Here is a 115,343-nt window from a genome sequence, read left to right as displayed (position 1 = left end):
GAAGAAAAAGCGCTTTAATATTCTGGAAGACGTTAAGACCGTCAACATTGGAAATGACATGGCAGTGACCATCAGTATCGGTATCGGTATCAATGCGCCCAGTTATGCCCAGAATTATGAATATTCCAGGATCGCGATCGACCTTGCTCTTGGCCGCGGTGGTGACCAGGTGGTGATCAAGGACAAAGAGAGCATGACATATTTTGGCGGGAAGTCCCAGCAGATGGGCAAGAATACCCGCGTAAAGGCACGTGTAAAGGCACATGCACTGAAAGAATTTATGGTTGCCAAGGATAAAGTGGTGGTCATGGGACACAAGATTTCAGATGTGGATTCCATCGGTGCCGGAATCGGTATCTACAGGGCAGCAAAATCCTTGAATAAAAAGGCGCATATTGTTGTAAATAATCCCACTATGTCTGTACGTCCGATCATTGAGAATTTTATCAACAATCCGGATTATGATGAACACATGTTTGTGGACAGCGCAGAGGCAAAGGATATTGTGGACAACAATACCGTTGTGGTTGTAGTGGATACCAACAAGCCCAGCTATACAGAATGTGAGGAGCTTCTTTCAAAGACAAAGACGATCGTGGTGCTGGATCATCACCGTCAGGGCGCGGAGGTGATCTCCAATGCGGTTCTTTCTTATATAGAACCCTTTGCGTCTTCAGCCTGTGAGATGGTTGCGGAGATACTGCAGTATTTCTCTGATGATATCAGGATATATAACATAGAGGCGGATGCTCTTTATTCCGGCATCATTATTGATACCAATAATTTCACGGCCAAGACAGGCGTGAGAACATTTGAAGCTGCTGCGTTTCTGCGCCGGTGCGGTGCGGATGTGACGCGCGTGCGCAAAATGTTCAGGGATGATGTGGGTTCCTACAGGGCGAAGGCTGAGGCAATCCGCCATGTGGAGACTTACCGGAACTATTTTGCCATTGCGGTCTGCCCGAGCCAGGGCGTGGACAGCCCTACCATCGTGGCGTCTCAGGCAGCCAATGAGCTTTTGAATATCAGCAGTGTGCGGGCATCTTTTGTGCTCACAGACTATAATCACACGATCTATATCAGCGCCCGGGCCATTGATGAGGTGAATGTACAGCTTATCATGGAACGCATGGGCGGCGGCGGCCACATCAATATGGCCGGAGCACAGCTTAAAGATGAAGAGATGGAAATCGCTGTCATCAAACTGAAAGAGACCATTGACCAGATGGTTAAGGAAGGAGACATAGAGATATGAAAGTAATTTTAGTAGAAGATGTAAAATCCCTGGGAAAAAAGGGTGACATTGTAAATGTAAGTGATGGATATGCCAGAAATATGCTGTTTCCCAAAAAGTTGGGACTGGAGGCCACTTCCAAAAATATCAACGATCTGAAGCTCCAGAGAGCACATGAGGATAAGGTGGCAAAGGAGCAGTTTGACGCGGCACAGGCTTTCAAGGCGGAGCTGGAGACAAAAGAAGTGACAGTATCTATCAAAGTCGGTGAAAACGGCCGTACCTTCGGTTCCATTTCTTCAAAAGAGCTGGCAGAGGCAGCGAAGGAACAGCTGGGATATGACATTGACAAGAAGAAAATGCAGCTTTCCTCCCCTATCAAAGAACTGGGAACCACAAAAGTGCCCATTCGACTGCATCCGAAAGTGACAGCAGAGCTGAAAGTTATTGTGAAGGAGGCATAAGCCTTCTGAGGGAAAGGAGCCATAGCTGTCATGGAAGAAGCACTCATAAAGAGAATCCTGCCCCACAGCATTGAGGCGGAGCAGTCGGTTATCGGTTCCATGATAATGAACAGAGATGCCATAGTAACCGCATCGGAGATCATTACAGGAGATGATTTTTACCAACAGCAGTACGGCATTGTCTTTGAGGCCATGGTGGAACTCTACAACGAGAACAAACCTGTGGATCTGGTGACACTGCAGAATAGGCTGAAAGAACTGGATGTACCGCCTGAGATTTCCAGTATGGAATTTGTGGGAGAATTGGTGGCAGCAGTGCCGACCTCTGTGAATGTAAAGTATTATGCGGAGATCGTGTCTGAAAAGGCAATGCTGCGAAAGCTGATCAAGACCACAGAGGAGATTGCCAACACTTGTTATCTGGGCAATGAGCGGACACAGGAAATTCTTGAGATCACAGAAAAAAAGATTTTTGATCTGGTTCAGAGAAAGAGCAGTGATGAATTTGTTCCTATAAAGGATGTGGTCCTCAATGCGATCGAGAAGATTGAGAAGGCATCCAGGACTAAGGGGAGTGTTACGGGTATCCCCACAGGATTTATTGATCTGGATTACAAGATGTCCGGTTTCCAGCCGTCGGATCTGATCCTGGTAGCTGCCAGGCCGTCTATGGGAAAAACGGCATTTGTACTGAATATTGCTCAGTATATGGCGTTTAAGAGCGGTGTTACCACCGCTATATTCAGTTTGGAGATGTCAAAGGAACAGTTGGTAAACCGTCTGTTGTCTCTTGAGTCAAAAGTGGATTCTCAGAGTATCCGTACAGGTAATCTGGAAGATGAGGACTGGGCAAAGTTGATCGAGGGTGCCAATATTATTGGATCCTCCAATATGATCATTGACGATACACCGGGTATTTCCATTTCGGAACTGAGGTCAAAGTGCAGGAAGTATAAACTGGAGCAGAATCTGGGAGTTATCTTTATCGACTACCTGCAGTTGATGTCAGGAAGCGGCAGAAGTGAATCACGTCAGCAGGAGATTTCCGATATATCCAGGTCGCTGAAAGCCCTAGCAAGGGAGTTGAGCGTGCCGGTGGTGGCACTGTCTCAGTTGAGCCGTGCTGTGGAACAGAGACCGGATCACAGGCCCATGCTTTCTGACCTTCGAGAGTCAGGGGCTATTGAGCAGGATGCCGACGTTGTTATGTTTATCTATAGAGATGATTATTATAATAAGGACTCTGAGAATAAGAATATTGCGGAGATCATTATTGCGAAACAGAGGAATGGTCCGATTGGGACGGTGAATCTGGTTTGGCTGCCTAATTATACGAAGTTTGTGAATATGAAGAAATAGAAATAAAGAAATAAAGGTTCTGTGGCTGGTGGCTGCGGGGCCTTTTTTGGTGGGGAGGGGACGGGAAATGACAAGAGGGCCGGGAGGTGCGGACACGGAGTCAGGGGGTGCGAAGCGTTCCGCTGCCCCGGAGCTAACCTGCTCCCAATCACTAAATTCATCGGCATGGGCCTCTTCATTAAGTGTTTGGGGCAGGTGGATCTCCGTGACGCTCCACTGAGACATCGCACCCCCTGACTCCGTGTCCGCACCTCCCGGCCCTCTTATCATTTCCCTGGGGTTGGTTTGACCGCAGGGATGTGGAGAACGGGAATGAACGAGAGATAGAATGATTGTGATGATGGAGATAGAATGGTAGTGATAATAGAGAAGGAACGGAAACGATGATAGAGATAGAATAGGAATGACGATAGGAGATAGAACGGTAGTGAGAAGAGATATAGAATGGAAGCGATGCTATAGATAGAGCGGAAGCGATGATGGAGAAAATGATAATTGGTGTGTAGAAAAAGGGGAAAATTATTTGAAGTGATTGACAGATGGGAGAGAAAGTGATATATTTGTCTTATTAAGAGATAAATATATCACTTTTAGGAGGATGGGGTATGAAGAAAAATTGGAAAGGGATTTTATTGATTGGGGTTGTTTTGGCAGAGGTTTTGGCTGTGGGGTTTGATATGGTTTTTAATGAGGGCAGGATCGTACAGCCGGTGGATTTGGATACGTATGTGTTTAGGGGGACGGATCTGCCTTTGATCGCGGCAACAGCAGCACTTGTCTGTTATGTTTTGTTTCTGATGATCCGAAGCCTGGTGATAAATTTCAGGAATGGAGGGACAGCGGAAAAAGGGGTGACCAGGAAATTAAGCCCTAAATTCGGATGGTTGGGGTTTTTTGGATTTTTTGGGTTTCTTGGTATTCCGTCTTATATTATACAGGGGCAGGTTTGGCCGTTTTTCTTCTTTGTGTTTTTTGGATTTTTTGGGTTTTTCTACGAGGCAAAGATGAGCTGTACTTTGATGGACGAAAGATTTAAGGAGGAACAGTCCAGGGCACAATTGGTTTCTTATAAAACAGGATTTGGACTTCTTTGGGCAGTCGCATGGTTTGTGGGATTAACAGGGGGACGTATGGGTATTGATCATGTGGCTCTTATTTTCTCTGTTGCATCCTCTCTGATCATTGGCTTGGTCCTCTTTCTGAACAGCTATCTTTTGTATAAATATGATACGGAGGAAGCAGAGTGAGATGGGGATAGAAGGTTTTACATGTAATCTGAAACAATACCGTCAGCAAAAAGATATGACTCAGGAACAACTGGCCAATGCTGTAGGCGTCCGCCGCGAAACCATTATGCGTCTGGAAAAAGCCCAGTATAACCCTTCTCTAAAACTGGCGATTGATATCTCAAGAGCCGTGGGGGCTCCTATAGAGGAAATTTTTATTTTTGATGAATAGGCAAAATGCAGTCATTACTTTCCGAATGGCTGCATTTTTATTATACTTTCTGCCCTATACCGAACCTACCTCTCTGCGAGGAGGATCGAAAACGCATCCATCCTGTCCTGGTACCGGATAGATGGCCGGGAGACGGACCGGAAGAATCTCTGCTATTTCTTACGCTTTCTTGAACACTCTAAAAAGACTGTCTTACAATGGATTCTTTTCTAAATGGTTTTCACTTATATAAGCTAAGAAGATCATTTACAAATATTTCATCATTTGTAAGTTGAATTTTATTACTGATTAAAAATCCATCCAAGGATTGGATCGTTTTGTCAATCATAGAAATTTTCCATCTTTTGCTTAAATCTTTTTTTAAACTAATGTAAATTTCATTTTTTAATGGCTCATATACTATGGAACTTAGAGTGTTTTCCTGACTGGTTTTGCTTAAAATTTCAAAGGCTTCATTTATTCCAAAGCTGTCAATATGATCAGAAATATATTCATAAGCACAAATATACCTGTCAGCACCTATACCATGTACTTTATTATAATTTACATCCTCAAAATTTCCATTTGGAAAATTAGTCATGATTATAAAGTCATTATGGATAGGACTTATTATATTTCTGTCATTTCCTTCTTCCAGAATAAATGCATCGCCGCTTTTATCGGCAATCATAGTATGCAGCCCCAAATCCGGAAATAATGGATTTCTAGGATACGAGATCACTTTTTTATCAGGAAGTTCAAAAAATTCAGAGGATTTTCCTGTTTTCCTTAAAGCCTCATCAAAAAGTTCAAAAGCAAACCAATCATTTTCGTCACAACTTGATTTAAAACCTGGACCATATTCCACTGCCTGAGTACAGACAAAAAGTCCCTCGCTATTAAAACCAGCGATATCCCTGTATCTGTTATCTAATAAAGCTGAAAAATAAAATAAATTCTTATCATTATAGCTTGTGACTTTCAATCTTAAGTCAACATCATCAGTATCGAAATTCATACCATAAATAGCATTTTCCTGATGATATACTGCAAAACTTGTACACATTTTGAAGCCTCCTTTTAATATATAATATGTTTAGAGTATTTAAAGAATCTTTAGGTATTTTATCATTGGCCTCACCACTTTTGTACACTTCTGTTCATATGATAACACAAGCATCCCGATGGTTCAATCTACAACATTTTTCGGAATCAAAAATGCGTCATATAAGTTTATACTTTACACAGCATTTTCTTATTCATTTTGTCTCAATAACCAGATGACAGCTTAGCTATTTCCCATGGTTCTGCTCTGGGAAAAATTCCTGTCGGATACCGGCTCATTATTGGCACTTTCCTCACGGAACCAAACATTTTTATTTCTGAATCTCTCCATGAATATTTCCTGTGTTATTATAATTGTTACTTTTCTTCGGTACTATGGGACAACTTAATTATAAATCAACCCTGTATTTCCATTGAGGAACGCGTAGGTTACGAGTCCTTGTCACCTATATTTTTTGAGTTTAAAGTAAAGAACTCTTTACATTTTTGTGGAATAGGTTATAATAGAAATGTAAAGAACTTTTGACATTTTAAAGGAGGTATACGTCATGAAAAAAATGGATGAGATGGACAGGAACATCAGGCTTCGTTCTGAAGAATTAGGGTTTAAAGCAGCGGTTCTAATTCTGGCAGTCTGGGTATTGATTGAAAGCTGGCGCAATTTTTCAGGTGATGGTATATCGAATCAGATTCCCATGCTGGTGCTGGCAGCAGTTTTATGCGTTCAGGGATTTTCTGAGATGCTGATGAAAAGAAAAATGATTTCTGGCGATGAAGAGTACAGAGAACCAAACAAATTTTTATGGAGCATAATCTTTGTCATTGCCATAATAGCCATTATAATAACCATTGGTTTCTATCTATTGTAATTCAGCATAAAAGCAGGAGTCCAAATGAAAAACAACATCAAACAACTCAGAAAACAAGCCGGTTTCCGCCAGGAAGACATGGCCAATCAACTGGGCGTCACCCGCCAGACCATCATAGCCATAGAAAACGACAAATACAACCCCACCCTGGAACTGGCCATGAAAATAGCCCGCCTTCTAAACAAAAATGTAGAGGATATCTTCTTTCTGGACTAAAGATATCCCCTACAAAAACAATCCATTCAGCCACTGACTCAAGCCTCGGCAAAAAATAATTTTTTGTGAAAACCAAGTTCAATGAATATTATTTTCAACAAGCTGTAATTTCGGCAACCAGTGATTTTAGGGAAAGGCAAGTTCAGTGAACATCACATCCAACAAACCGTAATTTCGGCAACCGGTGATTTCAGCGAAAGGTAAGTTCAGTGAACATCACATCCAACAAACCGTAATTTCGGCAACCGGTGATTTCAGCGAAAAGTAAATTCAGTAAACATCATTTCCAAGAAATTGTAAGTTTGGCAACCAGTGATTTCAGCGAAAACCAGGGGAAGAGGGGCGTGTGGGAAACGTGGGAGCGATGTCTTAGTGGAGCGTTCGGGAGATCCACCTGCCCCAGACACTTAATGAAGAGGCCAATGCCGATGAATTTAGTGACTGGGAGCAGGTTAGCTCCCGGACAGCGGAACGCTTCGCTCCCACGTTTCCCACACGCCCCTTTTCCCCGTCCGCCTTCACATCCTCGTCCACCTTCCCCAAAACATCATATCCTCTTCCCCAACATCTCCGGATTAGAAGCATGCCCCAACGCCTCATGCCTGGTAATCCGTCCCTCCTTTACCAACCGCTGCAGACTCGCATCCATGGAAACCATATCTCCCCCGGCTGAAGAATATATAAGCCCGTCGATCTGATGTACCTTATTCTCACGGATCATATTTTTGATCGCCGGTGTTGTCTTCATGATCTCAAATGCAGGGATCAGCGACTCATTCACATCAGGCACCAGTTGCTGTGACACCACGGCCCGCAGCACGGAGGAGAGCTGTACTGCAATCTGCCGCTGCTGATTCGGGGGGAAGACATCAATGATACGGTCTATGGTGTTGGCTGCTCCCAAGGTATGCAGGGTTGACAGTACCAGGTGGCCTGTCTCGGCGGCTGTCATAGCCACTGCCATAGTTTCATAGTCCCTCATTTCCCCTAAAAGGATCACATCAGGACTCTGCCTCAGAGATGCTCTCAGAGCCATAATATAACTTTCCGTATCTGTGTTGATCTCACGCTGGCTCACAATACTTTTCTTATGGCTGTGCAGAAATTCCAGAGGATCTTCCAGTGTGATAATATGCTTTTCCTGTGTCTTGTTTATGGCATCAATGATACATGCCAGCGTGGTGGATTTCCCGCTTCCCGCGGGACCTGTCACAAGTACAAGCCCTTTGTTAAAATTCCCAAGGTCAATAATAGAATCCGAAATCCCCAAATCTGCAGGATTGGGAAGCTGGAAGGTGATGACGCGGATAACTGCAGCCATGGAACCACGCTGTTTATAGGTGCTCACCCGGTAACGGGAAAGTCCCCTTACGGCAAAGGAAAAGTCGTCATCTCCTGTCGCCAGAAAATGGGAGATGTCCCTGCTGCCCGCCAACTGGTAGATTTCACGTATCATGGATTCTGACTGTGCGGGCATGATCTTATCTTCTCCCATAGTGACAAGGGAGCCGTTTTTTTTGTACGAGAGGGGCAGACCTGCAACGATAAATAGGTCTGACGCACCAATGTTGGTAGTTTCTGTTAAAAATTTAAGTGCATCCATTGCTGTTTCCTTTCCTGAGTTATGTGTCGCTTCCGTACACAGGCAGGGTTTCTTCCTGCTGCCATGTCTCTGTATTTATGATTTTCCAACTCTTTATCTGATAATAGCTGTCCCCCTCCTTTGGTTCTTTGGGGAGAAGAAGAGCTGCATACAATTCTTGTTTTGTCCCTGCGGGAACATGAAATTCCAGTTCCTGTTCTGAAGTAAATGTGACGGCCTCTGTATCTTCCAGGGCAGATTTTACATGCTGCAGGTATTCCTCTGTGTTCCCATAGAGTATATACTGCTCCTCCAGACACTGGTCAATGGTGAGGAGGATCTCGTTTGCTTTATTTTCCGCCTGATAATAATCCTGAATGTGCTCTGCGTTTTTTTGACTCAGGCGGTAATCTGAGCGGGCGCTGACAAGAGAGAGTACAGCAAAGGTGATCATGCACAGCAGGACAAAGATCAGCAGGATAGAGGATGTGCCCACACCAAGGATTGGTTTTCTGCTTTTTTCCATTACGCAGGCTCCTTTCATTGAGATGCCCCTGCTTTGCGGGCTATGGGGATTTTTGTGGTGAGACTATAGAGAACATCACCGTCAAGACCGGTAAATTCTATTTGGGCTGTTCTGTTGTATTGGGAGGCGGTCTGCTCTATACATAGATAGTAGGCGGCATCCTTTTCGCTGCAGACTTCCCCGTTTTTATCATAGCAAAGGCGGATGATACCATCCTTTTCCACTGCCTCGGGGAGAAGTGCTTTCACTGCTTCATAGGAGCCGTCTGTATGGGCCAGTACCTCGGCGGCGCTGGAGGCATAGTTGGAGCCTAGAGTCAGTTCTCTTGCGGACTGGCTCATGAAATGCGCCTTTACAAAAACCTGGATACATACAGCACTGGCCAGGGAAAAGAATAAGATTGCAAGTATCAGTTCGATCAAAAACAGACTGGACCGTGTATTTTGCCGTTCTCTCACTGGGATCTCCTTTCTGACAGATCATTCACTTTGTACATGGATCAGCAGGGACAGGGAATGTTTTTGTCTGTCCGTGGCTGTGAATCGGAAGAAGCCCCGGGATACTTCCTGGATCGTAAAATCTGTCACTTCCAATATGGATTCACCCTGGGATTTTTTCGGCTCCTTATCTTTTTGGATGAAAAGTTCTTTTAAATATCCCTCATCTTCATAAATATAAGTGGCATATTCCTTATCCTCTATAGTTTCCAACAGGATCAGCGCATCCCTGTCCTGGATCTTTCCAAGGGAAATACTGCCCGACTCATTGTGCTGGCGCACTTTTTCCGCCACATAGGAGAGGGAGGTACGGGTGGTATAATTGGCGTCCATATCGGCCGCTGTGGATTGGTATACATGGGCACCTATGAGCACCACGGCCAAGGCTGAAGCGGCAAATACACAGAGAAGTCCTAGGGTAAAAAGCACATCTATAAAATGATTCTGACGCTGTCTGGGATTCATGGCACCACCTCCCCGTCATTCAGCGGTATGACATCAATGTCAGGCATCAGATTGGAACCAATCACTTCATATGTAACCAGGTATTTATCGTGGTCATAGGTGATGCCGTAATGGTCTTCCAGGTATGTGAGGCTTTCCGGATAACTTCCCTCAACGGCGTAGCAGTGCACAGCACTCCTGATCACAGCCTGTTTTAGGCTTCGCTCCTCTTCCTTCTGTGTGGTGGAGGAGACGGAGGACATGCCATAGAAGAGAAAGCACATCAGGCATAGGAATACAAGGGCGGGCAGAAGCAGTCTGTGAAAAGAATGATTCTTTTCCGTTTGAAATCGGTTCATATGACAGCCCCCTTTATCCGATGCTGGACATGATTCCCATAAGAGGAAGCATGACGGACAAAAGGATCATGCCCACGACTACAGACAGGACAGCGACCAGTGTTGGCTCCAGCTTGGATACGAGTCCGGTTATCTGCTCGTTGACCTCCTCATCATACTGGGCAGCGATCTGCCGCATCACATCGTCCATGGCACCTGTGTGAAATCCGATATGGACCATTCGCGCATACAGCCCGGAGAAAATCCCGGCTTTTGAAAGTGCGTCTGAAAATCCTGCGCCCTCAGAGATCAGGTTTCTGGCGGTTTGGATCTTTTCCTGCATGGCAGGATGGTCCGTCAGGCGGGAAACCATTTCAAGACTCTGGTCTGTATCCAGGCCGCTGCTCAGGGCCAGGGACATACCGCTGGCAAAACGCGCGGCCGCCAGCTTTTCTGAGAGGCCTTTTGTCAGGAAAAAGCGTCCGGAAAAGTTCCTGAGGGATTCCCTTCCCCTGTTGGTACAGGAAAAGTAGAAAAACAGGGCGATAACTACAGCAGCGATCACAATAAACACCAGAGCGTACCGGTTCAGGACCTGTCCAAACCCCATGATGCTTTTGGAGATACCAGTGAGACCGGTTCCAAGCTGTTCAAATACCTGTTCAAAAATGGGCATGACCTTTGTGATCAGCACCAGCACAACTGCCAGCATCATGACAATCATGACAAGAGGATAGGTGACAGCGCTTTTGATATTTTTAGAAATAGCATCCTCCCTCTCATAATGCTCTGCCAGGGATGCCATGACATCATCCAGCCGTCCGGCCTGTTCTCCGATCTCCACCATATTGCACAGGTATTTTGGAAAAACCTGTGCCTTTTCCAGGGAGGACCAAAGACAGCCGGTCTGTTCTATGTGCTCCAGGACTGTTCTGAGTATCTGCTGCCCTTCCTCCTGGGGAGCATCCTCCAGCATAATGGAAAGCCCCTCCGTGGAGGAGATACCGGAGCGGAGAATGAGTGCCATCTGGCGGCAGAAGGTTGAGAGTTCATTGTTGGATAAAGCTTTCATGCGGCTCCTTTCTAACGGGTATACCGTACGGTATAATTGTTTCCGTCACCAATATATTTTAATATCTTTTTGCTGTTCTTATTGCTGGAGGCAAAGGTGGGATCCATACGCTTCCAGCTCTTGCCGTCAAATTCAATGATATTGTCGATCCATCCCACATCTTTGATATACACGCTGATCCATGCGTGGTATACTTTTCCGGAATATCCAATTTCCAGTTTTGTGGGGATATCCTGGGAGCGAAGCATGGCGGTCATCAGGGAGGCATAGTCAAAGCAGATGCCTTCACAGGAGGAAAGGGTCTCATCCAGATCCGGCAGATAACCGGTGGGAACTGTTTTGGCTTTCTCCTCATCATAGGAGATGGTCTCTGTGACATAGTAATAGATATCAGCCACAGCGTCCAGATCCGAGGTGGCTGTCTTTACCTGTTCCTGGGCTGTTTTTACAGCTTTACTCTCAGGGGTGAAATCTACGTATTGATTTGGATACAGATAGGGAATAAAGTCGCTCTCCAGCTTAACGTCAATGGTTTCACTGTAGAGAGCGGCATATTTGTCACCTGTTATATTTTCATATGTGCTTATGGTGTATGAGCCGTCCCCGGAAGTGAGGGGCATGGTCACATAGGGACCGGAGGTGATGAAATATTTGTAATTAATGCCGTCAGGGCCGTCAATCTGAATATTGGCCTTGGCCGCATCTCCTGTATACTGTGCCATAATATAGCCCTGGTCTGTGTGGGAGACGTCGATGACCAGGGGCTCTGCCCCCAGTACGGCGGTTCCTGAGGCCTCGGGCATATGGACCTTTGGCGTGTTGGGGCGTACCGTTTCTTTTTTTTCTGCTTGGGAAGTGCTGGATTTTTTTGTGGAGCCGGACGATGCGCTGGCGGAAGAACAGGAGGCCAGAATCAGTGCGGGACACAGAACAGCTAAAATGCCGCATAGCAGATGGAACATACGGTTGTGAGTCATACTGGACCCTCCTCGTGTCTGCTGCTTCTTACGTTCTGAATTATTGTTTTTATCATATCATTATTTTCTTCATAAAGCAATAAGGGGAAAACTTATGGAATTTGATATTGTAATATGTCAACAAATTCGATAAAATAGAAATAGTTATGCATACCGGGAACCTTTTAGCCTATTGCTGAGAGGAGATATGCTGTAATGAATAAAAAATTGTGTTTTGGACTGCTTCTGCTGTCCGCTCTGACTGTGGTGTCCTGCCAAAAACAGGAGGAAACCTTCCTGCTGTCCGGGGAAAAGACAGAAAAGCAGGAACATACAGAGGATACCGCCAGGTTTGAAGAAAAAGAGGATTCCAAAAAGGAAGATTCTGAAAAGGAACCGGACATTTCTGTGGAGAAGGCGGATGCGCAGCAAATCTGTGTATTTCTGTGCGGTGCTGTAAACCGGCCGGGTGTATATTATTTGAAGGAAGGCGCGCGGCTTTATGAAGGGATTGCGGCTGCGGGAGGCTTTTCCCAGGATGCAGATGAGAACTGGTGGAACCAGGCGGCTGTTATGGCTGACGGAAGCCGGATCCAGATTTACACCAGGGAAGAGACAGAGGCGTTTCGGGAATCCGGGCAGGGACCGGGAAGCGATGCAGGAGCTGCAGCTTCCATAGGAGAAAGCGGCGCGGTGCCGGAAGCGGCTCAATCCGCAGAGAGCCAGGGCCTGGTAAATATCAATACAGCAGGCCAGGAGGAACTGCAGACAGTTCCCGGTATCGGAGAGGTAAAAGCAAAAGCGATCCTCGCCTATCGGGAGGAACACGGGGAGTTTTCATCTGTGGAAGAGATTCAGCAGGTGCCCGGCATCAAAGGTAAGACATACGAGAAAATAAAAAACTATATTTCTGATTGAGATATAGTCCTGTATAACGGGTAAACTTAAGGATGAGGAGATAATTAAATGAGTAAAAGAGTTTTGGTTGTTGATGATGAGAAGTTGATCGTAAAGGGAATCCGTTTCAGTCTGGAGCAGGATAATATGGAAGTGGACTGTGCATATGACGGGGAGGAAGCGCTGGAGAAGGCCAGGGAGAACAGCTATGACATGATCCTGCTGGATATTATGCTTCCCAAGATGACAGGTCTTGAAGTGTGCCAGCAGATCCGTGAATTTTCCCAGGTTCCCATCATTATGCTGACTGCCAAGGGTGAAGACATGGATAAGATCCTGGGGCTGGAATACGGTGCAGATGACTATATCACCAAGCCTTTCAATATACTGGAGGTGAAGGCCCGCATCAAGGCCATCATGCGCCGGACCAAGAAAGATGAGAAACAGGCAGAGCGCTCCGGTTCCATCACAGTGGGAGATCTGCGTCTGGACTGCGAGAGCCGCCGGGTATTTATAAGTGACAGAGAAGTGAATCTGACTGCAAAAGAGTTTGACGTGCTGGAACTTCTGGTGAAGAACCCGAACAAGGTCTACAGCAGGGAGAATCTGCTGAATTTGGTATGGGGATATGAGTATCCGGGAGATGTGCGTACCGTTGATGTGCACATCCGTCGTCTGAGAGAGAAAATAGAAGAGACTCCAAGTGAACCAAAGTATGTACATACCAAATGGGGTGTGGGATATTATTTTCAGGTATAAGGAAAAAGGGAGTCTGTGAAGTTGTTTGGAAAAAAAATAAAACATACATTTTTTAAGAGTCTGCGTTTTCGGATCCTGCTGATCCTCATTGTCATCGGCATTGTTCCCAGCATTATCGTGGAAAATGTCATTGTGAACAGTTATGAGAACCGGGCTGTGGATATCAGGACTGTCAATGTGAAAAACCAGTGTGACATTCTTGGCAACCAGCTTATGAAAGAGGATTATCTGAACCATCCGGAATCTGAGGTCATCAATAACGAGCTTTCCATGCTTTCTGCAATTTATAATGGAAGGATCCTGATCATCAATGAGGATTTCAGGGTCATCAAGGATACGTTTGATATTGATGTGGGAAGATATGTGCTCTCCGAGGAGGTTATCCGCTGTTTTGAAGGGGAGAAGAACACGCCCCACTACGATAAGAAGAACTCTTATATAGAGCTGACAAGCCCTCTGACCGTTCCGGGAAAGAAAAAGGTCAAGGGTGTTATGCTCATCAGTATTTCCACCAGTGAGATCGCGGACAGTATTGATATGTTGGAACAGAGAGGAAATCTTCTTCTCATAGCGATCTGTCTGCTTGTGGTGGTATTCGGCTATTTTCTGGCCGGTATTTTAGTGAAACCGTTTTCCAGGGTCACCAAGTCCATTGAGGATCTGACTGACGGGTATCTGGATGAGGAGATATCAGTTCCCGATTACACAGAGACGGAGCTTATCACCAATGCCTTTAATAAAATGCTGAGCCGTATGAAAGTCCTGGATGAATCCAGGCAGGAGTTTGTATCCAACGTGTCCCATGAGCTGAAGACGCCCATGACATCCATGAAGGTTCTGGCAGATTCCCTGGTGGGCCAGGAGAACGTGCCTGTTGAATTGTATCAGGAGTTTATGCAGGATATCGCTGTGGAGATAGACCGGGAGAACAAGATCATTACGGATCTCCTCTCCCTGGTGAAGATGGATAAAAAGGCATCGGATCTGAATATTACAGAGGTCAACATCAATCATCTTTTGGAGAATATCCTGAAGCGGTTAAAGCCCATCGCAGAGGCAAAGCAGGTGGAACTTATCCTGGAGAGCTACCGGCCCGTAGTGGCGGAGGTGGACGAGGTAAAACTGAGCCTGGCACTGTCCAACTTGGTGGAAAACGGAATCAAATACAACACAGAGGACGGATGGGTGCGTGTGACTCTGAATGCGGACCACAAATATTTTTATGTCTCTGTTGCTGACTCAGGGATCGGAATTCCGGAGGAGAGTATTGACAGGATCTTCGAGAGATTTTATCGGGTGGACAAATCCCATTCCAGAGAGATCGGCGGTACCGGTCTGGGTCTTGCCATCACCAGGAATGCCATTGTCATGCACAGGGGCGCCATAAAAGTAAAAAGTGAAGAACATAAAGGAACCACCTTCTCTGTGAGAATTCCTTTGACTTATATCGCTTAAAAGGAGGTGGCAGTGTTGAAGAAAATAGGACTTATGGGAATTCTCCTGCTGGTAGTGTGCGCTCTTGCAGGCTGTGGGAAGCAGGAGGAACAGGACAATACAGAGAAAGCAGAATACAGAATGTATTATCTCTCTCCCACAGAGGAAGCTCTGGTGGAAGATGATTACGTACCCGAAGAACGTGTAACTGCCAGTATGGTAAGCGAGATGGCAAAAAAACTGACAGAGCCTGTGGACAGTGACGATTATGTGAAACTGCTTCCCGATGATGTGAAGATCCTGGAATATGAGTTTGACGGACGTGGTGTTGTGCTGAACTTTAACGACGCCTACGCTAAAATGAAAAATACAAGAGAGATCCTTGTCCGGGCAGGGATCGTAAAATCTTTTACCCAGATCCCGGGAGTTATCAATGTTACCTTCCTGATGGGCGGAGAGCCGCTTACGGATTCAAACGGCAATCCATACGGTACGATGGACAAAGAGACTTTTGTGGAAAATGAGGGTGAGAACCCCAATTCCTATGTCTATGCGGATGTGAACCTGTATTTTGCCAACGAGGCAGGGGATAAACTGGTAAAGGTGACCAACGGCGGGGGATACTACAGTATCAATGTACCTCTTGAGAAAAAGATCGTGGAGCTGCTGATAAAAGGTCCGCCCGGTGATTCTGATGCCAAGCCGACCATAGCAAAGGACACCAAGATCTTAGGCGTGTCCATTGTGGAAGGTGTATGCTATGTGAATCTGGACAAGACATTTATGAACCAGAGTATGAATGTGCAGCAGGAACTGCCTGTTTATTCCATTGTCAATTCCCTGATGGATGCATGTAAGATCCATGGCGTGCAGATATCTGTGGAGGGTGAGACGAAAGTGACCTTCCGGGAGAGCATGAGTCTGGATAAGCTTTATAAGGCGGATTACAGCTTAGTGGAGGATGCGTCAGATGAGTAAACGGCCCTTATGTGCCTTTGCCCTGTTGTTTATGGCGGTTATCTGGTGTCTGAACCTGGCGGGAGTTTCCTTTTTGGGAAATGCTCCCCCGGTTCTGCCGGAGGGCTGCAGCCCTGACGGAGCCGTTCTTGAAGGCAGGGTTTATGAGACAAAAAGTAATTCTTTTTATACAAATCTATATATCAGACAAGTAAAAATTCTTAGTTATCCTAAAAAATATTCCATAGAGCAGGTAAAAGTAAATATTAAAAATGATCTGGCAGAGGCCGCAGTCAGTCCGGGCATGAAAGTGCGTCTTACAGGCAGTCTGCAGCAGATACCACTGCCGTCTGATCCGGGTCAGTTCAATGAGCGCAGTTATTATTACGCCAGGAAGATCAAATGGTATCTGGAGGGCAGAAGCCTTGAAGTGATCCAGGCAGCTCCCCGGTCTTATGACGCCATGCGCTGTAAAGCAAAGAGCTTTCTGAAAGAAAAAATACTGCGTCTGGCTCCCGGGCGTACCGGGGGGATTTTCTGCGCCATGCTGTTGGGAGAAAAGCAGGAGATCGGCCAAAAGAACCAGATGCTTTTGAAACTGGATGGTGTCCTCCATATTGCCGCTATCAGTGGAACTCATCTTTCTTTCCTGGGCTGGGGACTGTACCGTCTGCTGCGCAAACTGCGTTTGCCCGTTGCCTGGGCCGGGGGAATCTCTGTTTTTCTAATGATACAGTACGGGATATTTACAGGCAGCAGTGCCTCCGCCATGCGCGCTGTGATCATGTTCTCCCTGGCAGTGGGGGCAATAGCGGTGGGAAGAACATACGATCTGCTTTCTGCTCTGTCCCTATCGGCGGTACTTCTGCTTCTGGAAAGTCCGGGATATCTGTATGACAGCGGTTTTTTGCTGTCGTTTGGGGCTGTCTTGGGCCTGGCCGTGGTATATCCGGCTTTTGCGGAAAAGAAGGAAAAAAGAAAGCTGCTCCTGGGACTTAAAACAGGATTTGCCCTGCAGCTTGCCACAATACCCATACAGATGTATTTCTTTTATGAACTACCTGTTTTCGGGATTTTGATAAACCTGTTGGTACTTCCCACTGTGGGGATCGTACTCGCGTCGGGAGTATTTGGATGTGCTTTCGGTCTGGCTCTGCCGTTTTTGGGAAAGCTTTTTATGCTGCCCGGGGCATTCCTGCTGGAGCTGTATCTTAGCATCGGACAGGTGTTGAAGCAGATTCCCTTTGCATCTGTGATCACCGGAAGGCCGGATATATGGAAAATTGCGGCGTATTATATTTTATTGGCAGTGTGGGTCGGATACCGGAGGCAGGAAGGGAGGAATGGGCATATTCTGCGTCGGTATTTTCCCCTGGTTCTGGGGATTTTGCTGCTGTTTGTAAGGATTCCTGATAAAAAACTCAGGATCACTTTTTTAGATGTGGGGCAGGGAGATTGTTCTGTCATCATGTGGAATAGAGAGACGTATATTATTGACGGAGGCAGCAGCAGTGTGTCCGGGGTAGGAACTTACAGGATACTGCCGTTTTTAAAATGTATGGGCATACGAAAGGTAGATGGCATTTTCCTCTCTCATATGGATGATGACCATGTCAATGGTATTGCGGAACTGTTGGAGGCTGTCGGCAGCAGGGAGACATCTCTTGGGATAAAAAGGATTTTTCTGTCAGAGTGCGGAGATAAACAGGAAAAACAGGAAGAACTGAAAAAGGCGGGAGAAAAAGCCGGCTGTGAAATATTATATCTGTACGGCGGGGATAGGATCAGGAGTGGAGAGGCGGAACTGCACTGCCTTTATCCCTATGAGGAGACGGAAGGGGACAGTAACGAAGCCTCTCAGGTTTTAAGACTCACCTGCCGGGATTTCAGCGTGATATTTACCGGTGATCTGGAAGGGAGAGGAGAAACGGCTGTCACCGAGATACTGGAGCGAGAGCAGATGGGAACACAGGTTTTAAAGGTGGCACATCACGGCTCAAAAAATTCCACATCCATCCGTTTTCTGGAGGCGGTTAATTCTGAGGTGGGAATCATTTCCTGCGGGGAAGGCAACCGCTACGGCCATCCCCACAAAGAGCTGTTGGAAAGAATGGCAAAGGAAAAGGTGGAGGTGTTTCAGACAAAGGATTCAGGAGCGGTGTTCCTTGTGACGGACGGAAAAAGAACAGAAGTGTCTTTTCAGCAGAAAAAATACATGGTAAACTAAGTGTAACTGTTCAGATCCCATCGGTCTTTGCTTAGACCGGCGGCTGTGAAGAACAAGAAAAAGGAGCAGCTGAAATGAAAAGTTTACAGGAAGACATAAAAAACCGGGATTTCAAGAAGGTCTATCTTCTCTTCGGGGAGGAGGCCTATCTGAAACAGCAGTATAAACATAGAATAAAGGCAGCGCTTCTGCCGGAAGATGACAGCATGAACTTCTCTATGTTCGAGGGAAAGAAGACCGAGCCGAAAAGTGTGATCGATCTGGCAGAGACCATGCCCTTTTTCGCAGAGAAGAGAGTCATCATGCTGGAAGATACAGGATTTTTCAAAAACCAGTGTACTGATTTGCCGGAGTATATGGCGGAACTTCCGGACTATCTCTGTATGGTCTTTGTGGAAAATGAAGTGGACAAGCGCAGCCGGATGTTCAAGGCTGTGAAGAAATACGGAAGAGTTGTGGAATTTGCAAAACAGGACTCCCAGACCCTGATCCGCTGGGTGCTGAGCATGATGAAGCGGGAAGGAAAGAAGATCACCCAGGGGGACATGGAACTGTTTCTGACCAAGACAGGGACGGATATGGGCAACATAGAAAAGGAACTGGAAAAGCTTCTCTGTTATACCATGGGCAGAGATGTGATCACTTCTGAAGATATTGAGGCCGTATGTACAACTCAGATCACCAACCATATTTTTGACATGATAAAAGCAGTGACAGAGAAAAAGCAGAAGCGGGCATTAGATCTGTATTATGATCTGCTCTCTTTAAAGGAGCCGCCCATGAGGATCCTTTTCCTGCTTGCCCGCCAGTTTAATCTGATCATGCAAGTAAAGGAGCTTTCCGGGGAAGGATATGACCAGTCTGCCATTGCCAAGAGAACAGGCCTTCAGCCTTTTGTGGTCAGAAATTATGCCGGATATGCCCACAGGTACAGTACAGAGGAACTGCGCTCAGCGGTTGAGGAATGTGTGCAGACAGAGGCAAAGGTAAAGACAGGATATATGAACGACGTGATGAGCGTGGAACTTCTGCTGGTGAAATTCAGCAGTTAATTTAAAACCCTCCGGCAGACTGTCCGGAGGGATTCCTTATGTAATAAAAAAATCCCGGCTGATGACGGGCAGCCGGGATCTTATCAATTCTGTCTATATGATTAAAGTGCGTTTACAGCTTTGGATAATCTGGAAACTTTTCTTGCTGCGTTGTTTTTGTGGTAAACACCTTTGGATGCAGCTTTGTCGATGGTGGAGATAGCATTCTGCAGTGCTGCTGCTGCTGCCTCTTTATCTTTTGCTGTAACTGCTGCTTCTACCTTTTTGATAGAAGTTTTTACTGCTGATTTGATAGATTTATTTCTGTCAGCCTTTGTTTTGTTTACTAAAATTCTTTTTTTTGCGGATTTAATATTTGCCAAACCGTACACCTCCAAAATTGTTTTCAATAATTTTTTATTTGTCTAACTGTTCAGTGCCCTCACAAATATGAAAAAGTTTTACCCGGCTTCTGAATAGTTACATATTAGTTACAATAGAAAGCCTGCGAACACTGCTTCCTACCGTTTGTTATGGTTTTGTACCGGTTAGACACGGACACGCCGGTACCACATGCTTTTTTATTCTAGTTGATTTAAAAGTAAATGTCAATACATAAAATCCCCCAAAATGCAAAAAATAGCCATAAATGTTACTGTTCACAGTTCTGTCTGAGCAAAACTGCAGACAGCAACGGATAAATACCCCGGAAAGGAAAGATGAATATGGCTTTAGGAAGAATACGCACAGACCTGGCATTGGAGACAAAAGAAAAGTTTGAGGAGGATAATGTAGAAATCCGAGGTGTGATCATCGAGGAGGACTACAATGAAGAAAAAGACATCCGCACCACAACTGTGAAGATCGAGACAGAAAACGGAGCAAAGGCCATGGGACGTCCTCAGGGTGTTTATATTACGCTGGAGGCGCCCAATATGTCTGTGCCGGACGAGGATTATCACAGAGAGATATCAAAAGAGCTGGCAAAGCATATCAGGAAGCTGGTGCCCGTGGAAAAAGAGCTGACTGCGCTGGTGGTAGGCCTTGGAAACCGTGATGTGACCCCGGATGCCCTGGGACCTGACGTGGTGTCAAATCTGCGCATCACCCGGCATGTGATACAGGAGTATGGGGTGCAGAGTATGGGAAAGGAATACGCCAACAGTATCAGCGGCCTGGTGCCCGGTGTTATGGCCCAGACCGGCATGGAGACCCTGGAGATCATCCGCGGAGTGGTGGATGAGACAAAGCCGGATGTGGTGTTTGCCGTAGATGCCTTGGCTGCGCGCAGTACAAAACGTCTGAACCGGACGATACAAATCACAGACACAGGCATCAATCCCGGCTCCGGTGTGGGAAACCACAGAAACGGGCTGAGTGAGGAAACCCTGGGAGTGAAGGTGATCGGCATTGGTGTGCCCACAGTGGTGGATGCCGCCACGATCGTGCAGGATTCCATGGCACACCTGCTGGATACCCTGGAAGAATCAGAGAAAAAAGAATTTCTGGAAGAAATGATCTCGCCTTCCCTGCACAGTATGTTTGTGACTCCAAAGGATGTGGATGAGACCGTAAAACGACTGTCGTATACTATTTCCGAGGGATTGAACATGGCATTTGAGCAGGCGTGAGTCTCTGCTTTTTTCACCCCATACGCATAATTTATGTAAGTTGTCTCATATATAGATATGAGGTGATAGGGTGAAGAAGATGGATGATGGAAAGCTTCTGCGGATTGTGTTGTGGCTGCTCTTATGTGCTGTTGGAGCATATATTCTCATAAAAGGAATGTCGTTAGATAAAAAAACATTGGTGAACATGTGCAGGGATGCCCAGGAGAAAGCCATAGAGGCATACCTTCCGGGAATCCTGGAGACGGAGGGGATGCAGACTCAGACACCTGTGGAGTGGCTTCGCAGCAAGGTGGAGGAGCAGCTTCCGTTTCTGGGTACCATCCAGGCAAAAGAGCTGGAAGAGACAGAGAAGGACCAGGAGACGGATAAGAAGATCATGGAGGAGAATTCCGATTTTCTTGAGGCAAAGCTTTTGGAGGAGAACCAGGAGGCAGGCCCTGTGGGTTCCGGTGAAGAAAATACAGGGGGCGTGGATGCCCAGAGTGAGAACCAGGAAAGTGCAGGGAATACTGAGAGCGGGAGCCAGCAGGAGGCCGGGACAGGCGGGGAGAATACACAGACGGCAGACGCGGGAGAGGGAGGGCAGCAGGAAGCCTCTGCCGCTAATGCCATAGTGAATCCCATTTCACTTGATATGTTTCAGGATTTTGACTATGTTATAAGCAACTTTTATACGATCGACAAGACGACCAGTATCAACAGCGACCAGCTCAATGCACCGGCGCTTGTGTCGGAGGACCTGAAGATGACAACAGGCAGTGACCAGCCGCAGATCCTGGTATATCACAGCCATTCCCAGGAGGAATTCATTGATTCTGATCCGGGTAACCCCAGCACCAGCATTGTGGGGGTAGGGGAATATCTGGTGACGCTTTTAAGAGATACATACGGCTACAATGTGCTCCATGTGACGGATACTTTTGATATTGTGGACGGAAAACTGGACAGAAACAAAGCCTACAATTATGCTCAGGACAAAATCAGTCAGGTGCTGGAGGAGAATCCCAGTGTAGAGGTGGTCATTGATCTGCATAGAGACGGAGTGCCGGATGACAAACACCTGGTCACGGATGTGAACGGAAAGCCGACAGCCAAAATCATGTTTTTTAACGGTTTAAGCCGCACCAACCAGAACGGGGATATAGAATACCTGCCGAACCCTTATATACAGGATAACCTGGCGTTCTCCCTGCAGCTTGCTCTTCAGGCAAAACAGTATTATCCTGACTGGCTGCGCACCATTTATCTGAGAGGATACCGTTATAACCTGCATCTTCGGCCAAAAGCTCTTCTGGTGGAATGCGGTGCCCAGACCAACACAGTGGAGGAGGAGATGAATGCCATGGAACCCTTGGCGGATGTGTTAAATAAAGTATTGAAAGAATAAATGTCCTGGTGTCCAAACAGCCAAGAAATGCTTGATTCCTCCCGAACCTTCGTGCTATACTAACATGGGCTTGCTGTAAAATGCAGGAAGCCCATTTAAAGTGTAAGAAAGTAACAGAATCTGTGATGATTTGACAGATCTGCGCAATTACCGGACAGTTACTATTATTTTGAGAAGAGATAGAGAAGACAATAGGAGGAATCAAGCAGTGGCAGGAGTTGACCAGAGTAAAATCCGTAATTTTTGTATCATCGCACATATAGACCATGGGAAATCCACCCTGGCAGACCGGATCATTGAAAAAACAGGACTTTTGACTGAGAGGGAAATGCAGTCCCAGGTTCTGGACAATATGGATCTAGAGAGGGAGAGAGGTATAACTATTAAGTCCCAGGCAGTCCGCATTGTCTATCAGGCAAAGGATGGGGAGGAATATATTTTCAATCTCATTGACACACCAGGCCATGTGGACTTCAATTATGAGGTGTCCAGAAGTCTGGCAGCCTGTGACGGTGCCATTTTAGTGGTGGATGCCGCTCAGGGGATCGAGGCACAGACCCTGGCCAATGTCTATCTGGCATTGGATCATGACCTGGATGTATTTCCGGTCATTAATAAAATTGACCTTCCCAGTGCGGAACCGGAAAGAGTAAAAAATGAAATTGAGGACGTTATCGGCATAGAAGCCCAGGATGCGCCTCTGATCTCAGCCAAGATGGGATTGAATATCGAGGAGGTTCTGGAAAAGATCGTGGAGAAGATCCCGGCTCCACAGGGAGACGCCCGGGCATCTCTTCAGGCTCTTATCTTTGATTCTGTCTATGATTCCTATAAAGGTGTCATTGTGTTCTGCCGGATCAAAGAGGGAACCGTGAGAAAGGGAACCAAGATCCGCATGATGGCAACCGGTGCTGTGGAGGAAGTGGTGGAAGTAGGGTATTTCGGAGCGGGACAGTTTATTCCCTGCGACGAGCTGTCTGCCGGTATGGTAGGCTATATCACCGCGAGTATCAAGAATGTAAAAGACACCAGGGTGGGTGATACCATAACGGACGATGACGATCCGTGTGTAGAACCTCTTCCGGGCTACAAGAAGGTCAATCCCATGGTGTACTGTGGTGTTTACCCTGCGGATGGTTCAAAATACCAGGATCTGAGGGACGCTTTGGACAAGCTTCAGTTAAATGACGCGTCCCTGCAGTTTGAGCCGGAGACATCTGTTGCGCTGGGCTTTGGCTTCCGCTGCGGTTTTCTGGGACTTCTTCATCTGGAGATCATTCAGGAGCGATTGGAGAGAGAGTACAACCTGGATCTGGTCACAACTGCTCCGGGCGTTGTGTACAAGGTGCACAAGACCAACGGTGAGATGATGGATCTGACCAATCCTTCCAATCTGCCGGATCCATCCGAGATTGAATATATGGAAGAGCCTATGGTGAAGGCGGAGATCATGGTGACCACAGACTTTATTGGTCCGATCATGGATCTCTGTCAGGAGCGCCGCGGGCAGTATCAGGGAATGGAATATATGGAAACCACACGTGCCCTTTTAAAATATCATCTGCCGCTGAATGAGATCATATATGATTTTTTTGATGCCCTGAAATCACGTTCCAGAGGATACGCATCCTTTGACTACGAGATGCTGGGCTATGAGCGCAGTGACCTTGTGAAGCTGGATATTCTGGTGAACAAAGAGGAGGTAGATGCTCTGTCCTTTATTGTGTTTGCCGGCTCTGCCTATGAGCGCGGCAGGAAGATGTGCGAGAAGCTGAAGGAAGAGATTCCCCGGCAGCTTTTTGAAATCCCCATTCAGGCGGCTGTGGGCAGTAAGATCATTGCCCGTGAGACCGTGAAGGCCATGAGAAAAGATGTGCTGGCAAAATGTTACGGCGGCGATATTTCCCGAAAGAGAAAACTTCTGGAAAAACAGAAGGAAGGAAAGAAGCGTATGCGCCAGGTGGGAAATGTAGAGATTCCTCAGAAGGCATTTATGAGTGTTCTGAAGCTGGACGATAAATAGGATTTTTAGAATTACAGGAGAAGAAAAATGAAAAAAGATTTGGGGCTGTATCTTCACATTCCTTTCTGCATACAGAAATGCGGATACTGTGACTTTCTATCCGCGCCGGCAGGCAGGGAAGAGAGGGAGGCATATGTGCAGGCTTTGGAAAAAGAAATCCGAAGCTACGGGGATTTTGCCGGGGGCTATAGGGTATCCACCGTTTTTGTGGGAGGAGGCACGCCCTCCTGTCTGGAGGCATCTCAGACTGAGAGAATCTTTGAAGCAGTAAAGGATACCTTTGAAATAGAGAGGATGCCGGAGATCACCATGGAGATGAATCCCGGCACTGTGACGAAAGAGAAGCTGCAGGCGTACAAAAACTGCGGCATCAACCGTCTGAGCATTGGTCTGCAGTCTGTCAGGGACAGCAATTTAAGACTCCTCGGAAGGATCCACACCTATGAGGAGTTTCTGGAAAGCTTTCGTCTGGCGAGAGAGGCCGGGTTTCAAAACATCAATGTGGATTTGATCTCCTCTCTGCCGGGACAGACAGAGGAGTTTTGGAGAGAAGAGCTTAAAACGATAGCGGAGCTTTCCCCGGAACATATATCCGTCTATCAGCTTATTCTGGAAGAAGGCACTACGTTTTATGAGAAGTATGCCGCACATCCGGAGCTTCTACCTGACGAGGAGACCAGCAGGGCTATTTACCAGGCAACAGAGGAAGTGCTTGGACAATACGGATTCCACCAGTATGAGATTTCCAATTACGCAAAAGAGGGCAGAGAATGCCGGCATAATTTGAAATACTGGGAAAGGGACGACTATCTGGGACTTGGCCTGGGCGCGGCTTCCATGGTGAGAAACATCCGTATGAATAATACGGGTGATATGAAAACTTATCTGGAAAAATGCGGGGAACCGAAAACTATGCGCACAGATGTGCAGTTTTTGGAGGAACCCCGGCAAATAGAAGAATTTATGTTCCTAGGGCTTCGCAAGACAAGGGGAATATCCAAAAAAGAATTCCGCCGTGTCTTTGGCAGGGATATTGAACTGGTATATGAAAAGGCACTGAAAAAACTATTTTCAAGCGGAATGCTTCTGGAGAAAAAGGACAGGCTGTATCTGTCAAAAGAAGGCGTGCTTCTCAGCAATGCGGTCCTTTCTGAGTTCCTTTTTGACAGTTCGGATGAACCTGAAAATTTGTGAACACAGGTTATAGAAATTTAATAAAGTTTTACAGTTTATCTCTGGAAAATTAACATAGAATGTGTCAGAATAAAGGAAGGTAATATATGTTAAAACGGCAGGGGTTTCCAGCCGTTTTGTATGACAGTCTGGGAGGGTATAATGAATATTTTATTTTTTCTCACTCCGAAGAGTGATGTGGCCTATATCTATGACAGCTATAGTTTAAGGCAGGTCTTGGAAAAGATGGAATATCACCGGTATTCATGCATTCCGATTATCGGGGAGAACGGAAAATATGTGGGGACAATTACTGAAGGAGACTTACTTTGGGGACTGAAAAACCGCGGCGACCTGAATTTAAAAGCTGCGGAGGAGATTCCGATCACATCATTCAAGCGCCGGGCCAACTATACGCCGGTCCGTGTGGATTCCGACATGGAAGATTTGTTGGACAAGGCTATGCGGCAGAATTTTGTACCGGTTATTGACGACCAGAAGAATTTTATAGGTATTGTCACAAGAAGGGACATAATGCAGTATATTTGTTCCGAGCGTCAGAATAAAAATAAAAAAGAATGCAAAACATATGTACAGCATGCGACTGTATGATGAAAAAAGGAAAAAGGCTTGCCGCGGGTTGCGGGGGCCTTTTTTGCACTGGAATTGGGGTGGGGGATGGTAACGGACGGAAGTGAATGGGAGAGGGCCGGAGGACGGAGATCCCTGTGAGAGAAGCGTTCCGCTGCCACGGAGCCAGAGTGTATATGAAAATTCATTCCGGCAAGCTGCACGTCCCATTTTGCGGGAGATTTGTCCCCAATTCGGTCAGCGTAGCCCGCTACGATTCCCTCATCGGGGACAAATCTCTCACAAAGTGTGACGCACAGCTTGCCGAAAGCAATTTTCATATACACTCTACCTGCTCCCAGTTACTAAATTCATCGGCAATGGCCTCTTCATTAAGTAACTGGGGCAGGTGGATCTCCGCGGCACTCCACGAAACATCGCTCACAGGAATCTCCGTCCTCCGGCCCTCTCCCATTCCCTTCCTGGATTTCACTATTCCGCAGGGTGTTTTTATTTGTAGTGTGCAGGTATACTGGCCATAATAAGCATTGAACAGTAGGCACAAGAAAAAACCTATTGCTTAAGCCAATGTAATATAGCGTTTCTACGAAAATCACTAAGATTACCAAGAAGCAGCGTCTTTGCATTTTTTGACTGCCGGCAGAGAAAACCAGGGATGTTGGGGGAGAGTGCGGGCCTCCTCTGGCAGACATTGCGGTAGAGAGCCTGAAAATCCAGCACTTATGGAGACTTGGCGCGAAGCCTTTGCTGAGCGGCTTAGTCGAAGTTAGTGCTTAGTTGAAGGGGAACGAAGCTGGCTGCCAGAGGAGGCGCGCACTCTCCCCCAACATCCCGTCCTTATTGTCATAGCCTCCCGCATGCAGCACCCATTTTCCAACATTTCCTGAAAATCTCTCTGAACATACGTTTGCAAATACACATAGCCTGTGATATAATGGCAGGTAGCATAAAAACAAACATACATTCCCCGAAACCCGTATATTCGGTTTGTCGCAGGGCAGAAGTTATGCTGTGTTTCGGAATGAGAATCTTATAAAAACTGTTGTACGGATCACGAATAAGGAGATAAAAATGGCAGTAAGAAATCACGACAACCAATTTATTAAAATACGCGGTGCGAATGAGAATAATCTGAAGAACCTGGATGTGGATATCCCCCGCAATGAGCTTGTAGTCCTCACAGGCCTGAGCGGTTCCGGAAAGAGTTCTCTGGCGTTTGATACCATATATGCGGAAGGGCAGAGGAGATATATGGAATCCCTGTCATCCTACGCAAGGCAGTTCCTGGGACAGATGGAGAAACCGGATGTGGAGAGTATTGAAGGTCTTTCTCCGGCTATCTCCATAGACCAGAAATCAACCAACAGGAACCCCCGTTCCACAGTCGGCACTGTGACGGAGATTTATGATTATTTTAGGCTTCTCTATGCCAGGATTGGTATCCCTCACTGTCCAAAATGCGGAAAAGAGATAAAAAAGCAGACCGTTGACCAGATGGTGGACCACATTATGAGCCTGCCGGAACGGACAAAGCTCCAGCTCCTGGCTCCTGTGGTAAGAGGACGGAAGGGGACGCACGCAAAGCTTCTGGAACAGGCAAAGCGCAGCGGTTACGTGAGAGTGCAGATTGATGGCAGTCTCTATGAGCTGAGTGAAGAGATAAAACTAGATAAGAATATCAAGCACAATATAGAAATTGTTGTTGACCGTCTTGTGGTAAAAGAGGGGATTGAAAAACGTCTGACAGATTCCATTGAGAATGTTCTGAATCTGGCTGACGGTCTTCTTATTGTGGATACAATGGACGGCAGTCAGTTAAATTTCAGCCAGAGCTTTTCCTGTCCTGACTGCGGTGTGAGCATTGATGAGATCGAACCTCGAAGCTTTTCCTTCAACAATCCTTTCGGTGCCTGTCCTGCCTGCTTCGGCCTGGGATATAAAATGGAGTTTGATGTGGACCTGATGATACCGGACCGGAGTCTGAGCATTGCCCAGGGGGCCATTGTGGTGCTGGGCTGGCAGTCCTGTACAGATAAAGGAAGTTTTACGAGAGCGATTCTGGATGCTCTTGCAGAGGAATACCATTTCAGTCTGGAAACACCGTTTGAAGAATATTCGGACAAGATCAAAGATGTGATCATCAATGGAACCCATGGCAAAGAGATCAAGGTCCATTATAAAGGCCAGCGCGGAGAAGGTATATACGATGTGGCATTTGAGGGACTAGTAAAAAATGTGGAGCGCCGCTACAGAGAGACAGGTTCAGAGTCCAGCAAACAGGAATATGAATCTTTTATGCGCATTACGCCCTGCCCCACCTGTAAAGGCCAGCGTCTGAAAAAAGAAGCCCTGGCAGTCACTGTAGGGGACAAAAATATACATGAGGTCACATCCATGTCCATCCGCAAGCTGCAGGTGTTTCTCAATGATTTAGTGCTTACACCTACCCAGCAGATGATCGGTGAGCAGGTTCTGAAAGAAATCCGTGCAAGGGTGGGATTTCTTATGAATGTGGGGCTGGAGTATTTGACGCTGTCACGTGCAACAGGAACCCTTTCAGGCGGTGAAGCGCAGAGAATCCGTCTGGCAACTCAGATCGGTTCAGGCCTTGTGGGTGTGGCTTATATATTGGATGAACCCAGTATTGGCCTGCATCAGCGGGACAACGATAAGCTGCTTGCCACACTGAAACACCTCAGAGATCTGGGCAACACCCTGATCGTAGTGGAGCACGATGAGGATACCATGCGGGAAGCGGACTGTATTGTAGATATCGGCCCGGGAGCAGGGGAGCACGGAGGACAGTTAGTAGCTATCGGTACCGCAGAAGATCTGATGAAGAATAAAAATTCCATCACAGGCCAGTATTTAAGTGGTGCCCTGAAGATTCCGGTACCAGAGGAGAGAAGAAAGCCCACCGGTTTTCTGACCATCCGGGGAGCCGCGGAAAACAACCTGAAAAATATAGATGTGAAGATTCCTTTAGGCATCATGACCTGTGTGACCGGTGTTTCCGGTTCCGGCAAGAGTTCTCTGATCAATGAGATCCTGTACAAAAGTCTGGCAAGGAAACTAAACCGGGCCAGAGTCATACCGGGAAAGCATAAAGGCATCGAAGGAGTGGAGCAGCTTGACAAAGTCATCGACATTGACCAGTCGCCGATCGGCAGAACACCCCGCTCCAATCCGGCAACATACACAGGCGTCTTTGACCAGATCAGGGACCTTTTTGCAACCACCGCGGATGCCAAGGCCAGAGGCTATAAAAAAGGCAGATTCAGCTTCAATGTAAAAGGCGGAAGATGTGAGGCCTGCAGCGGTGACGGTATTCTTAAGATCGAGATGCACTTCCTCCCTGATGTGTACGTTCCCTGTGAAGTCTGCCAGGGAAAGCGCTACAATAGAGAGACCCTGGAAGTGAAATATAAAGGAAAGAGCATATACGATGTGCTGAACATGACGGTGGAGGAGGCACTGACCTTCTTTGAACACCTTCCGTCCATCAAGCGGAAGATCCAGACATTGTATGATGTGGGACTTTCCTATATCCGTCTGGGACAGCCCTCCACAGAGCTGTCAGGCGGTGAGGCACAGCGAATCAAGCTGGCAACTGAGCTTAGTAAGAGGAGTACGGGAAAGACCATCTACATTCTGGATGAGCCTACTACCGGTCTGCATTTTGCAGATGTGCACAAGCTCATTGAGATCCTCCGCCGTTTGGCAGAAGGCGGGAACACGGTGGTGGTTATTGAACACAACCTGGATGTGATAAAAACTGCGGATCATATCATTGATATCGGCCCGGAAGGCGGCGATAAAGGGGGAACCGTGATAGCTTCCGGTACCCCGGAGGACGTGGCGGCGAATCCTGTCTCCTATACAGGTCGTTATGTGTCAAAATATTTGAATTGATTGCCCCTTTTCATTTGGGGACAAGTTGGGTATAATGAAGAATATCAGTGGCCCGGGACGATCATCCCGGGCAGCAAACTGATATCCAAATATAGAAAGGGGTATTCTATGGCAGCGACAGATATTGGAATCGACTTGGGAACGGCCAGTATACTGGTTTACGCAAAAGGAAAAGGCATTGTACTGAAGGAACCATCCGTAGTTGCATACGATAAAGATAATAATAAAATAAGGGCAGTAGGAGAAGAGGCAAGGCAGATGATAGGCAGAACGCCGGGTAATATTGTGGCAGTCCGCCCTCTGCGCCAGGGAGTCATCTCAGATTATGAGGTGACAGAGAAGATGCTGAAGTATTTCATCTCAAAAGCCATGGGAAAGAAAGCTTTCCGTAAACCCCGCATCAGCATCTGCGTACCCAGCGGTGTGACAGAGGTGGAGAAGAAAGCAGTTGAGGAAGCCACGTACCAGGCAGGTGCCAGGGAAGTTAATATCATCGAGGAACCGATTGCGGCGGCCATCGGGGCTGGGATTGATATCACAAGACCCTTTGGAAATATGATCGTGGACATTGGAGGCGGTACCACCGATGTGGCAGTGATCTCACTTGGAGGAACGGTTGTCTCTACTTCTATTAAAGTGGCAGGTGATAATTTCGACGAGGCGATCATGCGCTATGTGAGAAAAAAACATAACCTCATGATCGGTGAGCGCTCCGCAGAGGACGCAAAAATACAGATAGGAACCGTCTATCCTCATCCACAGCCGAAAACCATGGATGTGAAAGGCCGTGACACCATCACCGGACTTCCCAAAAGTATTACTTTGACTTCAGAGGAGATCAGGGAAGCATTAAAAGACGCAACCGTGCAGATCATGGAGACTATACATGGAATACTGGAGAAGACCCCTCCGGAGCTGGCGGCTGATGTGGCTGACAGGGGCATTGTCCTCACAGGCGGCGGCGCACTGTTGGGCGGTCTGGAGACACTGATCGAGGAAGAGACAGGCATCAATACTGTAGTAGCGGAAGAGCCTGCTATGGCTGTAGCTATCGGCACAGGCCAGTACATGGAGCTTATGAGCAAGATAAACGGGAAATAAAACAAAAGAGGTAAGTTATGGAAGAAACCATAGAAGGATATGTGGACCATATTATCTTCCGGAATGAGGACAATGGGTACACGGTTATGGTTGTGATCGCTGAGGAGGAAGAGCTGACCTGTGTAGGCAGCTTTCAATATTTAAGTGAAGGGGAAACCATCAAGGCCTATGGACATTACACAGAGCACCCGTCCTATGGCAGACAGTTCTCCGTCACTTCCTATGAGACCGTAGTGCCCCAGGATTCCGTGGCTATGGAACGCTATCTGGGTTCCGGTGCCATCAAAGGGATCGGAGCGGCTCTGGCTGCCAGGATCGTCAGACGTTTCAAGGATGATACTCTTCGGATCGTGGAAGAGGAACCGGAACGGCTGGCGGAGATAAAGGGAATCAGTGAAAAAAAGGCCAGGGAGATCGCCGCTCAGGTTTCTGAGAAGGCAGATATGCGAAAAGCTATGATGTTTCTCCAGCAATACGGGATATCCCTGTCACTGGGAGCAAAGATATTCAATCAATACGGGCATGAGATGTATGGCATACTGAGGGAGAATCCCTATAGGATGGCTGAGGATATTGACGGAGTGGGCTTTAAGATGGCAGATGAGATCGCGGCCAGGATCGGGATCCATACAGACTCTGACTACCGTATCCGAAGCGGTCTTTTATACATATTACTGCAGGCAACTGCAGAAGGGCATGTGTTCCTTCCACAGCGTATTCTGCTGGAACGGGCATCTGCCCTTTTGGGCGTTGCCGCCCCTTATATGGAAAAACATATTATGGATCTGGCTATAGACAGGAAGATCGTGGTAAAAGAGGTTGATCTTAGAAAAGGAGCACAACCTGAGCCGGTCATCTATGCCAGCCAGTATTACCAGCTTGAGCTGCATGTGGCTCAAATGCTGAAAGAGCTGGCACTGGAGGATACAGTGGATGAAAATAAAATGGAGCTGCAGCTTGCCCGGCTTGAAAAAAGCGGAAATGTCCAGTTGGACGAAAAGCAGCGCCAGGCAGTTACAGAAGCGGTAAAGAACGGTCTTCTGGTGATCACCGGAGGTCCCGGTACAGGAAAGACAACCACTATCAATGCGATTATCCGCTACTATGAGCTGGAAGGGCTGGACATCTGTCTTGCTGCCCCTACAGGAAGAGCAGCAAAGCGCATGACAGAGACTACAGGCTATGAGGCCAGGACCATCCACAGACTTCTGGAGCTGAGCGGAATGCCGGATGACTCTTCAGCCAGTATCCATTTTGAACGAAATGCCCAGAATCCGCTGGAAGCGGATGTTGTTATTATTGACGAGATGTCCATGGTGGACATTTTTCTTATGCACGCACTGCTCTCTGCCATTACGCCGGGAACCCGTCTGATCCTGGTGGGTGATGTGAACCAGCTTCCCAGTGTAGGGCCGGGAAGTGTACTCAAGGATATCATCCGATCTGAAAAATTTCCGGTGGTAGAGCTGGTTAAGATTTTTCGACAGGCTTCCCAGAGTGACATTGTGGTGAATGCCCACAAGATCAATAGGGGAGTACCCGTTGTCCTGGACAATAAAAGCATGGATTTTTTCTTTTTGAAACGATATGATGCCAATGTGATCATCAGCGTTGTCATCACTCTGATCCAAAAGAAGCTGCCAAAGTTCGTTGATGCAGCTCCTTATGATATCCAGGTCCTGACGCCTATGCGGAAAGGTCTTCTTGGTGTGGAGCGGTTGAACGGCATTCTTCAGCAGTATCTGAATCCCCCTTCCCCTGAAAAAAAGGAGAAGGAGCACGGCAGCGGCCTGTTCCGGGAGGGCGATAAAGTCATGCAGATCAAGAACAATTACCAGACTGAGTGGGAAGTCAGAGGAAAATACGGTATTCCTGTGGAAAAAGGTGTGGGTGTCTTTAACGGAGATACGGGAATCCTTCGGGAGATCAATACCTTTGCGGAGACTCTCACTGTAGAGTTTGACGAAGGCCGTTTTGTGGAGTATGCTTTTAAACAGTTGGATGAGCTGGAACTGGCCTATGCCATCACCATTCATAAATCACAGGGGAGTGAATATCCTGCAGTAGTGATACCGCTGCTGGGAGGCCCCAGGATGCTCATGAACAGGAATCTTCTCTACACGGCCGTGACCAGGGCGAGAAAGTGTGTGACACTGGTAGGAGATGAAAATACTTTTTGGGAAATGGAAAAAAACCAAATGGAACAAAGCCGTTATACCACTCTCGATCTTCGGATAAAGGAAAGCTTTTAATTTCCTTTGCCCTTGATATGGTCTATCCCAGGCGCTGTCCTGTCTGTCACGACATTGCAGCCCCCAGGGGCAGGACCATATGCCGGGAGTGTCTGGATCAATTAGTGCCCATTCATGGGCCGCGCTGTTTTAAGTGCTCCAAACCGCTGATGGGCAGTGAGGCGGAATACTGCCATGACTGCGCATCCAAAAAACATTCTTACGACCGTGGAATCAGTATTTTCTCCTACGGCTCAGTTCTTTCAAAATCCCTGTATCAGTTAAAATATCATCAAAGGCAGGAGTATGGCCATTTTTACGGCAGATACGCTGCAGCCTGTGCAGGGGAACAAATCCGCCTGTGGGGAGTTGAAGTGCTGATTCCGGTCCCTCTTCATCCAAAAAGAATGGAAAAAAGAGGATATAACCAGGCGGAAATCATTGCCCGGGAGATAGGCAGGATACTGCGGATACCGGTTGATACAAAAACAGTGATCAGAAAAATAAACACAAAGCCCCAGAAGGAACTGAACGATAAGGAACGAAGAATAAACCTGCGCAGCGCATTTGCTGTGACATTACCAAAGCTCCCCTGGAAAAAAATATTGATCATTGATGACATCTATACCACGGGAAGTACCGTGGACGGTGTAAGTCTTGCCCTGAAAGCTGCCGGTGCTGAACAGGTATATTTTTTAACCATAGCCATAGGGACAGGTTTCTGCTGATAAGGCTTGATTCGCCTGCTTTATCTATGCTATAATGCAAGTTGTATACATTGGATGGCATGTTCGGCGTGTCTTTGCACCATGCTGTTTTAGGTGTCATAAGACGGTACGTTTGTATAGCCCGGGATTTTGTGAAATGTATCTGATGGACTGTGCAGCATTATAGAATGCCGTATTTGAGGGATGCCATTTAGGAAATGCAGTAAGTGGCAGATTTGTTATGCCATAAATTGCAGACGACCTTTTGGGGCATAACTATATGAAACTGTGAGTAACTGTGAGTACATATTTTAAAGCAGTGTTTTCACAGGAAGTAGAGGAAGCTTATGTTAAACGAACAGAAAATCAAGAAAATGAGAAAATTAGCTGCTTACGAATCCGGTAAGGGCAGAGAAGATCTGTCGATCAGCAATTACTACAGAAGTGACTATATAGGCCTTGCACTGATCAAAAATTTTTTTATCACGACGATCGCCTATGCACTGCTGCTGGCTGTCTACTTTGGGTATAAGAGCGAATATATGATGGATAATCTGCATAAGATAGACCTGTTTTCTCTGGGACTTAAAATCATCGTCATATATATTGTGCTGCTGATAGCCTACAGCATTCTTACTTATATCTATTGTTCCGTAAAATACAGAAGTGCCCAGAAAGGCGTGGAGGAGTATTACAGAGAACTGGGACAGCTCAAAAAGATATATGACAGAGAAGAAAAGAGAGCCGGGAGACTGACCGGAAGGAGGAAAGGCGCATGACAGCGTTACTGATACTGAAACAGAAAATCAAAGAATTTTACGGGGAGCATGACACCTGGATTCTTCCGATCCTGAAGTTTATATTAGCATTTGGCCTTTTTAAGGGGATCAACACCTCATTGGGATTTATGGGCAAGCTTGACAATATTTTTGTAGTCCTGATCCTGGCCCTTATATGTTCGGTTATGCCTATCAATGCCATGACAATTCTGGGCTGCGTGCTGATTATCGGACATTGTTACGCAGTTGGTATCGAAGTTGCTGGTTTTGCCCTGCTTCTTATGATACTGCTGATGATATTATTTCTGCGGTTTACGTCAAAAGATAATGTGGCCCTTGTGATGACACCAGTGTCTTTTGTTTTTCATATACCGGCAGCCGTGCCCATTGGCTGCGGTCTTCTTCGAGGACCTGCAAGTGCGGTGCCTGCAGGCTGTGGTGTTATTTTGTATTATTTTATGCGTCTTGTTAAAGACAAGGCCGGCGTACTTCAGGGAAAAGAGACAGAAGCTATCCAGAAGCTTCAGATTTTACTGGACGGACTGGTGAAAAATCAGGAAATGTGGTTGGCCATTATCGCTTTTGCGGCAGTCACCCTGCTGGTATACCTTATCCGCCGTTCCTCCTTTGACTATTCCTGGAGGATCGCAGTGGTCACCGGCGCAGTGGTATATATTGTTTTGATGCTGTTCGGAAGTATGTTTATGAGCATCACCATGGAGATGGGCAGCGTTATCATTGCCGGTGTGGTTTCCGCAGTGATTGGCCTTGTCATTGAATTTTTCGTACTGGGTGTGGATTACTCCAGGAGCGAAGTGACCCAGTTTGAGGATGACGAATATGTATATTATGTGAAGGCAGTTCCGAAATCTCTGGTGTCACAGACTAGGAAAAGCGTGAAGAAATTCTCATCTAATAAGAAGTCGGATGACAGCGATATAGATGAATATGAGGACATAGAGGAAAAGCTGGAGCAGGATGCAGCGCCTGTGCAGCATGTTTCAGAGGAGGATTTTGACTTTGAAAAACAGTTGGAAGAATCGCTGAAAGACTTATAAAGACAATCCCATAAGGGAATTATACATAATAATTAAGGGGGTGGAGATATGGGGAATTTTACGACAATTTTAAAAGAGTATCTGGGTAAGATGACACTTCCTCATATAGCTTGGATTGATATAATAGAGATTCTGCTGATAGCTGTTTTTGTTTATCAGTTCATGCTTTGGGTAAGAAATACCCGGGCGTATTCTCTGCTGAAAGGAATTCTGATCGTCCTGGCGTTTATCTTCATCGCCTTCCTTTTAAAGATGAACACGATCCTTTGGTTAGTCTATAACGCGGGCGGTTATGCAATAACGGCCATACTTGTTATTTTTCAGCCGGAGCTTCGTAAAGCCCTGGAGGAGTTGGGACATAAAAAGATCGTGAGCAATATTCTTCCTTTTGATAACGGGAAAAAAGAAGACAGCGGAAGATTCAGTGACCGTACTTTAAATGAAATCGTACGTGCCAGCTTTGAAATGGGAGAGGTCAAGACAGGGGCCTTGATAGTGATCGAGAAAGAGACCGGATTAAATGAGTATGCAAGAACAGGCATTTATCTGGACTCTCTGGTGACAAGCCAGCTCCTGATCAATATTTTTGAGCACAACACGCCTCTGCATGACGGAGCTGTTATAATCAGAGGAGATCGTGTAGTTGCTGCTACTTGTTATCTGCCGCTTTCAGATAACATGGAACTGAATAAGAACCTGGGAACCAGACATCGCGCCGGTGTGGGGATCAGTGAGGTCAGTGATTCTCTGACTATCATCGTCTCAGAGGAAACCGGACGGGTATCTGTAGCCCAGCATGGCAGACTCATTGTAGGGGTGAACAGGGAGGAACTCAAAGCAATCTTGTTAAAGGAGCAGAATGCCAACGCAGAGAAACAGAAACGCAAAATATGGAAGGGATGGGTGAAGAATGAAGAAAAGTCTGATGAATAAATTTACCTTGAAAATCCTTTCTCTGCTGATAGCCATATTGATCTGGCTGCTGGTCATGAATATAGAGAATCCATCTATCACCCAGACATATACGGATATACCGGTTACTTTTGTCAATGAATCATATATAGAGAGCATGAATAATATCGCTCTTATGGTGGATGGAAAGGACTCTGTAAATGTCCGCATCCGGGCTGTAAGTGACACCATTAAAAAACTGAACAAAGAAAACATTACAGCCGTGGCTGATCTGACACAGATCATTGATATGGATTCTGATCCGATTATGGTGCCGGTTACGGTTACATGTGCGGGAGTCGATGATGAGAATATAGAGGTAACTCCTAAAAATATTCCGATCAAAATAGATGAACGAAAAAGTATTGACCGTATTATCAGTACGGAACTCATTGGAGAGTCAAAGCCCGACAATAATTACGAGGTTGGAAAGATAACTGCCAATCCGGAGAAGATCAATATTGTAGGACCAAAATCTATTATAGAAAAAATAGACAGTGTTACCGCACAGGTAAATGTGGACGGAATGGCAGCAAGCGGTGAGCGGGAGGCTACATTAAAAATTTATGATAGAAATCATGATGAACTGAGTGATAAGCAGATGTCCTATCTTAAATTTGATGTACCCAGCACTGTGATCCAGGTTCATGTAGAGTTGTGGAGGATGCTGAAGGATGTTACGATCGATGCATCTAATTCGTATGTGGGAAGTCCGCAAAACGGATACCAGGTCGATTCTGTGTTGGCCACACCAAGCGATATCAGTATAGTGGGATCAGAAGAGGCGCTGCAGAAATTTACTGTAAATGGGAACAAACTTACGATCCCTCAATCAGATGAGAGAGATATTACAGGTAAATCATCCGATTGTGAATTTTCAGTTGATCTGACAGAGCTTTTGCCAAAAGATATAAAACTTGCAACAGGAGTAAATGATACCGCTCTTTTAACGGTAAAAATACTTCCTCTGAACAGCAAAGAATATAATATTTCTACAAATGAAATGAAGATTGAAAATAGTCCGGCCAATATGAATGTGGTTATGGACAAAGTGGAAGTGATGGTTCGGGTTGAGGGAAAAGAGGAAGATCTGGATAAACTGGATAAGAGCCAAATACATCTCAGTATTGATCTGAAATCTTATACAGCGGCAGGAGAATACGAGGTACCAGTAAAAATTGAAGTACCAGATGGATATCAGGTGGTTGATGAAATCAAAGTGAAGGTTACTTTGGCAGATGCCAATTCAAATGTAGTATATCAGAGACCGGAATCATAAAATAGAAGCAGGGGAGTGATGAATCATGGTAAGTCAGAAAGTAAAAGTAAATAATTTAATAGGACTGCACCTGAGACCGGCAGGCCGCCTCTGCAGTGAGGCAATGCAGTTCAAATCACTGATCACTTTCAGTTATAACAATGTTACAGCAAATGCAAAGAGTGTTCTCAGTGTTCTTGGTGCCTGTGTCAAAGGCGGTGATGTGATCGAGCTGGTATGTGAAGGGGAAGACGAGGAAGAGGCATTAAAGCATTTGGTATATATTTTGGAAGAAGGTTTACAGGAATAAGTATTTCCTATGATCGATCCTGAGCAGAAAAATTCGGGGATGGAACAGTCAAGGCTGTTTCATCCCTCGATTTTTGCTCCTAGAGTGTGTTTGAAATTACTACCCTAATTTTTCGATCGCACAGGTACAAAAGCCTCAGCGCAGCCCCCTGCGCCTACGTTTTCCGCCTGTACTCTCGAAAAATTCTTCTCAGTGATAGTGCAGTTATTTCATTTACGATGTAGTAGCTGAGAAGATATTGAACCGTTGCTGTTTATTTGCAGCAGTTCAGTCTTATGTTATTTTACTTTAAGGAGAAAGCAATCATGCATAACAATATCAGAGAAGGTCTGAAAGACGGTATTCCCATAGCACTGGGATATTTTTCTGTCAGCTTTACATTTGGAATGCTGGCAGTGAACAGCGGTATGGCACCTCTCCACGCGGTGCTGATCTCCCTTTTTAATCTCACATCTGCCGGGCAGTTTGCCGGTTTGAATGTGATCCTGTCGGGTGCATCACTGTTGGAAATGGCATTGACCCAGCTTGTCATCAATATGAGGTATGCGCTTATGTCCCTTTCCTTATCCCAGAAGTTTGACAGCTGCGTGAAGACACGTCACAGGCTTTTGATCGCATATGGAAATACAGATGAAATATTTGCTGTTGCAAGTTCAAAAAGGGGAAGTGTAGGACAGTTCTACATGTATGGGTTAATTCTCCTTCCGGTTCTGGGATGGGTTGGAGGAACACTTACAGGGGCCATAGCTAGCACTGTAATGCCTGCCTATGTGCGCAGCGCCTTGGGTGTGGCCCTCTATGGCATGTTTATAGCAATCGTGGTTCCGCCGGCAAAAAAAGAGTCCACAGTGCGTACGGTTGTCTTTATTGCACTGGCATTGAGCAGCATGTTTTACTACCTTCCGGTGCTCAAACAGGTTTCCGGCGGATTTATGATCATTATCTGCACACTGCTTGCAGCCGGCATCGGAGCTGTGTTATTTCCCATTAAGGAGGATGAGGAGGCATGATCTATGCATATATTTTTGTCATGGCAGGAGTGACTTATCTGATCCGTATGCTGCCTTTGACACTGATCCAAAAAAAGATATCCAATGTATACATACGTTCCTTTTTATACTACGTGCCTTATGCATGCCTTACTGCTATGACCTTTCCCGCTATTTTATACGCAACGGCATCGCCTGTATCCGCTTTTGCAGGTTTGGCAGTGGCAATATTTTTTTCTATGAAAGAAAAAAGCCTTGTAACGGTGGCATGCTTTTCCTGTATTGGAGTATTTATTACAGAGAGGATTTTAGAATTATTGTAAGCAAAGTTCATGAGACTGTAAAAGAAATTTAATATTACATTTCTCCTGTCAGGTTGTAATAAACTGTAAAAAATGGTAAAATGGTAATATCTCTAGAGGGAGAGTATACCTGATTGATACAAACGTATCCAGGAGATAAATAAGAGCGTAAAGCTGGAAAGTAGAGGGAATTATATGAAGAAGCGTAGGATGAAGCTGTTGGCATTAATGCTTACGGCAGCGGTCACGATCACTTCTGTTCTTCCGGTAGGAGCAGCAGCTGCGGATGGCAGTGAAGCACCGAAGCAGGTTACAGAGCTTACGGATCCGCTGAATGAAGGGGGCGGAACAACGGATAATGATCTGGGGGATACAAGTATACCTACAAATGGGCAAAATGGTGAGGACCAGACCGGTGATACGTCAGGTGAAGTAAACCATGATGCAGAGGTTGCCCAGGATGACCATTGGACGTTAGAGCGGACAGAAGAAAAGATGATATTCAGATATTATGAATCCCTAGATGGATTTAAGGGATATCAGAAGAAATGGGAAGTGGATAAGCAGAGTGGTGTCTGGACGTATTATGAAGTCCAGGGAGACAACACGGAAGAAGTTAAGACACCAAATCCTTTTGCACAACTTGATTTAGGCGATAAGACAGTTGGTCTTTATGAGACCGTTGTTTATAATGATGATGAGTATGGGCCGACAACCCTGATTTATGCACTAGAAGCCGGTGAGAATGGGCTTACAGGTGTCGGCGGTTTTTGGTATTTGAATGAAGATGGTTCGTTCCAGTATTATACGTCAGAGGAAGATGCAGACGGTGATGCGGACGCGAAGCTGGCAGCAGGTCTCCAGACTCCTAAAAGTGTCATGGAGGGGCTGAATGTTATCAAAGGTGATGATGGTGTTGACTATACATACTGGCTGGATGCAGAGGGTATGCCGTTAAAGAACACCTGGAAGATTGATACAGCAGATGATGGAAGCAGAACATTCTATTATTTTGGTGAAGACGGAAGTAGACTGACAGAAGGTATGCCAACAGGACTTCAAAATATTGAAGGCGTCAATTACTGGATCGGCGAAGATGGCAATCCCGAGACTGCTGTGTGGAAAGAGCAGGACGGCAAATATTATTATTTTGATGACAATGGTGTGCAGACACAGGGCAAAACAGGTCTTCAGAAAATAAACGGCAGTAATTACTGGATGAATGAAGACGGAAGCTATGCCAAATCCAAATGGATAGCAGACGGTAAGAAGTTTTACTATTTTGGTGCGGATGGAAAACAGACAGCCAAAACCGGACTGCAGACCATCAATGGTAAGAAGTATTACGTGAATAAAGATGGCACGGTTAAGAAAAATACATCTGTTGTTGTAAAAGGGGTAAGGTATTTCTTTGACAAAGATGGTAAATGTACCAAATCTTATAAAGTTTATCCGGAAGGATGGAAGCAGAATACGACCGGATGGTGGTACCAGAAAGAAGACGGAAGCTGGCCGGCAAACTGCTGGTATACAGTAAAAGGACAGAAATATTACTTTGACGGCAACGGATATATGAAAACTGGCTGGCTTGCACTGGGAAATAACTGGTACTATTTGAATGACAACGGGGTTATGGCTCAGGGTTGGGCAAAGATAAACGGAACCTGGTATTATCTGACACCGGGAAGCGGTGTGATGAAGACCGGTTGGTATAAAGTTGGCAGTACCTGGTATTACAGTAACGGCAGTGGGGCTATGCAGACAGGCTGGTTATTGCTGGGCAATACATGGTATTATCTGACTGGAAGCGGAGCTATGGCACAAGGCTGGGCATTGGTAAACGGAACCTGGTACTATTTAGCACCGGGAAGCGGAGCAATGCAGGTTGGCTGGTTGAATCAGAAAGGAACCTGGTATTATCTGAACGGAAGCGGAGCAATGCAGACAGGTTGGCTCATGACTGGCGGAACCTGGTATTATCTGAACGGAAATGGAGCTATGGCACAGGGATGGTTGTCTCTGGGCGGAACCTGGTATTATCTGACACCAGGTAACGGAGGCATGAAGACCGGTTGGTACTTGGTAGGTGGAGAGTGGTATTATTCTTATGGGAACGGAGCTATGGCCCGAAATGCTTGGATCGATACTTACTATTATGTGGGCAGTAGCGGAGCCATGCTGAAAGATACTACAATTGGCGGCTATTATGTTGATAAAAATGGACGTTGGATACCAGGTTATGGTACAGTAAATGTAAATACCATTGGAAATTGGGAAAAGAGCGGATCCACATACTATTTTAAGAAGAGCAACGGTACTTATGCTAAGAATGAATATGTAGCTTGGAATGGAAATTGGTATTATCTCGATGGAAATGGTGTCATGTTAACTGGATGGCATTACATCAGGGGTTATAAAATGTACTTTACAGGAAGCGGAGCTTTACAGCAGGATGTAAGTGGAATGGTAGGCGGACCTTACAGACTTCGTGTGAATCGTACAAAATGTCAGATAACTGTTCTGGCAAAGGATGGTAGTAATGGATGGACTATACCAGTTAAGTCAATTACCTGTTCTGTAGGTAATCCAATTACGCTGACTCCTGCGGGGACCTTCTATATTGGTGATCAGGATAGATGGCATATCTTAATGGGACCTTCCTGGGGACAGTGGACATCACATGTAGTGAATGGTATATTCATTCACTCTGTAGCTGGTTCTTCCCAGAGCCAGTACAATCTTGCCGCTGCAGATTATAATATGCTGGGGCAGCCTGCATCTCATGGTTGTATTCGTGTATGTGTGCGAGATGCTAAATGGATTTATGACAACACTGGCAGAGGCACCATGGTTACGATCGGCGATGGATATTATGAACCATTCGATAAACCAGCTACCATTAAACTGCCATATGGAGTAAACTTGAAAGATCCAACAGATATTTGGTAAAATATTTAAAATAAAACTGTCCGGCTGTACTCGAAATTGGTACAGCCGGACAGTTTTTTTATGAATTTTTAAATTACTAAAGTGGATATTCCGGCATATGGTTTTGATATAAGACTTCTTCGCCTTCAGGAGTAGTAATAGATATATGCTCAAAAATATAATTTGTCATGTAATCTGCTTCCGTCCGTGATTTAGCAGTAATATAATATCGGACTGCATAGGGATTTACACCATGGGGAATGATCCGTTCTCCCTTTTTATAGAATAACCAGGAATCCATAATACCTTTCATGGATGAAAGCTTTACAGCGGCATCTTGATTATCCACCATTAAGCCATTTTTTCCGTGAAAATATAGTACAGCACTTGTTTTATCGAAAAAAGGTGAATGGAGTTTTAAGGTTCTCCGCAGAGCTGATTCATTGTAAAGATAATCTAGGAGCAGGTTTTCTACTTTCAGGCCACAGCAATAATCTACCAGTTCATGTTCATAACCAAAGAATCTTCCGGCAACCTCGCAGACGGATATGGGGGCTCCGGGAGACCAGAAAAACTGCATAGAAAGAACTCCGCTTGTCTGTCCTGTAAAGTTGGCAACCCGCTGTAGAATATCCTTTGCCTCTGCATAGACATTGTGGATAAGTTTGGAAGGATATACGTTTCGAGTGCTGATGGGAATGTCATTGGTACATACAGGGGTTTTTTCCCTATCTGCAATACTGATGACATATACCTTTCCGTCCAGGACCCAGCTCATCATATTAAATTCGTAACCATCGTTATATTCCTCCACAAGGATTTCTTTTACCTCGGAAGTAGCGCAGACAAAATCAAAGTGTTTTTTTATTTCTTCTACAGAATACAGAACAAGAACGCCGCGGGAACCATACTTGTCCAACGGCTTAACAACAACCGGGAATTCCATATCATCCAATTCCGAATCTGAAAAACCAATACCCAGCCGTTTATATTTTGCAGTTGGGATTTTGAGCTTTTCAAACATTTGTTTCATAACATCCTTATTTCTGTAATAATCCAGTTTTTCAGGAGAAAAATAGCATTTCAGGCCAGCTTTGTTTGCTATTTTTACCATACATTCAAAAAGATAGTCAGAAAAGGAAGTAATGATGCCGTCTACTCTCTCGAGCTGACATATAGATACTATACGATCAGTATCCCCAACGTCAATATCGTAGGATTTGTCAGCAAATGTTTTTCCGATACTGTTCGGATATCCATCACAGACAATGGTGTAAATGCCTCTGGATTTTGCAGTTTGTATTAATTGTACAAACTCTCTTAATGAGCCCAATATTAACAATCTTTGCTTTATCATATGTTATTCTGGCCTTTCATTATTAGTTTCAGAACCTGTAGAATGTGTTCCATATGTTTCTTGTTGTATCTCTGATCACAGGGAAGGGGAAGAATATTGGCTGCATAGTCATACTCAAGGGTATTTCCGGGCATTTGATTAATGACATTACTCCAGTATGTTGGTACAAAAATTTTCTCTGCTGCCAGTTTTTTTCGGATATTTATGCCGTTTGGACAATAAAAAGGATAAACGAAAGGACCATCTGGATGCAATAAAGAAAGCGAATTGTATTGATTTAAGGCAGAGGCAAGTACTGCATAATTCTCAGTGCGTTTTTTACGCACGGCAGAGTAATCAATCCCTTTCAGTAGATTTTCTGTCAGGTGTGACATTCTTTTTATTGGCTCCTCATAATAATGACGAGCATTTTCCAGCATATCGTTATAATAATCTGAAGCTGAATGCTCGTAACGCCCGAGAATATGTCCCATTCTGGAGGAGGAAAAATCTATCGGATATTCAGACAGTAGATCCTTTGGTACATTGCCAAGAAAGAGGTATGCACCATCCGGCAGTCCGAAAAATTTTCTGCAGGAATAAAGTACCGGGATATCTGGCAGAGGCTTTTGGAAAAAAGCGTGTGTATTATCCAGGAGGATGTTCCTGTATCGTCTTTTATAGCTCAAAAGCTGCTGTTCGGAGATTTGTCCGTAATAGTTTACAACATAGATATATTCTCCATCGTTTAATTCGCTAATGGGAAGAATCGGTTCAAATTCTGTATTAATGTGGTACCATTCCAATGTTATAGGTATATCTGAACATATGGAAATTACAGAATCACAAAGAAAATAGGGCAGCCACAGTTTTTTGACTTTAAGATAATCCAGTGCAAATAAGAGTGCCGTTCTTCCAAGATTTAATTTTAACAGTTCAGGATAATATTCTTCTCCTGTAAAATTCTCCAATTCCAAATAACCGCCGATTTCATTCATATATAAATATCCTTTGTTTTATATTATAACTCCTTTTTTCTGATGACATAATTGGGCATTTTTTTTGCTTCATTCAGTATATTCATTAAATATTGCCCGATGATACCAATAGCTAATAATATTATTCCATTATATGCCAAGATAAGAAGGACTAGAGTTGTCCATCCCTCTACCGATACCCCATAGATAAAATAGCGTATGAGATAGAAAAGGCCGAGTATAATACTGACTAGAAAACTAAATATACCTAAATCCCTGACCAGAAGCAATGGTATGGCCGAGTTGGAAGTGATATCGTAAATTAAATCCTTTGCAAGTCTGCGGAAGGTGTAATTGCTTTTTCCTACTTTACGTGGATCATGATGTACAGGAACATTTATAATGCGGTTACTGCTCTGAACCAATAAATTTCCAATTTGCGGAAGGTGAGTGTTGGTATTTAGAATTGCTTCCACAATAAATCTTCGCATAAGCCGAAAGCTGGTGATTTCCAGATTGGGGTCTTTATTCAACATTTTAGATGTTGCGTAGACAGAAATTCGGGTTCCCAGTCTTCTTATAAAGTTATGCTTACGGTTCTCATATTTGGCAATGATCACATCCACATCATCATGTTCTTTGATTGCAGCAGCCATTTTTGGTATTTCTTCCGGACGGTGCTGCAGATCATCATCCATAGTGATAATAAAATCACCTTTGGCAAAAGAAAAACCACACAAAAGCGCTGGATGCTGACCGAAATTTTTGGCCATTTGGATGATCTTAACCCGGTTATCCTTCCTGTGAAGTTTTTCCATTACGACATAGGAATTATCCCGGGAACTATCATCAACCAATATTAATTCAAATTCTTCCTGCATGGTATTTTCAAAAACATCCTTTAATCTGGCATAAAGTTCTTCCAAAGTGTTTTCTGAATTATAAACAGGAACAACGACAGAATATAAACTCATTTTTTTACCTCCGGGGTTGTTTTTCAACCGCCGCGACTATTATAACATTTTACAACAAGGGTTTCAATAGACTTGTTTCCCGGGACGAAGGATGTTATACTATAAAAAGCTGTACAAAAGCAGAAAATGTACAGTTGGATAAATTACAGAAAGAAGGGAAGTAGATGGCTGTTTCGAAAAAGAGAAGGGTACAGGATTATATTCTTTTACATATCAGTATTATGATTTTTTCTTTCACCCCTGTTTTTACTAAAATGGCGTCCATGGAATTCAATAAGAACGGGATTTGGGGAATCAGATTATATTTTTTCTTTTTCCTAATGCTTTTTGACTGTTTTATCTATGCGTTGGCTTGGCAGAAAATCATTCAAAGATTTGAGCTCAGTGTTGCTTATGCCAATAAGAGTGTGTATCTGATATGGTCACAAATCTGGGCGGTCATTATTTTTCACGAAGTTCTGACCATAAAAAATATAATTGGACTTTTTATTGTATTATTAGGAGTATTGGTGGTGCAAAAATATGAATAAATATATGATTATCCTGTTTATTGGAACTTTTTTTACGGCATTTTCACAACTTCTTTTGAAGCAGAGTGCAAATAAGGAATACAGCCATCCCATATTTGAATATTTGAATTGGCATGTGATCACGGCATATGGTATATTTGGAGGGGTACTGCTGTTAAATACTTATGCGTTTACTCATGTGGACATGAAGTATGGGTCCGTGATTGATACGTTTAGTTATGTTTTTGTTATGCTGCTGTCATATTTTATTTTAAAGGAAAAATTTACTAGGGGAAAAATAATAGGGAATCTGATCATTATCACAGGTATTTTCGTTTATACCCTGGGATAGAGCATGGATATGAGGAAGGGAATTACAGAGTCTTATGATTCTGCAATTCCCTTTTTAGATCAAGGAATGTCAGGTGAAATATTTAAAAATAGTCTCCACGATATATTCCTTATCTTTTAAATTCAAATGATAGTACATGGGAAGTCTCACCAAACGTTCGCTTTCCTTAGTAGTATACTTATCCTCTCTAAAAAAACGACCGTATTTTAAGCCGGCAGGAGCAGAGTGGAGAGGGATATAATGAAATACACTTAAAATACCATGTTCTTTCAAAAAAGAAATAAACTTCGTTCGTTCTTCCAAATTCCGTAATTTTATGTAATACATATGCGCATTATGCTGACACTCCTCCGGTACATAAGGCTGTTCCAGATAACCTTTATCTGCCAAAGGCTTAAGGGCATTATTATAGAATTCATAACTTGCCATACGGTCATCCTGTATCTGTGATGCCATTTCGAGCTGTGCCCATAGATACGCGGCATTCATATCACTGGGAAGATAGGACGAACCATAATCCTGCCAGGTGTACTTATCAATCTGTCCCCGGAAAAATTTACTTCTGTCTGTTCCTTTTTCCCTGAGAATCTCAGCTTTTTCCTGATAAGCTGTATCTTGAAAAAGAAGTGCACCGCCTTCACCCATACTAAGATTCTTAGTCTCATGAAAACTTAAGCATCCAAAATGACCAATTGTACCAAGGCTTTTTCCTCTATAATAAGAAGCAAAGCCCTGTGCGGCGTCTTCAACTACTTTTAAATCATGACGTTTTGCAATATCCATGATAGTGTCCATTTCACACGAAACACCGGCATAATGAACCGGTACAATTACTCTGGTACGTGATGTGATGGCATCTTCAATAAGTGTTTCATCTATATTCATGGTATCAGGTCTGATATCTACAAATACAAGAGAAGCCCCTCTTTGAACAAAGGCGTCTGCTGTTGAAACAAAAGTATAGGATGGGAGAATCACCTCATCTCCAGGCTTGATGTCTGTCAAAACAGCAGCCATTTCCAGGGCATGTGTACAGGATGTGGTTAGAAAAACCTGGTTTACATCAAAATGTTCTTTCATCCAGTTGCTGCATTTGTGGGTGAAGGTACCATCACCACATATCTTGCGATTAGTTACAGCTTCTTTTATATAGTCCATTTCTTTGCCTACGTAAGGCGGAATATTAAAATCAATCATAAGGAACTCCTTTATAAAAACATACTCCGGGTTGAATTAATGAAAAACATTATTATTGTAGCATAATATAAAAAAAAAAGGAAATAATAAACTGGGAATCCATTGATTTCTTAAGAGTATTCATGTATAATATTTAATACTTAGTTAATAAATGTAATAACTTTGCAAGAAATACTAAAAGAAGAGGAGTAGACAATGAAGAAATTAGGGAAAAGACTTCTAACCTATGTACTTGTACTGGCTATGCTTATGAGTTTGTATACGCCAGCTTACGGTGCTCAGGTGAGTGGGGAGGACACAGCGGCATATGATGCTCAGACAAGTGGAGAGACCGATTCAACGGTGTCTGATCCTCAGATGAGCCAGGAGAATGATACGCCGGCATCTGATACTCAGACAACGAAGGAAACAGATACATCTGCGGACAACATTCAAACGAGTGGGGAAACAGATACAGAGGCTGCAGAAGATGCGGCACCAAGTTCCGATGGGGAGGCGTCGGAGCAGGAAGAAAATCAAATAGGTGCCTTGCCGCTGAATTACATTCTGACTCAGGAGGATGATGAACATCAGTCAGTAATTGTAGAACTGGGAGATACAGAGACAACACTTTTAGAAAATGCAGTTCTTACTTATCAGGATGGTGAAGGGGAAATACATACAGCCCAGGCTGAAGAGGTAGTAGAAAATGTGGCAGCATTTCTTCTCGAACTGCCTGCTGCTGGACAGGAAAGAACGTTTGATTCTGTGAAGGTATCTGTTGCTGGCCAGGAATATGAGACTTTACTGAGTCAGCAGGAGGAGATGGAGCAGGTTGCCATGAGCAGTGAGGAAGCTGCCCAGGCTGTTGCTGAAATTAAAAACGAAGAGGCCGGTCTTGATTCACAGACTGCAGAACAGGTTAAAAGCGCAGTGCTGTCTGCAGATGAGAATGGTATATCAGCAGAAGCGATAAAGGAGTCACTCACAGAGAATAATCAACTGGCAGAAAACACTGCGAATGGTATTCAGGCATTTGCTCTGGGAGAAGAAGCAGACGCACCCACGACATTTGCTGTGGAGCCAAAGAAGAAAGATGATTATATTGTTGTACTGGATCCAGGGCATGGAACCATAGATACAAATGGGTATGACAGTGGAGCTGACCATACCTTTAGCGATGGCACAAAATTCGTGGAAGCAGACATAACCATGAAGATCGCTAATTATTTAAAACAAGAGCTTGCAAAATATCCTCAGATTACAGTTTATATGACTCACGATACTGTAGGTGCAAATAAAGCGATTAAAATGACATTAAACGAGAGGGTTGCTTTTGCTGCCAATAAGCATGCGGATTTACTTGTGAGTCTTCATTTGAATTCTTTTGATAAAGAAACAGCCCACGGTGCAGAAGTACTGGTACCAAAAACAGGAAGATATAACACAGAGGTAGCAGAGAATGCACAGAAGGCTGCAAATAATATTTTAAAAAGACTGACTTCTCTGGGACTTTATGACAGGGGGCTTGTAGAAAAAGATTCCAGCGATTATCATTATCCGGATGGAAGTACGGCAGATTATTATGCAATTGTAAGAGAAGGGTTGAAAGCTTCTATACCTTCGATTATTGTAGAACATGCTTTTTTGAGTGGGAAAGACGATAAAAAGTATTTGAATAGCGAAGCGGCTATAAAAAATCTGGCAAAAGCGGACGCATATGGTATCGCGCAGTATTTTGGTATCGAGACTGGGGGAGAGACTTATGAACCGGTTCCTGAGCCAAAAGGAGAATGGAAAAAATCAGGAAATTCCTGGTATTATTATATCGGTACAGTTAAACAGACCGGCTGGCAGAAAATAGATAATTCCTGGTACTATTTTAATGCCAAGGGCGTTATGCTGACAGGCTGGCAGTTGATTGGGAACTGCTGGTATTACATGAATTCTTCCGGTGTTATGCAGACCGGCTGGCAGAAAATAGGGGGAAGCTGGTATTATCTCAATACATCAGGAAGTATGCAGACCGGCTGGCAGAAAATTGGAGGTAAATTGTACTATCTTCAGGGAAATGGAGCCATGTTGGAAGGCGGCTGGCATATGTTGGGCAGCTATTGGTATTATATGTCCGGCAACGGAGCCGCATTGACCGGATGGCAGAACTTAGGCGGGCGATGGTATTATATGGATAAAAACGCCCGAATGAAGACCGGATGGTATAAAGTTGATAAAAAGTGGTATTACAGCGATGGAAGCGGGGCTATGCAGACCGGCTGGCTGTATTGTTATAACACATGGTATTATCTGAATGGAAACGGAGCCATGGCAGAAGGTTGGATTTCCATAGGAGGTACCTGGTACTATATGCAGCCCGGGAATGGAGCCATGAAGACCGGTTGGCAGAAGATAGACGGTAAGTGGTATTTCCTCAATCCAAATGGGGCAATGCGTACCGGCGGATGGTTTAATCAGGGGTATGTATGGTATTATCTGAATGGAAACGGCTCCATGGCAGAAGGGTGGATTCGTCTTGGAAATACTTGGTATTATATGCAGCCGAACAGTGGGCACATGCGTACCGGCTGGTACCAGGTAGATAAAAAATGGTATTACAGTGATGGAAGTGGAGCTATGCAGACCGGTTGGCTGAAACCGGGAAATACTTGGTATTATTTGACCGGAAACGGAGCCATGGCAGAGGGCTGGACTTTTATCAATGGTAGTTGGTATTATCTGACGCCCGGGAATGGAGCGATGAAGACCGGTTGGTTTCAAGTAAATAAAGTTTGGTATTATTGTAATGGAAGCGGAGCCATGCAGACCGGCTGGCTACAGCTGGGAAATATCTGGTATTATTTGAACAGCAGTGGAGCTATGCTGACGGGATGGCACACACTCGGAGGAAAAGAGTATTACTTCAACAATTCTGGCGCATGGGTTCCAGATAAAAAAAAAGATAATACTCAGAACTTATATGCCATAGAAGGAAAGAGTTCTGTTACAGTTGACCAAATGGTTAGATATTATAAGAAATCAGGCTGTACATATCCGTCTGCTGCGTTGAAAAAGGGCGGCGCAGCAGATATTAAAGCTTTTTCTAAAATCGTTTTAGAGGAAGCAAATGCAGAAGGAATAAAGGCAGAAGTAGTATTTACCCAAGCTATGAAAGAGACCGGCTGGCTGCAGTACGGAGGAGATGTAAAGATTGAGCAGTTCAATTTTGCAGGTTTGGGGGCTATCGGTAACGGAGCAGCCGGAAATTCTTTTAAGGATGTCCGCACTGGTATACGAGCACAAGTTCAGCATTTAAAAGCGTATGCTTCTGATAAAGCATTAAAGAATGCATGTGTGGATGAAAGGTTTCAGTATGTAACAAGAAAATCGGCATTATATGTGGAATGGCTGGGAATCCCTGATAATCCTACAGGGGCAGGATGGGCAGCGGCAGAAAACTATGGCAAAAATTTGGTTGAGATGATTACGAAGTTAAAAAGTTTGTAATTAAAAGGTATTCAGAAAGCAAAGCCTATATCAAAAAGTGTGTAATGTTTTAAAGGGTGTGTATCACGGTTCAAGAAGAATCCGTGATACACACCCTTTTTTGTTTTGACAATGTATTTAGCGGCGTTGACCTGTCCAGGCACCACTGCTATCTACATAATATCCATCAGGTGTCCAGGTGTTTGCATACATAACTCCATTGGAAGGATTTAAATAGTACCATAAATTATTAACCTTCTGCCAGCCTGTAGTCATAGCACCCATACCATTTAAATAAAACCACTTATTACCATCTGCCAGCCATCCCGTGGCCATAGATCCATTACTGTACAAGTAATATTTGGTACTGCCCTGTTTCAGCCATCCGGTCTGCATAATACCTGAGGAATCAGAATAATACCAGGTATTGTTTACTTTGAACCATCCTCTGGCAACAGCACCGCTGTCTGTGAAATAATACCATTTATTCCCCAGCGCAGCCCATCCAGTAGCCATAGCACCACTGCCATACATATAATACTTAGTATTACCCTGTTTCAGCCATCCGGTCTGCATAATACCTGAGGAATCAGAATAATACCAGGTATTGTTTACTTTGAACCATCCTCTGGCAACGGCACCGCTGTCTGTGAAATAATACCATTTATTTCCGAGTGCAGCCCATCCGGTAGCCATGGCACCATTACCATATAGATAATATTTAGTATTGCCCTGTTTCAGCCATCCGGTCTGCATGACACCTGCAGAATTAGAATAATACCAGATATTATTTATTTTATACCATCCAACCGCTGCGTCACCATTGCTGTTAAAGTAATACCATTTATTACCGGTGTATACCCATCCGGTAGCCATAGCACCGTTTCCGGCCAGATAGTATTTGCTTTGCCCTATAGTGTGAAGGCCCGTCAGCATTTCACCTGAAGAATTAGAGTAATACCAAACTCCTTTAACTTTGTACCATCCTGTAAGCATAGCTCCTGAATCATCCAGATAATACCATTTATTGCCGACGAAGATCCATCCGGTCATCATAGCACCGCTGCCGGAGGTGTAATAATATCTGCCGTTTGATTTAATCCATCCGGTCTGCATTTTACCGGCTGAATTAGAATAGTACCAGATATTTCCTACCGTATACCACCCAGTGTTTGCGCCGTATTCGGTGAAATAGTACCAACTACCACTGAGTTTTACCCATCCGGTAGCCATAGCACCGCTGCCAGTAAAATAATATTTTTTGCCATTGATTGTCTGCAGGCCTGTCAGCATTTTTCCTGAAGCATCAGAGTAATACCAAATCCCGTTTACTTTATACCAGCCAATACACATGACACCGTCACCGTTAAAATAATACCATGTATTGCCCTGCTTCAACCAGCCAGTTGTTCTGTACCCAGAAGCGTTGAAATAGTACCATTCTCCGTGAATCTGCAGCCAACAGCTCGTGGGATATGTGCCATTACCAAATTGATACCACCATCCGGTTGAATTGTGCTGCCAGTTTCCATCTTTAAAATTTGGAATCCATTTTCCGGAGGAGTCATAATAATAGCCGTTTACATATTGATCCTCAGCCATGGCTCCTGTCGATGCATCAAAATAGTAAAAATATTTTCCCAATTGCTTTCGTCCGGTCTGCATCACTCCGTTGGAATCCATGTAATACCATTTTCCATTTACTTTCTGCCAGCCTGTTGTCATAAAACCATTGGTATCTGTGTAATACCATTTACCATTAACGAGAGTCCAGCCTACAGCCATAGTACCATCATCTTTTAAGTAAGACCATTGACCGGATGCATTTTGTACCCATTTATTAGAGGAAGCATTGTATGAGTTTTCAAAATAATACCAGTCACCTTTGGAGTCTTTTTTCCATCCCTTTATATTCTTGGGAAAGCCATCATAGTAGTATATGTGCCTATAAGGTGATGAACCCTCGGCAGAAGCAACAAATTCTTTACCTTTTGGAACATTATTGCTAAGACTTTTGTCCAGGTTGATAACAATCGCTTTAATGTATGGTGCATACCATGCAGTTGGATAAAGGGCAGTTCCTGATTTTCCTAGTTTGAGAAGCGAATCCAGAGTACCTATGCCATTGTCAACACTGGAGTTAGATACATAATTATATTTGCCTGTCATAACTGCAATGTCTGGACTCAGCGTCTTCAGATAATTATAGGTATTGGAACCATAAAAGCCATGGTGACCCAGTTTTAATACATTTACATGACCAAGGCGCTTGGCAAGCGCAGTTTCTGCTCCGATATAGTTGTTAATATCCCCGGCCAGAAAAGCAGTTTTTTTAGTGGTCATGGAAGTGACTTTTACACCAAGGCTGAAATAGTTGGCATCCGGCTGAGGCCGCTTGACTCCATAATTCATGATTTCAAGTTTCATACCATTTTTGCCGCCTAACATAAAAACAGGTGTAGAGACAGAACCTACGGTTTGACCATCAAAAATACCGCTTTGTGCAGGGGCTGCATAAATATCACTATAAGCGTTGTTAGGATCATCCGGATGGTTAGGGTCCACTTGATCACTGGAAGGAACATCTTCAACGGTCATATTATCAGAAGTACCTTCATCTGATGGAGTGATAGGCTCATCTGTAGTGCCGCTTTCTTCCTGATAGAGGCTGAACAGCTGTAAAGTATCTTCAGGAAGTGTGGGCATTTCTTCGGGAGAGGGCAAATCCTCTGCACTGCAAATGAAATCAAAAGGATTTTCTTCCCCTGCAGGGGAAAAAGTATACCCGTCAGCCTTTGGAGTTATCTCGTATGTAAAAGGTGTTTTTGTATCATCATACTTTCTAATACCTGTAAAGGAATATGTCCATACCCCTTCTTTGCCGGGAACCGCTTGGGCTTCCACTGTGACTTCATCGGGAAGTTGTGTTTCTGCATCAGCAGTTACATAAGATAAGGTCACCGCTATATGAGCAGGTAAGATGGTTTCACTGTCTGTGCCACTGTTCTGTTCCGGTGGATTGGTTCCTTGCAGTGCAGAGTCTGTGTCCTCTGTTGCTGAATTTATTTCCGGAGTTTCTGTGTTGGCAGTCTGTGATGCAGCTTCCATGTCTTTGGGGTCAGCATCTGTGTTTTCCGTTTCTGGGTTTATGTCTTGAGAACCGGTACCTGCATCCTGCGTTCCTTTGTCAATTTTTTGATCTGCAGCGTCCGTGTCCTGCGGTTCCGTGACGGTGTCTTGTGGTGCAGTGGTTGTATCCTGTGACGATGTGGCTTCATCCTGGGCTGGGGGCAGAGTTTCATCTGTGGCTGCAGGAGGAGCAGTATCACTGTCGTCTGTGTCTGTACTGTCACCAGATTCCGGAGGGACATCTGTATCTTTGTTAAATATAATACTTCCGCTTACAGTTACGGTCTCAGGATAAAGAGGCGCATTTGGGCTAAAAGACTGAATTAAAGTAGCGCCAGTGTCCTGTGCAGCTTTCACCATGCGGTCGTAAACATACAGATTATCCCATAAACGTGTGCTATCCGTTACATCATTGTCAGAATAAGCCTCAATGTAAACACGTTTTGGATGAAATGCGTAAATGATTTCGTCTGCTGATCCGATATGATCACTATGAGGATGTGTGCCTATGTAGAATTCAAAATTATCCTTAGTGACACCTACTGTCTGCAGATAGGCAATCACATCCTGTTCGAATCCATTTCCTTTTGTAATCCCCGGACGGCTTGGATAATGTGGATTACTTCCGTTAGGATAATCATTATCTTCTCCGGAATCCACCATACCGAATTTGCCATTACATTCCAACAGAATGGCATCCGTGTTGTCAGATAAAGTCAGAAAATGAATTTTGCAGGAATTATTGGCCGCCCATACAGTTCTTGAATGAACCGTCGGAACCAGATCGGCAGTTATCAGCACAAAAAAAACCAGTAAAAAACATGTAACTTTTTTAAATCTCCCCTTCATAAATATTACCCCTTCCGTTTATTTACCTCTCTGAAATGCGAATGAGAGGTTCTTTTCTATTATATCAAGCAGTCAGTGTAACGACTAGCCCAAAATAAAAATTTTCTTTAATTGCCTTTTCGTAATTTTTTAGCCCGATATTTCATAAAGCAGGGTATTAACATATTTATAATGTAATAACGGACCTTTGGAACAGGTTTCATGATCAAATTGAATAGTCTCCAACATACAAAATATACCCTCCATCCCTCTTCATAAGGAGTATCTTTCCAATCTGTCATTCCGAGATATTTTTCATAATATTTTTTGTATTTATGTGTATTTCCCGCTCTCCATGGGCGTTCTTCTCCCAAATAATGTATTATAACAGGGTTATGGACACAGTTCTCAAATTCCTCTTTAGAAAAATACTTTAGGGGACTTACCAGATTGGAGAGAAACTTATATGGATATTGATAAAAAATATTACAGAAGTTGTATTTAGGCATTACTGATAATATTTCATTTTTTAAAGCGCCATTAATAGCATCCTGGTCATTGGCAAATAAGTTTCCGTTATGTTCTCTGTAATACTGTATTATTTTTTTATCAGACTCATTTTTTCGCCACTTATCCAAATCTACCAGTAAAACTCCGGCATTATGATAAAAATAGTCTTTTAATCCAAGCGCCTCTTTGCGTTTATGGTCTACTGTGGGTTCTATACTCATTCCCAGAGTTTTGCCTTTTAAATCCATATGCCACAATTCTTCCAGGCTGGAGATAACTATTGTATCTCCGTCTAAATATAAAATCCTTTTGACATTTTCAGGTAATATACGTCCCATGATCAAACGGGCTAAAACAATTGGATTCCAGCCGGATGTATCGATTTCAAAATCGAAATATTTTTTTATATCTGATATTTCAATAAAAGTAATGCTGCGGTTATACTTTTTTGTCAAGCGTGTTAATTTGTTTTTGTTTTCTGAAGAAATGCCAAAAGACATAATATAAAAGAAAATTTGTCCCTCTTTTGAATTGTTTTCACAGATGGATGCAATTCCTGCTCCTAACTGAGGTACAAAATTATTGTTAATGGTATATAAAAAATTCACTACTGACTCCTTTCATCCAAGTACGCATACAGCGGTATTTTGTATTGTAAAACAATTATAGCATATTTGTAAGAGGCATGGGACAGTAAAATTTTCTTTATAAATTAAGAATTGATTCTTATGAATAAACAAGGTATAATTATTTTATTTGAAATTGAATGGTATTGGAGATAAATATGAAAAAATATGATTATGTTATTGTAGGCAGCGGTCTTTTCGCCGGTGTATTTGCAAAAAGCGCAGTTGAACACAATAAAAAGTGCCTTGTTATTGAAAAAAGATATACTATTGGGGGAAATCTGTATTGTGAAGAGGTAGAAGGCGTTCAGGTCCATAAGTATGGAGCTCATATTTTTCATACAAGCAACCGTAGGGTGTGGGATTTTGTGAACAATCTTGTAGAGTTTAATCGGTTTACGAATTCGCCTATTGCCAATTATCATGGGGAAATTTATAATTTACCCTTTAATATGAATACGTTTAATAAAATGTGGGGCGTGATTACGCCAGCAGAGGCACGGAAAATCATTGAATCCCAGAGGACAGCAGTAACAGAGACACCAAGGAATCTGGAGGAGCAGGCTATAAGTCTGGTGGGGTATGATATATATGAAAAGTTAATTAAAGGGTATACGGAAAAGCAGTGGGGAAAGAAGTGCTGTGAACTGCCTTCTTTCATTATTAATAGGATTCCTGTAAGATATACTTACGATAATAATTATTTTAATGATTTATACCAGGGGATTCCCGTGGGGGGCTACAATACGCTGATTCAAAAATTGTTTTCAGGGTGTGACATAGAAACAGGTATTGACTTTAACAAAAACAGAGAAAAATATCGTGAAATGGGAGAAAAGTTGCTATATACAGGTACTATTGATTCTTATTATGATTATATATACGGAGACCTGGAATATAGAAGTCTGCGGTTTGAGACAGAGATTTTGGAACAGGATGATTATCAGGGGGTAGCTGTTGTTAATTATACGGATAGCGAGACACCCTTTACAAGGATTATAGAACATAAGCATTTTGAAAACAGCAGGTCAGACAAGACAGTGATTACTAGAGAATATCCTGCAGTTTGGGAGAAAGACAAGGAACCTTATTATCCTGTTAATAACAGCAGAAATCAAAAATTGTATAAAATGTACACAGAAATTGCAGCAAAGGAAAGTAATACAATTTTTGGAGGTAGATTAGCAGAGTATAAATATTACGATATGGACAAAGTAATAGAGGCAGCATTTCGTCTTGCTGACAAAGAATTTGCGTGTCAGTAAAAGAGTAGATTATTTATGGAGAAAGGATGGCATGGTGGAGCACACCATATTTCACTACATTTATGGAAAATAAGACATATGATGAGAAAAATCTTCGGAGACTGCAGTTGGTGGAATTAGAGATCCTGAAAGATTTTATAGCTCTTTGTGAAAAGCATAAGTTACCTTATTTCGCAACAGGTGGGACAGCTATAGGCGCTCTCCGCCATCAGGGATTCATTCCATGGGATGATGATATTGATGTATGCATGCTTAGAAAAGATTATGATAAATTTATGAAAATAGCGCCTGAGGAAATGGGAGATAAATATATTTTCATGTCAACAGATACGGAAAAAAGATATCCTCTCATGTTTGGCAAAATGGTAAAAAAAGGGACAAGATTTATTGAAGATGCTTATCAGCAGGGAAATTATCCTCTGGGAATCTATATTGATATTTTTCCTTATGACAGAACATCTGAGGATGAAAAGTTAAGAAAAAAGCACCAGAAAAAGACATGGTTTTGGGCAAGGCTTCAGGTACTGACTTTGATTCCAAACCCTAATCTTCCACCGGATGTTACTGGATGGAAGAAGAAAGCAGCAGAATGGGGATGCAAGATCCTGCATGTTTTGTTTAAGCTTTTTCATATAACAACACAGATGTGCACTAATAAATATTTGAAATGGGCTACACACTGCGAGGATGATTCTGATCTATATATTGATTATTCCTACATAACCGGCGAAAACTTGATGATCCGTACAAGGGATTCTTTTCCTACAGTGAATTATCAGTTTGAGGACACTGAGGTGGCATTAGTTAAGGACTTTGATGCATTTCTCAGACCAGAATACGGAGACTACATGCAAATGCCGCCGGAAGATGAGAGGCATAACCACTACGCCTCATTTATAGATTTTGGAGATGGAGAAACCGGCAATTGAAAAAAAACATGAGAAATGATTATAATGGCGGAAAAAAATTATCTATGAAACAGAGTATACTCTGGAATTCCTGGGGAAGTATGTTCTACTTAGGATGTCAGTGGCTTTTGACTATTCTGGTGGTGAGAATTTCGGGAGTAGATAATGCGGGACTTCTCTCCTTGGCCATGTCAGTGAGCAATATATGGTATAGCTTAGCTGTATATGGTATGAGAAATTTTCAGGTTTCCGATACAAATGAAAAATATTCAAACGGTTTATATATTTCAAGCAGAATTTTTACAGGAAGTGCTGCTTTGTTTGGATGCATAATTTATACATTGGTTTTATCTTATAGTCCTGAACAGAAGTTATGTATTATTATTTATTTTGTATATAAACTATCAGAAGCTCTCTTTGATGTGTTTGCCGGAATATATCAAAAAATGTGGCGCCTTGACTATGTGGGCAAATCTTTTACTATCAGAGGTGTCCTGACTTTAGGCACTTTTTCAGCAGCTTTATTCTTGTCCGGAAATCTTGTTATAACGCTTTTAATAATGACGGTCTGTTGTCTGTTGTCTGTATGCCTGTATGATATTCATTTTGCAGGAAAGATAACCAATATACGTATTTGCTGGGATAAAAAGAAAATAAAAGAATTATTGATTGAATGCTTTCCATTAGTAGTGTATACTATGTTGTCAACAGCCATCGGTACAATTCCAAGATTATTCATAGAGAGATATTTGGGTAACTATAAACTGGGGATATATGGTTCAGTGGCAACGCCGACTTTAATTATACAAATGGGTGCCACCTATATTTTTAATCCTTTTGTTACACTTTTTGCAGAGAGATATCATCAGAAGAATAAAAAAGGATTTTTAAACGCCTTATTTCTATGCTCCGCTTCTGTGGCAGGATTGGCTGTGGCAGGTGTCATAGGCGGAAAATTATTGGGGAAATGGGGACTGGGACTGCTGTTGGGTGAGGAAGTGGCTGCCCATTCAGACTTGTTGATCCCGTTGATCCTATGTACAGTGCTTACAGCCTTTGCTTGGCTTCTCTGCGGTGTTCTGACAGCGATCAGAGATTTTAAAGGGCTTGTCGCCGGGAATGCTGCTGCAGTAGCGGTCAGCTATTTTTCTTCAGTGATCATGGTAAAGAGGTATGACATGCAGGGCGGGAGTGTGGCTCTGGCTCTTGCAACGATTGTTGAAATTATCTTTTTGGCACTATGTCTGGCAAGATGTGTCCATGAAAATTTTGCTGTTAAAGGACAGGTGGAAGATTGAAATAGAAATAAAAAACGGAGCGGTTGAAAAATGGAAGGAAATAAAAAGAGAGAGCACATTTTTGCCATTTGTGCTTATAAAGAAAGCCCATATCTGGAAGAATGTATACTGTCATTAGAAAAACAGACCAGGAAAAGCAGTATTATCATGGTTACATCAACACCAAATAAATACATAGAGGAATTGAGCCGGAAATATGAGATACCTCTTTTTATAAACCATGGAGAACACGGAATCACACAGGACTGGAATTTTGCCTATCAATGTGCGAATGCCAGATATGTTACCATTGCTCATCAGGACGATGTCTATCTTCCGGATTATTGGCAGAAGAGTTACGAATATCTCAGACGGGCGAAAAGGCCGCTGATTGTTTTTGGAGATTATGGAGAATTGCGGAAGGATCAGCCTATACTGAACAACCGGCTGCTAAAAATGAAACGCCTTATGTTAATGCCATTGAAGATCAAAGTGTTTTGGAGTTCAAAATTCGTAAGGCGAAGGATTTTGTCTTTTGGCTGCCCTATTTGCTGTCCCAGTGTTACCTTTGCGAAGGAGCATTTGCAGGAACCTATTTTTAAGGCAGGTTTTCGCAGTGCAGAGGACTGGGAAGCATGGGAAAAGCTTTCAAAAGAAAAGGGTAGTTTTGTATATGTAAATAAAATTTTAATGTATCATAGAATTCACGAGGGTTCTGAAACCAGTATTATTCTTGGAGATGATGCAAGAAAAAGAGAAGATTTCATTATGTTTAGAAAATTTTGGCCAAAACCAATTGCCAGAATTCTTGTAAAGCTGTACAGCTCAAGTGAGAAATCTAATAAATTATGATGAATCAGATAATATAAAAGGAAAACTTATGAAGAAATTAATCATTATACCTGCTTACAATGAAGAGTCATGCATAGAGAAGACCGTAGAGAATATTCAAAAATTTGCACCATCATTTGATTATATAGTTATAAATGACTGTTCCAGAGATAAGACGAAAGAGATATGTGAAAAAAAACAATTTCATTTTATCAATCTTTCTGTGAATCTGGGAATAGGAGGTGCGGTCCAGACTGGTTATATGTATGCTCTTGAGAATCATTATGATGTGGCTGTGCAGGTAGACGGCGACGGACAGCATGATGCTGCTTTTTTGAATGAGATGGCAGTGTTTATGGAAAAGCATCAGGCCAACATGGTGATTGGCTCCAGATTTATTGAGAAAAAAGGTTTTCAGTCATCCGGACTCAGAAGGATGGGAATCAAGTTTTTTACCGGGCTTATAAAAGTTCTGACCGGAAAGACTATTACAGATCCCACATCGGGACTTCGTATGGTAGACAGAGAAATCATTAAGATGTTTGCCGAAAATTATCCAAAGGATTATCCGGAGCCGGAAACAGTGGTGTCTGTTATCCGAAAAAATATGAAAGTTAAGGAAATTCCTGTTGTTATGAAGGAGAGACAGGGAGGGGTATCCTCTATTTCTCCTAAAAAATCAGTGTACTATATGATTAAGGTAAGCCTTGCAATTATTATAGAATGTCTTCGATAGAGGTGAAGTATGAATATAAGAACACAAATTATAGTTGCGGTTGTTGTGCTGGCTGCGTTTTTTTATCTGATTGGAAAGATAAGAAAGAATAAGCTGGAATTAAAATATGCATTGTCCTGGATCATTATGGGAGTCCTGATTTTGCTGTTGGACATTTTTCCGGGGATTATTGCAAAATTGGCTGAAATCTGTGGGATTGGAATTCCTATTAATATGATTTTTTTTCTTGGGTTCTGTTTTTTACTGGCATTGACATTTACTTTGAGTGTACTGGTATCCGGTTTATCTCAAAAGACTAAGGTATTAACGCAGAGAATTGGTATATTGGAAGAAATCCTGCGCAGAGAAGGGAACAGTCAAACCGCCGCAGAAGAGAAAGAATTGCATAAAGAAAAGGATGTATTGGAAAATGATAAAGAGTGTTAGGGTGAAATTGAATTGGTGGAAAAGACTGCTAATTATTATGATCAGTGCAGTATTGGCTGGTTTTATTATAGAGGGGATACTTCAGTTCTATGAGACAACAAAAAGTGATATACCCCAAAGAATCAGCCTTCAGGATATACAGGTAAAGAATGGAGATAAAGAAGAAAATCTCTATATCATGAAGAAAGGCGGAGAAATTAAAATTGATGTTTCCGGAATGTATATAAATAAATTCCAGTATTACTATGCGGCGGAAAATAATTTTGAAGCTGATATTATCATAGAAACTAAAAATTTATATGGCAATTGGGAAACACAGAGAATTAAGGATCCCTGCCGCAGTAATTTGAACAATTCGTTTGTCAATATTAAAAATAATGTGAAATCCATCACTATAAAACTTCCGCCAGATGTAGTTGTGGGGGATTTTACAGCCAATAACGCCAAGGATTCTAATGGCTACAGGATTTTATATATCTGTGCTTTTGTTGGGCTTTTGCTGTTTCTTCTTCTGTTCAAAAAAGAGATAGGGAAGCGCGTAGAGCTTGGCTTTCTTATGATATCTATGACAATAGGGATGCTTTTTATAGCAATTCAGCCACCCCAGTTTACAAGCTGGGATGAGCATATTCATTTTTATCATGTATTTGATTTCTTTGATGGAGATCACGTGGAATGGAACCAAGCGGAGTATTATGCTTATATTAACCCGGAATCCAAGGAAAAAGTGCCTTTTACCACTAAGGAAGAAAAGGCTCTTCAGATTCAGTATTTCAATGAACATACACAGGACAGTGGTTATTCTTATGAAAAGAGCAGCTTCACCGTCAGCAGATTGGGGTATCTGCACATGGCTATTGTAGTTGCAGCCGGGAACTTTATTGGCCTTCCTTTTTATGTGGTGTATTTGTTGGGGAAAATCGCTAATCTTGTGTTATACTGTATTCTCTTGTTTTTTGCCATAAAAACTATACCAATAGCAAAGAATTTATTGGCGGTTCTGGCTTTGATGCCTACACCTATGGTCCTAGCAACGGCATATTCTTATGATGTTGCTTTGATAGGGTTCTTGTCATTGGGAATTGCACTGCTTGTCAGAGAATTTTATTATCCGGAGAAAAAATTACACAAGGCTATGTTTGTCTGTATACCTCTGTGCTTTTTATATGGTAGCTGCCCTAAAGCTATTTATGTTCCTTTGATGCTTATTGCATTGTTTTTGCCGCTTAAAAAATTTAAGAGTAAAAAACAGTGTTGGATATGGAAATCAATAATTATTATAACCTGCATCCTGCTGATGCTGACTTTCCTGATACCTACAGCAGGCAATACAATGGCTTCAGATTTAAGAGGAGGGGATACAGATGTAGGACGTCAGCTTCAGATGGTGCTTGGGCACCCCTGGGCATATATACAGATTTTGTTTGAAAATATCAGCAGAACCTTTAATGATTATATGATGGGTATTCAAAGTCTTTCAACAATGGCTTATGAAGGCGTTTTTGATTTCTATATGCTGGTTACAGTTCTTGTGTTTGGAGTGGCGTTAACAGAGCCAAGAAAAACCATGAACGGGATAACTAAAAGGTCTATGAATATATTCAAAGTATGTACACTGCCCCTTTCTGCCGGTGTGTTGGTTCTTATATGGACTGCGTTGTATCTGGCGTTTACGGAAGTGGGGGAGGTAGTGATCAAAGGCGTACAGGGAAGATATTATATTCCGCTGCTGCTTCCGCTGTTTTTGGTTTTTTATACAGATAAGATTTATACAAAATGGAAAGAGGAGAACTACAACCTGGTTATGTATTTGATAGTTCTTCTTATACTGCATCTGGCTCTGTATTCCAGATTTCTGATTCCTTACTGCAGCTAGTATTCTCTGCTTTCGGATTAAAGATTGAAAAGCGGATTTCTTCTAAATTATTGAAATTCCGTTTATAAGATGGTATAGTATACAAGGTCAGGAGGAAGTTTTTGTGAGAAATATAAGCTGTTTACCAATAATTTTACCGGGCATGTATGCAGAAAAATAAAATCATACAGCAGTATCCAAAGGATACTGCTGGTTTGCGTATAAGGAGATTTTTCTAAAAATGATAAAATTAAAAAAAAGTTGTCCCTTTTTGTTTGGTCTGGTATCGTTAGTATTGTGTATGAGTATGATGACAGTAACTGCTGCCGGAGCAGTCAATAACGGAATGGTTTATGCTATTGAATCTAATAATATACAGGGATGGCCTCCAGGTCCGGAAGTGGCATGTGAGACGGCAGTATTGCTGGAGGCAGACAATGGTAACGTTCTTTACAGCAAGGGCGGAGATGAACTCCGGTATCCTGCCAGCATTACGAAAATAATGACCGCATTACTGGCTATTGAAAATTTGCAGCTTGAAACGCAGCTGACTTTTTCGGAAAACAGTGTGGCCTCCGAACAGGTGGCTGGCAGCAGTACCATTCATATGCAGGTTGGAGAAGTGATCACTGTAGAGGATTGTCTGTACGGACTGATGATCCAGTCCGCCAATGAGGTTGCGATTCAGTTAGCAGAACAGGTATCGGGAACAGAAGCAGCATTTGCGGAGCTTATGAATCAAAGAGCCGCGGCTATAGGATGTAAGAACACACATTTTGTCAATGCCAGCGGGCTGCCGGATGAAAATCATTACACAACAGCTTACGATATGGCACTGATCTGTAGAGAGGCTTTAAAAAATGAAACTTTTCGCAAAGTCATCCAAACGGAAAATTATGTGATCCCACCTACAAATATGTCTGCAGCTGCCAGGGAACTTCATACGCACCATCCTTTACTGGCTTCCGAATCCGCAGAACATTATGAAGGATGCTTGGGAGGAAAATCAGGCAGTACAGAGGCGGCGGGGAAGACATTGGTAACAGCGGCAGAGAGGAATGGAGTTACCCTTGTTGCGGTTGTGATGAAAGGGGCGGATATGGGACCTAATTGTCTGGATACCACTAACCTTTTGAACTATGGATTTGATAATTTTAAAAAAATTGAATTAAATAAAGGCTTTGTTTTAGTCCCTTCCAATGTGACAATGGAACAATTGCAGTGTGAAGAAAGTGTACAGCAAGATGGAAGTGTTCTGTTAAATTACAGCTATTCTGGTCAGCCTGTGGGAAATGCATATAAGGAAGAAGAAAAACCACAGGAAAAAATCAATGAAAAGACACCTGTAGAAAAAGATACAGAAGGAATAATGGGAGAAAATGATAAAGAGCAGAAAAAGGACGATAAGAACATGTCGTTTTCTCTTATGGATGCCCTTGTGATCTTGATGGCAGTTCTGGTCATAGTTCTTATTATTCTTATGGCACTGCTGGTTAAAAAAGACCGCAGAAAGAAGAAAAGAAGAAAAAAATAAAAAGTTTATAATTAAAATAAAAATAAAAGCGAGGATAAAATTATGGGAAAAATTACAGTAGAAACATGTGAAATTGAAGGCTTAAAAGTGATTACTCCAGCAGTTTTTGGTGATGAGCGCGGATATTTTATGGAGACATATAATTATAATGATTATAAAGCTGCAGGGATTGATATGGAATTTGTTCAGGATAATCAGTCCAGCTCTAAAAAGGGAGTATTGAGAGGCCTTCATTTTCAGATCCATTATCCACAGGATAAGTTAGTGCGTGTAGTGAGTGGAGAAGTATTTGATGTAGCTGTTGATATGCGTCCGGGTTCTAAAACATTTGGAAAATGGTTTGGTGTGGTTTTGTCAGCAGAAAATAAAAAACAGTTTTTTATACCAAAAAACTTTGCTCATGGTTTTGTAGTTCTTTCCGAACATGCGGAATTTGCTTATAAATGTACAGATTTCTATCATCCTAATGATGAAGGCGGATTAAAATGGAATGACCCGGATATAGGGATCGAATGGCCTCTGCCTCAGGGGATGACAGAAGAAGAATTGACCATTTCTGATAAAGACCACAAATGGAGTGGAATAAAAGAGTATATAGAAAGCAAATAAACAGGAGCAGAATATGAAAGAAAAAATATTAGGATTACCGCTGGAGCTGTATCATAATAAAGGCCTGATTTTATCTTTGTCTAAAAATGATTTTAAGACAAAGTATGCCGGTTCTTATCTCGGAATTGTATGGGCGTTTATTCAGCCGGTTGTTACAATTATGGTATACTGGTTTGTATTTACCGTAGGTTTGAAAGCCGGAGATATGGCAGAATATCCGTTTGTACTTTATCTGATTTCGGGTATTGTTCCTTGGTTTTTTTTCCAGGATGCGTTGAATGGCGGAACGAATGCATTGATGGAGTACAATTATCTGGTTAAGAAAGTGGTTTTTAAAATCAGCATACTTCCCATAGTCAAAGTCTTTTCTGCATTGTTTGTGCATGTGTTTTTTGTGGCATTTGCCCTTGTCATATGTTCCTTGAACGGGTATACACCCACACTTTATACTCTGCAGATTGTTTATTATACAGGCTGTACTTTTGTATTTGCGTTAGCGCTTGTGTATGCAACCAGTGCTATCGTGGTTTTTTTCAGAGATTTAACACAAATTATCAATATTATTCTTCAGGTGGGTGTGTGGATGACACCTATCATGTGGGACTTAAATATGCTGAGTGGGCATCCTATGTTGATGAAAGCGTTTAAGCTGAATCCTATGTATTATATTGTATCCGGCTACAGAGACTCTATATTAGGGCATACATGGCTTACAGCCCATTGGAAATGGGGCATCTATTTTTGGGTTTTAACAATTATCATATTTGTTTTTGGTTCTGTAATATTTAAACGTCTGAAACCACATTTTGCAGATGTATTGTAAGGAGAAATTGCATGTCAGATAATATCATAGCAGTGGAACATCTTAGTAAGATGTATAAATTATATGACAAACCTATGGATAGACTTAAAGAATCTTTGGGATTGTCAAGGAAAAAGAAATATAAAGAACATTATGCTTTGCATGATGTTTCCTTCCAGGTAAGTAAAGGGGAAACGGTTGGAATCATTGGTACAAACGGATCCGGGAAATCCACAATTCTAAAAATCATTACAGGCGTATTGAATCCTACACAGGGCTCTGTAACAGTAAATGGCAGAATCTCTGCCCTCTTGGAGTTAGGCGCCGGGTTCAATATGGAATATTCCGGGCTTGAAAATGTTTATTTGAACGGCACGATGATTGGGTTTTCCAGGGAAGAGATTGATGCCAAGTTGGAGGATATTCTGAATTTTGCGGATATTGGTGATTTTATTCATCAGCCGGTGAAGACGTATTCCAGTGGTATGTTTGTAAGGCTTGCTTTTGCGGTTGCCATTAATATTGAACCTGAGATTCTTATAGTGGATGAGGCACTATCTGTAGGAGATGTGTTCTTTCAGGCAAAATGCTATAGAAAATTTGAAGAATTTAAAAAAATGGGCCGAACAATACTTTTCGTGAGTCATGATTTGGGAAGCATCAGCAAATATTGTGACAGAGTAGTTCTTTTAAACAAAGGGAAAAAAGTAGCGGAAGGTAAACCGAAAGAAATGGTGGACCTGTATAAAAAGATTCTGGTGGGACAGGATGTAACCGTTATAGAAGAAATAAAGGAGGAAACCCATAAGTTACTGCAGGAAGAGGAGAGAAGCTATGAACATGACGGCGAAATATGGAAAAAATATATGCTTATTAATCCGGATCTGCAGAGTTATGGAGATGGAAGGGCAGAGATTATAGACTTTGGTATATTTGATGAGGAAGGCAAGATTACTAATACAGTATATAAAATGCAGGATTTTACGCTTCGCATGAAGATAAAATTCAATAAAAAGATTTTAAATCCTATTTTTGCTTTCAGCCTCAAGGATCTCAAAGGAACTGAACTGACAGGTACCAATACAGTCATTGAGAAGACAGAAACCGGAACTCTTTCGCAGGGAGAAGTGGTTGAGATTTCATTTACCCAGAAGATGAGGCTGCAGGGAGGACAATATTTGCTGCAGCTGGGATGTACAGGTTTTGAGGGAAATGATGATTTCGTTGTATACCATCGTTTATATGATATTTGTTGTATTCAGGTCATTGCTGATAAGACGACAGTAGGCTATTTTGATATGGATACCCGGGTAAACTATGCAAAAGGAGCAGTTCATGAATAGTAGTGAAGAAAACATTAAATTTTCAGTTTTAATTCCTGTTTACAATGTGGAAATACACTGGCTTCAGAGGGCAATCGAATCTGTGGTAAATCAGTTGTATGGAAACTGGGAATTATGTCTTGTGGACGATTGTTCTACGGATCACAGGGTGAGAGAGTATTTAACTGGTATCCGTGACAAGAGAATAAAGGTAAAGCTTCTTGATGAGAATGGCGGAATTTCAGTGGCCACTAATGCGGCAGCGTCTCTTGCAGATGGGGATTATCTGATTTTGATGGATAATGATGATGAAATTGCAGAAGATGCACTTCTGGAGTTTTCTGCTGCTATCAAAAAAACAGGAGCCGATATTCTATATAGTGATCAGGATATTATTGACGCAGAAGGAAATCACAGAGATCCTTTCTGCAAACCGGATTGGTCACCGGAATTACTGCTCAGTCAGATGTATATAGGCCATCTGCTTGGCTTCAGACGGAGTCTTTTTGAAAAGACAGGAGGATTTCGTTCAGAATTCAATGGGAGCCAGGATTATGATTTGATGCTCCGTATGTCGGAAATTACAGATAATATTGTGCATATACCAAAAATTTTATATTCTTGGAGAGCTATTCCGTCCTCAACGGCAAATAACCCGGAGTCTAAGCCATATGCACAGGTTGTGGGATTGAATGCTATACAGGAGCATTTGGATCGTGTCTATGGGAAAGAAGCAGCCAAAGCGTATGAGACAGAGAATTATTTTGTCTATGATGTGAGGTACTGTTTGAAGGACCATCCTCTGGTATCTGTAATTATTCCTACAAAGGATAATGCTCCTTTGCTGGAAAAAGCGGTACAGAGTATTCTGCGGTTTACCAAGTATGACAAATATGAGATTATCATATTGGATAATAACTCAGAAGAAGCAGAGACCTTTGCATACTTTAAAGATATTACTGAAAAAAATTCAAATGTTCGTGTGCTAACAGCTGCATTTGAATTCAATTGGTCAAAACTGAATAATTTTGGAATGAAGCATGCAGATGGAGACATCTACATATTCCTGAATAATGATGTGGAAATCAGCAGCAGTGAATGGATGTACCGGTTAGTGGAGAAAGTCGTCCAGCCGAACATAGGTGTGGCCGGTGCTCTTTTACTGTATGAAGATAATACCATTCAGCATGCAGGCGTAATAGCAGGAATGGGAGGCTGGGGAGATCATGTCTATAAGGGAATGCCTCCTGTTCATTATGGCTCTCCTTTTGTGTCTCCTATGGTTACCAGAAATGTTACTGCAGTTACAGGTGCATGTATGGCAGTGTCTAAGAAAACCATTGAAAAGATTGGCCCTTTTGATGAGCAGTTTTTAATATGCGGAAGTGATGTTGAGCTGTGTATAAGAGCAGAGCAAAAAGGCTATCGGAATGTGTATGATCCCTATGTAAGGCTATATCATTTTGAGTCTAAAACCAGAGATTCCTATATTCCTGAGGTGGATTTTGAAATGTCTCGGAAGATGTATGCTCCTTATTTAGCAGAAGGTGATCCCTATTATAACAAACAGCTTGATTTGTATAGCTGTGTTCCTAAAATGAAAGCAGAGACAGAAGAAATAAGTGTGGAAAAGAAGATAGTGGATGAATATCTCCATGGGGATTACGAGGCAGGTGTTTTTAACAGCCAGGAAATAGATACACATATAGCGGAGATAAATCCTTATATATTCAGACCGTCTGCGAACAAGAACAAAAGAATTAACATTCTTCTGCCCTCTATTAATCCGGAACATGTTTTTGGCGGTATCTCCACTGCACTTAAATTTTTTGAGAGGCTGGCGGAGAGTACAGGATTTGAAAAAAGAATAGTTTTGGTAGATGCAGTACCTTCATCAGAGGCTATACAGGCATATGAAAAAAAATATACATTTGTCAAATGGGAGGAAGACAGCCAGGCAAAAGCCCAGATTGTTCCGTATAGTGAACGGAACGGGTGGACACTTCCTGTATCTGAAAATGATTATTTTATGTTCACTGGCTGGTGGACTGCACACTGCGCACAGGAAGCCTATGAAGAATATGAAATGAAATATGGAATTAAGCCCAGGCCATTTATTAATTTTATTCAGGATTATGAGCCGGGATTTTATGCCTGGTCCACTAGATATCTTCTGGCAGATGCAACTTATAAACACCCATATCCTCAGATTGCAGTCTTTAATACAAAATTACTGCAGGATTATTTTCACTGGCAGGGATATAAATTTTATAAGGAGTTTTCTTTTGATCCGGTGTTAAATACAGTGTTGAAAGAGAAACTGTATGCGGCGAACACCAGTATGAAAAAGAAGAAACAGATTCTGGTATACGGACGTCCCGGAACCGAAAGGAATGCTTTTAAGCTAATAGTTGCTGCGCTGCGCAAGTGGATCGGAATCCAGGAAAATGCAGAAGAGTGGAATGTTATATCTGCAGGAGAAATGCATCCAAAGGTATATCTGGGAAAAGGAAAATATTTAAATTCTGCCGGGAAATTAACCTTGGATGAATATGCGCAGGTTCTGCAGGAATCTTATGCAGGCATATCTCTTATGGCATCACCGCATCCAAGTTATCCGCCATTGGAGATGTCAGTTTTTGGCATTAAAGTCATTACGAATACATTTGCAAATAAAGATTTAAAAGATTTTAATCAATTTATAGTATCTTTAAATAATATCAGTCCCAACCATATTGCAAAAAAACTGAACGAAATCTGCAACGATTACCGCATTATTGTTGAGAATAGAATTGTGAATAAAGATTACTGCGAAAATGACAGTGTATTTAGTTTTATTGAAGAGATAAAAGAAATGCTGTAATTATGCCGGAGGAGGGAGTTTCAATGGTAGAGGAGATTGGAAAAGTAAAATTGAATTATGAATTTTACAGGGGAACAGATGCATACAGCGATGGTGAAATTGAGAATGATCTGCTGAACCTTGTGAAAGAAGAGGAAGATGTGGACCGTATACTACAAAAGGATAACAGGTGGCCTGTATTATATCATCTGTCTCCGGTGAGGCAGAATATATTAGAGTGGTATCCTTTTACAAAAAAAGACAGTGTACTGGAAGTAGGAGCTGGATGTGGTGCGATCAGCGGAGTATTGTCACGTCTTACAGGTAAAGTGACCTGTATTGAATTGTCAAAAAGAAGATCTATGATTAATGCTTACAGAAACAGAAATTGTGAAAATCTGGAGATAATGGTAGGAAATTTTAATGATATCAAATTAGAAGAGAAATTTGATTATATTACCTTGATCGGCGTTTTGGAATATGCAGGATATTATACAGATGCGGAGGAGCCGTTTACCGCATTTCTGCAGAATCTGAAGCAGATGCTGAAACCGGGCGGCCGTATTTTAATTGCCATTGAGAATAAGTTTGGCCTGAAATACTGGGCAGGGGCCAGAGAGGATCATACAGGGCAGCTTTTTGACGGTATAGAGGGGTATCATAAGACGGAGAGCTGTGTCAGAACATTTTCTAAAAAAGAGATAACGTCCATTATACACCAGGCTGGATTTAAAAAAACCGATTTTTATTATCCGTTCCCGGATTACAAATTTCCTGTTCAAATTTTTTCAGATGATTATCTTCCAAAAGCGGAGGAACTTGCTTGTGGTAAGGACAGCTTTGATAATACAAGATGGATACTGTTTGATGAAACAGCTGTCAGCCAGCAATTGGCAAAGGACGGCAGTTTTGAATTTTTTGCCAATTCATTTATGATTGAAGCGGAATAGAAGGAGTGCCAAAGTGAAAAAGATATATTCCAAATTTACAAAAGAGCGTGATAAAAAATTCCAGATAGAGACAGCAATTTATTTAACAGAGGACGGCAAAAAAACAATAAGTAAAAAAGCTCTCCTTCCGGAAGGGCAAGAACATATAGAGAAAATGCTTCAAAACTATCAATATTTTAAGAATCAGGGGATATGTCTTCTGACGCCCTGCAGGATGGAGAACAAGGCCGTATTTTTTGAGTTTATTACGGGTGACAGTTATTATACACAAATTTTGCAGGCATTGGAGAATAAGGAACAGGGTTGCCTGCAGCAAATTTTGGATAAATATAAAAACATTTTTGAAACCTTGTATCCCGTGCAGGTTCCGTTTGAAAAAACAGAAAAATTTGTTTCGGTCTTTGGTGAAAGAGAGATACCATCCGGGATGGCTGCAGTTGAAAAGTTAGATATTGATTTGACATTTGATAATTTAGTGGAAAATGGAGAAAATACATTTATATTGGATTATGAATGGATTTTTGATTTTCCGGTGCCGGTGAAGTTTGCAATATACAGAGCTCTTTTTGCCTTTGCGCTAAAGCATAAGACAGCTCTTAATAAATTAATGACAGAGGATGAGCTGTTTGAATATTTTAGTATAAGTAAAGAAGAGCGTAAGTTTTTTGCGGAAATGAATGATGGGTTTATGAATTATGTAGAGGGAAAAGATTACTCATACTCCAGAACCTTAAATCAGTATAAACAGGAAGTATATTATTTTGATGAGGAGATGAAAACAGAGCCTTCTTATGCTCAGGTATATCTCGATAGGGGAATGGGATATTCAGAAGAGAACAGCAGAATGTTTCCTGTTTTAAAAGGGCAAAGGGAAGTCGAGCTGGAAATGACTTTGGATCCGTGTCATATGCCCAGAGAAATCCGTATCGACCCGCTTAACACGTCTGTAATGATTCGTATGATTTCTATGGAAGCGGATACCACTGATGGTATAAGAAAAATTACGATAGAACAGACAGAAAACAATGCAAATACATGTGCAGGGAATGATTTGGTATTTAAAAGCAGTGATCCTCAAATCCTCCTGAATATATCGGAGGGAGATCAATGGACATGCATCCGGATAAAATACGAAATCTTATTCTCAGAACTGAAAAATGCAGAGCCTTATCTTCAGCTTTGTAAAAAGAGAGAAGAAGAATTAAAGGAAAAAATAGAGGAACAGGGACAATTACTTCACGAGAGCGCAAAACGCTTTGTAGAATTGGAAGAACTTCTTCAGCTTTATAAAGATAAATTAAATTATATTGAAAATACCCGGGCATATCGTTCCCTGCTGAAGCAGAAAGTAGAACAGATTCATCTCTGGGATAAGCTAAAGGAACAGGATAACTAAAGGAGTATTTATGCAGCGAGAGATATATGAAGTCAAAAAAGAACGATTTAATATAGCAGACCGCCAAAAATATATTCTGCAGGGTGTCTGGCCAAAGGATTACAAAGCTGAAGTGAAATTGGACAATACTGTGTTGGAAGCAAAACTCAGCAGACAGGAGAGGGTCAGTGCCCTGGAAAGGTTTCAGGATTTGGATTTTGAAAATGGTGAGCGGATTGAGATGGTGGTTCTGCTTCCAGAACAAATAAATAATTCAGGAAAGCTGACGATCCATGCAGTAAAGGGAGATATGAAGATTTTATGGTTTTCTGTTGAAGCCCAGAAACTGGCGGATAAGCAGGGAAAGCCACAGTTCTATATCGAGGAAGTTACAGCGGATAAAGAACTTCATAAATGTAAGATCAGAGGCTGGGCAGCAGGAAAGCAAATGGTTGATATCAGGCTGGAAGATAAAACAGGGAGAGAGATTCCATGCCGTTTGGAACGGCTGAACAGAGTAGATGTTCAGAATCAGTTTTCGGAAACGGATATTGGCGAGAAGGCGGGATTTTATCTGGAGGCAGATTTTGACGGGCAGAGTTCCTATCGGATTATCTTTCAAAGCGGAATGGAAAAAGAAGTATTTCCTGTGCCTCTACAGTTTTCAGAGATTATGCAGGAGAAATTTAAGCTTTATTTGAAAAAATCGCTCCATTATCTGAGAATGCATGGTATTTCGGGATTTTCAGCAAAAGTGTTTTCAAAGGCAAAAAGCCATAAAAATCGTCCGGTCGAATATTCAAAATGGCTTCCAAAGCATCTGCCTTCCCAGTCGGAACTTGCACAGCAGAGGGAAGAGAAATTTTCATGGGAACCTAAGTTTAGTATTGTCGTTCCTTTATTCAAAACTCCTGAAAAATATCTGGGAAGTCTTATCCGATCCATACAGGCACAGACTTATGGCAATTGGGAACTGTGTTTATCAGATGGAAGTGGAATAGATTCAAAATTAGAACAATTTGTAAATAAGTTTGCAGAGAATGATAATAGAATTGTCTATATCCCACATGAATCCTGTCTGCAAATCTCTGAAAATACCAATGCAGCTATAGAGGCTGCTTCCGGAGAGTTTATTGTATTTGCAGATCATGATGATGAACTGACACCCGACGCACTCTATGAATGTGTACAAAGATTAAATGAGAAAAGGGACACATTGGTTATTTATTCGGATGAAGATAAAATGACGATGGATGGAAATAAGTTTTTTCAGCCCCATTTTAAACCGGATTTTAATATAGATCTGTTGTGCACAGTGAATTATATTTGCCACCTGTTTGTTGTTAAAAGGGATATTATTGATATGGTGGGAATGTTGAGAAGTGAGTTTGACGGTGCCCAGGATTATGATTTTATTTTTCGATGTACAGAACAGGCGGGAAGAGAACATATCTGCCATATCCCCCGCATCTTATATCACTGGCGGTGTCATGAGGATTCTACAGCGGAAAATCCGGAGAGTAAATTATATGCTTTTGAAGCCGGAAAAAAGGCAGTGCAGGCTCATTATGAACGTATTGGTGTAAAAGCACGAATTCAGCAGGGAGAATTTTTGGGACTTTACAGAACACAGTTTATCAGAGATTATGACCCGTTGATATCCATAATCATTCCCAATAAAGATCATATAGATGACTTAAAACGCTGCATAGATTCTATTGAACAGAAAAGTACTTATAAAAATCTTGAATACATTATAGTAGAAAATAACAGCACAGAGGATCAGACCTTTACTTACTACAAAAAATTGGAAAAATCTAATCCAAGGGCAAGGGTAGTTTATTGGGATGGAGTTTTCAATTACTCTGCAATTAATAATTTTGGTATCAGGGAAGCAAATGGCGAATATCTTCTTCTCCTTAACAATGATACAGAAATTATAAACGAAGACTGTTTGGAAGAACTGCTGGGATATTGCATGCGTGAAGATGTAGGAGCCGTAGGAGCCAGGCTTTATTATGAAGATGATACTATACAGCATGCAGGTGTTGTTATAGGATTCGGAGGCATTGCAGGTCATTGCTTTGTTCAGCAGAAACGCGGGGTTACCGGTTACTGTCATAGAATTATCTGTGCACAGGATTACAGTGCAGTTACCGCTGCATGTATGATGGTAAAACGAAAAGCATATGAGGATGCCGGTGGATTAAGTGAAAAGCTTCAGGTTGCGTTCAATGATATTGATTTTTGTCTGAAGCTGCAGAGAGCCGGGTACCTGGTGGTTTATAATCCGTATGCGGAATTATATCATTATGAGTCAAAATCCAGGGGGTTGGAGGATACACCTGAGAAGGTTGCACGGTTTAACAGGGAGATTAAAACCTTTGAAGAGCGTTGGCCTGAAATCCTCAGAGATGGGGACCCCTATTATAATCCCAATTTAACCTTAGACAGCCAGGATTTTTCTCTTAGAAGAATTTAGTGTAAGGAAAACTGCTTATCAATGTGAGGTTAAGGAACAAGAGAGAACAATGAATAATAAAAAAGAAAAGATAGTAGAAATTTTGTTTCTGACCGGCGTGTTTGTATTTCTACTTTTATGGGCTGTGGTACAGCCTTTTAATGCTTCACCGGATGAAGCTATGAAATATCAGATCGTGGAATATATCATGAAGCATGGAACATTGCCCCATGGTGGAAATCCTGAGATTCGTCATGAATTGTGGGGGATTTCGTATGCATTTAATCCTATTCTGCCATATATAATAGGTGCCGTTTTCGGAAAAATAACACTTTTATTCACCAGTGCAGAGATGGCGCCTGTCATTGCAGCAAGAATAGTTAGTGTTTTGTTTGGTACTGCAACGGCAGCTATAACAATCAAAATAGGAAAGGCTCTGTTTCAGAAAGAATATGCCAGGCTGTTTGTAGTATTAGTATGTTTTCTTCCGGGAGCCATGTTTATAAATTCTTATATAAATACGGATTCCATTGCCTTATTTTCAACAGCCTGGGTAGTATGGTGCTGGGTTAAAGCGGTGAAAAACAGCTGGAGTAAAGGCTTATGTATAGAGCTGGCATTGGCATTGTCTGTGTGCGCCCTTTCCTATTATAATGCATATGGATTTATACTTTGCAGCGTTTTTTTCTTTGCTGGAAGTATACTGTTCTGTGAAGAAAAAAGGTGGAATTATAAAAAAATGTTTTCACTGGGGTTCCTTATCATCGCTGTAGCGGCTGTCTGTGCGGGGTGGTGGTTTGTGCGCAATGGAATTTTGTATCACGGAGATATATTAGGCATGCATACTTCGTCGGAATATGCACAGATGTATGCCCGGGAAGATTTAAAACCATCTAACAGAATTACTCCTCAGAGTATGGGAATGAGTATTTGGGATATGCTATTTTGGATTCCCGGAGAGTGGAAATTTAACTGGCTGGTAACTGTGGCTGTCAGTTTTGTAGGAACCTTTGGCTTTTTGGATATTTTTATGCCCAAAATGTGGACTTTGGTATATTTTAGTGTTTTTGCAGTGGGAATAGTAGGTGTGCTTTTTCATATCAGGAAACAGTTTTTTGTTATAGGACAGCAGAAAAGTGTTAGATGTGATAGAGATCATACGGGCAGGACCATGTTTATTACAATCAGAAAAAATAAAAAATGGGATATGAAAAATTATTTCCATTTATGTCTTTTGGCTGCTATGACAGTACCTTTTATTCTGCTGGTAAAATACGCATATTCCAGTGATTTTCAGGCGCAGGGAAGATATCTGATGCCCATGCTGATTCCTTTTATGTACTTTATTACATTAGGGTACCAAAATATAATGGAAAAAATAGTTAAAAGCAAAAAAATCAGGAATACAATTTTAAACTTTTTATGTGCCGGTTATATTGTATCGGCTGTTGGGGTGTACCTGATTGTTTTTCTGCCGAATTATATGTAGACTACAAAAACTGCGGTTCTCATAAATGGGAGCCGCAGTTTTTAAGTTGCATAGAAAGATCCGGTAGGATTCATGACTCGTTTTCCGTTTTTTGATCTTGTCTACAGATTTGTCGTACGACAAACTGAGGGGATTTATTCTGACTGATAAAAATCCTACCAATATATTCGCCCAGAAGTCCCAGCATCAGCATATTCAATCCGCTTACAATTAAAAGAGCACACATGAGAGACGTCCACCCGATAATAGGCTCCGGACAGATAAACTGTCGTATAACCATAATAATAGTAAGAAGGAACCCAAGAAAAGCGAAGAAACCTCCAAAAAAACTGGCAATTCTAAGTGGCTTTACAGAAAATGAGGTGAAACCATTCAACCAGAGCAGAACCAGTTTGTTAATGGTAAATGTGGTAGTGCCAACCTCACGTTTCTTGTGGTCAATAAATACATTGGTCAGATGATCCGTAGTTCGCAGTATCAGACCCCATATATAGGGAAAAGCACTCTCATATCGCAGCATTTCATCCTTCACAAAAGAGTTCATAATAAAATAGCTGCACAGAGTGAGGTCTTTCGGCTTTTTTAACAACAGAGTCGCCATTTTATCATTTAGGCGGCTTCCCCAGTTTTTAAACGCACTGTGTTGTTTTATATGATATTTCCCAAAGACTGCATCATAGCCCTCCTCTATTTTTGCAATCAGTTTGTGCGCCTCAGCGGGTGGATTTTGGCAGTCATCATCAAGAGAAATGATATAATCACCGGTGGCGTAAGTATATCCAGCCATAAGTGCTGCATCTTGTCCAAAGTTCTTAGCAAGGTTAATGGATATAACCTGTGGATGTTTTTTTGCCAGTTCTTTTATTACCGTGAAGGTATTATCCTTTGATCCATCGTTCACCAGTATGATTTCATAATTATATTCAGTCTGTGGAAATGCCTGAAAGATGTCTTCTACTACCAGTGAAATTGTTTTTTCAGAATAATAGCATGGGATAACAAAAGAAAGCTTTTTATCAAGTTTCAAAATATAACCTCCTCATATCTATACTCAATCTTCTTTAGTATAGCACATTCAAGGTTCCCTTTAAACAGAAAATGTGGTAGAATGTACGAGTATATAAAGAGAATGATGGGTAAACCTGCCCAAAGATTGTGATACGCAGAGGTAAGAGACATGGCAAAAGGAAAGCTGGAATGGGGAAGAATACTTAGGAAACTTTCCCCGTATACCATACAGAAAGGGTACCGCTATTTAAAGCATTACGGGCTGAAGGAGTTTTGGATTCGTCTGCACGAGAGATTTGAGCCGGAGGAAGTGCCATATGGTCCATGGTATGAAGCATATCGCCCCACAGAAGAGACTCTGGAAAAACAGCGGAATCGGATATGGAACTATTATCCTAAGATTAGCGTTGTCGTTCCGGCTTATAAAACACCTGAGAAGTTTTTGAGGGAAATGATGGATTCTTTAAGAAAGCAGACATATGCCAACTGGGAGCTATGCATAGCTAATGCCAGTCCGGAGGATGCGTCTATGGAATTTACACTTAAAGAATACGCTTCTTTGGACAGTCGGATCACATGGAAGAAACTGGAAGAAAATCTGGGGATTGCTGAAAATACAAATGCGGCTTTTGCTATGGCCACAGGGGATTATGTCGGGCTTCTGGATCATGATGATCTGCTTGCGCCAAACGCCCTGTATGAAATTGCATCGGCACTGGAAAAAGAACGGGATATCGATGTGATCTATACAGATGAAGATAAGGTGAGAGCAGACCTGTCAGAGCATTTTCAACCGCATTTGAAGCCGGATTTTAACCTTGATCTGCTTCGGGCTAATAATTATATCTGCCATTTGTTTGTGGTGAAGCGAGATATTATGAAGCAGACCGGAGGATTTCGCAGAGAATTCGACGGCGCTCAGGATTATGATTTTATATTCCGATGTGTTGAATGTGCTGAGAAAATACATCACATACCGGAAATTTTATATCACTGGCGGACACATCAGGCTTCCACTGCAGACAATCCGGCCAGTAAAATGTATGCTTATGAAGCAGGAAAACGTGCCATTGAGGGCAATCTGAAACGAAGCGGGTTAAGCGGAAAAGTGAGTCATACAAAGGATTATGGTTTTTACCGGGTAAAGTATCAGGTGCAGGGCGCTCCTTTGATTTCTATCATTATCCCGAATAAAGATGAAAAAGAAGCTTTGAAAAAGTGTTTGGATTCTATATTTGACAAATCCACATATAAAAATTTTGAAATTCTTATAGTGGAAAATAACAGCGAGACAGAGGAGATTTTTTCTTATTATCGCGAATTGAGCAGAGAAGAGAAGATACGCCTTTTAAAATGGGACAAACCATTCAATTACTCTGCCATTAATAATTTTGCGGCCAAAAAAGCGAAAGGCGATTATCTTCTGTTTTTAAATAATGACATGGAAGTGATCACTCCGGATTGGATGGAGGAGATGCTCGGACACTGTCAGAGACCGGATACTGGGATTACAGGTGCCAAACTATATTATCCTGACAAAACGATCCAGCATGCAGGCACAATAATCGGGATAGGTGGAATTGCGGGACATATGTTTGTAAATATGCCGGGAGAGCGTTCCGGTTATCTACACAAGGCGTCCATTCAGCAGGATTTAAGTGCGGTTACTGCTGCCTGTATGATGGTGAAACGTGAGGTGTTTTTTGAAGTCAGAGGATTTGAGGAAAAACTGACCGTTGCATTTAATGATGTGGATTTTTGTCTCCGGGTACGTCAGAAGGGATATCTGGTTGTCTATGACCCTTATGTTGAGCTGTATCATTATGAATCAAAGAGCCGTGGAACAGAGGACGACAAAGAGAAAGTGCGCAGATTCCAAAGTGAAATAGAGTTTATGCGCTGCCGTTGGGAAAAACTTTTAAAAGAGGGGGATCCCTATTATAATAAAAACCTTTCTCTCACGAAGTGGAACTATTCTCTGCGGCCAAACGAATAAAAATCTCAGGACACAGCTTTTTTATAAAGCTGTGTCGGAAAGGTTTCTGAAAAACATGTATGAAGTATCGGTAATAATTCCTAATTTTAATGGAAAGAAATATCTCAAGGACTGCCTGGATGCGCTGTTAATACAGGATTTCTCTTCTTATGAAATCGTGGTGGTTGATAATGGATCAAAAGATGGCAGTGTTCAATATCTAAGACAGAACTATCCTCAGGTCAGGCTTGTGGCTTTGGCAGAGAATACTGGTTTTTGTGGGGCAGTCAATGTGGGAATCCGCACCTCACAGGCAAAGTATATATTGCTTTTGAATAATGATACCATTGTTGAGAAAGGGTTTATTCAGGCATTAGTTCAGGACATTAAAAAAAGTCCTGATATTTTTTCGTGCCAGGCAAAAATGCTGCAGATGCATGATAAAAGCAGGATAGATGACGCTGGAAATTATTACTGTGCTTTGGGATGGGCGTTTGCTGACGGTAAAGGAAAGCCAGAAGAAAAATATAATAAAAGAAAGAAAATATTTGCTTCCTGTGCAGGAGCAGCTATCTATCGGAAAAGTATTTTAGACGAAATTGGATATTTTGATGAGGAACATTTTGCTTATCTGGAAGATTTGGACATTGGATACCGAGCCAGACTCTATGGATATGAAAACTGGTTTTGTCCCACAGCCCGTGTGTACCATGTGGGAAGTGGTACCAGCGGTTCCAGATATAATCTTTTCAAAATCAGATATTCTTCCAGGAATAATATATATATGATATATAAAAATATGCCGTTTTGGCAGATTGTGCTGAATTTGCCCCTGCTTTTGGTGGGGTTCGGAGTGAAGACGGTATTTTTTGCTGTTAAGGGGTTTGGAAGGGAGTATATTGCGGGGATTAAAAATGGGTTTGAGATATCGAAGAAGAATAGGAATAAGAAGGTGAATTTTATTTCTATCAAAGTATCAGAAATCCTGATTGTAGAAATTGAGTTGTTGTATAATATAATACGGAGATTAAGAGGATAAAGTTACAGTTTAAACTGGAAAGAGGTTTTCCTTGTCGCAAAATCAAAATAGTGATATACTTTACAAGAATATTATAGTTATTTTACAGAAATATTTACCACATTACAATTTGGTAGCATCTGTTAACGGGAGATTAATTCTATGAAGATTCAAGAAAAGTTTAAACGTTTAGTCAGATTGCTTTTTTCAGCAGTTTTAGTTACGGTAGTTTCAGGTATTTATGGTTATACTTGGATTAATTATTTTAATACAATAATACGTTTGCCTTTTTTTCGCAGAGGCAATTGGATGATGATTTTTTTATATATTGTCATTCTGTTTTTTATGATGAAGATGTATGGTGGTTTTACAGTTGGGCTGCAGGAAAAAGGTAAATTGATATTTTCACAGCTGTTATCTGTTGTTTTTACAAATACATTTACGTATTTTCAGATATCAGTTCTTGCAAAAAAGTTTTTCAATCCATTTTCTATCATCGGAATAACAATTGTACAGATTATAATCATAATAATATGGAGTCTTATTTATCAAAGGATATATATACATATATTTCCGCCTAGAAATATGCTTTTGATTTCAGGAAGACGTTCAGATTATTATTTAATGGAAAAAATGAATTTGAGAATGGATAAATATAGAATTGACAAGTCAATCAGCTATAAGAGTGGGATACAAAATATAATACCAGAAATTGATAAGTATGATGGAATTATAATAGGTGATATGCCATCCCATGAAAGAAATCTAATATTAAAAGTATGCTTTGATAAAAATGTGAGAACTTATAGTGTTCCTAAGATATCAGATGTATTACTTCGGAGTTCAGAGCAACTTACACTTTTTGATACACCGCTGCTATTGTCGAAAAATGATGGATTGTTAATTGAACAAATGATTATAAAAAGATTAGTGGATATAGTATTATCATGTATTGCTGTTATTATAACATTACCTTTATTTTTGATAATAGCTGTATGTATTAAACTGGACGATAGAGGACCGGTTTTTTATAAACAGAAGCGATTAACATATTGTGGAAAAGTATTTGAAATATATAAGTTTCGGACAATGATACAGAATGCAGAAAAGAAAAGCGGTCCGCGACTGGCGGGAAAAGAAGATGAGAGAATACTAAGAGTTGGCAAGATTTTAAGAAGAACTAGATTGGATGAATTACCACAAATTTATAATATTCTGAAAGGGGATATGTCTTTTGTTGGTCCCCGACCAGAAAGACCAGAACTTGCTCAGAGGATCGAAAAAGAATTACCGGAGTTTTGCTATAGGTTGAAAGTTAAAGCTGGGTTGACGGGGTATGCCCAGATATATGGTAAGTATAATACTACTTCATATGATAAATTGAAACTTGATCTTACTTATATTAGAAATTATTCTATCTGGCTGGATTTTAAGTTGATGATATTAACGCCCAAAATAATGTTGATGAAAGAAAGTACAGAAGGTGTTGAAAGTAAAGAAGATTTACATGATAAAAATGTATAGCTAAAGGATAGAGGTTAAATTAAATGCAGTTTTCTGTTTTACTATCTGTTTATAGAAAAGAAAAACCGGAATATTTAAAAATGTCTTTGGAGAGTATCAGACTACAGACGGTGGAGCCGGACGAGATAATTCTCATAGAAGATGGAGTTCTTACAAAAGAATTGTATTTGGTAATAGAAGAGTATCTGAAGGTTTTGCCAAATATGAGAGTTTATAAGTTTGATAAAAATAAAGGTCTAGGATTGGCTTTGAGAAAAGGCGTGGAATTGAGCAGATATGAATTAGTGGCACGTATGGATACGGATGATATTGCAGAACCAGAACGTTTTAGGATCCAGATGGATTTTATGGAGAATAATCCGCAGATATCGGTTTGTGGTGGACTGATGCGGGAGTTTAATGATAGGGGAATTATTTCACAAGTAAAAAATATGCCGGAGACGCAAAAGGAAATTTGGAAGTATGCTAAATATAGAAATCCAATAAATCATATGACTGCTATGTTCAGAAAAGCAGATGTATTGAATGCAGGAAATTACAGAAATTTTCCATATTTAGAGGATTACAATTTATGGTCCAGAATGCTTGTAAAAGGATATAAATTTTATAACATACAGAAGGTATTAGTTAAAGCCCGTGTATCCGATGACTTGTATAACAGACGTGGGGGCATTGCGTATTGTCAGAGATATTTGATTTTGAGACAAATACAGAGAAAGATAGGACTGTTAAAACCATGGGAATATATAAAGGCATGTGGTATTACAATTTTGATAACCTTAGTGCCAAATACAATTCGTAAGTTAGTTTATATAAAAATGTTGAGAAAAAGAAATGGATAATAGTTTAAAGAAATATCAGGAACATCTTTTGGAAATGCTGATAGAATTTCAGAGATTTTGTGAAGAACATAATATTAAATTTTTTCTTGTAGGAGGAAGTGCTTTAGGCGCTTTCCGCCATCATGGATTTATTCCATGGGATGATGACATTGACGTGGCTATGTTTCGTGACGACTTTGAAAAAATGGAAGCATTCATGGAATCAAATAATAATAAATTAAAAGATATGGATTACTCGCCGGTAGAAAAGAAAATATTACCGGAAGCGCCAATTGGACATCTCTACGATTTCAAGATTACAGAGTTGCGTATTCATGCGCCAAAAATCGATATACATCCTATAGACGGAGTACCGTATAGTAAAATTCAGCGTATGCTACAAAAATATCTGTCACTTATTTATTATCTGGGTATTTATCATCTGCCTGTAAAAAATAAAGGAAAGTTTGCACGCGATAGTTCAAAAATCTTGCTGAAAATTATTCCTGAAAAAATGTGGAAGATTATAATAAGGTTTTGTAAAAATTATATTACCAAATGGAATACTGAAAAAAGTAATAATGTTTGTAGTTTATTTGGGGTAGCTGGTTATTCAAGAGAGATTATGCCAAAAGATTGGCTGATACCATTGCAAAAAGTAAAGTTCGGGATCTCGGAATTTTGGGCACCTTCTATGCAGGACGAATATTTGACACAGTTGTATGGTGATTGGAAAAAATTACCGGATAATCAATATAGAAAGCCACAGCATGATTCTTATCTATATTGTAAACTTTAAAATGTGTGTATAAAATTATGCTGGAGTATAATAGATGAATAAGAAAAGATTACTAATAGTAATAAAGAAAATAATTAAAATATTCGTTCAGTATACTATCGAGAATGATTATAAGATTTATCGAATAAAAAATACAAAAATTAATATTAGATTTTCTTTACAAAAAAGATATCAGAGGAAATGGGGAGATATCCCAATACAAAAAAATAAAATTATTTTTGATAATTATATGGGAATGGGATATGGATGTAATTGTAAGTATGTTGTAGAGCAGTTATTAAAAAACCCCAATAAATATGAATTAGTTTGGGTTGTAAAGGATGTTGCCAGTAATACAAACTATTTTCCCCCTAATATTAGACTGGTTGAATATATGTCAGAAGAAGCATTTATGGAGTATGCAACTGCGGGTATCTGGATTTGTAATTATCATTTGGTCGCATATCTGAATAAAGGGCTTCAAAAGAAAGAGGGTCAGATTTATATTCAACTGTGGCATGGTTCTTTTGGTATTAAAAAAATTGAAGGTGACTGTCGGAATCTGGTAATAGATAGAAACTGGGAATATCTTGCAAAAAAAAATGCAGATTTGACTGATTTTTGGATTTCAAATAGTGATTTTGAGACAAGGATTTATAAACGGGCATTTTGGAATGTAAAAAATATAAAGGAATATGGACATCCCAGAAATGATATATTTTTTACGAAATATGATAGTATTATAAAAAAAGTCAAAAAAGAATTGGGTATTTCTTTTGAAAGTAAAATGGTTTTATATGTTCCTACATTTCGTGATAATGGCCAATATGAGGGAGAATATTTAGATTCGGAAATGGTAGTGGGAAAATTAGAAGAACGTTTTGGGGATAATTGGGAATTTGTTGTCAGATACCATCCAAAAGCTGAATTTCGGGAAAATCAAATGAAGATTGGTATTAATGCAACAAATTATCCTGATATACAGGAACTTCTTGCAGCGGCGGATACGGTGATCACAGATTACTCTAGCTGTATATTTGATTTTCTATTAACAGGCAGGCCTGGGTTTATATATACAACAGATAGTGATATGTATAATGAAATAAGAGGTCTGTATTATCCATTAAAGGAAACCCCTTTTATGGTTGCAGAAAATAATAAGCAGCTTTGTGAAAATATAGATCGTTTCGATGAAAAGGTATATGAAAAAAGAGTTAAGCAATTTCTTAATGATAAGGGGTCTGTAGAAGATGGACATGCTGCAGAAAGACTAGAGGGGTTAATAAAACGATTAGTGAGGAATGAAAAAAATGAAGAAATATCTAAAAACATTTTGGAATCGTAGATTTTTATTATCGGAATTAGTAAAGAAAGGCGTGAAATTAAAATATAGGAGATCTTATTTAGGTGTCTGCTGGTCATTACTGGAGCCTTTGTTGACAACTTGTGTTCTTACTATAGTATTTGGTACATTATTCGGAAACAATAGCAGAGATTTTCCAATGTATATATTATGTGGAAGGTTATTATATACATTTTTTTCACAGGCTACAAAGACTGCTGCCAGATCAATACGTGCGAATTCTAAAATGATTTGTAAGGTATATGTACCAAAGTATTTGTATCCTCTTTCCTGTATTTTATTTAATTATATTATTTTTTTGATATCCTTATTAGTACTTATTGTTTTAGGAATTTACTGTGGGGTGAAACCGACCTGGCATGTATTACAAATTATTTTCCCATTAATATTGCTTCCAATACTAACGTATGGTGTAGGCATGATATTAGCAACAGTAACTGTATTTTTTAGAGATATGGAATATTTATGGGAAGTGATTTTAATGTTAATAATGTATACATGTGCTATTTTTTATTATCCTGAAAAAATAATGAATAGTGGTTTTTCATGGATACTGAAGTTAAATCCACTATATTGCATTATTCAAAATTTTCGAGATGCCATTTTAGGTCAGCCAATGAATACAAAGCTGCTAGTTTATGCTGCTATTGTAAGCGTGATTGCATTAATTATAGGAAATATAGCTTTTTATAAGAAACAGGATCAATTTATATTACACGTGTAGGTGAGAAAATGAAAAAAGAGATATTGGTTGTAGATAATGTTAGTATGCAGTTTAATTTAAGTAAAGAAAAGGTGGATCATTTAAAAGAATATTTTATAAAGATGCTAAAAGGCCAGTTGAGGAAGGATAGTTTTTGGGCGCTGCAAAATGTCAGCTTTAGTGTGTCAAAAGGGGATCGTATTGGTATATTAGGGCTTAATGGGGCAGGGAAAAGTACTTTACTTAAAATAATAGCAGGTGTTTTTAAAGCTACAGAAGGCACAGTAAAAGTTAAAGGTAAGATTGTACCATTATTAGAATTAGGTGCAGGATTTGAGCCTCAATATACTGGTAGGGAAAATATATATTTATATGGCGCTGTTTTAGGATATAGCAAAAAATTCATAGATCAGAAATATGAAGAGATTGTGGAGTTTTCCGGACTTCAAAAATTTATTGATGTACCTTTAAAAAATTATTCATCTGGTATGAAGAGTAAACTTGGTTTTTCCATTGCTACTATTATGGATCCCGATATTTTGATTTTGGATGAAGTACTTTCTGTAGGGGATGCAAAATTTAGAAAAAAAAGTGAAGGAAAATTAATGAGTATGATGGATGGTGAAACAGCGGTTTTATTCGTATCCCACTCTTTAGATCAGGTCAAAAGGATCTGCAATAAGGCAATGATCTTAGAGCAGGGTCATCTTGTTGCTATGGGAGATATTGAGGAGATTTCACAGCAATATCAGGACATGATAGATAAATAGAAAAAGATAACGAAGGAATAAAATAATGTTATACAGAATAGATGAAAAGTTATTGGCCGTTAAACTGATTGATATTCAATGGGAAAGGATTTTCGTTCATTTTGATATAGAAATTAAATTTAAAGATGACTTAATTGATTGGAGGCAATTAGAATTTTACGCAGTAAATGGAATAGGAATGGCTAAAGCAAGGCTGAAAATTTGTCATATAAAAGAAAGTCGTTACCAGTTATGTCTGAATATTACCAATAATGGTGAAAGACGCTGCTTACCTATAGGAACTTATAGGCTATTAGCCTGCAAAGGGGAGGAAGTTTTAGCAGAATGCGCAGCAGATTTCAAATATCCGATCAATATGCAAGAAAAATCAAGAAATTTTGAATATGCAAATGGTCATAAAGTTTATACGATTAAATTTTATATTGAGGACGATGAAAATAGTTTGCCTTTTAGAATGCATATCCTTCAGGCGACAGAAAGCAGAGAGGAATTTCCTTCAAATAAGGACTACTATATATATTGTAGCCCATACAAATGTTTGAAAAGATATTTAGGAAGCAGCAGAGTTTTTTTGCGAAACTTGTATAAACTTTTTTCTTTGGTTAATAGAGGAAAAAGAAAAAATACAATATTATTTATGACGGAACAAAGCGAGTCTATTAAGTCAAATTTGAAAGCAGTAGCAGAAAAAATGCGGCAACGTGGAATGGATAAAGAGTATTGTATATTGTTTTCAGCTAGAGCTGCAGCTGCAGAACCACAGACATATAGAAGTTGGATAAATTTGATATATAAATTGTCAAAAAGCGGAATGGTTTTTTTAGATGATCATGCTCCGGTCTTAGATTGGTTGAAATTAGACGATAATGTAAAAGTGATTCAATTATGGCATGCGGGTGCTGGGTTTAAATCCTCTGGATATAGCAGATGGGGACATAAAGGCTGTCCAAGCCCACAGAGTTGTCACAGACAATATACTTATGGCATTGCCGGATCAAAAAGTATCGCTCCATTTTTTTCTGAAGTTTGGGGAATTAATGATGAATGCGTTCTTCCCACAGGAATGCCTAGAATGGACGAATATCTGGATGAGAATTACCGCAAAAAGATAACGGAAGATTTGTACAAGAGATATCCGATATGTACTGGGAAAAAAGTGGTTTTGTTTGCACCAACATATAGAGGAAAAAATAAAAAAGAGGCATATTATCCATATGAATTAATAGATTTTGAAAAGTTTTATGAGTTATGTGGCACAGAGTATGTAGTTTTATTTAAAATGCATCCATGGGTTAGTGAGCCTGTACCCATACAGGAAGGATTTAGAGATAAATTTATAGATGTTAATTTATACCCCAATATAAATGACTTGTTTTATATTACAGATTTATTGATAACAGATTATTCATCTAATATATTTGAATATTCGTTAATGAAAAAGCCAATGTTGTTTTTTGCGTATGACAAGATTCAGTATTCCTTTTCAAGGGGATTTCATCGACCATACGAAGAGTCTGCTCCGGGAAAGGTATGTTATAGTTTTTTAGAGTTGATGGAAGCGTTCAGTAAAAAAAGTTTTGAATATGAAAAAGTAGAGAAATATGTATCAGAGCATTTTGATTTTATTGACAGTCATGCATCAGATAGAGTGATCGATTGGATTGTTCTGGACAAAATCCCGGAGGAGATAAAACAAGAGATTTGTGCAGTGCAACAGCGAATTATTAGAATGAATGAACTGGATTTTTCCCAGCCTTTGTTGGAAAATCAATTGTAGGAAAGGAAAATTAAGATATGAATATAGCAATTATTTTTGCTGGTGGAAGTGGTGTAAGAATGGGAGCTGGTATACCAAAACAGTTTTTAGAGGTAAATGGAAAACCGATTATTATTCATACACTGCAGCTTTTTCAATATCACAAAAAAATAGATAAAATCTACATATCTGTTTTGGAAGAGTACATTCCTTATATGGATGGATTGGTAAAGGAGTATCAATTAACTAAAGTAGCAGGGATAATGCATGGGGGAGAAACAGCCCAGGATTCTATATATATTGCGTTAAAAAAAGCTGGGCAAGAAAATCCAGAGGATTCAATTGTACTCTTACATGATGGTGTACGTCCTTTTGTAGCTTATGATGTTATTTCAAAGAATATTAAAAGCGTTAAAGAGCATGGAAATGCTATTACATGTACACCTTGTTATGAGACTATTTTATTAAGTAAAAATGGAGAAAATGTAGATAAAGTTCCTTATAGAAAGGAGACTTATGCTGCGCAGGCACCTCAGAGTTTTTATCTTAAGGATATCTTAAATGCCCATGAAATAATAAGAAATTCATCAAATGGGTATGAGAATATGGTAGATGCTTGTACGATTATAAAAAGCCAGAATATGGATGCGCACATGGTAATGGGAAATAGGGGGAATATTAAAGTGACAACTCCAGAGGATGTATATATGTTTCGTGCGTTGCTTCAATATAAAGAAAATGAACAGGCTTTTGGTTTGGGATTGACAGATTATATTGATGCACGTATGAAAAATATGGTGCATGAGGGAGAAGATTAGAGGTATATTTATGGAAAATATAAAGAATCCAATATTATATAAAGATTTATGCGATGTTGCCAATAGTGTTTTTTTAAAAGAAATAGATGATGGAAGTACAATTCTTGTCACTGGTGCAACAGGTATGATAGGTTATCAGATTATCCAGTCTATAGTATTTCATAATAATATCTGTAATAAAAATATAAAAATTATTGCATTAGCAAGAAATAAAAAGAAGGCAGATGATTTGTTTAAGGGACTTGTTGATGAAGGAAAAGTAGATGTCTATATCTGTGATATAAATGAAAAAATTGAAATTTCTAATCAGATTGATTATATTATTCACGGTGCCAGTGCTACGAGTTCGAGATATTTTGTTTCCAATCCAGTGGAAACAATTCTTACAGCATTGCACGGGACAAAGAATATCTTAGAAATAGCAAAAGAAAAAAATATAAAAAAGATGGTGTATTTATCTTCACTAGAAGTGTATGGTACACCTGATGAAAAAATGGATTATATTACAGAAAAGGATTATGGATATCTAGATCCAATGCAGGTACGCAGCAGTTACTCAGAAGGAAAAAGAATGGCTGAATGTCTATGTGCATCATATGCGAAAGAATATAAAGTACCGGTTTTGGTTGCAAGATTATCACAAACTTTTGGAGCTGCTGTTTCTTATGAAGACAGTAGAGTCTTTGCAGAATTTGCAAGGTGTGTTATAGAGAAGCGTAATATAGTATTACATACAGCAGGGAGAACGGTCAGAAGCTATTGTTATACAAAGGATGCTATAACAGCTATAGTATGTTTGCTGACCAGGGGTAAAGCTGGGGAAGCTTATAATATTACAAACATGAATACAGCTATTTCTATAAAAGAAATGGCTGAGTTAGTATCCCGACTTTCATCGGACCATGCAGTAAAGGTGGTATACGATATACCAGAAGATGTTGCTGAGTTGGGATATAATCCAGAAATGATAATACGTTTGGATAATACAAAACTAAAATCGTTAGGCTGGTCACCTACAACGGATTTAGAGGAGATGTATGTCAGACTAATAAAGAGTATGGAATTTGATAAAAAATAAGTGTGTATATGGTAAAAGCAAATGAAAAAGTGTATTGAGGAATTTCATTGGGGACTTCTAAGTAAATACAGAACTAAGCTGATGGGGATTGCTATTATTTGGATCATGCTGTATCATGGAAATGAAATTGGAATGATATTACCAGAGCCATTAGAAATTATTAACTTTGTTTTGGAGAAAGGAAGAGGAGGCGTAGAAATATTCCTTTTTCTTTCAGGTTTAGGGCTTTATTATTCGTATAGTAAGAATCCTGACATGAAAAGATTTTATAGAAGAAGAATTGTTAGAGTCATTTTTCCATATCTTCTAATTTCACTTCCTTTTTGGATTGGACAAGATTTGCTTATCTATAGAAGCTTTTCAGCATTTGTTAAAAATATAACATTAATTTCTTTCTGGGTTGAGGGGTATACGAGACTTTGGTACTTTGGACTCCTTATACCTCTATACTTAGTATTTCCGTTCATATATAAGTGGATTTTTGGTAATAGCAGACAAGTAAATTCAGAAATAAGAAGAGCTTGGATAACTATAGGATTAGTTGTTATATTTAATATAAGCATTAAACTTATCTTTCCGGATTATTATAGTAAAGTAGAAATAGCGTTAACAAGGATACCTATATTTATTATAGGCGTTTTATGTGGATATTTTGCTAAATTCAATAAAAAAGTTACTTATGGTGAAATAGCAGCGCTTTTTTTAGGATATAGTTATAGAATGTTTACATATGAGTATCATATTGGCGGTATGACAGTCAGATATTGGTATTGTGCATTGACTTTGGTGTTATGTTTTATATGTATATTCTTTTTTGAATACATAGAAAAAAATCAGAAACAGCATCGCTCTGGCAGTTCTAATATTTTACAAATAGCTGGAAAATATTCTTTAGAATTATATATTGTCCATATTTGGATTAGGACATTTTTTAGAAAATGTGGTTTTGATTATAATATTAATGGAATACGGTTAAATAAATATGGATTGTTAAACTATTTTATAATTATTATCATTAGTTGTATGGTGACTTATATTTTTGTAAAAGTACAAAGTATTATTAGGAGAGTAGTGAAAGGTTTTCATATTTGAAAAATTATACGGATCAACTAAAATGTGTTTTTGCATAGCATTAATTGTTTATGCTTGTGAGCGTCCATTTATGCTAAACAAATATACAGAATTGCTTATAGAAGAAGTAAAAGAAGAATAAAGGAGAGTACAGATTCAAAGCAATAATGTAAAAGAAAGACTAATCAATCGGACGATACAATCAGGCCGCAGATAAAATTCTGCAGCCTGATTGTTTTTGTTATATTTTGTGAAATACAGACATAACAATTATCTAAAGATTCCTTAATAATTATATTGCAATCACTTGTCGAATTATGTTATCTTGTATAAGGAAGGATTTATATTAAAAACAGTAAAAAAATATATGCAAATATTTTGGAGCGTAGTATGGATACAAAAGAAGAGATAAAACAAGACCCATCTAAAAATGGAAATGCAAAGTTTACAGTACACAAGAAAGTCATAAAATTTGCAGGGATTATCATAGGATATCTGATTGCTTTTCTTTCTTTATTGATAGCCACCAGTATTTCCTGGATGTTTAGAACCTGGACAGGACTCACTATGAATGAATTAATGTTCCACATTCAATCGCCTCTGCAGGGCACAGATAGTGGGATAATTATCAGCTATATATTATCCTGTGTTCTTGTATCCATAGGGATAATTCTGTTGGTGGGAATTGTCTATAAAATTGTTAAAAAGAAAAGGGGACTTATACTATTATTCTCTGCGGTCATATCTGTGGTCGTGGCAGGTACTTCTATAAACTATATGTGGAGCAGGCTTGATATTAAAGCCTATGCAAGTAACAGAAGCACGTATTCCACGTTTATCGATGATAATTATATAGATCCTAAATCTGTTGATATTAAATTTCCGGAGCAAAAGAGAAATCTGATTTATATTTATCTGGAGTCCATGGAAAATACTTATGCTGATGAAAAGCAAGGCGGAGCTTTTATGAAAAACGTCATACCAGAACTCACGGAATTGTCAATTGCCAATGAAAATTTCTCCGGCGGTCAAAAGATATTAAATGGGGGGATATCATTAAACGGTACTGGATGGACTGTCGCGGCCATGTTTGCACAGAGTACCGGTTTACCATTAATGATTCCAATAGAAGGCAATTCAATGAACAAGCAGGAAAATTTTATGCCGGGTTTGACTGCTATAGGTGATATTCTTCAGGAAAATGGATATTCTCAAAATCTGCTTCTGGGTTCTGATGCGAATTTTGGCGGTAGGAAATCATTTTATACCCAGCATGGGAATTACAATATTTATGACTATTATTATAGTAAAGATAATGGGCAAATACCTGAGGATTACCATGTATTTTGGGGGTATGAGGATAAGAAACTTTTTGAATTTGCGAAAGAGCACTTGCTGGAAATCAGTTCTTTAGAAGAGCCCTTTAATATGACAATTTTAACAGTTGATACTCATTTTGAAGATGGGTATCTATGCGAGGATTGTCAGGATACCTATGGGAGCGACCAATATGCTAATGTTATGGCTTGCTCAAGTAAACAGGTAAGCGAATTTGTGAAGTGGGTACAAGAACAGGATTTTTACGAAAATACAACTATTGTGATATCCGGAGATCATCCTACTATGGATAGTGATTTTTGTGAGGATGTGGATGAGAACTACATTAGAAAAGTATTCACCACATACATAAACTCAGCGGTTGAGGCCAAGGGAGATACTTATAGGCAATACTCTACCTTTGATAATTTTCCAACCACACTGGCAAGTCTGGGCGCAGTCATTGAAGGTAACCGGCTGGGTCTTGGAACAAATTTATTCTCTTCAGAAGCGACCTTACTAGAAAAATATGATAAAGACACCATAGATATTGAACTGGATAAAAAGTCAAAATTAATGGAAAAGCTTACGGAAGATATCATAGTACCGGAAGAGAAGATAATAGCTGAAGCTGATGCAGAAGAAGAAATAGCTGAAGTTCCGGAAGTGATACCGACGGAAATTGAAGTGACCCCATACGATTTCAGGACCGGAAAATATGAGGTTATCGTAAGAAATCTGCCAACAGATACAAATGTTCAGGCTCTGCGCTGTGCCGTATGGGCGGAGGAAGATCAGAGTGATCTGAAGTGGTATGAAGCAGAATTACAGACAGACGGCTCTTATGTTACTAAGGTCTGGGCAGCAGATTTCGGTTACAAAGTATCAGAATATAATATCCATATCTATACGTTAGATATGGAAGGGGAGCCACATTTATTTGCAGAATCAACAGGTGAAATAACAAGATAGTAATTTGAGATATTAAAGGGGCTGAAATCCGGTTTTGACCGGCAGCCCCTTTAGTGTTATACATTATGATAGGAAAAGCCCTGTGGCTGTACATATTAATCGGCGGTATCGAAGTAGATAATATAGTTGCCGGAATCAGCGATTGCTTTAAAGTCACCATCAGAGAGAGTATTATTGACTGCGTCATCTTTGCTGACCACAATATATTGGCATCCGTTTTTCTTTGATAGCTGTGTCAATTCTTCCGCTGATTTATCTGGCTGATTCATTACATCAAATAATTTTCTGGCATCACTAGACGGCTTGGTTTCTGTTTCGACTCTTCTGCCATAGGGAAGATAAATATTAGCATCATATTGCCTGACATATGGCAAAAATTCGGTGGGAAAAACAGCCGTTACCTTATCATTTTCCGCATGCTCTTCTAACATATCACATATTGTGAAAATATCTTCAGGCAGTTTATAGGAGTTTACACTTTTGGTAAATACATCCTTGCGGTACATAAAATTACCGCTGAAAATCAGCAACAGAAGGATTGCAAAAATAAATAAACTTTTATACACTCTGCTGTTTATTTCAGTAGCAATAAATGTAACTGCAAGAGCCACGATCATTGCCATAGGTAAAAGCCAGAACATTCTCCAGTATACGGATTTTCCTATACAATAATCCATAATGATTTTAGCTGTAACAGGGCATATATAAATAATACTGAATCCGATCATATAATGGTTTACAAACATTATCTCAGAGTGGGCTTTATTTTTGGAAAATAAATAGCCTGCGCATACTAAAAAAATAAGAAAATACCAACAATCACCGGTATAGAGCCAGAGCATTTTTTGTGTTATTTCCATAATCTCATTCATGGACAAAATCTCCCGTATTTCATTAACAAATATATTATCATTAAGCAAATCCCTGGTAAACAGCTGATAATACATTTGATCAATGGTTCTAAAGATTTATTATAGATACAATATAAAATAGCAGATAAACCCAGAAGGGTAGGAATCAGCATTATACCCATTGAGGAGACAAGGCTTGCTGCTAATACTAAAAATAATGAAGGGCTTAACGGCCATTTATAGGGTGCTTTTGTTTGACATTCTTTCATTAAAAAATATAATGCTGCAGGTATGAGAACGCCTGCAAGTACGGCTTTTCCCTGCCATGAGCGGATCAAAATAAAAGTGGAAGAAGAGTAAACTGTAAAATATCCAAATATTTGAAATACACTCAATATTAATAAAAAGATGCCGATCGTGCCCTTTTTTTTCTTGAAAATAAGAGATCCCATTAAATAATAGACTAAATATGCAAAACCCGTCATAAGCGGCGCTAGAATGGTATGTGCTATTATTGTGGGATGGATAAAAAACAGTTTACCCAAAAAGGCTGTAAAAATAGGAAAGGGGGATAATATATATCGTGATGGCATGGTGGTTAACGGGATACCGGTATCTGCAGCATATTGATACATGGTATCGGTTTTTAAAGTTGTAGCAGCGGTTGCAACGTACATGGCATCATCTGCATCAAGATGCATATAAAATGCGAGCATAGACATCTGAAATATAATCATAATTATTGCAGCAATTAATGGAAGGTCCAATATGGAAATAAATTTGCGTACTTCCTTTCCAATAAATTTATAACTGTATCTGGCATATCTTATTATGGAAAAAATAATAACAACAGTCAGTAAGGCACAATAAAAATAAAAGAAGTATGAAAATTTGATTCGTAAAAAAATAAACGGAAGGACAATTACTTCAAAACTTGCAAATAATCTTAGCAGCCCGTTTAAAAGAATCTCTGCTAAAGAAAAAACTTCACTTTTTTTTCTTCCCAAAATCCCTAAAAAATATATAGCCAGAGTAAAAAAAAGAATTAGAAATAAGGTCTTAATGTAGTTCATAAATGCCTCCTGAAAATTTATTTGGGGACAGCTTATCTAGTTCTTTAATAGTATATAATTTTAAAGTTTAAGTCAAGGTATTCCTCTGATTTGACTGGAAATTTCATGCATATAAAAAAATCTCTTTAACGGAGATTCGTTCCGATAAAGAGATTAAATTACAAAAAAAGGATGCAGGAGATGGGACTTGAACCCACACGATATTGCTACCACAGGCACCTGAAGCCTGCGCGTCTGCCAATTCCGCCACTCCTGCATCTACTATTAAGTTGATGTTCTCTCGAACACAAGTGATATATTACACGATTTAGAGAAGAAAGTCAATACTTTTTTTAGAAAAACCAAGAAATTTATCATCCATATAGAATCTGTCTAAATTTCCGGTAATTTCTGACCATCCGTATAAAACGCAATTCAACGGTTACCGGATTTACCCGGCAGAAAACACTGTAAAAAGACAAAAAAAGGATGCAGGAGATGGGACTTGAACCCACACGATATTGCTACCACAGGCACCTGAAGCCTGCGCGTCTGCCAATTCCGCCACTCCTGCATCTTCTATTAAGTTTGTGCTCTCTCAAGCACAAGACATATATTACATGATTTTACAGGAAATGTCAACAGTAATTTTCAAAGTTTTTAAAAAAATTAACGCAATTTATTTTTTCGACATATTATTACTATTGATCCATTCCTTACGGCTTTTCTGTGTGTCCGGAAAAGGACAAAATCTCCTCCGGAATAAAAACAGTAAATATTCCTATCACAATAAGGAAATGACTAATACATAAACAGCATTTCAGATCGGGGATCACCAGCACTGTGAAAAAACCGCGAAAAAACAAGAAAAAAAGGTTGAAAAACAATAAATGTTGTGATACACTTTTTACAATTTGGGGAAAATTTGGGGAACCATTAACAGTACGCTATAGAAAGGAAGACAGGTGAAAGCATGAAAGCATTTTTAATACTGGAAGACGGCACCGTCTTTACCGGGACCAGCATAGGGTCGAAGAAAGAAATTATCAGCGAAATCGTCTTTAATACCTCGATGACAGGTTATCTTGAAGTTCTTACAGATCCTTCTTACGCCGGACAGGCAGTCTGCATGACATATCCTTTGATTGGTAATTATGGCATTTGCCATGAAGACCAGGAATCCTTAAGACCGTGGCCGGATGGCTACATTGTCAGGGAATTATCCCGTATCCCAAGCAACTTCCGATGTGAAGATACCATACAGAATTTTTTGAAGAGATATGACATTCCTGGGATCGCAGGGATTGATACCAGAGCCCTTACTAAGATTTTGAGGGAAAAAGGTACCATGAACGGCATGATCACCACCAATGCGGATTATAAACTGGAAGAGGTTCTTCCGAAATTAAAGGCATATACCACCGGCAGAGTAGTGGAGCGCGTGACATGTGAGGAGAAAAAGGTGCTGAAAGGCAGCGGTCCTAAAGTGGCGCTTATGGACTTCGGCGCAAAAGACAATATTGCCCGTTCTCTGAATGAGCGCGGATGTCAGGTTACCGTATATCCGGCATTTACCAAAGCGGAGGAGATCCTCAGAGATGATCCTGACGGCATTATGCTGTCCAACGGACCCGGGGATCCGAAAGAGTGTACTTCTATTATAGAAGAAATCAAAAAGCTTTATGATTCACAGGTTCCCATATTTGCCATCTGTCTTGGTCATCAGCTTATGGCATTGGCAACAGGCGCGGATACCAGAAAGATGAAATACGGCCACAGAGGCGGAAATCACCCCGTAAAGGACCTGGAGACAGGCAGGGTATATATTTCATCACAGAACCATGGATATATGGTAGATACGGACACCTTGAACCCTCAGGTGGCAGTGCCGGCATTTGAGAATGTCAATGATAAGACGAACGAGGGATTGAAATATACAGGTAAGAATATATTTACCGTACAGTTCCATCCGGAGGCATGTCCTGGACCCCAGGATTCCGGATATCTGTTTGACAGGTTTATGAAAATGATGGAGGTGAGCGAATAATGCCGAAGATTCAGGATATTAAAAAAGTGCTTGTGATCGGCTCCGGTCCGATCATCATCGGACAGGCAGCAGAGTTTGACTATGCGGGAACACAGGCGTGCCGCTCTTTAAAGGAAGAAGGAATCGAGGTTGTACTTCTGAACTCCAATCCAGCCACCATTATGACAGATAAGGATATTGCGGATAAGGTTTATATTGAACCTCTGACTGTGGAAGTGGTGGAGCAGCTTATCATAAAAGAAAAGCCCGACAGCGTACTGCCCACTTTGGGTGGTCAGGCCGGACTGAATCTGGCTATGGAGCTGGAGGAGAGAGGCTTTTTAAAGGAGCAGAATGTGCGCTTGATCGGCACCACTTCTGAGACCATCAAGAAGGCTGAGGACCGTCAGGAATTTAAAGATACCATGGAAAAGATCGGTGAGCCGGTCGCTGCGTCTTTGGTGGTGAAGACCGTGGAAGATGGTATTGCGTTTACAAAGACGATCGGATATCCTGTGGTTCTCCGTCCTGCCTATACCTTGGGCGGAAGCGGCGGCGGCATTGCCTATGATGAGGCGCAGCTTGTGGAAATCCTGGAAAACGGCCTTCGCCTCTCACGTGTGGGTGAGGTACTGGTTGAGCGCTGTATTGCCGGATGGAAAGAGATTGAGTATGAGGTTATGCGCGACGGTGCGGGCAACTGCATCACCGTATGTAATATGGAAAATATAGACCCTGTGGGCGTGCATACAGGTGACAGTATCGTTGTGGCGCCGTCCCAGACACTGGGTGACAAGGAATATCAGATGCTGCGTACCTCGGCCTTAAATATTATTACAGAGCTGGGGATCACCGGCGGCTGTAATGTACAGTATGCTCTGAATCCCGACAGCTTTGAATACTGTGTCATTGAGGTAAATCCCCGTGTGTCACGTTCCTCTGCGCTGGCCTCCAAGGCAACCGGATATCCAATCGCCAAGGTGGCAGCCAAGATTGCTCTGGGCTATACCCTGGATGAGATCCCCAATGCCATTACGGGCAAAACTTATGCCAGTTTCGAGCCTATGCTGGATTACTGCGTTGTGAAGATCCCTCGTCTGCCTTTTGATAAATTTATCAGCGCAAAGAGGACACTTACCACACAGATGAAGGCTACCGGAGAGGTTATGAGTATCTGCAATAACTTCGAGGGTGCCCTTATGAAAGCCATCCGTTCACTGGAGCAGCATGTGGACAGCCTTATGTCCTATGACTTCAAAAAACTGTCAGAGGAGGAACTGACAGAGGAACTGAAGATCGTGGACGATATGAGGATCTGGAGGATTGCCGAAGCTGTGCGCAGGGGCATTTCCTATGAAGAGATCCATGCTGTCACCAAGATCGATCTGTGGTTTATTGATAAGATCGCTGTCCTTGTGGAGATGGAGCAGGCGCTTATCTCACAGGAGCTTACAGAGGACCTGCTCCGTGAGGCAAAGAGAATTGAATTTCCGGATAATGTCATTGCGCGTCTCACCGGCAAAAAAGAGGAAGAGATCAAGGAACTGCGCCATGAGTGGGGAATCACGGCAGCGTATAAGATGGTAGATACCTGCGCGGCTGAATTTGCGGCTGCCACACCGTATTATTACTCTGTCTACGGCGGAGAAAATGAGGCGGAAGGGAAGTCGGAGAAGAAAAAAGTTCTGGTTCTCGGTTCCGGTCCTATCCGTATCGGCCAGGGAATTGAGTTTGACTTCTGTTCTGTGCACTGTACCTGGGCTTTCAAAAAAGAGGGTTATGAGACGATCATCATCAACAACAATCCTGAGACGGTAAGTACAGACTTTGACATTGCAGATAAACTGTATTTTGAACCGCTGACTCCGGAGGATGTGGAGAATGTGGTAAATATAGAAAAGCCCGACGGCGCTGTGGTGCAGTTTGGCGGTCAGACAGCTATTAAGCTGACAGAAGCTCTGATGAAGATGGGTGTAAAAATACTGGGAACATCCGCCGAGGATGTGGATGCTGCGGAGGACAGAGAGCTTTTCGATAAGATCCTGGAGGAATGTCATATTCCGAGACCTCAGGGGCATACAGTATATACGGCAGACGAGGCCATCCGTGTGGCAAACACACTGGGCTATCCCGTACTGGTCCGGCCTTCCTACGTGCTGGGCGGACAGGGTATGCAGATCGCCATCAATGACGAGGATGTGGACCAGTATATCGGCATTATCAACAGGATCGCACAGGAACATCCCATTCTGGTAGATAAGTACCTGCAAGGCAAAGAGATCGAGGTAGATGCCATATGTGATGGAGAGGATATCCTGATCCCGGGTATCATGGAGCATATTGAGCGTGCGGGTATCCATTCCGGCGACAGTATTTCCGTATATCCGGCCCGGACCATCACCGATACGGCAAAGAAAACCATCGAGGAGTACACCAGGAGACTGGCAAAATCCCTGCATGTTATCGGTATGATCAACATACAGTTTATCGTGTGCGGTGAGGATGTGTATGTTATCGAAGTAAATCCTCGTTCCAGCCGGACCGTGCCGTATATCAGCAAGGTGACAGGGATTCCTATTGTACCGCTGGCCACAAAAATGATTCTGGGATATAAATTAAAAGAACTGGGATATAAATCCGGTCTGCAGCCGGAGGCAAAGCACATTGCCATCAAGATGCCGGTATTCTCCTTTGAAAAAATCCGGGGGGCTGACATCAGCCTTGGACCGGAGATGAAGTCTACGGGTGAGTGTCTGGGCATTGCAGAGTCCTTTAATGAAGCACTCTACAAGGCGTTTTTAGGAGCAGGAATTAATCTGCCGAAGCATAAGAACATGATCATCACAGTAAGGGATGAGGATAAGCAGGATATCGTACCGATCGCCCGGCGTTTTGAGGCTTTGGGATACCGTATCTATGCCACCAGAAGTACCGCTAAGGTTCTGAATGAGAACGGTGTGAAGGCTGTCCGCACAAATAAGATTGAGCAGGCGTCTCCAAACCTGATGGATCTTATCCTTGGACATAAGATCGATCTGGTCATCGATACTCCGTCCCAGGGTGTGGAAAAAGCAAAAGATGGATTTATCATCCGCCGGAATGCCATTGAGACAGGCGTCAATGTGCTGACTGCCCTGGATACGGCAGAGGCACTTGTGACCAGTCTGGAGAACACAGATATCCAGAAACTGGAACTGATCGATATTGCGACTATATAATAATGTGACATAAAGACAACCGCCGTATGATTTTTTTGCGGCGGTTTCTTACATAAGGGAGGGTGTAATGGATTTTATTGAATTACTGAAGGTTATTTTTCTTGGAATTGTGGAGGGCATTACAGAATGGCTCCCCATCAGCAGCACGGGCCATCTGATCCTGGTGGAGGAATTTGTAAAGCTGGATGTGAGTAAACAATTCTGGGAAATGTTTATGGTGGTGATCCAGCTCGGAGCTATCATGGCAGTTGTGGTGCTGTATTTTAAGGACCTGTGGCCATTTCACAACAGGAAGCCAAAGCATCATAATGTGACAAAGATTGAGAAAACGGCCGGGTTTATCTGTCGTTTTGTGCAGATAGACAAAATGGTCATGTGGTTTAAGATCGTTGTGTCCTGTCTGCCTGCGATCATTGTGGCGCTGCCTTTCAATGATTTTATTGAAGAAAAGTTTAATAATTATTTTGTGGTAGCTGTTATGCTGATCGTGTACGGCGTGCTGTTTATCCTTATTGAGGATTATAATAAGAAAAGGGAACCGGCGGTAAATTCTATCGCTGAGATTTCCTGGAAGATGGCACTTCTCATCGGTGTATTCCAGCTTTTGGCCGTGATTCCGGGAACTTCCCGCTCGGGAGCCACCATTATCGGCGGAATCCTTCTGGGAGCTTCCAGAACCGTTGCAGCGGAATATACGTTTTTTCTGGCAATTCCAACCATGTTTGGCGCCAGTCTGCTGAAGCTGGTCAAATTCGGTCTGCATTTTACAGGGGCAGAGCTGATGATACTGATCGTGGGAATGGCAGTTTCCTTTGGAGTTTCCATTCTGGCGATCAAATTTCTTATGGGATATATTAAGAAGCATGATTTCAAAGTGTTCGGCTGGTACAGGATCGTGCTGGGGGTTATCGTGCTCCTCTATTTTACCATTGCCGGTTAATCAATAGCACAGAAAGATATGCAGCCATTCAGCAGGTCTGTGCCTCGCAATGGGTGCTGCCGGGTATGGGGCGGACAGTAATACAGAGATATGACAAAAGGGCATTGCAGCTGCAATGCCCTTTTGTCGTCTGTAAAATAGGGGTAAGCTATTTTACAGACATTAGAGAAATGGGAAACAATATGTCAGTAATCCCTGCCTATATTTCTGGCTGTCATATAGGCAGTGGATGTAGCTGCCGTGATATTCTGCGGGGTCACACAGTCCCCCAGCATGTAAAATTCAGGTGCGCAGCAAGCAAGAGCTGTGGTCTCTTCCCTCAGCGGCTTCTGGCCGGCTGCATAGACTACCTGGTCTGCCTCATAAAATCTGTCACCCCCCGGTGTTCGGCAGGAAACCCCTTTGTCTGTGATCTGAACAGCCTGGGTATTAAACATGATTTTAAGACCGCGTTTTTTGATCTCCGCATGAAGACCGAGCATGTGGAGGAAATTACCTCCGTCGCTCATATGGTCTGTCATCTCCAGGATGGTAACCTGTTTTCCATAGCGTATGAGATGCAGTCCGAGTTCAATTCCTACCAGGCCGGCTCCCAGAATGATAACTCCGGGACCCAGCTTTTCTGCCAAGGGATAAGCCTCCTGAGCAGACAAAACATGATTGTTGTCTATACCTGGTACCTGCGGCCGGGCTGCTTTTGCACCCAGGGCTGCGATGATGACGTCTACGTTTAAGTCCTCCGCATATTCTGGCGTCACTTTCGTCTGCAGGCGAATTTCTATATTTTTATCTTCCTCAACACATTTCGCCTGCTGGTTTAAATAGTAATCCAGGTTTTTCTTAAAGGCGACGTCCTCTTCACAGCGAAGTACACCGCCCAGCCGCTCATTTTTTTCACAGAGAATTACGCTATGTCCCATTTGGGAACAGGTAAGAGCCGCCTGCATACCGCCTACGCCTCCGCCGACTACCAGAACTTTTTTCTTTACCTGCGCACAGGTGGGAGCATACCTAAGCTCCAGTTCACGGCCGGTTTCCGGGTTGATGGCACAGTAAGGTTCCCCGTTTGTCAGCTCACTGGAAAAACAGGAGAGGCAGCGCATACATTTTCTCGCTTTGTCCTCGTGTCCTGTACGGATCTTGTTTGGAAAATCAGGATCTGCCAGTAATTCTCTGCCCAGTTCCACAACATCAGCTTTTCCCGAAGCCAGGATTTCTTCCATAAGCCCGGGGTCTGAGAGCGCGCCGATAGTGGCAACCGGAGTGTTTACGTGTTTCTTGATCTCTGCTGCCAGATGCACATTGCATCCGTCATCCAGAAACATACTTGGATGGGTGACGGCAAATACTTCCTCCACCTCATGATTACCTGCGGAGACATGGATCAGATCCGCGTGTCCGTCAAGCTGTTTGGCAATGGCAATACCATTTTCTATGTCATAGCCTCCGTCGTAGCATTCGGAGCCGCTGATGCGGACTTCCACGGGGAAACCTGCCCCGCAGGCTTTGTGAATGCCGTCAACGATGGAGAGCAGAAGTCTGCTTCTGTTTTCAATGTCCGGTCCGCCCCATTTGTCATTTCTGGTATTGGTGATGGGGGACAGGAACTGGTGCAGCATCCATCCGTGTCCGGCATGTACCAGGACCATGCCGAAGCCGCATTTCTTCGCAAGAAGGGCAGCATCTATGTATTTTTGGATGGTACGTTCAATGATCTCTTCTGTCATAGGGCGGATCCTTCTGCCCGCGCATTGGCATTCCACCGGACCATAGGCGATGCCTTTGGCCTCCGCGCCAAAAAAGGAAAGGTCACGGTTGGCGAACATACCGGTGTGCTGCAGCTCTAAAGTGGCTACGGCTCCGTATTGGCTGATGCCGTAGGCGATCCTTGATATGCCCCGGTCTATATTGGGAGTGTCGAGTGCAATATGTGTTGCCCCGCCTCTTCCCAGCTCCCCGTCTACAATTCCCTCGAAGGTGGCAACGCTGGCAGCGCCTCCCATGGCTTTTCTGCCATAGTAGGCCGCAGCGCCGTCGTTTAGGTAGCCGTCGCCATTCAGATTCTGGTAACCGGTCGGGGAGGCGAAGATTCGGTTACGGAAAAGTACATTGCCTAGCTGAATGGGGGCAAACAGATGAGGGTATTTAAAATCTGATATTTTTATAAAGGACTGACTCCTTTCACATGGCTCCCGCCAGCACGAAGCCTGGGAGGCTGGCGGGAGAGAGTTAGGATGCTCTGTCTTTATAGTATCCCGGATCCTGCAAAGTGTAAATCCATGAATCTGATTGCTTTTTTTGCTGTATGGTGTACAATGTGTATGATGGGTTGAAAAAAGGAGAAGTATATATGAGACTGAACAGTATTATGATATATTACCAGTTGTCCAAACGATTTAAAATAAATCATGCACAATATTCACAACGATATCCGGTGGGGCGCCCTGTATTTTATGAGCCATCTGTCTATACAGAGGGGAGAGCCGTCATTGTGGACGCAAAGGATGCTCTACACTGTGTCAATAGACTTACAGGCTGCGTTCTCCTGATCATCGGTTCTGCGGGGGCGGCCTGTGACCGGGGAAATAACGACATAGTCTTTCTGGAAGAAGGGATATCAGAGAAGACACTGTTTAATGTGCTGACAGAGATTTTCGATATTTTTGACAGTTGGGATGAGGAACTTAACAGGATAGTCAACGGCAATGTGGGATATCAGGAAATTCTGGACAGCTGCCGGATGATGCTCCCGGAACCGGCAGCACTTATGGACGGAGATTTTAAATATATTGCATATTCAAATGATGAGAGGATGTACCGGAATTTTGTGGATGATATGAACCAGCTTCCGCTGGAGGATGTAAATGATCTGACCAGCATGCCCGGATTTAAGGAACTGGAACAGCGAAGAGAGGCTTTTGTGTATACAGCAGGTGAAGTGGTGATCTATAAAAACATATACCATGAGAATGGTTATGTGGGACGTCTGTCTCTCTTGATCGAGGAGGGTCAGGAGGAGTCAAAGACGGAATATGAGAAATCCGTTTTTGATCATCTTGCAGGATATGTGGAGCGGCTTTATGACCAGTGCGGAGGGTTTGAACTGGGGCCTCCGCGGCTGGCAGATCTGCATCACATGCTGAAAAAATGTCTGGAGACAGACGGGGCGGACGAGGGAGAGCTTCTGCGGCTTTTGTGGTCAAATAAAAATCTGCCCGGGGATGTTTACTATATGCTGACCATCCGTGAGAATATTCTCCAGAGAGGAAAGGCATATAATATGAGGTATCTCTGTTCACAGATGGAGCGGATGTGGCCGGGAACATATTGTGTGACACATAACGGTGACATTGCCATGCTGTTTAACCAGAAGATGTTTTCCAAATCTACAAATCTGGAATTCCACAAGGAAATGGTATATTTTCTGCGGGAGAGTGTGCTGGCAGCCGGGTGCAGCCGGGAATTTACGGATATCTCCTGTATACGCAGCGCTTACCGGCAGGCGGAGTTTGCCATGGAGATGGGGCTGAGAAAAAATTTTACATATTGTTATCATAAATTTGATGATTATGGGCTGGATTTCCTGGTAAAATACGGTGTGGGAAATTTTCTGCCGGAACAGGTCTGCAGCAGAGAACTGCTTGCCCTGTACCGATATGACAGAGAAAATGAGACTTCCTATTATAAAACACTTTTAACTTATGCGCGCCTGCAGTATAATGCAGTGGCGTCCGCCAAGGCGCTGTACATACACCGCAGCTCTTTTATCAACAGAATGGAGCGGATCCGGGAACTGATCCACCTGGATTTGGAGGACCCGGAGGAGAGGCTGTATCTGCTTCTCTCATTTCGGATCATGGAGGAATACAGTTCCAAGAGCGGGGAAAAATGAAATTAATGAAAAGATATGGAGTGCATTTATGGAGAGCCGAGATAAACAGATATTGGATTTGGCCATGGAGGCGGGAAAAACTCTGCTGGATGCAGGGGCGGAAATCTTCCGCGCGGAGGAGACCATACAGAGGATCGTCAAAGCCTATGGAATAGAAAAAAGTAATGCGTTTGTGATGAGTACCGGGATTTTCCTGACTGCGGAGAATAAAGGGCAGGAGATTTACGCTCAGGTCAGACATATTCCCATCAATTCGGCCAGACTTAATACAGTGGCAGCCGTCAACCAGCTTTCCAGAGAAATCGTGGAGGGAAGGTACACGGTGGAGGAGGCATGGGAGAGGCTGGAGGCCATTAAAAATATGCCCGGAAAAAAGGATTTTACCAGAATCCTGGCATCCGGTGTAGGCTCCGCCAGCTTCTGTTACGTATTGGGGGGCGGTATCCGGGACGCGGCGGCAGCTTTTTTAGCGGGATTTCTATTGTATGTCCTGCTGGTAGTGCTGGAGAAAAGGGAAAAAAAGACATCAAAGATCGTGTTGAACTTACTTGGGGGATTCTGGGCATCGTTTCTGGCTGTGGTATTCTACCGGATGGGGGTGGGAGATAATTATGGAAGTATTCTTGTTGGCTCCATCATGCCCCTGGTGCCCGGTGTTTCGTTTGTGAATTCTATACGGGATTTTGCAGACGGAGACTACATTGGAGGCGGCGTCAGAATGCTGGATACGCTGCTTGTGGCTCTGGGTATTGCCCTTGGTGTGGGACTTATGTACATGCTTTATTATAAAGTGACAGGAGGTTTTCTCTTATGATGGTGATACAGGGAGCGGCGCAGTTTGCTGCTGCGTTTTTGGGGACGGTGGCTTTTTCCGTGTTGTTTTCTGTGCCCAGGGAACACTATCCCCTTTGCGGAACTATAGGGGGGATCGGATGGCTGATCTGCTGGATCTGTACGAATCCTTTCCATATGAGCGCGGTTACAGGGAGCTTTATCGCCACAGTATTTATCGTGACAGCCTCCCGTATTGGAAGTACAGTGAGAAAGTGTCCGGTCACATTGTTTCTGATCGCCGGTATTTTCCCTCTTGTGCCCGGAATCGGTATCTACAGGACGATTTACTATACCCTGATGAAGGAGAGCGCACAGAGTCTGTACTACGGAAGGCAGACCGTCGGTATTGCCCTGGCTATGGTGCTGGGGATCGTATCCGTATTTGAGATACCGCAGAAGACGATCAACCGGATTTTCAGAAAGAAAAAACAGGAAAAAAACTGATTATTTCTGTTTTCATTTAAAATTTCTTTAGAGTTTTTCGTTTTATTTTAGAAAATCGTCATAGTTTCATCACATTTTCTCCCTATAATAGGACTTGGATAGTTGATAAACCACTCACTATCTCCCCCCTCAAGTTGAAAAGGCCCGGTACGCGAGTATCGGGTTTTTTCTTTTCTACAGTTGCTTTTTTCCACCGCCCTGTTATAATATAATAATCGTAACTGTTCAGTATCCTCACAGTTACAAGCAAAAGTCCATGCAGAACCGCCTTTGGCCATGGGATTTTGCCTGACTGCTGAACGTTTTCGTACGGTCAGCGCAGCAAAAGCGCAGACCTGCTGAATAGCTGCTGATCATTATACAGTTTGAAAAGGGGTACTTTATATGACAAAAAAGAGAGTAGTAGTGGCATTGGGACACAGAGCATTGGGTACCACATTGCCTGAACAGAAAAATGCAACAAAAAGGACAGCAAAAATAATCGCCGATCTGGTGGAAGCAGGGGCAGAGGTTATTATCACTCACAGCAATGCTCCCCAGGTGGGAATGATCCATACAGCAATGAACGAATTTGGAAAGGTACATCCTGACTATACGGCAGTGCCCATGTCCGTATGTGCGGCAATGAGCCAGGGCTACATCGGTTATGATGTGCAGAATGCCATCCGTGCAGAGCTTTTAAGACGCGGCATCTACAAACCGGTGAGTACAGTCCTCACCCAGGTTACAGTAGATCCATATGATGATGCGTTCCATGAGCCGGTCAAGGTGATCGGAAGGACCCTCACAGAAGAAGAAGCAGAAGCTGAGGAGAAAAAGGGAAACTACGTGACCAAGACCAGCAGCGGCTACCGCAGGATCGTAGCGGCACCAAAACCACAGGACATTGTGGAGATTGATGCTATCCGTGTCCTGGCAGACGCGGGCCAGATCGTCATTGCCTGCGGCGGCGGCGGAATTCCCGTCCTGGAGCAGGGAGAAGAGCTTCACGGAGCCAGCGCGGTGATTGAAAAAGACCTGATAAGCGGAAAACTGGCAGAGATGCTGGACGCAGATGAGCTTCTCATCCTCACAAGTGTAGAAAAAGTGTCCATAAACTACAAATCAGACACAGAGCAGTACCTGGACCACATCACCACAGCCCAGGCCAGACAATACATGTCAGAGGACCAGTTCGAGCCATCCACCATGCTCCCTAAAATAGAGGCATCCGTAAACTTTGTGGAAAAGAAAAAAGGCCGCCGTGCAGTCATCACCTCCATAGACAAAGCCAAATCCGCTTATCTTGGAAAAACAGGCACCATCATAGAATAAACCAGTAAAGATCCAGCACTCCAAGCCATGACCGATTCACCATCAAACGCATACAATAATACAAAAGAACTAAAGCCCAATCCCTGAACCGCCGCCTTCCCATTTTGGGTTGCAGTTCAGAACTTCCGGCTTTAGTTCTTTCTTTTTCCACCGCTGTGAAGAAATGCGTGTTTGTTCCGCCCGAGAAAATCAGGGATGAGGAGAGGGATGGGCGTGTAGGTCTGTGGCAGCGAGGTTAAGTGGAAGGTTCTGTGAGATCCACCGTCTACGGAGACTTAGGCGAGAGCCCATTGGCGAGCGTCTTAGTCGCAGTTGGCGGTTAGCTCACAGGTTCTGGAACGTCGAGCGGCCACAGACCTACACGCCCATCCCTCCCCTCATCCCGTCCCACCAGCCACACCCCATTCCTTCCATCCATTCCTTCCATCCATTTTCCCACAAAACCCTTGCCTCCACAACAAACCCTATGTTATTCTATACTTCAAAGGGCACTCCCGGCATTCCGGGACCGCCCGACCAGTCCCGGCAGCAGATACCTGCTTCCGGATTCCATGAAAGGGGACAGATTGAGAATGAGACTGACTGAACTTTTAAAAAACCTTGAATATATATGCGTACAGGGCAGCCTGGACAGAGAAGTGAGGAGTGTAGTCTTTGATTCCCGAAAAGCGGATGAGGACTCTCTTTTTATTTGTATCAAAGGCGCTGTATCGGACGGCCACAGATACGCCGGGGACGTTGCGGTAAAAGGAGCTTCTGTTCTGATCGTGCAGGATGATGTGACGGTTCCGGAACAGGTGACGGTGATCAAAGTGCCGGACAGCCGGTATGCTATGGCCTGTATCTCCGCTGCGTGGTTCGGCCATCCTGCCAGGAAACTGAAGGTAATCGGGATCACAGGAACAAAAGGCAAGACTACCACCACTTACCTTGTAAAATCCATTCTGGAAAACGCAGGGCATAAAGTAGGCCTGATCGGAACCATAGAGGCTATTATCGGCGATAAAGTTATACCTGCTGCCAATACTACTCCGGAGTCCTATGTGGTACAACAGTATTTTGCAGAGATGGCAGAGGCAGGTTGCGACAGTGTGGTCATGGAGGTCTCATCACAGGGGCTGATGCTCCACCGGACAGCGGGTTTTATTTTTGATCTGGGCATTTTTACCAATATTGAACCGGATCATATCGGTCCTAATGAACACAAAGATTTTGAGGACTATATCCGCTGCAAGGGTATGCTGTTCAAACAGTGCAGAGTGGGGATCGTGAATGCTGACGATGAACATCTGGAAAAAGTGCTGGAGGGCCATACCTGCAGGCTGGAAACCTTCGGTTTCAGTGAGAAGGCTGATCTTCGTGCAAGAGATCTGCATCTCGTCACAGGAAAAGGCACGCTGGGAATTGCCTATCAGGCGGAAGGACTTATGAATTTTCCGGTGGAGATCGATCTTCCCGGCAAATTCAGTGTCTACAATTCTCTGACTGCCATTGCCATCTGCCGTCATTTCGGAGTCAGTGTGGAAAATATCCAGAAGGCTCTCAAAGCTGCAAAAGTAAAGGGAAGGATCGAGATGGTAAAAGTCTCTGATTCGTTCACGCTTATGATAGATTATGCCCACAATGCCATGAGTTTAGAGAGCCTGCTGACCACTCTGCGGGAGTATGAACCCACGCGTCTTGTGTGTCTGTTTGGATGCGGCGGAAACCGCTCGAAGCTCCGCCGTTATGAAATGGGGGAGGTGTCGGGGCGTCTTGCGGATCTGACTATTATAACCTCAGATAATCCCAGAGATGAAGAGCCGCAGGCCATTATTGATGACATTAAGATTGGAATCAGCAAAACCTCCGGCAAATATGTGGAGATTCCGGACAGAAAAGAGGCGATTGCCTACGCTATCCACCATGGCAGGCCCGGGGACATTGTAGTTCTTGCCGGCAAAGGGCATGAGGATTACCAGGAGATCAAAGGAAAGAAGTATCCCATGGATGAGAGAGATTTGATCCGGGATATTTTGGCTGAGCGGATGTAAGAGGGCCGGCCGGAATACGGAGTGGATATATGAACAGACTATATGCAGATATAATAGTGGATATCTCCCAGGAGAAGCTGGACCGGACCTTTCAGTATGAGATTCCAGAGCATCTGCAGGAATACATTCAGATAGGAACAAAAGTAAGAGTTCCCTTTGGAAACGGCGGCAGGGAGATCACAGGCTATGTCATAGATATTACCGGACAGCCAAAGGTAGAGGCATCCAGAATGAAACAGATCTTGGGTCCTGAGAGTCAGGGGATCCCCATTGAATCCCGGTTGATCTCCCTGGCTGCATGGATCGCCAAGAACTATGGTTCCACCATGAACCAGGCCCTGAAAACAGTTCTGCCGGTAAAAGAAAAGAAGAAAAAACAGGAGAGAAAATTCCTAGTTTTAAAGGCTTCCAGGGAGGAGGCGCAGCAGTTCCTGGAAGAGTGTGAGAAAAAGCATTTTAAAGCAAAAGCGCGTCTCATGGCAGGCCTTCTTGCACAGTCGCCTATGCCTTATGAGCAGGCTGCAGGAGTATGGAAGGCAGCTCCTGCGGTGATCCGCGGACTGGAAGAAAAAGGAATGCTCCTGGTGGAGAGTGAGCGGGTGTGGAGAAGTCCTGTGCACACGGGACAGCAGGAGATCATTAAAAAAGAGCTGAATGCCTGCCAGAGAGAGGCTGTGGGGAGGATACTGGAGGAATGGCAGCAGGAGACACCCCGTCCCACACTTATCTACGGTGTCACAGGCAGCGGTAAGACAGAGGTGTACATGGAGCTGATCGAGGCAGTTCTTTCAAAAGGACAGCAGGTCATTGTCCTCATTCCGGAGATTGCCCTTACCTATCAGACCGTGGAGCGTTTTAGCCGGAGGTTCGGTTCGGGTGTCTCTTTTATGCATTCCCGGCTTTCAGCAGGAGAGCGTTTTGACCAGTTTGAGCTGGCCCGAAAGGGAGACATCTCTATTGTCGTAGGCCCCCGTTCCGCTCTGTTTACCCCCTTTCCAAACCTGGGGCTTATCGTCATTGATGAGGAGCATGAGGCCTCATATAAAAGTGAGAAGACTCCCTGTTATCATGCCAGGGAGGTGGCAGTCAGAAGAGGACAAGTGGAAAACGCAAGGATCGTCATGGGTTCAGCTACCCCTTCCCTGGAGAGCTATGAAAAAGGAGTGAGCGGTTCCTATCAGCTTCTGGCCCTGGACCGCAGATATGAGAACAGGGCACTTCCAAAAGTCTATACTGTGGATCTGAAGGAGGAGCTGAAAGCGGGCAACCGTTCCATTTTCAGCGGGCTTCTCCAGGAAAAGATCAAAGACAGGCTGGAGAAAAAAGAACAGATCATTCTGTTTCTGAACCGCAGGGGATATACGGGTTTTGTGAGCTGCCGTTCCTGTGGGCATGTGATGAAATGTCCTCACTGCGATGTCTCACTGACCTCCCATAGAAACGGAAAATTGATCTGCCATTACTGCGGATATACTATCCCTGATGTGCAGAAGTGTCCTTCCTGCGGTTCTCCGTTCATCGGAGGATTCAAAGCGGGGACACAGCAGATCGAGGAGATGGTGCATCGCCTGTTTCCGCAGGCAAAGGTCCTCAGGATGGATGCGGATACCACGCGAAAGAAGGATGACCATGAGAAGATCCTGGCCTCTTTTGCGAGAAATGAGGCAGATGTACTGGTGGGTACGCAGATGATCATAAAAGGCCACGATTTTCCCAATGTAACGCTGGTGGGGGTTCTTGCTGCTGATCTTTCCTTAAACGGGGAGGATTTCCGTGCAGGAGAGAGAACCTTTCAGATCCTGACCCAGGCTGTAGGCCGTGCGGGAAGGGGAGAAAAACCGGGGGAGGCGGTCATTCAGACGTATCAGCCGGAGCACTACAGCATTCAGGCGTCTGCCGGGCAGGATTACCCTGGGTTTTATAAGGAGGAGATTGCCTACCGGATGCTCATGGGCTATCCTCCGGCCAGGGCAATGGCCGCTGTACGGGGAGCCTGTGCAGATGAAAATCTTCTGTATCAGGGGCTTTCTTATTGTAAAAAATATATAGAAAAGATATATCCCGGAGAGGATCTGATCCTCATAGGACCGGCGCCTGAGAGTGTGTCAAAAGTCCAGGATATGTATAAAATGGTGATCTATATGAGACACCGGGACCGCAGGATACTGGTTCAGATCAAGGATTGTCTGGATCGGTACATTGCGGTAAACAAAGGATTTGATAAAATGTTTATCCAGTTTGATTTTAATATATGATCAGTAAAAATGAAAAGGAGAAAAAAGAGATATGGCATTGAGAAACATCAGAACACAGGGAGACAGTATACTGACAAAGAAATGCAGAAAAGTGGAGGCTGTGACGCCGAAGCTGAAGGAACTGATAGAGGATATGTTTGACACTATGTATGATGCCTATGGAGTGGGACTGGCAGCGCCTCAGGTCGGCGTGCTGAAGCAGATCGTGGTGATCGATACCACAGGGGAGGACCCTCACGTGCTGATCAACCCTGAGATTGTTGAGACCTCCGGCTCCCAGACAGGAGACGAGGGCTGTCTGAGCATTCCGGGGATGTCAGGAACTGTGACGCGCCCTAATTATGTGAAGGTAAGAGCCTTTAATGAAAATATGGAAGAATACGAACTGGAGGGGACCGAACTGCTGGCAAGAGCTATCTGTCATGAGACAGACCACCTTCAGGGCAAAATGTATACGGAACTGGTGGAAGGCGAGCTTCGCAGGAACAGCTATGAGGAGGACGAAGAATGAGAGTAGTCTTTATGGGAACCCCGGATTTTGCCGTGGGTACGCTGGAGGCCCTGCTGGAAGCCGGTCATGAGGTGGTAGCTGTGGTGACCCAGCCTGATAAGCCAAAGGGCAGAGGAAAGACTCTGATGCCCACTCCGGTAAAGGAGGCAGCCCTTGCCCGCATGATCCCGGTGCTGCAGCCGAAAAAAGTGCGGGAGCCGGAATTTGTGGAGACACTGCGGAAGATAGGACCTGATGTGATCGTGGTGGCTGCTTTTGGCCAGATCATCTCAAAGGAAATTCTGGAAATGCCCAGATATGGATGCATCAATGTGCACGCATCTCTTCTTCCGGCTTACCGGGGAGCGGCGCCGATCCAGTGGGCTGTCATCAACGGGGATAAAGAGTCAGGTGTCACTATCATGCGTATGAATGAGGGGCTGGACACCGGTGATATGATCGATAAAGTGGTGGTTCCCCTGGATGAAAATGAGACGGGAGGCAGCCTGTTTGACAAGCTGAGCGCAGCAGGGGCAAAGCTCTGCGCAGAGGTACTGGAAAAACTGGAAAACGGCACTGCTGTGTTTGAAAAGCAGCCGGAACTGAGCACTACGGATTATGCAGCCATGATCGATAAGAAGATGGGGAAGATCAACTGGGAGCGCCCGGCAAAAGAGATTGAACAGCTCATCCGCGGCTTGAACCCATGGCCCAGCGCGTACACTTTCATGAAGGGCAAAAGCCTGAAGCTGTGGACAGCTTCTGTGGTTTATGAAGAGAGAGAGGCGGTTCCGGGAGAAATTGTGGAAATCAGAAAAGAAGGGATCCTGGTTAAGACAGGTGAAGGCCTTCTGCTGATCCGGGAGCTGCAGCTAGAAGGAAAGAAAAGAATGGACACCGCGGCTTTTCTGCGGGGATATACAGTAGATAAAGGATGGATACTCGGGGAGTAAAGAGGAAAACAAATGACAGGCAGAGTGAATATAAGGGAGTTAATATTAGGAATACTATTGGAGATAAATAAAGAGGGGCAGTACAGTCACATTGCCATCCGCAGTACATTGGAAAAATATCAGTATCTGGAGAAAACAGAGCGGGCATTTATCACAAGAGTGTGTGAAGGAACTCAGGAGAACCAGATACGAATCGATTATATCATCAATTACTTCTCTAAGGTGAAGGTGGAGAAGATGAAGCCCCTGATCCGGGAGCTTTTAAGAAGCAGTGTCTACCAGTTGCTCTATATGGACAACGTTCCTGACAGTGCGGTCTGCAACGAGGCAGTCAAACTGGCCAGAAAAAAAGGATTTTACAATCTGACAGGTTTTGTAAACGGTGTTCTGAGGGGAATCGCAAGAGATTATAAAAAAATACCTTTCCCCGCCAAAGAGCATAAAGTGGAGTACCTCTCCGTCACATACTCCATGCCTGTGTGGCTGGTGGTACAGTTTATAGACCAGTTTGGGTTTGAAAATACAGAGAAAATGCTGCAGGCTTCCATGGAACAGCGGCCTGTGACGGTTCGTATAAAAGAATATCTCACGGACAGGGAGCAGGTGATACAGAGCCTGAAAATGGAGGGCGTAAAAGTGGAGAAAGCCCCCTATGTGGAAAATGCCTATTATCTGAGCGGTTATGATTATCTCCCCGCACTCACAGCATTTCGCATGGGAAATATACAGGTGCAGGATGTGAGTTCCATGCTTGCAGGGGAGGCAGCCAGTCCTCAAAAGGGCAGCTATGTC

96 protein-coding genes and 2 tRNA genes (2 of these 98 cut by a window edge) are annotated in these 115,343 nt (G+C 42.3%); 75 read left to right on the top strand and 23 right to left on the bottom strand.

From position 1 onward, the window contains the following. The 5 genes from BLCOC_RS20605 to BLCOC_RS20585 all read left to right on the top strand — a co-directional run. A protein-coding gene (locus BLCOC_RS20605) for a DHH family phosphoesterase (protein ID WP_029468198.1) crosses the window boundary here: on the top strand, nt 1–1,255 show its 3' portion. The gene continues 791 nt to the left of window position 1, outside the view; 1,255 of the gene's 2,046 nt are visible here — the last part of the coding sequence; the start codon falls outside the window, past its left edge; its stop codon occupies nt 1,253–1,255. Continuing rightward, complete coding sequence (rplI, locus tag BLCOC_RS20600) at nt 1,252–1,698, top strand: 50S ribosomal protein L9 (protein ID WP_018598527.1); 447 nt, start codon at nt 1,252–1,254, stop codon at nt 1,696–1,698. The genes BLCOC_RS20605 and rplI overlap by 4 nt, the downstream gene beginning before the upstream one ends. A 30-nt stretch (nt 1,699–1,728) precedes the next feature. Beyond that, nucleotides 1,729–3,057, top strand: a complete 1,329-nt coding sequence (gene dnaB, locus BLCOC_RS20595) for a replicative DNA helicase (RefSeq protein WP_018598526.1) — start codon at nt 1,729–1,731, stop codon at nt 3,055–3,057. Nucleotides 3,058–3,662: 605 nt separating this feature from the next. Continuing rightward, complete coding sequence (locus BLCOC_RS20590) at nt 3,663–4,304, top strand: DUF3796 domain-containing protein (protein WP_115623220.1); 642 nt, start codon at nt 3,663–3,665, stop codon at nt 4,302–4,304. Between the two features lies 1 nt (nt 4,305). Further along, nucleotides 4,306–4,515, top strand: coding sequence for a helix-turn-helix transcriptional regulator (locus tag BLCOC_RS20585; protein ID WP_018598524.1), 210 nt, complete (start codon nt 4,306–4,308; stop codon nt 4,513–4,515). Nucleotides 4,516–4,735: 220 nt separating this feature from the next. On the opposite strand, the gene BLCOC_RS20580 is transcribed toward BLCOC_RS20585, so the two are convergent. Next, the gene (locus tag BLCOC_RS20580) at nt 4,736–5,560 is read right to left on the bottom strand and encodes a C45 family peptidase (protein ID WP_115623219.1); all 825 of its coding nucleotides are present in this window, start codon (nt 5,558–5,560) and stop codon (nt 4,736–4,738) included. A 547-nt stretch (nt 5,561–6,107) separates the two neighbouring features. On the opposite strand from BLCOC_RS20580, the gene BLCOC_RS20575 reads away from it, so the two are divergent. Both BLCOC_RS20575 and BLCOC_RS20570 read left to right on the top strand, forming a co-directional pair. After that, the gene (locus BLCOC_RS20575) at nt 6,108–6,428 is read left to right on the top strand and encodes a hypothetical protein (protein ID WP_115623218.1); all 321 of its coding nucleotides are present in this window, start codon (nt 6,108–6,110) and stop codon (nt 6,426–6,428) included. Nucleotides 6,429–6,452: 24 nt separating this feature from the next. Continuing rightward, nucleotides 6,453–6,644 (top strand): helix-turn-helix transcriptional regulator, encoded by a 192-nt coding sequence (locus tag BLCOC_RS20570; RefSeq protein ID WP_115623217.1) that lies wholly within the window; start codon nt 6,453–6,455, stop codon nt 6,642–6,644. A gap of 369 nt (nt 6,645–7,013) precedes the next feature. Here the strand turns inward: BLCOC_RS20570 and BLCOC_RS20565 are convergent, their stop codons facing one another. From BLCOC_RS20565 to BLCOC_RS20530, 8 genes are read right to left on the bottom strand one after another with little or no spacing between them, the layout of a single operon-like run. Next, nucleotides 7,014–7,187: a hypothetical protein gene (locus BLCOC_RS20565; RefSeq protein WP_165907178.1), complete on the bottom strand. Its 174-nt coding sequence runs from the start codon at nt 7,185–7,187 to the stop codon at nt 7,014–7,016. Between the two features lie 4 nt (nt 7,188–7,191). Next, the gene (locus BLCOC_RS20560) at nt 7,192–8,247 is read right to left on the bottom strand and encodes a type IV pilus twitching motility protein PilT (RefSeq protein WP_115623216.1); all 1,056 of its coding nucleotides are present in this window, start codon (nt 8,245–8,247) and stop codon (nt 7,192–7,194) included. 19 nt (nt 8,248–8,266) lie between these two features. Then, nucleotides 8,267–8,752: a hypothetical protein gene (locus tag BLCOC_RS20555; RefSeq protein ID WP_131918300.1), complete on the bottom strand. Its 486-nt coding sequence runs from the start codon at nt 8,750–8,752 to the stop codon at nt 8,267–8,269. Nucleotides 8,753–8,766: 14 nt separating this feature from the next. Then, nucleotides 8,767–9,210 (bottom strand): hypothetical protein, encoded by a 444-nt coding sequence (locus BLCOC_RS20550; protein ID WP_018598518.1) that lies wholly within the window; start codon nt 9,208–9,210, stop codon nt 8,767–8,769. A 21-nt stretch (nt 9,211–9,231) separates the two neighbouring features. Further along, nucleotides 9,232–9,714, bottom strand: a complete 483-nt coding sequence (locus tag BLCOC_RS20545; protein ID WP_029468205.1) for a DUF4860 domain-containing protein — start codon at nt 9,712–9,714, stop codon at nt 9,232–9,234. Further along, nucleotides 9,711–10,052 (bottom strand): hypothetical protein, encoded by a 342-nt coding sequence (locus tag BLCOC_RS20540; protein ID WP_018598516.1) that lies wholly within the window; start codon nt 10,050–10,052, stop codon nt 9,711–9,713. The genes BLCOC_RS20545 and BLCOC_RS20540 overlap by 4 nt, the downstream gene beginning before the upstream one ends. Before the next feature lie 13 nt (nt 10,053–10,065). Beyond that, nucleotides 10,066–11,103, bottom strand: coding sequence for a type II secretion system F family protein (locus BLCOC_RS20535; protein WP_115623215.1), 1,038 nt, complete (start codon nt 11,101–11,103; stop codon nt 10,066–10,068). 11 nt (nt 11,104–11,114) lie between these two features. Next, on the bottom strand, nt 11,115–12,080 hold the full coding sequence (locus BLCOC_RS20530; protein WP_018598514.1) for a transglutaminase-like domain-containing protein: 966 nt from the start codon (nt 12,078–12,080) through the stop codon (nt 11,115–11,117). A gap of 195 nt (nt 12,081–12,275) precedes the next feature. Between BLCOC_RS20530 and BLCOC_RS20525 the strand changes: the two genes are divergently transcribed. The 6 genes from BLCOC_RS20525 to holA all read left to right on the top strand — a co-directional run bounded on the left by BLCOC_RS20525 (nt 12,276) and on the right by holA (nt 19,385). Further along, the gene (locus BLCOC_RS20525; RefSeq protein WP_115623214.1) at nt 12,276–12,977 is read left to right on the top strand and encodes a ComEA family DNA-binding protein; all 702 of its coding nucleotides are present in this window, start codon (nt 12,276–12,278) and stop codon (nt 12,975–12,977) included. A gap of 48 nt (nt 12,978–13,025) precedes the next feature. Then, nucleotides 13,026–13,715, top strand: a complete 690-nt coding sequence (locus tag BLCOC_RS20520; RefSeq protein WP_115623213.1) for a response regulator transcription factor — start codon at nt 13,026–13,028, stop codon at nt 13,713–13,715. A gap of 21 nt (nt 13,716–13,736) precedes the next feature. Next, nucleotides 13,737–15,170, top strand: a complete 1,434-nt coding sequence (locus BLCOC_RS20515; protein ID WP_018598511.1) for a sensor histidine kinase — start codon at nt 13,737–13,739, stop codon at nt 15,168–15,170. A gap of 15 nt (nt 15,171–15,185) precedes the next feature. After that, the gene (locus tag BLCOC_RS20510) at nt 15,186–16,127 is read left to right on the top strand and encodes a GerMN domain-containing protein (RefSeq protein ID WP_174717622.1); all 942 of its coding nucleotides are present in this window, start codon (nt 15,186–15,188) and stop codon (nt 16,125–16,127) included. Beyond that, nucleotides 16,120–18,333, top strand: a complete 2,214-nt coding sequence (locus tag BLCOC_RS20505; RefSeq protein WP_165907177.1) for a DNA internalization-related competence protein ComEC/Rec2 — start codon at nt 16,120–16,122, stop codon at nt 18,331–18,333. Before BLCOC_RS20510 ends, BLCOC_RS20505 begins: the two co-directional genes overlap by 8 nt. 74 nt (nt 18,334–18,407) lie before the next feature. Continuing rightward, entirely contained in the window at nt 18,408–19,385 is a 978-nt protein-coding gene (gene holA / locus BLCOC_RS20500; RefSeq protein ID WP_115623210.1) for a DNA polymerase III subunit delta, read from the top strand. A 101-nt stretch (nt 19,386–19,486) separates the two neighbouring features. Here the strand turns inward: holA and rpsT are convergent, their stop codons facing one another. Beyond that, nucleotides 19,487–19,747, bottom strand: coding sequence for a 30S ribosomal protein S20 (gene rpsT, locus BLCOC_RS20495; RefSeq protein ID WP_018598507.1), 261 nt, complete (start codon nt 19,745–19,747; stop codon nt 19,487–19,489). A gap of 342 nt (nt 19,748–20,089) precedes the next feature. Here rpsT and gpr point away from each other — a divergent pair, with 342 nt between their 5' ends. The 5 genes from gpr to BLCOC_RS20470 all read left to right on the top strand — a co-directional run bounded on the left by gpr (nt 20,090) and on the right by BLCOC_RS20470 (nt 26,193). Next, nucleotides 20,090–20,995 (top strand): GPR endopeptidase, encoded by a 906-nt coding sequence (gpr, locus tag BLCOC_RS20490; RefSeq protein WP_018598506.1) that lies wholly within the window; start codon nt 20,090–20,092, stop codon nt 20,993–20,995. Nucleotides 20,996–21,074: 79 nt separating this feature from the next. Beyond that, nucleotides 21,075–22,385, top strand: coding sequence for a stage II sporulation protein P (locus tag BLCOC_RS20485; protein WP_226985187.1), 1,311 nt, complete (start codon nt 21,075–21,077; stop codon nt 22,383–22,385). 208 nt (nt 22,386–22,593) lie between these two features. After that, nucleotides 22,594–24,408 (top strand): translation elongation factor 4, encoded by a 1,815-nt coding sequence (gene lepA, locus BLCOC_RS20480; RefSeq protein WP_029468212.1) that lies wholly within the window; start codon nt 22,594–22,596, stop codon nt 24,406–24,408. Nucleotides 24,409–24,435: 27 nt separating this feature from the next. Next, nucleotides 24,436–25,602, top strand: a complete 1,167-nt coding sequence (gene hemW / locus BLCOC_RS20475) for a radical SAM family heme chaperone HemW (protein WP_115623209.1) — start codon at nt 24,436–24,438, stop codon at nt 25,600–25,602. A 141-nt stretch (nt 25,603–25,743) separates the two neighbouring features. Next, nucleotides 25,744–26,193 (top strand): CBS domain-containing protein, encoded by a 450-nt coding sequence (locus BLCOC_RS20470; protein WP_018598502.1) that lies wholly within the window; start codon nt 25,744–25,746, stop codon nt 26,191–26,193. On the opposite strand, the gene BLCOC_RS27655 is transcribed toward BLCOC_RS20470, so the two are convergent. Continuing rightward, nucleotides 26,139–26,471 carry a DUF6783 domain-containing protein gene (locus BLCOC_RS27655; protein ID WP_322255286.1) on the bottom strand — a complete coding sequence of 111 codons (333 nt, stop codon included), beginning with the start codon at nt 26,469–26,471 and terminating at the stop codon, nt 26,139–26,141. The genes BLCOC_RS20470 and BLCOC_RS27655 overlap by 55 nt on opposite strands. Here BLCOC_RS27655 and BLCOC_RS27650 point away from each other — a divergent pair. The 13 genes from BLCOC_RS27650 (at nt 26,355) to BLCOC_RS20400 (ending at nt 42,719) form a co-directional block, all read left to right on the top strand. Next, nucleotides 26,355–26,693, top strand: coding sequence for a DUF6783 domain-containing protein (locus BLCOC_RS27650; protein ID WP_322255285.1), 339 nt, complete (start codon nt 26,355–26,357; stop codon nt 26,691–26,693). The two genes, BLCOC_RS27655 and BLCOC_RS27650, sit on opposite strands and share 117 nt — an antisense overlap. Nucleotides 26,694–27,243: 550 nt before the next feature. Next, complete coding sequence (gene uvrA, locus BLCOC_RS20455) at nt 27,244–30,084, top strand: excinuclease ABC subunit UvrA (RefSeq protein ID WP_029468214.1); 2,841 nt, start codon at nt 27,244–27,246, stop codon at nt 30,082–30,084. A 108-nt stretch (nt 30,085–30,192) separates the two neighbouring features. Next, nucleotides 30,193–31,185: a rod shape-determining protein gene (mreB, locus tag BLCOC_RS20450; RefSeq protein ID WP_018598499.1), complete on the top strand. Its 993-nt coding sequence runs from the start codon at nt 30,193–30,195 to the stop codon at nt 31,183–31,185. Between the two features lie 17 nt (nt 31,186–31,202). Then, nucleotides 31,203–33,437: an SF1B family DNA helicase RecD2 gene (gene recD2, locus BLCOC_RS20445; protein WP_115623207.1), complete on the top strand. Its 2,235-nt coding sequence runs from the start codon at nt 31,203–31,205 to the stop codon at nt 33,435–33,437. Further along, the gene (locus BLCOC_RS20440) at nt 33,362–34,144 is read left to right on the top strand and encodes a ComF family protein (RefSeq protein WP_242998981.1); all 783 of its coding nucleotides are present in this window, start codon (nt 33,362–33,364) and stop codon (nt 34,142–34,144) included. The genes recD2 and BLCOC_RS20440 overlap by 76 nt, the downstream gene beginning before the upstream one ends. A gap of 326 nt (nt 34,145–34,470) precedes the next feature. Continuing rightward, nucleotides 34,471–34,902 carry a hypothetical protein gene (locus tag BLCOC_RS20435; protein ID WP_018598496.1) on the top strand — a complete coding sequence of 144 codons (432 nt, stop codon included), beginning with the start codon at nt 34,471–34,473 and terminating at the stop codon, nt 34,900–34,902. Continuing rightward, nucleotides 34,899–35,960, top strand: a complete 1,062-nt coding sequence (locus tag BLCOC_RS20430; RefSeq protein ID WP_029468216.1) for a hypothetical protein — start codon at nt 34,899–34,901, stop codon at nt 35,958–35,960. The genes BLCOC_RS20435 and BLCOC_RS20430 overlap by 4 nt, the downstream gene beginning before the upstream one ends. A gap of 48 nt (nt 35,961–36,008) precedes the next feature. Continuing rightward, on the top strand, nt 36,009–36,893 hold the full coding sequence (gene cdaA, locus BLCOC_RS20425; protein WP_029468217.1) for a diadenylate cyclase CdaA: 885 nt from the start codon (nt 36,009–36,011) through the stop codon (nt 36,891–36,893). Then, nucleotides 36,871–38,190 carry a CdaR family protein gene (locus BLCOC_RS20420; RefSeq protein ID WP_029468218.1) on the top strand — a complete coding sequence of 440 codons (1,320 nt, stop codon included), beginning with the start codon at nt 36,871–36,873 and terminating at the stop codon, nt 38,188–38,190. Before cdaA ends, BLCOC_RS20420 begins: the two co-directional genes overlap by 23 nt. 25 nt (nt 38,191–38,215) lie before the next feature. Next, nucleotides 38,216–38,479, top strand: a complete 264-nt coding sequence (locus tag BLCOC_RS20415) for an HPr family phosphocarrier protein (protein WP_018598492.1) — start codon at nt 38,216–38,218, stop codon at nt 38,477–38,479. Between the two features lie 305 nt (nt 38,480–38,784). Then, the gene (locus tag BLCOC_RS20410; protein WP_044953510.1) at nt 38,785–39,489 is read left to right on the top strand and encodes an AzlC family ABC transporter permease; all 705 of its coding nucleotides are present in this window, start codon (nt 38,785–38,787) and stop codon (nt 39,487–39,489) included. Then, a complete protein-coding gene (locus tag BLCOC_RS20405) occupies nt 39,486–39,791 on the top strand; it encodes an AzlD domain-containing protein (protein ID WP_029468220.1) in 306 nt (101 codons plus the stop codon). The genes BLCOC_RS20410 and BLCOC_RS20405 overlap by 4 nt, the downstream gene beginning before the upstream one ends. Nucleotides 39,792–39,965: 174 nt before the next feature. Next, complete coding sequence (locus BLCOC_RS20400) at nt 39,966–42,719, top strand: L,D-transpeptidase family protein (protein ID WP_115623206.1); 2,754 nt, start codon at nt 39,966–39,968, stop codon at nt 42,717–42,719. A gap of 76 nt (nt 42,720–42,795) precedes the next feature. Here the strand turns inward: BLCOC_RS20400 and BLCOC_RS20395 are convergent, their stop codons facing one another. The 3 genes from BLCOC_RS20395 to BLCOC_RS20385 all read right to left on the bottom strand — a co-directional run bounded on the left by BLCOC_RS20395 (nt 42,796) and on the right by BLCOC_RS20385 (nt 45,985). Then, nucleotides 42,796–44,031, bottom strand: a complete 1,236-nt coding sequence (locus BLCOC_RS20395) for an ATP-grasp domain-containing protein (RefSeq protein WP_242998980.1) — start codon at nt 44,029–44,031, stop codon at nt 42,796–42,798. A 20-nt stretch (nt 44,032–44,051) separates the two neighbouring features. Beyond that, nucleotides 44,052–44,429, bottom strand: coding sequence for a hypothetical protein (locus tag BLCOC_RS20390; protein WP_242998979.1), 378 nt, complete (start codon nt 44,427–44,429; stop codon nt 44,052–44,054). A 626-nt stretch (nt 44,430–45,055) separates the two neighbouring features. Then, complete coding sequence (locus BLCOC_RS20385) at nt 45,056–45,985, bottom strand: glycosyltransferase family 2 protein (RefSeq protein WP_115623204.1); 930 nt, start codon at nt 45,983–45,985, stop codon at nt 45,056–45,058. A gap of 164 nt (nt 45,986–46,149) precedes the next feature. Here BLCOC_RS20385 and BLCOC_RS20380 point away from each other — a divergent pair, with 164 nt between their 5' ends. Next, nucleotides 46,150–46,515 (top strand): EamA family transporter, encoded by a 366-nt coding sequence (locus tag BLCOC_RS20380; protein WP_115623203.1) that lies wholly within the window; start codon nt 46,150–46,152, stop codon nt 46,513–46,515. Then, on the top strand, nt 46,508–46,846 hold the full coding sequence (locus BLCOC_RS20375; protein ID WP_115623202.1) for an EamA family transporter: 339 nt from the start codon (nt 46,508–46,510) through the stop codon (nt 46,844–46,846). Before BLCOC_RS20380 ends, BLCOC_RS20375 begins: the two co-directional genes overlap by 8 nt. Before the next feature lie 69 nt (nt 46,847–46,915). On the opposite strand, the gene rffA is transcribed toward BLCOC_RS20375, so the two are convergent. Then, entirely contained in the window at nt 46,916–48,043 is a 1,128-nt protein-coding gene (gene rffA, locus BLCOC_RS20370) for a dTDP-4-amino-4,6-dideoxygalactose transaminase (RefSeq protein WP_115623201.1), read from the bottom strand. A gap of 195 nt (nt 48,044–48,238) precedes the next feature. Between rffA and BLCOC_RS20365 the strand changes: the two genes are divergently transcribed. After that, nucleotides 48,239–51,523 (top strand): N-acetylmuramoyl-L-alanine amidase, encoded by a 3,285-nt coding sequence (locus tag BLCOC_RS20365; RefSeq protein ID WP_115623200.1) that lies wholly within the window; start codon nt 48,239–48,241, stop codon nt 51,521–51,523. Between the two features lie 117 nt (nt 51,524–51,640). Here BLCOC_RS20365 and BLCOC_RS20360 read toward each other — a convergent pair whose 3' ends face one another. Both BLCOC_RS20360 and BLCOC_RS20355 read right to left on the bottom strand, forming a co-directional pair. Beyond that, entirely contained in the window at nt 51,641–55,480 is a 3,840-nt protein-coding gene (locus BLCOC_RS20360; RefSeq protein ID WP_115623199.1) for a hypothetical protein, read from the bottom strand. 107 nt (nt 55,481–55,587) lie between these two features. Further along, complete coding sequence (locus BLCOC_RS20355) at nt 55,588–56,577, bottom strand: glycosyltransferase family 8 protein (protein ID WP_115623198.1); 990 nt, start codon at nt 56,575–56,577, stop codon at nt 55,588–55,590. Between the two features lie 176 nt (nt 56,578–56,753). Here BLCOC_RS20355 and glf point away from each other — a divergent pair, with 176 nt between their 5' ends. From glf to BLCOC_RS20275, 16 genes are all read left to right on the top strand, one after another. After that, nucleotides 56,754–57,860: a UDP-galactopyranose mutase gene (glf, locus tag BLCOC_RS20350; RefSeq protein WP_115623197.1), complete on the top strand. Its 1,107-nt coding sequence runs from the start codon at nt 56,754–56,756 to the stop codon at nt 57,858–57,860. A 26-nt stretch (nt 57,861–57,886) separates the two neighbouring features. After that, entirely contained in the window at nt 57,887–58,789 is a 903-nt protein-coding gene (locus tag BLCOC_RS20345) for a LicD family protein (protein WP_115623196.1), read from the top strand. An 8-nt stretch (nt 58,790–58,797) separates the two neighbouring features. Further along, nucleotides 58,798–60,066, top strand: coding sequence for a lipopolysaccharide biosynthesis protein (locus tag BLCOC_RS20340; RefSeq protein WP_306792293.1), 1,269 nt, complete (start codon nt 58,798–58,800; stop codon nt 60,064–60,066). Nucleotides 60,067–60,096: 30 nt separating this feature from the next. Beyond that, complete coding sequence (locus BLCOC_RS20335; RefSeq protein ID WP_115623195.1) at nt 60,097–60,897, top strand: glycosyltransferase family 2 protein; 801 nt, start codon at nt 60,097–60,099, stop codon at nt 60,895–60,897. A 28-nt stretch (nt 60,898–60,925) separates the two neighbouring features. Further along, entirely contained in the window at nt 60,926–61,612 is a 687-nt protein-coding gene (locus BLCOC_RS20330; RefSeq protein ID WP_018598475.1) for a glycosyltransferase family 2 protein, read from the top strand. A 9-nt stretch (nt 61,613–61,621) separates the two neighbouring features. Further along, nucleotides 61,622–62,038: a DUF2304 domain-containing protein gene (locus BLCOC_RS20325; RefSeq protein ID WP_018598474.1), complete on the top strand. Its 417-nt coding sequence runs from the start codon at nt 61,622–61,624 to the stop codon at nt 62,036–62,038. Further along, nucleotides 62,022–63,914 (top strand): DUF2142 domain-containing protein, encoded by a 1,893-nt coding sequence (locus tag BLCOC_RS20320; protein WP_165907176.1) that lies wholly within the window; start codon nt 62,022–62,024, stop codon nt 63,912–63,914. The genes BLCOC_RS20325 and BLCOC_RS20320 overlap by 17 nt, the downstream gene beginning before the upstream one ends. A gap of 220 nt (nt 63,915–64,134) precedes the next feature. Beyond that, on the top strand, nt 64,135–65,427 hold the full coding sequence (locus BLCOC_RS20315) for a D-alanyl-D-alanine carboxypeptidase family protein (RefSeq protein WP_115623193.1): 1,293 nt from the start codon (nt 64,135–64,137) through the stop codon (nt 65,425–65,427). A gap of 42 nt (nt 65,428–65,469) precedes the next feature. Next, complete coding sequence (gene rfbC / locus BLCOC_RS20310) at nt 65,470–66,036, top strand: dTDP-4-dehydrorhamnose 3,5-epimerase (RefSeq protein ID WP_018598471.1); 567 nt, start codon at nt 65,470–65,472, stop codon at nt 66,034–66,036. A gap of 13 nt (nt 66,037–66,049) precedes the next feature. After that, complete coding sequence (locus tag BLCOC_RS20305) at nt 66,050–66,859, top strand: ABC transporter permease (protein WP_115623192.1); 810 nt, start codon at nt 66,050–66,052, stop codon at nt 66,857–66,859. Nucleotides 66,860–66,870: 11 nt separating this feature from the next. Then, nucleotides 66,871–68,181: an ABC transporter ATP-binding protein gene (locus tag BLCOC_RS20300; RefSeq protein WP_115623191.1), complete on the top strand. Its 1,311-nt coding sequence runs from the start codon at nt 66,871–66,873 to the stop codon at nt 68,179–68,181. Then, a complete protein-coding gene (locus BLCOC_RS20295; protein WP_115623190.1) occupies nt 68,174–71,023 on the top strand; it encodes a glycosyltransferase family 2 protein in 2,850 nt (949 codons plus the stop codon). The genes BLCOC_RS20300 and BLCOC_RS20295 overlap by 8 nt, the downstream gene beginning before the upstream one ends. Nucleotides 71,024–71,046: 23 nt before the next feature. Continuing rightward, the gene (locus BLCOC_RS20290; protein WP_115623189.1) at nt 71,047–71,952 is read left to right on the top strand and encodes a class I SAM-dependent methyltransferase; all 906 of its coding nucleotides are present in this window, start codon (nt 71,047–71,049) and stop codon (nt 71,950–71,952) included. A gap of 13 nt (nt 71,953–71,965) precedes the next feature. Next, on the top strand, nt 71,966–73,348 hold the full coding sequence (locus BLCOC_RS20285) for a hypothetical protein (RefSeq protein ID WP_115623188.1): 1,383 nt from the start codon (nt 71,966–71,968) through the stop codon (nt 73,346–73,348). 10 nt (nt 73,349–73,358) lie between these two features. Beyond that, entirely contained in the window at nt 73,359–75,809 is a 2,451-nt protein-coding gene (locus tag BLCOC_RS20280; protein ID WP_115623187.1) for a glycosyltransferase family 2 protein, read from the top strand. A 49-nt stretch (nt 75,810–75,858) separates the two neighbouring features. Next, a complete protein-coding gene (locus tag BLCOC_RS20275) occupies nt 75,859–77,277 on the top strand; it encodes an ArnT family glycosyltransferase (protein ID WP_115623186.1) in 1,419 nt (472 codons plus the stop codon). Between the two features lie 70 nt (nt 77,278–77,347). Here BLCOC_RS20275 and BLCOC_RS20270 read toward each other — a convergent pair whose 3' ends face one another. Continuing rightward, nucleotides 77,348–78,304: a glycosyltransferase family 2 protein gene (locus tag BLCOC_RS20270; RefSeq protein ID WP_115623185.1), complete on the bottom strand. Its 957-nt coding sequence runs from the start codon at nt 78,302–78,304 to the stop codon at nt 77,348–77,350. 150 nt (nt 78,305–78,454) lie between these two features. Between BLCOC_RS20270 and BLCOC_RS20265 the strand changes: the two genes are divergently transcribed. From BLCOC_RS20265 to BLCOC_RS20205, 13 genes are all read left to right on the top strand, one after another. After that, a complete protein-coding gene (locus BLCOC_RS20265; protein ID WP_115623184.1) occupies nt 78,455–80,281 on the top strand; it encodes a glycosyltransferase family 2 protein in 1,827 nt (608 codons plus the stop codon). Between the two features lie 55 nt (nt 80,282–80,336). Further along, a complete protein-coding gene (locus BLCOC_RS20260) occupies nt 80,337–81,299 on the top strand; it encodes a glycosyltransferase family 2 protein (protein WP_115623183.1) in 963 nt (320 codons plus the stop codon). Nucleotides 81,300–81,440: 141 nt separating this feature from the next. Next, nucleotides 81,441–82,802, top strand: a complete 1,362-nt coding sequence (locus BLCOC_RS20255; protein ID WP_115623182.1) for a sugar transferase — start codon at nt 81,441–81,443, stop codon at nt 82,800–82,802. A gap of 23 nt (nt 82,803–82,825) precedes the next feature. Further along, nucleotides 82,826–83,644 carry a glycosyltransferase gene (locus BLCOC_RS20250; protein WP_115623181.1) on the top strand — a complete coding sequence of 273 codons (819 nt, stop codon included), beginning with the start codon at nt 82,826–82,828 and terminating at the stop codon, nt 83,642–83,644. Further along, nucleotides 83,637–84,422, top strand: a complete 786-nt coding sequence (locus tag BLCOC_RS20245; protein WP_115623180.1) for a LicD family protein — start codon at nt 83,637–83,639, stop codon at nt 84,420–84,422. Before BLCOC_RS20250 ends, BLCOC_RS20245 begins: the two co-directional genes overlap by 8 nt. A 34-nt stretch (nt 84,423–84,456) precedes the next feature. Next, nucleotides 84,457–85,746 carry a CDP-glycerol glycerophosphotransferase family protein gene (locus BLCOC_RS20240; RefSeq protein WP_115623179.1) on the top strand — a complete coding sequence of 430 codons (1,290 nt, stop codon included), beginning with the start codon at nt 84,457–84,459 and terminating at the stop codon, nt 85,744–85,746. After that, a complete protein-coding gene (locus BLCOC_RS20235) occupies nt 85,712–86,488 on the top strand; it encodes an ABC transporter permease (RefSeq protein WP_174717621.1) in 777 nt (258 codons plus the stop codon). The genes BLCOC_RS20240 and BLCOC_RS20235 overlap by 35 nt, the downstream gene beginning before the upstream one ends. A gap of 8 nt (nt 86,489–86,496) precedes the next feature. Beyond that, complete coding sequence (locus tag BLCOC_RS20230) at nt 86,497–87,237, top strand: ABC transporter ATP-binding protein (protein ID WP_115623177.1); 741 nt, start codon at nt 86,497–86,499, stop codon at nt 87,235–87,237. A gap of 25 nt (nt 87,238–87,262) precedes the next feature. Further along, entirely contained in the window at nt 87,263–89,014 is a 1,752-nt protein-coding gene (locus BLCOC_RS20225; protein ID WP_115623176.1) for a CDP-glycerol glycerophosphotransferase family protein, read from the top strand. A gap of 17 nt (nt 89,015–89,031) precedes the next feature. Next, nucleotides 89,032–89,811 carry an IspD/TarI family cytidylyltransferase gene (locus tag BLCOC_RS20220; protein ID WP_115623175.1) on the top strand — a complete coding sequence of 260 codons (780 nt, stop codon included), beginning with the start codon at nt 89,032–89,034 and terminating at the stop codon, nt 89,809–89,811. A 10-nt stretch (nt 89,812–89,821) separates the two neighbouring features. Then, nucleotides 89,822–90,889, top strand: a complete 1,068-nt coding sequence (locus BLCOC_RS20215; protein ID WP_115623174.1) for an NAD-dependent epimerase/dehydratase family protein — start codon at nt 89,822–89,824, stop codon at nt 90,887–90,889. Between the two features lie 21 nt (nt 90,890–90,910). Then, complete coding sequence (locus BLCOC_RS20210; RefSeq protein ID WP_115623173.1) at nt 90,911–91,981, top strand: acyltransferase family protein; 1,071 nt, start codon at nt 90,911–90,913, stop codon at nt 91,979–91,981. Between the two features lie 369 nt (nt 91,982–92,350). Beyond that, nucleotides 92,351–94,249, top strand: coding sequence for a GBS Bsp-like repeat-containing protein (locus BLCOC_RS20205; protein WP_115623172.1), 1,899 nt, complete (start codon nt 92,351–92,353; stop codon nt 94,247–94,249). Nucleotides 94,250–94,344: 95 nt separating this feature from the next. Here the strand turns inward: BLCOC_RS20205 and BLCOC_RS20200 are convergent, their stop codons facing one another. From BLCOC_RS20200 to BLCOC_RS20185, 4 genes are all read right to left on the bottom strand, one after another. Then, nucleotides 94,345–95,121, bottom strand: a complete 777-nt coding sequence (locus BLCOC_RS20200) for a hypothetical protein (RefSeq protein ID WP_018598440.1) — start codon at nt 95,119–95,121, stop codon at nt 94,345–94,347. Next, nucleotides 95,118–96,173 (bottom strand): DUF6077 domain-containing protein, encoded by a 1,056-nt coding sequence (locus BLCOC_RS20195; RefSeq protein ID WP_115623171.1) that lies wholly within the window; start codon nt 96,171–96,173, stop codon nt 95,118–95,120. The genes BLCOC_RS20200 and BLCOC_RS20195 overlap by 4 nt, the downstream gene beginning before the upstream one ends. A gap of 172 nt (nt 96,174–96,345) precedes the next feature. Beyond that, a tRNA-Leu gene (locus tag BLCOC_RS20190) sits at nt 96,346–96,429 on the bottom strand. Nucleotides 96,430–96,642: 213 nt separating this feature from the next. After that, a tRNA-Leu gene (locus tag BLCOC_RS20185) sits at nt 96,643–96,726 on the bottom strand. A 399-nt stretch (nt 96,727–97,125) separates the two neighbouring features. On the opposite strand from BLCOC_RS20185, the gene BLCOC_RS20180 reads away from it, so the two are divergent. The 3 genes from BLCOC_RS20180 to BLCOC_RS20170 all read left to right on the top strand — a co-directional run bounded on the left by BLCOC_RS20180 (nt 97,126) and on the right by BLCOC_RS20170 (nt 102,336). After that, nucleotides 97,126–98,199 (top strand): carbamoyl phosphate synthase small subunit, encoded by a 1,074-nt coding sequence (locus BLCOC_RS20180; RefSeq protein WP_018598438.1) that lies wholly within the window; start codon nt 97,126–97,128, stop codon nt 98,197–98,199. Further along, nucleotides 98,199–101,396, top strand: a complete 3,198-nt coding sequence (carB, locus tag BLCOC_RS20175; protein ID WP_018598437.1) for a carbamoyl-phosphate synthase large subunit — start codon at nt 98,199–98,201, stop codon at nt 101,394–101,396. The genes BLCOC_RS20180 and carB overlap by 1 nt, the downstream gene beginning before the upstream one ends. A 67-nt stretch (nt 101,397–101,463) precedes the next feature. Beyond that, complete coding sequence (locus BLCOC_RS20170) at nt 101,464–102,336, top strand: undecaprenyl-diphosphate phosphatase (protein WP_029468263.1); 873 nt, start codon at nt 101,464–101,466, stop codon at nt 102,334–102,336. Nucleotides 102,337–102,521: 185 nt separating this feature from the next. On the opposite strand, the gene BLCOC_RS20165 is transcribed toward BLCOC_RS20170, so the two are convergent. Next, the gene (locus tag BLCOC_RS20165) at nt 102,522–104,459 is read right to left on the bottom strand and encodes an oxidoreductase (protein ID WP_242999097.1); all 1,938 of its coding nucleotides are present in this window, start codon (nt 104,457–104,459) and stop codon (nt 102,522–102,524) included. Between the two features lie 227 nt (nt 104,460–104,686). Here BLCOC_RS20165 and BLCOC_RS20160 point away from each other — a divergent pair, with 227 nt between their 5' ends. From BLCOC_RS20160 to rsmB, 9 genes are all read left to right on the top strand, one after another. Further along, nucleotides 104,687–106,228: a helix-turn-helix domain-containing protein gene (locus BLCOC_RS20160; RefSeq protein ID WP_165907174.1), complete on the top strand. Its 1,542-nt coding sequence runs from the start codon at nt 104,687–104,689 to the stop codon at nt 106,226–106,228. Between the two features lie 28 nt (nt 106,229–106,256). Then, nucleotides 106,257–107,042 carry a threonine/serine exporter family protein gene (locus BLCOC_RS20155; protein WP_018598432.1) on the top strand — a complete coding sequence of 262 codons (786 nt, stop codon included), beginning with the start codon at nt 106,257–106,259 and terminating at the stop codon, nt 107,040–107,042. Further along, the gene (locus tag BLCOC_RS20150; RefSeq protein ID WP_115623168.1) at nt 107,039–107,506 is read left to right on the top strand and encodes a threonine/serine exporter family protein; all 468 of its coding nucleotides are present in this window, start codon (nt 107,039–107,041) and stop codon (nt 107,504–107,506) included. Before BLCOC_RS20155 ends, BLCOC_RS20150 begins: the two co-directional genes overlap by 4 nt. 384 nt (nt 107,507–107,890) lie before the next feature. Continuing rightward, on the top strand, nt 107,891–108,820 hold the full coding sequence (gene arcC, locus BLCOC_RS20145) for a carbamate kinase (protein WP_115623167.1): 930 nt from the start codon (nt 107,891–107,893) through the stop codon (nt 108,818–108,820). A gap of 572 nt (nt 108,821–109,392) precedes the next feature. Further along, nucleotides 109,393–110,853: a UDP-N-acetylmuramoyl-L-alanyl-D-glutamate--2,6-diaminopimelate ligase gene (locus tag BLCOC_RS20140; protein ID WP_115623166.1), complete on the top strand. Its 1,461-nt coding sequence runs from the start codon at nt 109,393–109,395 to the stop codon at nt 110,851–110,853. Nucleotides 110,854–110,882: 29 nt separating this feature from the next. Continuing rightward, a complete protein-coding gene (gene priA, locus BLCOC_RS20135) occupies nt 110,883–113,108 on the top strand; it encodes a replication restart helicase PriA (RefSeq protein WP_115623165.1) in 2,226 nt (741 codons plus the stop codon). Nucleotides 113,109–113,139: 31 nt separating this feature from the next. Next, entirely contained in the window at nt 113,140–113,619 is a 480-nt protein-coding gene (gene def, locus BLCOC_RS20130; RefSeq protein WP_018598427.1) for a peptide deformylase, read from the top strand. Then, nucleotides 113,616–114,551: a methionyl-tRNA formyltransferase gene (fmt, locus tag BLCOC_RS20125; protein ID WP_115623164.1), complete on the top strand. Its 936-nt coding sequence runs from the start codon at nt 113,616–113,618 to the stop codon at nt 114,549–114,551. The genes def and fmt overlap by 4 nt, the downstream gene beginning before the upstream one ends. Before the next feature lie 12 nt (nt 114,552–114,563). Continuing rightward, nucleotides 114,564–115,343 carry the 5' portion of a 16S rRNA (cytosine(967)-C(5))-methyltransferase RsmB gene (gene rsmB / locus BLCOC_RS20120; protein WP_115623163.1) on the top strand. It continues 573 nt past the right edge of the window, so the window shows 780 of its 1,353 coding nt (coding positions 1–780); it begins with the start codon at nt 114,564–114,566; its stop codon lies beyond the right edge, outside the window.

The sequence above is a fragment of the Blautia coccoides genome, assembly GCF_034355335.1.
In the GTDB taxonomy this organism is placed as follows: Bacteria; Bacillota; Clostridia; order Lachnospirales; family Lachnospiraceae; genus Blautia; species Blautia producta.
This window is presented reverse-complemented; position numbering and strand designations above follow the sequence as displayed.

Excerpts from the sequence above, each read along its gene's own strand:
- BLCOC_RS20400 (WP_115623206.1), top strand. The coding sequence starts at position 39,966 with ATGAAGAAGCGTAGGATGAAGCTGTTGGCATTAATGCTTACGGCAGCG.
- BLCOC_RS20365 (WP_115623200.1), top strand. The coding sequence starts at position 48,239 with ATGAAGAAATTAGGGAAAAGACTTCTAACCTATGTACTTGTACTGGCT.
- BLCOC_RS20560 (WP_115623216.1), bottom strand. The coding sequence starts at position 8,247 with ATGGATGCACTTAAATTTTTAACAGAAACTACCAACATTGGTGCGTCA.
- BLCOC_RS20195 (WP_115623171.1), bottom strand. The coding sequence starts at position 96,173 with ATGAACTACATTAAGACCTTATTTCTAATTCTTTTTTTTACTCTGGCT.
- BLCOC_RS20295 (WP_115623190.1), top strand. The coding sequence starts at position 68,174 with ATGAATAGTAGTGAAGAAAACATTAAATTTTCAGTTTTAATTCCTGTT.
- BLCOC_RS20235 (WP_174717621.1), top strand. The coding sequence starts at position 85,712 with ATGAAGAAATATCTAAAAACATTTTGGAATCGTAGATTTTTATTATCG.
- BLCOC_RS20345 (WP_115623196.1), top strand. The coding sequence starts at position 57,887 with ATGGCATGGTGGAGCACACCATATTTCACTACATTTATGGAAAATAAG.
- BLCOC_RS20575 (WP_115623218.1), top strand. The coding sequence starts at position 6,108 with ATGAAAAAAATGGATGAGATGGACAGGAACATCAGGCTTCGTTCTGAA.
- BLCOC_RS20265 (WP_115623184.1), top strand. The coding sequence starts at position 78,455 with ATGGCAAAAGGAAAGCTGGAATGGGGAAGAATACTTAGGAAACTTTCC.
- BLCOC_RS20180 (WP_018598438.1), top strand. The coding sequence starts at position 97,126 with ATGAAAGCATTTTTAATACTGGAAGACGGCACCGTCTTTACCGGGACC.
- BLCOC_RS20250 (WP_115623181.1), top strand. The coding sequence starts at position 82,826 with ATGCAGTTTTCTGTTTTACTATCTGTTTATAGAAAAGAAAAACCGGAA.
- BLCOC_RS20215 (WP_115623174.1), top strand. The coding sequence starts at position 89,822 with ATGGAAAATATAAAGAATCCAATATTATATAAAGATTTATGCGATGTT.
- BLCOC_RS20245 (WP_115623180.1), top strand. The coding sequence starts at position 83,637 with ATGGATAATAGTTTAAAGAAATATCAGGAACATCTTTTGGAAATGCTG.
- BLCOC_RS20160 (WP_165907174.1), top strand. The coding sequence starts at position 104,687 with ATGAGACTGAACAGTATTATGATATATTACCAGTTGTCCAAACGATTT.
- rplI (WP_018598527.1), top strand. The coding sequence starts at position 1,252 with ATGAAAGTAATTTTAGTAGAAGATGTAAAATCCCTGGGAAAAAAGGGT.
- BLCOC_RS20155 (WP_018598432.1), top strand. The coding sequence starts at position 106,257 with ATGGAGAGCCGAGATAAACAGATATTGGATTTGGCCATGGAGGCGGGA.
- BLCOC_RS20325 (WP_018598474.1), top strand. The coding sequence starts at position 61,622 with ATGAATATAAGAACACAAATTATAGTTGCGGTTGTTGTGCTGGCTGCG.
- BLCOC_RS20360 (WP_115623199.1), bottom strand. The coding sequence starts at position 55,480 with ATGAAGGGGAGATTTAAAAAAGTTACATGTTTTTTACTGGTTTTTTTT.
- BLCOC_RS20375 (WP_115623202.1), top strand. The coding sequence starts at position 46,508 with ATGAATAAATATATGATTATCCTGTTTATTGGAACTTTTTTTACGGCA.
- dnaB (WP_018598526.1), top strand. The coding sequence starts at position 1,729 with ATGGAAGAAGCACTCATAAAGAGAATCCTGCCCCACAGCATTGAGGCG.
- BLCOC_RS20275 (WP_115623186.1), top strand. The coding sequence starts at position 75,859 with ATGAATAATAAAAAAGAAAAGATAGTAGAAATTTTGTTTCTGACCGGC.
- BLCOC_RS20230 (WP_115623177.1), top strand. The coding sequence starts at position 86,497 with ATGAAAAAAGAGATATTGGTTGTAGATAATGTTAGTATGCAGTTTAAT.
- BLCOC_RS20470 (WP_018598502.1), top strand. The coding sequence starts at position 25,744 with ATGAATATTTTATTTTTTCTCACTCCGAAGAGTGATGTGGCCTATATC.
- BLCOC_RS20260 (WP_115623183.1), top strand. The coding sequence starts at position 80,337 with ATGTATGAAGTATCGGTAATAATTCCTAATTTTAATGGAAAGAAATAT.
- def (WP_018598427.1), top strand. The coding sequence starts at position 113,140 with ATGGCATTGAGAAACATCAGAACACAGGGAGACAGTATACTGACAAAG.
- carB (WP_018598437.1), top strand. The coding sequence starts at position 98,199 with ATGCCGAAGATTCAGGATATTAAAAAAGTGCTTGTGATCGGCTCCGGT.
- rfbC (WP_018598471.1), top strand. The coding sequence starts at position 65,470 with ATGGGAAAAATTACAGTAGAAACATGTGAAATTGAAGGCTTAAAAGTG.
- BLCOC_RS20505 (WP_165907177.1), top strand. The coding sequence starts at position 16,120 with ATGAGTAAACGGCCCTTATGTGCCTTTGCCCTGTTGTTTATGGCGGTT.
- hemW (WP_115623209.1), top strand. The coding sequence starts at position 24,436 with ATGAAAAAAGATTTGGGGCTGTATCTTCACATTCCTTTCTGCATACAG.
- BLCOC_RS20430 (WP_029468216.1), top strand. The coding sequence starts at position 34,899 with ATGACAGCGTTACTGATACTGAAACAGAAAATCAAAGAATTTTACGGG.
- uvrA (WP_029468214.1), top strand. The coding sequence starts at position 27,244 with ATGGCAGTAAGAAATCACGACAACCAATTTATTAAAATACGCGGTGCG.
- BLCOC_RS20585 (WP_018598524.1), top strand. The coding sequence starts at position 4,306 with ATGGGGATAGAAGGTTTTACATGTAATCTGAAACAATACCGTCAGCAA.
- glf (WP_115623197.1), top strand. The coding sequence starts at position 56,754 with ATGAAAAAATATGATTATGTTATTGTAGGCAGCGGTCTTTTCGCCGGT.
- BLCOC_RS20520 (WP_115623213.1), top strand. The coding sequence starts at position 13,026 with ATGAGTAAAAGAGTTTTGGTTGTTGATGATGAGAAGTTGATCGTAAAG.
- BLCOC_RS20210 (WP_115623173.1), top strand. The coding sequence starts at position 90,911 with ATGAAAAAGTGTATTGAGGAATTTCATTGGGGACTTCTAAGTAAATAC.
- fmt (WP_115623164.1), top strand. The coding sequence starts at position 113,616 with ATGAGAGTAGTCTTTATGGGAACCCCGGATTTTGCCGTGGGTACGCTG.
- rffA (WP_115623201.1), bottom strand. The coding sequence starts at position 48,043 with ATGATTGATTTTAATATTCCGCCTTACGTAGGCAAAGAAATGGACTAT.
- BLCOC_RS20170 (WP_029468263.1), top strand. The coding sequence starts at position 101,464 with ATGGATTTTATTGAATTACTGAAGGTTATTTTTCTTGGAATTGTGGAG.
- BLCOC_RS20525 (WP_115623214.1), top strand. The coding sequence starts at position 12,276 with ATGAATAAAAAATTGTGTTTTGGACTGCTTCTGCTGTCCGCTCTGACT.
- BLCOC_RS20335 (WP_115623195.1), top strand. The coding sequence starts at position 60,097 with ATGGAAGGAAATAAAAAGAGAGAGCACATTTTTGCCATTTGTGCTTAT.
- BLCOC_RS20225 (WP_115623176.1), top strand. The coding sequence starts at position 87,263 with ATGTTATACAGAATAGATGAAAAGTTATTGGCCGTTAAACTGATTGAT.
- BLCOC_RS20555 (WP_131918300.1), bottom strand. The coding sequence starts at position 8,752 with ATGGAAAAAAGCAGAAAACCAATCCTTGGTGTGGGCACATCCTCTATC.
- BLCOC_RS20290 (WP_115623189.1), top strand. The coding sequence starts at position 71,047 with ATGGTAGAGGAGATTGGAAAAGTAAAATTGAATTATGAATTTTACAGG.
- BLCOC_RS20390 (WP_242998979.1), bottom strand. The coding sequence starts at position 44,429 with ATGTCACACCTGACAGAAAATCTACTGAAAGGGATTGATTACTCTGCC.
- BLCOC_RS20300 (WP_115623191.1), top strand. The coding sequence starts at position 66,871 with ATGTCAGATAATATCATAGCAGTGGAACATCTTAGTAAGATGTATAAA.
- BLCOC_RS20240 (WP_115623179.1), top strand. The coding sequence starts at position 84,457 with ATGAATAAGAAAAGATTACTAATAGTAATAAAGAAAATAATTAAAATA.
- cdaA (WP_029468217.1), top strand. The coding sequence starts at position 36,009 with ATGGGGAATTTTACGACAATTTTAAAAGAGTATCTGGGTAAGATGACA.
- BLCOC_RS20280 (WP_115623187.1), top strand. The coding sequence starts at position 73,359 with ATGCAGCGAGAGATATATGAAGTCAAAAAAGAACGATTTAATATAGCA.
- BLCOC_RS20140 (WP_115623166.1), top strand. The coding sequence starts at position 109,393 with ATGAGACTGACTGAACTTTTAAAAAACCTTGAATATATATGCGTACAG.
- BLCOC_RS20590 (WP_115623220.1), top strand. The coding sequence starts at position 3,663 with ATGAAGAAAAATTGGAAAGGGATTTTATTGATTGGGGTTGTTTTGGCA.
- BLCOC_RS20485 (WP_226985187.1), top strand. The coding sequence starts at position 21,075 with ATGGATGATGGAAAGCTTCTGCGGATTGTGTTGTGGCTGCTCTTATGT.
- BLCOC_RS20540 (WP_018598516.1), bottom strand. The coding sequence starts at position 10,052 with ATGAACCGATTTCAAACGGAAAAGAATCATTCTTTTCACAGACTGCTT.
- BLCOC_RS20255 (WP_115623182.1), top strand. The coding sequence starts at position 81,441 with ATGAAGATTCAAGAAAAGTTTAAACGTTTAGTCAGATTGCTTTTTTCA.
- gpr (WP_018598506.1), top strand. The coding sequence starts at position 20,090 with ATGGCTTTAGGAAGAATACGCACAGACCTGGCATTGGAGACAAAAGAA.
- BLCOC_RS20385 (WP_115623204.1), bottom strand. The coding sequence starts at position 45,985 with ATGAGTTTATATTCTGTCGTTGTTCCTGTTTATAATTCAGAAAACACT.
- BLCOC_RS20545 (WP_029468205.1), bottom strand. The coding sequence starts at position 9,714 with ATGAATCCCAGACAGCGTCAGAATCATTTTATAGATGTGCTTTTTACC.
- BLCOC_RS20580 (WP_115623219.1), bottom strand. The coding sequence starts at position 5,560 with ATGTGTACAAGTTTTGCAGTATATCATCAGGAAAATGCTATTTATGGT.
- BLCOC_RS20305 (WP_115623192.1), top strand. The coding sequence starts at position 66,050 with ATGAAAGAAAAAATATTAGGATTACCGCTGGAGCTGTATCATAATAAA.
- BLCOC_RS20220 (WP_115623175.1), top strand. The coding sequence starts at position 89,032 with ATGAATATAGCAATTATTTTTGCTGGTGGAAGTGGTGTAAGAATGGGA.
- BLCOC_RS20330 (WP_018598475.1), top strand. The coding sequence starts at position 60,926 with ATGAAGAAATTAATCATTATACCTGCTTACAATGAAGAGTCATGCATA.
- recD2 (WP_115623207.1), top strand. The coding sequence starts at position 31,203 with ATGGAAGAAACCATAGAAGGATATGTGGACCATATTATCTTCCGGAAT.
- BLCOC_RS20410 (WP_044953510.1), top strand. The coding sequence starts at position 38,785 with ATGCATAACAATATCAGAGAAGGTCTGAAAGACGGTATTCCCATAGCA.
- holA (WP_115623210.1), top strand. The coding sequence starts at position 18,408 with ATGAAAAGTTTACAGGAAGACATAAAAAACCGGGATTTCAAGAAGGTC.
- arcC (WP_115623167.1), top strand. The coding sequence starts at position 107,891 with ATGACAAAAAAGAGAGTAGTAGTGGCATTGGGACACAGAGCATTGGGT.
- mreB (WP_018598499.1), top strand. The coding sequence starts at position 30,193 with ATGGCAGCGACAGATATTGGAATCGACTTGGGAACGGCCAGTATACTG.
- BLCOC_RS20415 (WP_018598492.1), top strand. The coding sequence starts at position 38,216 with ATGGTAAGTCAGAAAGTAAAAGTAAATAATTTAATAGGACTGCACCTG.
- BLCOC_RS20535 (WP_115623215.1), bottom strand. The coding sequence starts at position 11,103 with ATGAAAGCTTTATCCAACAATGAACTCTCAACCTTCTGCCGCCAGATG.
- BLCOC_RS20150 (WP_115623168.1), top strand. The coding sequence starts at position 107,039 with ATGATGGTGATACAGGGAGCGGCGCAGTTTGCTGCTGCGTTTTTGGGG.
- BLCOC_RS20315 (WP_115623193.1), top strand. The coding sequence starts at position 64,135 with ATGATAAAATTAAAAAAAAGTTGTCCCTTTTTGTTTGGTCTGGTATCG.
- BLCOC_RS20380 (WP_115623203.1), top strand. The coding sequence starts at position 46,150 with ATGGCTGTTTCGAAAAAGAGAAGGGTACAGGATTATATTCTTTTACAT.
- BLCOC_RS20570 (WP_115623217.1), top strand. The coding sequence starts at position 6,453 with ATGAAAAACAACATCAAACAACTCAGAAAACAAGCCGGTTTCCGCCAG.
- BLCOC_RS20205 (WP_115623172.1), top strand. The coding sequence starts at position 92,351 with ATGGATACAAAAGAAGAGATAAAACAAGACCCATCTAAAAATGGAAAT.
- BLCOC_RS20405 (WP_029468220.1), top strand. The coding sequence starts at position 39,486 with ATGATCTATGCATATATTTTTGTCATGGCAGGAGTGACTTATCTGATC.
- priA (WP_115623165.1), top strand. The coding sequence starts at position 110,883 with ATGAACAGACTATATGCAGATATAATAGTGGATATCTCCCAGGAGAAG.
- BLCOC_RS20200 (WP_018598440.1), bottom strand. The coding sequence starts at position 95,121 with ATGAATGAGATTATGGAAATAACACAAAAAATGCTCTGGCTCTATACC.
- BLCOC_RS20340 (WP_306792293.1), top strand. The coding sequence starts at position 58,798 with ATGAGAAATGATTATAATGGCGGAAAAAAATTATCTATGAAACAGAGT.
- BLCOC_RS20530 (WP_018598514.1), bottom strand. The coding sequence starts at position 12,080 with ATGACTCACAACCGTATGTTCCATCTGCTATGCGGCATTTTAGCTGTT.
- BLCOC_RS20320 (WP_165907176.1), top strand. The coding sequence starts at position 62,022 with ATGATAAAGAGTGTTAGGGTGAAATTGAATTGGTGGAAAAGACTGCTA.
- BLCOC_RS20435 (WP_018598496.1), top strand. The coding sequence starts at position 34,471 with ATGTTAAACGAACAGAAAATCAAGAAAATGAGAAAATTAGCTGCTTAC.
- BLCOC_RS20420 (WP_029468218.1), top strand. The coding sequence starts at position 36,871 with ATGAAGAAAAGTCTGATGAATAAATTTACCTTGAAAATCCTTTCTCTG.